A 115,343-nucleotide genomic window follows, 5' to 3' on the forward strand; every position below is an offset into this window, starting at 1 on the left:
CGGGCGTGGGCGCCGCCGCCAAGGTCGCGGTCCGGGGGTGGCTGGGGTCGACCACCCAGTCCGCGTCGATGCCGGGTTTCGTGGTGGCGTCCGGCTCCCTCCCGGCCCTCCTGCGCTCGTCGTTGACGGCGCTCGTGCCGGCACTCGACGCCGCGGGTCGCTGACCGGCGTCCCCCGGACGGTCAGAAGCGCACCGGAAAGAGGTCCGTGCGGGCGACCGCCGCGTCCCGCTCGGCGCTCAGGGCGGTCCGGCGCGGGTCCCGCAGGTAGGCGTCGAGCGCCGCCCGGTCCGGGAAGCGGAACAGCTGGACCTCGTGGGGATGGCCATCCGTGCCGTCGGCGAGGGCCCGGTGCACCACCTCGCCGCCGTGCTCGGCGATCCAGGGCAGCACGCGGTCCTCGTACGCGTGCAGGGCGTCCGCGCGCCCGGGATGGGCCCACAGCAGGCAGCACAACCGGACAACACCCGCGTCGGTCGTCATGGCCCGACGCTATCCGGCCGGGCGCCCCTCACAGGTACTGCCGCCGCCACTTGTTCGCGGCCGCCTCCAACGCGGCCTGCTCCTGCTGGATGAGGTCGCGCACCTGTCGCCGGGCGCCCCGTCTGGCCGCCAGTTGGGCGACGACCGTCGTCACGGTGACCCCGGCGAGCATGGCCAGCCCGACCACCGTGGGGAACTGACCGGCGACGGGGATCAGCGCCACCAGCACCGCGGCACACGTGGCGAGGACGAGGTCGACCCGCCGGGACACGCGCAGCTCGACGGCGGCCAGTGCCAGCACGTACAGCACCACCCCGCCGAAGAGGACGAGGACGTCCAGCCCACCCACGGCGTTGTGCGCGGTGGCCTCCGGCCGGTTGATGACCGCGCCGAGCAGCCGCTCCAGGCCGAGCGCGAACAGGATGACGCCGACGACGAGCGGCAGGTGCAGGTACGTGTAGACGTCCCGGGCGACGGGGATCCGCCGCGGCCCCCGCACGCCATGCAGGATCTGCTCGACCCGGGAGGCGAGGACGTCGAAGTACAGCCACCACAGCGCGGCGATGACGCCGATGCCGAGCATGGCCGCCACCACGACGGTCGCGGTGACGGGCCTCCCGTGGCGGTTGGTCGCACCGACCCCCAGGGCGAGGACCGACTCGCCCAGGGCGATCAGCACGATCAGCGCGTGCCGCTCGGCCCAGTGCCCCATCGACCGCAGCCGCCAGCCGGTGCGGCTCAGCAACAGGCCGGTCGCGTACTCCATCAGCAGCGCCAGGGCCCAGCATCCGATCCGTACGGCGTCCGCGACGTCGCTGCCGAACAGCCGCTGCGGCAGTGTCGCACCGAGGACGATGAGCGCGATGCTGGCGACCATCGGCACCGTCAGCGTGAGCGACCGCAGGCGCGCGCCCCGGTCCGGTGGGACGGTGCTCCACAGGGTGGCGATGAGGATCGCCCACGTCACCGTGTAGGCGCAGGCGAAGACGAACAGGCCGTCCAGGCCACCGGGATTCTCGTGGAACGCCGTGTCGGTGGACAGGGCGAGGACGAACACGGCCGCCATGACACCGAAGCCCAGCACCGGCATGACGCCCTGATCGGCGCGGAGGATGTTGCCGAGCGCCGCGAAGCCGCTCCAGCACCACCACAGCAGCGACAGGACGAGCAGCGCCTCGATCAGACCCTGCGGACTGAAGTCCGCCTCCGTCAGGGTGCTGACGTTCAGGAACGCGAAGACGAACACCAGGTCGTAGAACAGCTCCAGCCGGGTCACCCGGGAACCGGGCGCCCCCAGGTTCAGCGCACGCGACGGGAGTGTCGTCCTCACACCGGCAGTGTGTCAGCTACCAGGGTCGCCGTTGCCGATGTCGCTTCCGATCGGTCGCGTCCTCAGTCCGGGATCCCGGCCTGGCGGACGACCCGGTCGATGCGACGGTCGGGGACGATCCACAGGATGGCCGCGCCGACGAAACACCCGAGCGAGATCCACACGCCGATCCGCCCCTCGCGGTCGATCACCAGGGCGCTGAGCATGCCGGCGATGTAGAGCACCGGGGAGATCTTGCCCTTGACGTCGGCGCCGACGGCCCGGCGCAGCGGCGAATCCGGTCCCTCCTGCCGGATGATCACCGTCTGGAGGATGTAGTACGCCACGGCGGCGGCGAGCAGGTTCAGACCGTAGACGACGACGGGTGTCTGCTCGAACCTCGACTCGTCCACCCACGCCGTCGTGAACGGGAACAGCGAAAGGCAGAACAGCAGCGCGAGGTTCGCCCACAGCACACCGCCACTGACGCGCCGGACCAGGTGGAACATGTGGTGGTGGTTGTTCCAGTAGATGCCGACGTAGACGAAGGTGAGCAGGTAGGTCAGCAGCCCGACGCCGGCCGTGTGCACGAGGTCGGAGAGATCGTGACCCTCCGGCACCCTCAGCTCGAGCACCATGATCGTGATGATGATGGCAAGCACGCCGTCGCTGAACGCCTCCAGCCGACCGGTCCTCACCGCGTCACCGTCCTCTCGCCGTCGTCGCGTGACCCGCGCGGCGCCGGCGCCGTGCGCGCCGTGGCCGACGTGCGGGAGACGCCGTCACCGTGACGGCGTCCAGGATGGGCGTCGTGGGACGGCAGGCGTGGGACGCGGCCCGCCGCCGGGATGTCGTCACCGGGAACGCGGGTCACGCGGCGACCGCGTCCACGGCCTCGGCGCTCAGCACGGCGGCCTGCGCCGGGGACACGTCGGTGGCGAACTGGTGGTGGAAGGCGTCCCGCCGGATGGCGAACTCGTTGGACGTGGGCTTACGTCTGGTCATCGTGGCTGCCTCTCGTGGCGTTTCGGTTCCGTCCGCCAACCGAGACCGGGCAGCCGCACGATCTGTGACCGGCGGCGCCGTTCCGTGCGTCACTGGCACCGGCCGGACGTTGGCAATCACCGTAGGGTCGGCTCACGATGGGCCTGCGGCAGGGCAGCCGTGACATGATCGGACGGGGGCGGGCGGTGGCGGATTCCGGTGTGGCGCACGAGGCGGTCGGCGCGGGTGACCTCGACGGGGCCGCAGCGATCTTCACGAGTGTCCGACCACGCCTGTTCGGCATCGCGTACCGGATGCTCAGCAGCGCCAGCGAGGCCGAGGACCTGGTGCAGGAGGTGTGGCTGAGGTGGCAGACCACTGACCGCAGCGTGGTGGTCAACCCGGCCGCGTTCCTGGCCACGACCACGACCCGGCTGGCCATCAACGCGCTCCAGTCGGCGCGGATGCGGCGGGAGACGTACATCGGGCCGTGGCTGCCCGAACCCGTCGACACGAGCGCGGACCCGTACCTGGGCGCCGAGCGCGGGGAGGCCCTGGAGTTCGCGGCCCTGCTGCTGATGGAGAAGCTCACGCCCAACGAACGCGCCGCGTACGTCCTGCGCGAGGCCTTCGACTACCCGTACGCGCAGATCGCCGACATCCTCCGGTCGACCGAACCGGCGGTGCGGCAGCTCGTCAGCCGGGCGCGCCGACACATGGCGGAGGAGCGGCGCACGCCGGTGAGCGCGGAGGCGCAGCGGGAGCTGCTGACCACGTTCATCGCGGCGGCCCGCTCCGGCGACATGGCCGCGTTGGAGCGGCTCCTCGCGGCGGATGTCACCAACATCGCCGACGGCAACGGCCGGGTACGCGTGTCGCGCCGGCCGGTGGTGGGCGCCGAGCGCGTGGCGAAGTTCATGACCGCGCTCATGTGGTTCTGGGAGGGCGTCGAGGTGCGGTGGGCGACCACGAACGGGCAGACGTCCGCTGTGCTGTGGCACGACGGAGAGGTGTACGGGCTCATCACGGTCAGCGCCTCGACCGACGGGATCGATCGGGTGCTGTGGATGGTGAACCCCGAGAAGATCACCGCGGCGGTCGCGCCGGCCTGATCCACCGCCGTCACAGACCAGCGTGTGCTCCGGTCATAGCTGCCGACCGAGAGAGACCAGAGGGCCGCATGCGTGCGACGGATCAGCCGTTTCCTTCCGAGGTGGTGGCCGGGACGGGGTGACCCGCGCCGGGACCGGTCCGCCGCGGGCATCCGCGACCGGCACGACGAGGCCGTCCGCGCGCTCGCCGCGGCGTGCCGTCGGGCCGACACCGCCGCGCTCCGGGCCGCCCTCGACGCCGACGCCGTCGCCGTCTGCGACAGCGGCGCGCCGGCGCCCACCGCGCCGCATTCGATCCACGGCGCCCGGGACGTCGCCCGCCTGGTCGCGGTCCTCCTGTGCGGCCGACCGGGCGCCGACGTGACGGTCGAGGCCGTCAACGGCCGGGCCGGGCTGGTGCTGCGCCGCGGCGGTCGTGCCGTCGCCGTGGTGGCCGTCGGCACGGCCGGCGCCGCGGTCAGCCGGCTCTGGATCGTGCTGAACCCGGCCAAGCTCGGCGGCTGGCACCGCCGCTGACGCGGGTGTGCCCGCGTCGTCGGATCCCCGTGGGGAGGCCGGTGGGCCCGCGCGGCGGACGCCGTGCGGGCCCGGCCGGGTCAGCGCGCCAGCCACTCCCGGTAGGAGGTCTTGGCGATCACGGCGTCGTCCTTCGCGATGAGGGCGTCGCCCGAGGCGGCGGCGAACATGCCGGCGGTGTCGTCGGTGACGACGGTGCGCTTGTCACCGCGCGCGGCGAGGGTGATCCTGCCCAGCTCGTCGAGCGGGAAGACCTCCGGCCCGGCGACGTTGCGCGTGCCCTGCAGCGGGGCGCCGACGCTGACGTCCGCCACGGCCTGCGCGACGTCGGCCGCCGCCATCGGCTGGACGAGCGTGGCGGGCAGGCGGACGGTGTTCTCGTCGGCGGTCCAGGACAGCACCGCGTCCATGAACTCGAAGAACTGCGTGGCGCGGACGATCGAGTAGGGCACGGGGCCGGCCTTGAGGATGTCCTCCTGCAGCACCTTGGCCCGGTAGTACACCAGGTCCGGCACCTGGTCGGCGCCCACGATCGAGAGGATGACGGCGTGGCCGACGCCGGCTTCCTTGGCGGCGGCGAGCATGTTGTCCATCGACGTCTGGAAGAACGCGGGCGACGCCTCGTCGAAGGTCGGCGAGTTCGTCAGGTTGACCACGACGTCCGCCCCGGTCAGCGCCTCGGTCAGGCCCTTGCCGCTCAGCAGGTCCAGGCCGGTGGACGGGGAGTGCGGCACGGCCTCGTGCCCGCTCGCGTTCAGAATCCTGACCACCTGCGACCCGATGAGCCCGGTACCACCGATGACAGCGATCTTCATGTTCCTGACCTTTCTGGTTCCGGATGGGAGATGCCTCCACCCGTACGACCGGACAGGCACGCGGCTTGTGACAGCGCCCTTCCGCTTCATTCCACGAGCCGGCGGAGTCAGTCCGGGCCGCGACCGCCGACCTGTCACAGACGGCGGTGATGCCCTGTCCTAGCTGGCGCCGGGCGGCGATCCGCCCGTGCCCGGGAACCAGCACGTCCCGCGTGTCCCACCGTTCACCCCCGTCACGGAGGAAAGATGAGCACCCCAACCGGCGACAGCGCCTTCCTGCACGGGCTCGAACTCACCGTCCGGGCCGAGCTGACGGAGGCCGAGAACAGCCGGCCGGTGGACGATGCCGTCGGCGTACCGCCGGACGAGTGGCTGTTCGACCCGGCGGACGCACAGCGCGACGAGGTCGGTCTGCGCAGCCTTCTCGGCGCCGTCGAGGCGCTGGAGGGCGACACCGGCCGGGACGCGCCGGAGGCCGAGGCGCCGGCCCGCGGGACCGCGGCGGGACATGTGCCCGACCGGTCCGGAGCCGACCGGTCCCCGGCCTACGCTCGGCAGGTGGCCAGCGCTCACCCGCACGGCAGCGGCGTGGCTGCCCGCGACCACTGCCTCAGCCCGGCACGCGCCGTGGACCGGCCCACCGGTGGGGCCCGGTACGGGCGCATGTTCCGCGGCCTGGACCCCCTGGGCACCGACCCTGAGCTGCTGATGCGCGCCGGCGGCGACGGCGGGATCTGCGACGCCGCCGTCCTTGACCGGCTGACCAGCGGCGGTGACGACGCCACCGAGGCGGCCGGTTGGCCGTTCTTCGGCCAGTTGGTCGCCCACGACATCACGGCCGACCGTTCGCCCATCGGCGGCGGCGTCGCCCCCGACGTGCTGCGCAACTCCCGCGCCCCGAGGCTCAACCTGGAGATCATCTACTCGGACGGCCCGATCGGGTCGCCGTACCTGTTCGACGTCCACGACCCGGCGACGTTCCTGCTCGGCCCGAACGGCGACGACGTGCCGCGCAACCACCAGGGCGTGGCCCTGATCGGCGACCCCCGCGACGACGTGCACCTGTTCGCGCTGAGCCTGCACGTCGCCCTGCTGCACGCGCACAACCACCTCGTCGACCTGCTGCGCGCGGACGGCGTGCCCGAGGCGGAGGTCTTCGACCGGGCCCGCACGGCCCTCACCTGGCACTACCAGTGGATCGTGGTCCGCGACTTCCTGCCCCGGCTCGTCGGAGCGCCCCTGGTCGAGGAGGTGCTCGCCGAGGGCGGCAGGTGGTTCGCGCCGCTGCCGGGGGAGGCGTACATCCCGCTGGAGTTCGCCGACGCCGCGTTCCGCTACGGCCACGGCCAGATCCGGCACACGTACCGGCTCGTCGACGGCGGGCCCGAGGTGCCGCTCTTCCCGGACCTGGTGGGGTTCGGCCCCCATTCCGCCGGCCGGCGCCTCGACCTCGCGCAGCTCTTCGACCTGCCCGGCCGCCCGCCCGCCCAGCGTGCCAAGCGCCTGGACGGCCGGCTCGCGGCCAGCCTCATCGGGTTGCCCGAGCAGGTCACCGGTGCGGTCGACGTCGCCGCCTACCACTCGCTGGCCGCGCGTGACCTGCTGCGCGGCGAGACCACCGGCCTGCCCAGCGGTGAGGCCGTCGCCCGGCTCATCGGCGTGACGCCGCTGACCGTCGACGAACTGGAGCAGACCTGGCCGCACGGCACCCCGCTGTGGTTCTACGTGCTCAAGGAGGCCGAGCACCGCGGCGGCGGCGACCGCCTCGGCCCGGTCGGCGGCCGGATCGTGGCGGAGGTCCTCGTCGGGCTTCTCCGCGCCGACCCGACGAGCTACCTCGTCCGGCAACCGGACTGGACCCCGCAGCTGCCCGCCGCCGGGTCCCGCTTCGGCCTGGCGGACCTGCTCACCCTCGGCGTCGACCGCGACCGGCCCGCACCGGCAGCCTGACGACGGGCCGTCCGGCGGTCGCGACCAGGTTTCTCCGACGTGCGCGCGGGGACGCGTCCGGAAAGGCGCGGACAGGGCGGTCCGCCGGAGTGGCTGGGAGACGACATGAGCGTGGAGCGGGCGAACGACGACCTCGAGCAGCTGGCCGGCCCGGCCAGGGCGCGGATGGGCGACATGACGCGGGACGAGCGGGCCGAAGCGGAGCGGGTGATGCGACGCGACGAGATCCGGGGCAAGAAGCCCGGCGAGCACGTCCAGGAGGATGCCCGGGACGTGCCGGACACCTTCACCAACTGACCGGGGGAGGGGGCGGCGCGTCCGGTCGGCGTGCCGGAGGCGTCGCCGCCCTCGCAGGCGACCCGTCCGGACCGGTCGGCCGGCGACGGGCAATAAGCTGACAATATGCCCGAATCGCCCGAAGCTAGCGGAAGCACGGGCACCGTCGTCCTGGCCGGCTCGGTCAATCTCGCCGTCGGTGCGACGAAGGGCCTCGTGGGTCTGCTCACCGGCTCGGCCGCGATGGTGGCCGAGGCCCTGCACTCCCTGGCCGACACCACCACCGAGGTGCTGCTCTTCGTCGGCCTGCGGCGCGGGTCCCGGCGGCCGACCGAGGACCGACCCTTCGGATACGGCGGAGAGACCTTCATCTGGGCCCTGCTCGCCGCCCTCGCCACCTTCCTGATCGGCGCCGGCCTGTCCATCGACGAGGGCATCGAGGCGATCAGGTCACCCCGCCAGCAGGCGGACCCCCTCTTCGCGTACCTCGTGCTCGCGGTCGCCGCCGTCCTCGAATCCATCTCCCTGGCCCGCGCGGTCCGGCAGATCCGGACCCGGGCGAGGCGGTTCATGGTCCATCCGCTGTCGGTGGTGATCCGGAGTCCGGACACCCCGGTCAAGGCCGTCTTCTTCGAGGACTTCGCCGCCCTGATCGGGCTCGCGCTGGCCGCCGGGGGCGTGGCGCTCAGCCAGTTGACGGGCAGCCCGCTCTGGGACGGCCTCGCGTCGATCGCGATCGGCGTGCTGCTCCTCGGTGTGGCCGCCAGCCTGGGCTACAGCAACATCGCCCTGCTGATCGGCCGGGCGGTGCCGGATCACGGTCGGGGTCTGATCCGGCGGGAACTGCTCGCGGTGCCGGCCATCGAGGGGATCCGGCAACTGTTCACCCTCTACCTGGGCCCCAACACCATCCTCGTCGCCGCGAAGGTCGACTTCGTCGCCACGGCCAGCAGCACGGACGTCGAGGCCGCGGCGGACGAGGCCGAGCGGCGGCTCGCCGCGCTGTTCCCGACGATCCGGTACGTCTTCCTCGACCCCACCGGAGGCCGGGACATCCGGCAGACGTCGGACTGATCCGTCGCCCGCGGGCGCGGCCGCGGTGACCGGCTACTCGGGCTGGTCGTACGCGAGGTCGACGTCGAACTCGCCGTCACGGTCGATGGCGAACGTGATCCCGTGCCACGGGTCGTGCCCGTCGGCCACCATGAGCTGGCGAAGCGAGATGAACGCGTCGCTGAGCTGGATGATCTCCTCGAACGGCTGCTCGTCGAACGGGAAGTGCTTCATCGCCCCCGTCGAGGTGCGCCATTGGATGCTCACACCGGCCGATTCCTCGCCGAGATCGCCCTTGGCAATGATCTTCACGGCGTCGTTCGGCATCAGCTTCAGCAGGATCCCGCCGATCGTGCTGACAACGTCATGCTGAGATTCGTCAAACATTTCCGTCGGGGTCCTCACTATCTGTTCCTGAAGGGTACGACGACGGGCGGGTCGTTGTCGATCTGGTAGGTGACCAGCAGATGTGAGGGGCGCTGCGACGAGGTGCCCGGCGGATAGAAGGCCCGGCCGGACACCTGCACGTTCCGGCCGGCCTTCAGGGCGTCCGCCCAGGTGTTCTCCATCTTCTTCCAGTCGGACAGGTTGATGGTCTGGTCCATCGGCAGCAGGTTGATGCGCTCGCCGGGCCCCCGGAAGATGTGCGCGAAGAGGTGGCCGCCCTGATCGGTGGACAGCCGGTCGGTCCCGCCGGAGACGCGCTGCTGGTAACTGTTGCGGTGACCGTGCGCGAGCTGGAGCCTGCCGTTGAACGACGACACGCGCCCCTTGCCGTCGGTGCGGTAACGGTAGCCGGTGTGCCGTTCCACGTAGTTCGTGTTGGGCAACAGCTTCCGGTTCACCGTCCGGTTCCAGCGACGGGGTTTGCCGGCCTCGAACTCGATGGTGTCGGCGTTGAGGCGTCGCGTCCGGGGCTTGGGAAGGCGGCGGACGGCCGCACCGATCGGGCCCCGGACGGCGGGTGGGGTGCCGCTGCCGGACCCGCCGCCGCGCCGTCCGCGCCGCCTAGCCATTGAGGACCGCCTCGATCGCCATGCCGATCAGCTGGTCGAGGATCAGCGAGGTGATCATCTTGAAGATGGGGATCTCCAGGAGCGAGGCGCCGAAGGTGGCCACCGCGGTCGCGATGGCCTGGGCGATCTGGATCGCGAGGATCACCAGCTGCACGATGATCTGAATCTTGAGGGCGAGGACGATCACGGCGCAGACGATCAGCCCCGCGCCGACGAGCGTGGCGCCCGTGACACCCTGCTGGAGCGTGTCCAGCGCGTTCTCCTCGCCCTTCCACCAGGTCTGGAAGGCGCTCACGGCCATGCCCTGGTTCTGCTCCCACACCTGCGCGGCCGACGTGTCCGCGGCCGAGGCGGTCTCCTGCAACTGCTGGCCGAACGACAGCCACAGCTGACCGAGCTTGAACAGCTGCTCCTCGTCGGACGTCGGCCAGTCGTAGCCGAGCATGCCGAGGACGGACACGAGCTCACCGGGAAGCTGGAGACCCATGGCGGTCAGCCGAGCGCCCGGCCGATGGCGTCGAACCCGCCGAGGTTGTCGGTCTCCGTCTGCTCGTACGCGTCGGCCATCGCGCTCAGGTCGTCGCCGGCCGCGGACAGCTCGTCGGCGACCGTGTACCAGCAGTCGAGCGCCCACTGCGCCACCGCCACGTACGCGCTGCCGATGTACGTGCCGATCGTGTCGTCACCCCAGGCCCCCTCGTACGCCGCGGTCGCCTGCTCGAACGCGGCGAGCTGCTCGGCGAAGCCGTCACCACGCGCGAGCAGGGACTGCCCGCTGGTGCGGATGGAGGCTGGCTGGACTTCGAGGTCGGGCACGTCATCTCCCCGTACAGTCGACGATTCCCGGCGGAGGTGGATTTTATCAACGACCACCCTTTGTGGATAGTGCGCGATCGGCGTCCGGGGCGGGTGTCGGAATGGCGATCGGGTGCCGACGAATTCAACGGCGGCAATGGGTGTGGAAAAGTGCGGGACGCGAATGCGGGGCGGCGGACCGTCGTCCGCCGCCCCGCGCGCCGTGCCCGCGTCAGTCCGTGGACGTCAGCGGACGTCCTTGCGGTGGAAGTTGCGCTTGCACGGGCTCAGGTCGACCCGCACCTGCTCGCCCAGGTCCACGTTGACCCGCGTGGCCTGCAGCACCGTGCCGTCGGGCCGCTCGCAGGTGAGGATCCACGGCTCGGTGTGGAAGCCGGTCTGGTTCCCGCGTACGCCGTCGGCCTGGTAGGCCGCCACCGGTCGGTACGACGGATTGACTGCCCAGTGGAAGGTGCCGTTGGGCCGCACGACGTCGAGATCCGAGCTCAGCGTCGTGGTGAACGACGTCGGCCGGACGCCGCCGTCGGGCTGCGCGTACGGGCTGGTGTACATGTCGAAGGACTTGGTGATCCGCAGTACCGCGCCCTTCGGCGCCTTACCCTCGATGACCGCGTGCTCGCGGGGGTCCGCGGTGGTCTCGAGCGCTTCGAGCATGGCCGAGCGGTGCGCGGCGTACGTGTCGAGGACCTGGGTCTCGAACGTGCGGGCCACCCCCGGGTTCGGGCAGGTCTCGCTGGTGATCGACAGGCCGCGGGTCGCGTAGTACGCCCAGTCGATGGCCTCGCCGGTCGTCTCGTAGTCCTCCGCGGAGGGCAGCGCCCGGTACGTGGGCCCGTACTGCGCGGCGACGGCCGAGGCCAGTCGGTGCAGGCGCGAGGCGTCCTGCGCCGGCCCGGCGGCGAGCTGCAGCGGCGGGTAGAGCACCACCTGGATACAGGTGTGCTGGGTGTTGAACACGGTCGCCTGCCGCGTCGACAGCAGCCAGGCGATGTTCCGGCTCTCCGGCTCCGACCAGGGGGCGGTGCCGGCCGACGACAGCGGCAGCCAGCCCAGGCCGTAGTTACGGTTCATGTCGGTGTTGGTGTCGGTCTGTCGGCGGTTGCGGACGAAGCCGTCCACGTTCACCACCGGCACGACCACGACGCGGGCCCGTTCGAGCAGGCTCGCGATGCGCGGCTCGCGGGCGTTCGTGACCAGGTCGATCGCGAACTCCATGGTCAGCTCGCCGCTGGGCCACTCGTTGCCGTGGTGCATGCCCACGTCCACGAAGACCGGCTTGCCGTCGTTCGCGCGGACGTCCTTGCTGATCTCGATGCCGTGTACGGCCCGGCCGGACGTCGTCCGGTAGGGCAGCGTGATCGGCTTGACCAGGTCCGGATACCGGGCGGCCAGGTCGGCCATGTCGCTCTCGTAGTCGGCCAGCGTCCGGTACGCGCTGTTGCCACTGGGCAGGGTGGACTCGGCGGTGGCGGGCGCCGCGGCGGCGCCGGTGGCGGGCGCGACCACGGCACCGAGGCCGACCGCGAGCGCCGCGCCGGCCGTCAACAGTCGGGACTTCCATCGGAACAGGTGGGCGTCGATCACGAGTGATTCCCTTTCTGCGCGGGCGGTCCGGGTCGTACGTCCATTCACTCGATCGATGGGCGTCGTGATTCCATCCAAGACGCGCACCCGCGTACGGGCCACCCGCTGATGATCTCCCTTTGGTAACTACCGAGGTTTTTTCGACCGCGAGGTCGGGCCGGCCGGGAGCTGGCCCCGCCGGCGGACGGTCACGGAGCGGGGAAGGAGCCGTCGCCGAAGAGGATGCGCCGGGCGGCGGCCCGACCGGGTGGCGTGCGCAGCAGGGTGAACGCCGCTGCCGCCGCGGCGGGCGTCCGCACCTGGGCCAGTGCCCGGCGCAGCGTCAGGCGTCCCCGGAAGCGCGCACGCAGGGCCGCGCCCTCGTAGTGGGCCAACGGGTCGGGCCGGCCGCTGCGCAGCGCCTCGTCGAGGACGGTGGCGGCGATCCCGGACAGCCGCAGGCACGGGTCGAGGCCGCCGGCGGTGAGCGGTGAGACGGCGCCCGCCGCGTCACCCACGAGAAGCCCGTCGGGGCAGCCGATCCGGCGGAGCACGCCACCGACGGGGATCGGGCCTCCGCGCCGCTCGACCTCGCCCGGGCGGCCGGTCACGGGCAGTCCGGGCGCCGAGGCGGCGAAGCGGTGGAGGGCCCGGCGGAGGCCGTCGCGGTAGCGGTCGGGGTAACCGGCCACGCCCACGTGCGCGTGCCGCCCGTCGTTGACCACCCAGGCCAGGTAGCCGGGTGCGAGCGAGGGGTCGAGCACACAGTGGAACGTCGGCGGCTCGTCGCCGGCGGGGATCTCGAAGACCTCCTCGGCGCCGACCAGCAGGTGGTGGTTGCGGTCCAGGCCGAGGTCCCGGGCCACCCGGGAGCGGGCGCCGTCGGCGCCGACCACGTACCGCGCCCGGACACCGGCCGGTCCGTCGGGACCGGCCAGGATGAAGCAGCCGTCGCGCCGGCCGACGTAGCGGGTGCCGAGCGCCAGGCGTACGCCGGCGTCGACGGCGGCGTGGGCCGCTGCCACGTAGAGCGGCCCCATGTCCGCCACCCGGTACTCGTCGCGGGTGCTGACCAGGCTCACCGGCCGGCGCAGCCCCGGAGGGTAGAGCACCACCCGCCGGATCGGCGGCCCCAGGCACTCGGCCGGCAGCGGGAAGTCGTCGAGCGTACGCCGGACGAAGATCCCGGTGGTGCGGATCGGGGCGGTCAGCGTGGCCCGCCGCTCGACCAGCAGGACGTCGTGGCCAAGCCGCGCGAGCAGCGTCGCCGTGTGCAGCCCGGCGAGACCGGCCCCGACGACGAGCACGTCCGTGGTCCCCGGCGTGTTCACCCGCCCGGCGGCCGGGCCCGCCCTACCGGTTCGCGTCATCGCGCACCAGCCGCAGCCAGCCGAGGAGGAGGACGCCGGCCGCCCAGGTGAGCAGGACCAGCACCGACGAGGTCGTCGTCATCCCCGGCACCTTGCCGAGCAGGAGGAACGCGGCTCCGGTCCCGGGCAGGACGTGGGCCAGCGCGTCCAGCCACGCGTAGCCGAACTGGGGGAGCAGCAGCGGCAGCACGAGCATCAGGAGGAACGCGGCGACCAGTCCGCCGGCCGTGTTGCGCAACAGGAAGCCCAGGCCGACCGCGAGGACGGTGCCGGCCGCGACGACGAGGGCGACGGTGCCGAGGACCCGGAGGCCGTCGTCCGCCGGCAGGCTCAGCCGTGGCCGGGCCGCGACGTAGGCCGCGAGGGCGGAGGCGAGTCCCAGCAGCACGCCGAGGCACGTGGCCGAGCCGGCCGTGACGACGGCGCGGGCGAGGAAGAGGAGGCCGCGCCGCGGCGTCCACTGGAGGGTGGGGACGATCCCGCCCGTGGCGTAGTCGGACGTCACCGCGGTCAGGACGAGGGCGAGCAGGGCGAACTGCGCGGGCATCGCGCTGATCGACGAGATCGCCCAGGCGGGGTCGCCCGAAGGACCCGGATTCCCGGCCGTGTCCAGGCCGGCGAGGCTGCCGATTCCCACCGTGGCGGCGGCCGCGGCCGCCGCGAACCACCAGGTGGCCTTGACCGTCCAGAGGCGGGTCCACTCGGCGGCGCAGGTGCGGGCGAAGACGCGCGCGGTGGGGGCGTCCGGTGTCACGTGGGGTACGGCCCGAAGGGTCGACGGAACGGTCACAGCGCTTCCTCCGGTGTCGTCGCCCGCTCCGCGGGCCGGCCGTGGTAGTCGACGCTGTTGCCGGTCAGTTCGAGGTACGCGTGCTCGAGGGACGGCGGGACGTCGGAGAGGTGGTGCAGCGGGATGTGGAAGGAGTTGGCGACCTCGCCCACGGCCTCGGCCGTACTGTCCTCGACCTCCAACTCGTTCGCCTCCACGCGCCGGGCGGCGAGGCCACGTTCCTGGAGTCGCGCGAGCAGCGCGTCCGGCTGGGCACTTCGTACCCGTACCCGGAGCTGCCCGAGCCCGCGCAGGATGTCGTCGGTCGTGGCGTCGGCGATCATGCGGCCGCGACCGATGACGACCAGGCGGTCGGCGGTCTGCTGCATCTCGCTCAGCAGATGGCTGGAGACCAGCACCGTGTGCCCCTCGTCGGCGAGCCGGCGCAGCAGCCCGCGGATCCAGCGGATGCCGTCCAGGTCCAGCCCGTTCATCGGCTCGTCGAAGAGCAGCACGCGGGGATCGGCGAGCAGCGCCGCGGCGATCCCCAGGCGCTGGCGCATGCCCAGCGAGTAGCCCTTGATCCGGCGACCGGCCGCGCGTCCGAGCCCGACCTGGTCGATCACCTCGTCGACCCGGCGCGCGGAGACGCCGTTCGCCCGGGCGGCCACCCGGAGATGGCTGCGGCCGGTGCGGCCCGGGTGGACGGCGCCGGGGTCCAGGAGGGCGCCGACCTCCCTGAGCGGTTCGGTGAGCGTCGCGAACGCCCGGCCGTTGACGAGGGCCTGACCGGAGGTCGGTCGGTCGAGGCCCAGGATCATCCGCATCGTCGTGGACTTTCCCGCCCCGTTCGGCCCGAGGAACCCGGTGACCATGCCCGGTTCGACGTCGAAGCTCAGACCGTCGACGGCCAGCACCCCGCCGTAGCGCTTCGTGAGCGCGCGTACTGTGATCACCTATCGACTCTCGCTCAGTACCTATCGAAAGTCAATAGGCGGGGGAGCGCGTACGCCGATCGGGTGTCAGAGACGTTCCAGCCCTCGCAGGATCAGGAAGCGGGTGGACCCCATCCCGTGATGGTCGGCCTCGCCGCCGCGGGGGAGCGGCTCAGCCGTCCGGGCGGGAGATCAGCACGATGCCGCCCACCAGCGCGAGCACCCCGAGCGCGACGCCGACGGCGGCGCGGCCCACGACACCGGGAACGCGTGGGCCGCGGGCGAGCGCCACCACGCCCGTGGCGATGGCGGCGAGACCGCAGGGCAGGCCGAGGGCGCAGACGAACAGCAGGGGCAGCGCGGCGACGCCGAGCCACAGGGACGCGGTCGCGACGGCGCCGCTTCGCGGTGGGGACATGACGTTCCTCCTCGACACGTTCAGCGGTGTTCCAGGGCCAGCGACGGCAGCCGCCGCGACAGGGGCGCGGGCAGCCACCAGGCGTGGCGGCCGAGCAGCCGCATGACGGCGGGCACGATGAGGCAGCGGATGACGACGGCGTCGAGCAGGACCGCGACGGCGAGGCCCAGGCCGAACTGGCGCAGCATCCGGTCGGGCGCCAGCAGGAACGCGCCGAAGACGACCACCATGATCGCCGCGGCCGCGGTCACCACCCGGCCGGTGGTGGCCAGTCCCTCGGTGATCGCCTCCCCCGGGTCCGGGTTCCGCCGCCACGCCTCGTGCATGCGGGCGAGGAGGAACACCTCGTAGTCCATCGAGAGTCCGAAGACGATCGCGAAGATCATCACCGGGACGTACGCCTCGATCGGTCCCGGTTGCGCGCCCAGCAGGCCGTGCTGGAAGACCAGGGTCACCACGCCGAGGGCGGCGCCCACGCTGAGCAGGTTGAGCACGGCGGCCTTCAGCGGGATGAGCAGCGACCGGAACACCAGGAGCAGCAGCAGCGCCGAGACCCCGACGACCACCGCGACGAAGGCGGGCAGCCGGGCGCCGACGGCGTCGGCGAAATCCACCACCGCGGCGGTGCCGCCGCCGACGAGGAACGCGGCGCCGGTGCGCTGCGCCACCGGCGGAAGCACGGTGTCGCGGAGCCGGTGCACGAGCGCGGTGGTCCGCTCGTCCTGCGGCGACGACGTGGGGAACACGACGACCGTCCGGTCGGCCGCGACCGCGGCGGCGACCCCGGGCGTCCCGGCGAGGGTCTGCCGGGCGACGTCGACGGCCTGCGGCCCGCCGTCGACGACCACCACGAGCGGGCCGTTGAAGCCCGGCCCGAAGCCCTCGCTGAGCAGGTCGTACGCCTTCCGGCTCGTGCTGCCCGCCGGGTCGTTGCCGGCATCGGCGAAACCGAGCCGCATGCCGAGCAGCGGCGCGCTGAGCGCGAGGAGCGCGACGGTGGGCAACACGGCGGCGAGGACGGGCCGGCGCTGCACGGCGGCGGACCAGCGCCGCCAGCGTGCGCCCTCGGTCCGGCCACGACCGCGGCGGCGCAGCACGGACCGCTCGATCCGCCGGCCGAACACGGCGAGCAGCGCCGGCAGCAGTGTCAGCGCCGCGAGCAGGGTGACGAGCACGGTGAGCGCGACCGCGACGGCCACCCCCTGCAGCGAGCCGAGCCCGAGCACGACCAGCCCGAGCAGCGCCACGATGACGGTGCAGCCGGCGAAGAAGACGGTGCGGCCGGCCGTGTCCAGCGCCCGGCGTACCGCCTCGTCCCGTGCCGTTCCGGCGATCAGCTCGGAGCGGTACCGGGAGAACACCAACAGCGCGTAGTCGATGCCGACACCGAGACCGACCAGGATCATCAACGGAACGGTGAAGTCGGCCACGGTCGCGATCCGCGAGGCGAGCGCCACCAGGCCGATCGCGGCGCCGACCGCGAAGATCGCGATGATGATCGGCAGCGCCGCCGCGAGCAGCGAGCCGAAGAGGAAGACCAGGATGACGAGGGCGGCGAGCAGCCCCACGCCCTCGGACGCCCCGCCGCCGGCCTCCTGGGCGCCGCGGACCGGATCACCGCCGAGCTCCACCTGAAGCCCGCCGCCGGCGGCCTCCCGCGCCGTGTCGATGATCCGGCGGACGTCGGCGACCGGCACCTCCGTCGACTGCGCGTCCAGCGTCACCGTGGCGTACCCGATCGTGCCGTCCGGCGACACCGCGTCCGGGCTGGTGTACGGGCTGCGTACATCGACGACGTGGGGCAGCGCCCCCAGCCGGGCGAGCATCGGCTCGACCCGCGCGCGGGTGCCGGGCGCGACCAGCCCGGCGCGGTCACGCATGACCACCTGGACCGTCGCCCCCGCCTGCACCGGCGCCTGCCGGCGGAGCTCGTCCAACGCCCGCTGCGACTCGGTGCCGGGCAGCGAGAAGTCGTTGTGGTACCGGGCGCCGACGCCCTGGGCGACGGCCGTGACGGCCACGAGCACCACCACCCAGGTCAGCAGCGCCCACCACCGTCGCCGGTACGACCAGCCGGCCAGACGTTCGAACACACTGCGGCGCGTCCCAGATCCGTTCACCGGTCGGACGCTACGGAGGCGCGACGCCCCGCCGGAACGCCCGCGGGAGGGCTTCGCGCGTACCCCCGTGGGGGGACGCGTCCTCCGCCCGCGGCAGGATCCGCGCAGGTCGGACGCGTTCCTAGACTGGTCACGTGAAGCGGGAGAGGACGGACCTGGCGGTCGCCGGGCTGGCGCTGGCCGCGACGCTGGCGATCCTCGCGGTACGCGGCTTCGGCACACCCGACCCGGCCGCCCGCGGCCTCGACGCCCTCGGCGCCGGGCTGGCCCTCCTCTCCGCCGCCCCGCTCGCGGTCCGGCGGCGAGTGCCGGCGATCGGGTACGCGGTGAGCGCCGCGGCCAGCGTCGCGCTCCTCGCCCTCGGCTACCCGCTCGACGCGCCCGTGGCCACCGCCGTGGCGGCGTACGGGCTCGCGGCGGCGTACAGCGGGGCGCCGGCGGCCCGGCGCCGTCTCGCGCTGGTCGCGGTCAACGCGTTCGTCCCGGCGGTCGCGCTGGCCTACCAGACCAGCGGGGTGAGCGTCTGGGCCATCGCCACCGAGCTGCTGGCCTGGGAGGCGATCTTCCTCGGCGTGTGGGTCGCCGCGGACCGCAACCGGCTGCGGTCCCTGCGGCTCGCCGAAGCCCAGGCGTACGCCCGGCGGGTGGCAGCCGACGCCGAGCGGGAGCGTGACCTCGCCGCGGCGCAGGAGCGTACGCGCATCGCCCGGGAACTGCACGACTCGGCAGGCCACGCCATCAACGTGATCCTGGTGCAGGCCGGTGCGGCGCGGCTGTTGCAGGAACGCAACCCGCCCGCGGCCCGTACGGCGATCGAGACGATCGAGGAGGTCGCCCGGGACACGATCGGCGAGATCGACCGCATGGTCCGGGCGCTGCGCGACGACGAGGGCGACGTGCCCGCCGATCCCGGCGCGCTCGACGAGCTGATCACGCGCCACCGCGTCAGCGGTCTGGCCGTCACCGCCGACCTGCCCGCGCCGACGGTGACGCTGCCCCGCAGCGTCGCCTGGACGGCGTACCGGATCCTCCAGGAGGCTCTCACCAACGCCGCACGGCACGGCCCCGGCTCGGCCGCGGTCGCGGTCCGCTTCGACCACCGACACGTGGAGATCGACGTGACCAACCCGGCCCCGCGCCCGGCCGGCGCAAACCCCGGCCCCGTCGCCGTCGGCGGGCACGGAATCATCGGGATGCGCGAACGGGCGGTCCTGCTCGGCGGCACGCTCGAGGTCGGCATGACACAGGAGACGTTCCGGGTGCGCGCCGTCCTCCCGCACGGGGGCGTCCCCGCATGACCGGGCCGCGTGTCCTCATCGCCGACGACGACAACCTCATGCGCGCCGGCCTACGCGCGGTGCTCTCCAGCGACGACACCATCGACGTGGTCGGCGAGGCGGCCAACGGGGCCCAGGCGGTCGACCGGACGAAGGCGCTGGCCCCTGACGTGGTCCTCATGGACGTACGGATGCCCGTGCTGGACGGGATCGAGGCGACCCGCCGCATCGTCGCGGCCGCCCCCGCCGCCCGGATCCTCATCCTCACCACGTTCGAGGACGACGACTACGTCCTCAACGCGCTGCGGGCCGGGGCCGCCGGTTTCGTCCTCAAGCGCATCCAACCGGAACAGCTCATCGCCGGCATCCACACGATCGCCGCCGGTGACGGCCTCCTCGCCCCCCGGATCGCCCCCACCGTCATCGCTTACATCGCCGGCCAACCCGCCCCCGACACCGCGGCCCAGCGTCGGCTGCGCGACCTGACACCCCGCGAGCGCGACGTCCTCACGCTCGTCGCCCACGGGCTGTCGAACGGGGAGATAGCCGCTCGCCTCGTGGTCGAGGAGTCCACGATCAAGACGCACATGAAGCGGATCCTCGCCAAGCTCCAGCTCCGCGACCGCGTGCACGCCGTGATCCTCGCGTACGAGACGGGCCTGGTCCGCGCCGGGTCGCCGGCGACCGTCGCCCCGCCGACGCGGACGGAACCGCGCTGACGGGGCGACGACCTGTTCGGCGTACGGCTACTGCTTGATCGTGATGGTCGCCGTGCGGTAGTTGTTGCGCTTACCGTCGTCCGTGGGGTCGTAACCCTTCTCGACGTTGCCGGCGGCGTCCACCGAGAACCAGCGGAACGTGGTGGTCTCGGTCACGTGGAACACCTGGCCGGGCTCACGGAACTCGGTCGCCTCGTAGCGCGGCGACTCCATGGTGGGCCGGCTGCCGTCCGTCGTGTAGTAGATCGTCGCCGGCTCGCTCGTCTCGAAGCGCACGTCGACCGGGCCGGAGTACGTCCCGCCGCCGGGCGCGAGGTTGGACGTCGGCTTCTTCTTGTCCTTGCCCCAGTCGGCCGCGACCCGGAACATCTCCATGATCCCGTTGGCGTACTCCATGGTCTCGGAGTGACCGCTCACGAGGTCCGGCGTTCCCTCCCACGGCGGCTGGAACGAGCCGCCCTGCCAGTTGCCGGTGGCCGGGTTGTAGACCGAGCCGCCGACCTCCCAGCCGAAGGCGTAGATCCCGTACGTGTAGTACAGGTCCTCCCGCACGTTGCCCGCGGAGGAGTAGAGGACGTCCGACGAGCCGCCGACGTTCTCCGGCGTCACCACGGTCTGCCGGTGCGCCTTGACCTGCGACAGGATCCGGGAGGCCGACTGCCAGTAGAAGGCCTCGTCACCCAGCGGCGGGCGCGGCGTGGTGATCCGCCCGTCCGCGATGTAGGCGCCCGGCTGCCAGAACAGCTGGCCGCCGTTGGAGTGCACCGACATCATGAACTTGATGTTCGTGTACTTCTCGACCAGCCAGATGATGTTCTTCGACTCCGGCTCGGAGAGCTTCTCCGGGCCCTGGTAGGTGCCGCTGGTGCAGCTCGTCGACCCGCCCGAGTAGCCGTCGTGGCCCGACCCGACCCGGTAGTTCCGGTTCAGGTCGACGCCCCAGGAGTCCCGGCGGCCCGGGTCGGCGTTGTCGTCCGGGCAGTGGTTGGTCATGTTCTTCCGCTGCGAGGCGAAGTTGAAGAAGCTGTAGTTCGCCCCGTCAGGGTTGTTGGACAGGATGAAGAAGACGTCGGTGTTGTTGACGATCTTCTTCGTCTCCTGGTCCGACGTGTAGTTGTGCACCAGGCGCTCGGCCGCCTCCAGCGAGGTCGCGGCCGGCACCCACTCACGGGCGTGGTCCTGCGCCTGGATCAGCACGCCCGGGTTCCGGCCGTCGCGGTGCTTGCCGATCCGCAGGACGGGGATCGTGGCCGGACCGCGCGGTACGTCGCCCTCCGGAGCGCCGACGCGCTTCTGGTCGAGGAAGTCGGTCAGCGCGACCGGGCCGGGCGTCGCCGCGACGATGCCGGTGCCCGCGTTCGTCCGGTACGGGTGTGCCCGGTCGATCAGCCCCTGCGACTGGGTCTCCAGCGCCGACGCCACCTGCGCGGCGGTGCTGGCGAGCGCCCCGGCGGCGTCCTTGGCGAGCAGGACGCGGATCGCCTTGCCCGTGACCTCGACCGTGAGCGGAAGGTTCGCCCCGGGCCGGTCCACGAACTCGACGGTGATGTCGTTGCCGCCCTCGTGGCCCCACGCGGCCGAGCTCACGACGACCGCGGACTGCCCCGTGCCGCCGATCGTGGCCTGCGCCTTGCGCTGGTAGCCGTTCGTCTTGTTGGGCAGGTAGATGATCTCGGCGATGTCCGGGTACTGGCGGGCGATCTCCTCGGCGCGGCTGTAGAGCTGCTGCGGGTGCTTGTAGCCGTCGACGAAGTCCCACTTGTACGTCGGGTTCGCGGTCAGGGGCGGCGGCGCGTTCTCGAGCCAGTCGGAGACGTAGCCGGTGGTGACGCCGCCGGTGGAGCTCGTGACGCGGATCTGGTCCGGGCGGGCGTCGAGCTTGAACAGGTTCCGGTGGAACATGTACTGCCCGGAGTCGACGAACCGGCTCATGGTGCGGGGGAAGCCGAACGCCGTGCCCTTGCCCGAGTCGTTCTCGAGCTGCATCGTGACGACCGGATCCGCCTGCTGCCCCTCGGTGGTCCGTGCCTCGACGTAGAGGAAGCCCTGGCCCTTCGTGGTGAACCAGTCGGCGCGGACGACCCGCACCGTCGCCTCGTGGCTGGCCGGCTGGACGGCCTGCGCGGTGCGTGCGGCGGAGGCCCCCAGGCCGCCGTCGGCCGCGTCGCTCCACGTGAAGCCCTCGGTGTCGCCGAGGACCTCGACGCCCAACGCCTCGAGTTCGGTGAGCTGCTCGGCGGTCACGACCGCCTCGCCCTCGATCCCGGTCGGGACGCGCTTGAGGCCGTGATCGAGGTCGAAGCCGGCGGCCACGACCTTGTCCAGCATGTCGGCGCCGGTCAGCTTGATACGCACGAGGCGTACCTGGTCGGCGTTCTCGAGTGGCGAACGTTCCGAACCCGCCGCGGCTGTCGCGCCCGCGGGAACCGCACCTGCCGGGGCGGTCGCCACGAGGACGCTCCCCACCAGGGCGGACAGCGCGAGAAGCGCGACGCGCGTCTGCGTTCGTCGCATCCTTCCCTCCTTGTGCTTGTGGCCAGTGGTTGACGTGGCTGGTGGCCCTCACGGGGGTCGGACCGGTCCATCCAGGACGGTGGTGCAGGGCTCGCGCAGGGCGAGCACGCCCGACGACGGCGGTCGTCGTCGGGCGCTGATCGTGAATCGTGCGGTGAGCGTATGTGCATTCGTGGAATCGATGGGTCACACGATGCGGATTTGAGGATTCCTTGAGGCAGCGCGACCCGGCCGCCCCCAAACGAGGACGAGCGTGGCCCCCCCCGGCCCCGGTCGATCATGCAGTTGTGGTGGTCGATTTGAGGCCGAACATCGCTTTTGCGGGGCACCACAACTGCATGATCGACGTCGGGGCGGGTGCCGCGGCGCGCTAGTCGCCGAAGCGCAGCGCTTGTCGCAGCTCCGGGTCCAGGGCGTCGTCGTACTGCGGGTCGGGCTGCGCGCCGGCCGCGCTCAGGACGGTGCTGAAGAAGCACCGGGCGGCGGCGGCGAGGACCACCTGGAAGATCTCCGTGTCGTCGAGCCCGTGGTCGCGCAGGCCCGCCACGTCGGCCTCGGTGACCGAGCTGGCGTCGGCCGCGACCTTGCCCGCGAAGTCGACGACAGCTACCTCCTGCGGGGACAGGCCGGCGGCGCCGTGGTCGGACGCGATGGCGGCGACCGTACGCGCGTCGAAGAACCGGTCCCGCAGCACCTTGCCGTGGGCGAGCCCGCAGTACGACGACCGCAGCGCCCGGGCCGCGGCGAGCGTCGCCAACTCGTATCGGCGCAGCTCCATCCCCGCCTTCACCGCCGCGTTGAGCTGCTGCCAGGCGGCATAGGTGGCGGGGCTGTGGGCGAACACCCGGGTGAAGTTCGGCAGGTAGCCCATCGTCCTCGTGTCCGCGTCGAACATCCGCTCGGCGTCCGGCGACGGCGCTGCGGGCTGCAGGAAGCTCATGCGCGTCCTCCTCGGGTCCGGCGGCGACAGCGTACGCCGCCGTCGCCGCGCCACGCTGTCGGGAAGCAGCCAGGAGAGGCCGGTCGGGCCCCTGCGCCGCCCCTGGTCACCGTCGGCTGAAGGGCCCGCGACCGCCGAACTTCCGTCAGCTGTCTGGTGCCATCGCATCGACGCCGCACTAACTTTCGGGTGGCCGGCGCGACCTGCCGGCGACGACGGTGAGGGGGACAAGCAGTGAGATTCAAGGTCGCGCTGATCGCGACAGCGGCCCTGGTGGCCGGCCTGTTCAGCGGTGTCGGCCCGGCGAGCGGCGCTCCGGCGGACGGTCCGCCGGCGCCCCTGCCCGAGCCGAAGGTGCATCCGATCCAGGTCACCGGCCCGGCGGCCGAGCGACTCAACCTGGTCATCATGGGCGACGGCTACCAGGCCGACCAGCAGCAGCTCTTCCTGGCCGACGTCGACCGCAACCTGGCCGTCATGTGGGCCACCGAGCCGTTCCGGACCTACCGCGACTACATCAACGTCTACGCCGTGGAGATCGCCTCGATCGACTACGGCGTCCGGTGCGACCCGGACGGCCGGGTGCGCCACCCGGACGGCACGATCCGCGACACCGGTGAGCGCGAGGGCCCGATCAACACCAAGAACACGGCCCTGCGGATGATCTACCAGAACGGCTGCAGCGACCCGCTGTCCCGCGGCACCGTCTACGGCGGCGCGCCGGTGGACTGCGCGAACTACGCCGCCTACTACCCGGCCGGGGTCAACCCCTGCGAGACCGGCAGCCAGGCACACAACCGGATTCTCGACACGTACGTGGCGCCGGTGCTGGGCATCCCGCGCACCGCGCAGAACGTGCAGACCCTGGCGATCTTCAACACGTTCACGTACGGCGGGATCGGCGGCACCAACGCGACGACCTCCGGTGGCTCGCCGCAGGGCCCGCTGATCTCGCTGCACGAGATCGGCCACTCGCTCGGCACGCTGGCCGACGAGTACCCGTACTCCTCGCGGGACGTGGTGCGACCCTGCTACACGGGCAACGAGCCGAGCAGCTTCCACCACACCACCTACACCGACCCGCAGAAGATGGTCGAGGACCAGCACAAGTGGTGGCGCTGGATCGGTGAGGAGAGCCTGTCCGGCGGGACGATCGGGCTGCACGAGGGCGGCGGCAGCTACCCCTGCGGCCAGCGCCGGCCCAGCGAACACTCGATGATGCGCTGGATCGGGTTCGACTTCGACCAGGTCGGTCTCGAGCACATGGTCGCCCGGGTCACCGGCATGCGCAACTCCGGGCAGATGAGCCTGCGGCACACCCCGCTCGGCACCGTGCCGTCCGACGGCGTGCTGTGGGTCGAGACCGGGCAGCCGCGGTACCACGAGCTGCAGGTGACCTGGCGGGTCGGCGGGCCGGACGGCACGCTGCTCGACACGCACAACAGCCGGGACCTCGACCTCGCTGATCTCGACCTGCCCGCGGGCACCGTGGTGCACGTCGAGGTGCGTGACCCGGTGGGCCCGGACGGCATCGACTGGGTCCGCAACCCGTCCACCGGCAACACGGCCACGAACTCCGGCTACAACGGCCCCCGGTTCGTGCAGACCCGGCAGTGGACGGTCGGTGACACGACGGCCACGCCGTCGGCGCCCGCCGCGACCGTCACCGGCCACACCCTGAACACCCAGCCGGTCGCCGGTGACGAGGTCGTGTACGTGCGGACCAACCACCCGGACGACCGGATCCTCGACGTGGCCTGGTCGTTGAACGGCACGGCGGTGCCGAACCCGCACAACAGCCGCACCCTGGACCTCGGCGCCCTGAAGCTTCCGCCGGGTACGCACACCCTCGCCGCGACCGTCACCGACCCGGCCGACCCGGGCGGCGTGTCCGACCGCGTCGAGTGGACCGTGGACAACGCGGGCCCGACCGCGCCGCGCACCCTGTCGCAGCCGCTCACGCAGCTCGCCGACGACATGGAGCACCCGGTGTACTTCAACGGCTGGGACATGTGGCTGGACCCGCAGGACGACCACACCGGCTACACGGAGGACCGCTACGTCGTCGGTCAGCTCCGGCTGAACAAGGACGGCTGGTACAACTACTTCGGCTTCCCCGAGCAGCCGATGCCCTCCTCGCCGTTCCAGTTCCGCCACTCCGGCACCGACGTCAAGGCCCTCACGTACGGCAACCTCGGCACCGGTGGCCTGTCGAAGGCGGCGTTCGAGCAGACCCTGCCCGACGACCACCCCGGCGGCGGCTTCGTGCCGGGCTTCGGCACGCACCTCGTCGAGCACCGGGCCATCGATGCGGCCGGCAACGTCGGGCGGTCGAGCGCGTACCGGGCCACGGTCCTGCCGGGATCGTCGCCGCAGTGCACGACGACCTTGACCGGGGCGCAGTCATCGGTGGTGGCCAGCGCGGGCGTGACCTGCCTCCGCAACGCCCAGGTGGCCGGCGCTGTGACCGTGCGTCCCGGCGCGTCGCTGGTGGTCAGCGACAGCTCGCTCAACGGTGGGCTGACGGCGACCGGCGCGCAGGCGGTGCAGCTGTTCGGCAGCACGGTGAACGGGCCCGCCCGGATCACCGGCACCACCCGGGACGTGACGATCGCCGGCGCGACCGTCAACGGACCGCTCACCCTGTCCAAGAACGTCCAGGTGACGGCCAACGACCGGTTCAGCCGGCTGGCTGGCGCCTACGGGCCGGTCCTGGTCGGCAGCCGGGTCAACGGACCGCTCACGTGTGCCGGCAACAGCGCCGCGGTCAAGGACTTCGGTGCGCCGAACACGGTGAACGGACCGAAGGGCGGTGACTGCGCGGCCCTGTAGCTCCCCACGCCGAACGGGACCCGTGGTGGGTCGGCGGCCGCCGACCCACCACGGCCCTGACGTGCGCGTTCGTCGTGTCCCGTCGCGCTGGGCGTAAGGACCAAAGGTCAGATGGATATTTACATCCATGGACGAGCCGATTACGGTGATCCCCACTCGAGTAGCCATCGGGCGGCGCCCCCCACACCGAGTCAATGCCCTGCCTGTCGGCCGTGGGCAACCACCGACGTGACACCGGGAGATTTCACCGTGGGCTCCGACGTTCCACACTCTTCGTCCGACCAGCCGCACGCCAGCCACCACGAGAGCGCGATCGCGCCCCCGCCCAGGAAGAGGCGGATCCTCCTGCGCCCCACCACCATGCTCGCGATCCTGACGGCGGGTGCCCTCGCCGCCGGATCGGCCTCACTCTGGGGCCCGGGCGGCGCGGACCCGCTGGGCGACGCCGCCCTGTCCGCCGCACCCACCTACACCGTCGGCCTGCAGCCCCCGCAGGATCCGGGGCCCTTCCCCGGCAGCGTGACGCCGACGACCCCCACCATCACCATCGCCGGCCAACGGGACGGGGAGAGCACGTTCCGGGTCGTCAACTACGACCAGGTGCAGCCGAAGGTGCCGGGCCGGATGGACTTCGACCACTTCCACACCGGCATCGAGATCCAGTGGTGGCTGCGCAAGTGGGCGCACGAGCGGCCCGACATCGTCGACCTGTACATCGTCGGCGAGAGCTACAGCGGCCAGCCGATCTACCAGCTCACCATCACCGACAAGTCCACCGGCAAGGACACCGACAAGCCGGCCGCGTACTTCGAGGGAAACCGGCACTCCGGTGAGACCTCCTCGGCCGAGAGCTCGCTCTGGCTGGCCCACCACCTCATCACGCAGGCCGGCAGGGACAAGAAGGTCGACCGGCTGCTCGACGAGAAGACCGTCTACATCCGCCCGGTGAACAACCCGGACGGCCACGACATGTACCTGTACACCGCCCAGACCAACCGGTCGACGGTGCGGCCGTACGACAACGACGGCGACGGCCGGCGTGACGAGGACCCGGGGGAGGACCTGAACGGTGACGGGTACCTGAGCCAGATGCGCCAGTACGTGGGCGCCGGCAAGGGCACCCACGTCGTCGACGAGCGGGACCCGGCAGGGAAGGCCATGCTCAGCGTCGGCGCCGGCAAGGGTGACTACCTCATGTTCTCCGAGGGCACCGACAACGACGGCGACGGCCGCTACAACGAGGACGGCGTCGGCGGCCTCGACCTCCACCGCAACTACCCGTACAACTGGCACGTCATGCCGGAGGACGACGCGACCGGCCGCAACCTGACCCAGGGCGGCGCCGGCGAGTACCCGCTGTCGGAGCCGGAGACCCGCCACGTCTACACCTGGCTGATGGCGCACACGAACATCGGCGCCGTCAACAGCATGGACACCCGGGTGCCGATGCACCTGCGGGGCCCGTCGACCTGCGACCCGGACGAGTGCATGTACTCCAGCGACCGCAAGCTCTACGAGCACTTCGACAAGGCGGGCGTTTCCTTCACCGGTTACCGGAACGCGGGCAGCGTCTACATCGACTACGCCACCCGCAACGGCGGCGAGCCGGAGGCACTGTTCGGTCACGGTCCGGACTTCGGCTACTTCCAGTACGGCGCCGTCTGGTACGGCGACGAGATCTGGAACGGCGGCGACTACGTCGACTACGACAAGGACGGCCGGTACGCCGACTGGGAGCGGTCGCGGTGGTGCGCGGAGAACGGTCGCACCAACTGCTTCCTGCCCTGGACGAAGGCGGAGCACCCCGCGCTGGGCGCCGTCGAGATCGGCGGCATCAACCCCAAGTTCTGGTCGCAGAACCCCTCGGCCGACCTGATCGGCCAGTGGGCGGCCAACCAGGCACGGTTCAACCTGTACCTGACCGAGTCGCTGCCGCAGGTCGACCTCACCGACGTCCGGGTGAACAAGCTCCGGGGTTCCCAGGACGACGGGGCGACGCACGAGATCACCGCCACGGTCCGCAACACCGGCCGCATCCCGACGGCCCTGGAGCAGGCCAAGGAAATCAAGATCGTCGCGCCGGACACCGTCACGGTGGAGGGCGCCCGCACCGTGGGTGCGGCTCCCGAGTTCTACCTGGACGGTGGGGACCGCCAGAAGGTCCGCCTCCGGCTGGCCAAGGCCGGCAGCGACACCGTCACCGTGAAGGCCGTCAGCGTCCGAGGCGGCCTGGACAGCACCTCCGTACGACTGGGCTGATCGCGAGGTGAGCGCCGCGCCGCACCCCGGGGCGGCGCTCACCCGTGTCGCCCGCCGCACCGCCCACCGCGGCACCGGTCGCCGACCCCCGCACCACCCCTTCACCTCCTGAGGAGAAAGCACCACATGAGCACCACGCAGAACGACGGCCACCTGAGCCGCCGCCGCATCCTCGGCGGAGCAGCCGGACTGGCCGCGGGAGCCGCGGCCGTCACCGCGGGCCTGTCGCCCGCCGCCGCGTCCGCCACGCCCGTCAGGACCCCGCCGGACCTCGGCCGCTGGCGCCGGCAGGCGGAGCGCGTGACGATCACCCGCGACGACTGGGGCATCCCGCACGTCGTGGGCAGGACTGACGCCGACGCGGTGTTCGGGATGATGTACGCCCAGGCCGAGGACGACTTCGACCGGATCGAGCGCAACTACCTGGTGAGCCTCGGCCGCCTCGCCGAGGCCGAGGGCCAGGGCGCGATCTGGCAGGACCTGCGGCAGCGGCTGTTCATCGACCCGGACGAGCTGAAGCGGGACTACGCCCGGAGCCCTGCCTGGTTACGCAAGCTCATGCAGGCGTGGGCGGACGGACTGAACTACTACCTCGCGACCCACCCCGAGGTGCGGCCCCGGGTGATCCGTCGGTTCGAGCCGTGGATGCCGCTCAGCTTCTCCGAGGGCAGCATCGGCGGCGACATCGAGCGCGTGCCGCTCACGCAGCTCGAGGCCTTCTACGACAAGCGGCCGGTGGAGATGACCGACGACGAGCGCGGCCTGCTGTTCCGGGAGCCCTCGGGGTCGAACGGCATGGCCATCGCACCCAGCCACACCCGCGACGGCCACGCGCTGCTGCTGATCAACCCGCACACGAGCTTCTTCTTCCGCTCCGAGCAGCACGTGACCAGCGACGAGGGGCTCAACGCCTACGGCGCCGCCACGTGGGGACAGTTCTTCATCTACCAGGGCTTCAACGCCAACACGGGATGGATGCACACCTCCAGCGGCGTCGACAACGTCGACGAGTTCGCCGAGACCGTCGTCATCGGCGACCACGGCCGCCGCTACTACCGCTACGGCGACGCCCTGCGACCGGTGACGACAAAGACGATCAGCCTGTCGTACCGCACCGACGACGGCGGGCTCGCGAAGCGCACCTTCACCACGTACGCCACCCATCACGGCCCCGTGGTGCGCGAGGCGGACGGCAAGTGGATCGCGTTCGCGCTCATGAACAAGCCCGTCGAGGCGCTGCAGCAGAGCTTCCTGCGCACCAAGACCCGCGACTACGCGGACTACATGCAGGTGGCCGGGCTCAAGGCCAACAGCTCGAACAACACGCTGTTCGCGGACACCAAGGGCGAGATCGCCTTCCTGGTGCCGCAGTTCATGCCGGTCCGCGACGACCGTTTCGACTACCGCAGGCCGGTGGACGGCAGCGACCCGGCGACGGACTGGCACGGGCTGCACAGCCTGCGCAGCCTGCCGCAGGCGGTGAACCCGGAGAACGGCTGGGCGTTCAACACGAACAACTGGCCGTGGACGGCGGCCGGCGCGGACAGCCCGCGGGCCGAGGACTACCCGCGCTACTTCGACCAGGCCGGCGAGAACCCGCGCGGTCCGCAGGCGATCCGGGTGCTGTCGGCACGTCGGGACTTCACGCCCCAGACGCTGATCGCGGCCGCGTTCGACCGCTACCTCACGGCATTCGCCCGGCTCGTGCCGCAGCTCGTCGCCGCGTGGGACAAGCTGCCCGCCGGCGACCAGCAGAGGGCGAGGCTCGCCGCGCCCGTCGACCTGCTGCGCGGCTGGGACCACCGTTGGGGCGCGGAGTCGACCGCGACCTCGCTGGCCGTGTTCTGGGGCGAGGCGCTCTGGGCGCCGCTGTCCCAGGCGGCGCGGGACGCCGGCATGTCGATGTGGGACTACCTGGCCGAGCGCGCCACCGACGCGCAGCGGCTCACCGCGCTCGACGCGGCCGTCGCGCGGCTCACGCAGGACTTCGGCGGCTGGCAGGTGCCCTGGGGTGAGATCAACCGGTTCCAGCGCAACGACGGCGCCATCACCCAGACGTTCGACGACGCCAAGCCCAGCTTCCCCGTACCGTTCACGTCGGCGCAGTGGGGTTCCCTCGCATCCTTCGGGGCGCGGCGGTACCCGGGTACGAAGCGCTACTACGGCACGAGCGGCAACAGCTTCGTGGCGGTGGTCGAGTTCGGGCCCCGGCTGCGCGCCTGGGCGGTGACCGCGGGTGGCGCGAGCGGCCACCCCGACTCGCCGCACTTCGACGACCAGGTCGAGCGCTACGCCAGCGGCGACCTCCGGCCCGTCTACTTCTACCCGGAGGACCTGAAGGGCCACGTCGAGCGGCGCTACCGGCCGGGCGCGCGATGAGCCGCTGACCGGTGGGGGTCCGCCCGCGCTCGCGGCGTACCCCCGCCGGTCCGGCCGGCCGCCGTGTCCGGCCTGGTCGCGGGCGGGGCCCGGGGAGCAGCGTTTGCTGGTGCGGGCGCAGGGTATTGGGGCGCTTGTGACCACACCAGAGCAGAGCCAGCAGGAACAGGCGCTCGAGCGCGGCGAGGTGTTCCAGGACGCCGAAGGGCGCCGGACGCGGGATCCCGGGGAGGGGGCGGCGCACGCCAACAGCGAGGCCGACCGCAACGCCGAGCACCTGAGGCGTGGCGAGGTCGGGCCGGGCATCCCGGAGGAGTAGGCCGACACGAGCCGCCCGGACGGGGAGAGCCCGTCCGGGCGGCTCGCGCGCCGGTGGGGGGGCGGCCGGCGGCGGCCCGTCAGGACAGCCGCAGCCGAGGCTCCAGGATCACCTCGAACAGCCGGTCCCACGCAAGCTCGACACGGGCCGACTCGAAGCGGGCCAGGGTCGCGGTGAACGTCTTCGCGCCCCGACGACCGAGCACGACGCGGTGTCCGGCGAAGTGGTCGGCGAAGTACCGCTCGGTGATCGGCACCAGCCGGTCGCGTACCCAGCCGTCGAAGTAGGTCTTCTGCTCGGGTGTGAGCGCGAGCGGGTCCCACCCCTGGGCCCGCGCGTGCGCGTACGCCTCGACCTGCACCACGTTCTTCCACGGGTCGTCCTTGACGAACCGGTAGAGCAGGTACTCGGCGTGCGCGAGGCCCGGCTCGCGCAGCTCGGGCACCCCGGATCCCCGATCGGTGGAGCGCAGGTACGCCCAGCGCGCGGTGCCGTGGCCGAGGGCCAGGCCGAGAGCGTTGCCGCCGGTGTTCCACCCCGAGTACGACAGCAGCGCCGCGAGGTCCAGGCGGGACTCCATCCGCGCGACCAGGTCGTGGTCCGCCTTGTTCACGATGAGCGGGTCCACCACGATCACCTGGGCGCCGGCGGTCAGCAGCTCGCCGATCCGGCCGACGAACGCGTCGAGGTCGGCGGCCCGCCGCTCCGGCCCCGTCGATGGCGTGTTCACGGCGAGGACCAGGTCGGCGTCACCGTCGACCACCCGTCCGCCCACCGCGGCCACGTGCCGCCGGATGTTCTCCGCGAACGGGACGCCCTCGAGCTGGGCGGTCCAGTCCTCGCCCGACACGCCCGCGTACTCCACGCGGTAGGTGGGGGCCGCGCCGGCGGCCACGACCCGCGCGACCAGCAGCGCGTCCACCTCGTCGGCCCCCGGGAAGATCTCCACCCGGTCGCCCACGCCGAGCTGGGTCACCATCGCCTCCAGCTCGACCCGCTCCGCCCGGGCCAGGCCGACCGGCGCGGTGTCGTCTTCGGACAGCACCAGGTGGCTGATGGTGCCGTCGGCGACCCACTCGATCATCAGTCGGTTGACCTGGTGGTTACGGGCGCGGGCGGCCAGGTAGTCCTCGACGACCTGGTCCGGGATCTGCGCGCGGAGCGCGTCGAGCCGCGGCCGCAGCTCCTCCTGCCCGAGGTTGACCACCTGGTCGTAGAGCTTCGCCCAGTCGACCAGCGCGTTCCGGTAGGTGTCCAGCTCGGTTCCGGTGCTGGTGATGGCGAGCCGCTGGATGGTGTCGTGCACCTCGATCACCGCGTCCGGCCGGGATGAGCGCAGGGTACGGATCGCGGCCAGGTTATCCAGGGCGGCGTCCAGGGACGGGCCCGCGGTGCGGGAGGCGATCAGGCCGCCGTAGGCGAGCATGCTCACCGAGATCACGTATCCGTCGACGTCGTCGGTGGCGGTCAGCCAGCGGGCGATGGCGGCGCCGTCCCCGGGAACGAAGAAGCGGCCCAGCAGCTCGCGGGGCGGCAGCGTCACCCGCGCGCCGGCGCTGGCCGCGGTCATCTGCGGGCAGTACGTGTTGACCGGCCGGTCGTCCAGCGGAACCAGGGCCACCGTTGGCCGCCGCGCGGGGGAACCGGCGAACGCCGGTCGGCCCACGGTCGCGGTGGTCAGGCCGGCCACACCGGCGGCCAGGAGGGTACGTCGTTTCACTCTGCTCTCCGTCTCTGCGGGCGTCCGTCGCGCCGTGCTAATACGTATTAGCAGTGAGTTTGCGAGGGGATGGTGCGTGGCTGGCTCACGTACTGTCAAGAGGCCGCGCGGATCTTGAGCAGGCCGTGTCGCCTCACCGGTGCACCCTCCGGTGTCGAATACGCTCCGGATCGTGACGATTCAGCGGATGGACCACGTCGGGATCGTCGTCGAAGACCTCGCGGCCGCCATCGCGTTCTTCGGCGAACTCGGCATGGAGGTGGAGAGCGAGATGCCGGTCGAGGGACGGTGGGTGGACCGCGTCGTCGGGCTCGCCGACGTCCGGGTCGACATCGCCATGATGCGGACCCCGGACGGCCACGGACGGCTCGAGCTCACGACGTTCCACACACCGGCGGCGATCCGGGCCGAGCCGGCGGACGCACCCGCGAACACCGTGGGCATCCGCCGCATCATGTTCGCGGTCGATGACATCGACGAGGTCGTCGCGCGCCTGCGCGCCCACGGCGCCGACCTCGTCGGCGAGGTGGCGCAGTACGAGGACATCTACCGGCTCTGCTACGTCCGCGGCCCCGAGGGCATCATCGTGGCGCTGGCCGAACAGCTCGGCTGACCGCCGCCGGGCGGGCCGGCCGCGTGGCTCAGCCCAGCCAGAACGTCGACCTCGATCCGGCCGGCCCGTCGACCGTGAGGCCGCCCCCGGCGTGCCGGACGTAGACACCCGGCCGGTCCGACAGCTCCAGGGAGACGGCGTTCCGGTTCGCGAGGCCCCGCACCCGACGGAAACTGGCCTGCGCGGCGTACGCGTCCCCGTCCTCGACCGGGTCGATCCGCAGGCTCGCGCCGTCCACCCGCCAGTAGCGGTCGGGGAAGTTCACCGACCGGATCGACACGGTGTCCTCGCCGGCCAGTCCGGGCACGAACCGGAACTGCGTGTCCGCCAGCTCCCGGACGTCCCGGTCGACCCGCAGCACGTACGCGTAATGGCGTACGACGGTGGACGGGGCGTCGGCCGGTGACAGCCGGACGATCGGCCCGCCGGCGCCCACCGGCACCCCGAACAGCGGGGTGCCGTCCTCGTGCCAGTAGAGGCGCTGCGCGCTGGCGTGCCGGTTGGGGTCGTAGAGCGGGTCGCCCACGATGTCCCGGTAGTCGCGCGCGTGGTAGACGAGCACGTCCGTCTCGCCGTCCTCGGCCACCGTGAAGCTGTTGTGCCCCGGGCCGTACTGGTTCGTCTGCTCGTTCGTGGTGAACACCGGGTCCGGGTTCTTGCTCCAGGTGGCGGGGTCGAGCAGGTCGGCGCGCGCGTCCGCGGTCAGCAGTCCCATGCAGTAGCGGGCGTCGGTGGCGCTGGCCGAGAACGTGACGAAGATCCGGCCGTTGCGGGTGAGGACGGCCGGGCCCTCGTTGACGCGGAAGCCCTGCACCTCCCAGGACTTCGTCGGGGTGGCGATCCGCGCCGGCCTGCCGGTGATGGTGAACGGCGAGGTCATCCGCGCGATGTAGAGGTTGCTGTTGGAGCTGATCTCCGGCTCGCTCTGCGCCCAGACGAGGTAGCGCTGGCCGCCGTGGGCGAAGGTGGTGGCGTCGAGCGCGAAGCTGTCCCACGGCGTGACGATCTGGCGGGGCGCCGACCAGCCGCTCACCTCGCGCGGGTCGGCGGCCGTGGACTCCATGACGTACATGCGGATCCGGAAGACGTTGTCGGAGTCGCCGGCGGCGAAGTAGACGTACCAGCGGCCGTCGATCCGGTGCAGTTCGGGCGCCCAGATGTGCCCGCCCATCCTCCCGGCGGCGGGACGGCGCCAGATGACCGTCTCCGCGGCGGTGCCCAGCCCCTCGATGGTCGGCGAGGCGCGCACGATGAGCCGGTCGTACTCCGGCACGGACGCCGTGAAGAAGTAGCGGCCGCCGGTGGGCGGGGTGACGAACGGGTCGGCCCGCTGCCACACGAGAGGGTTGGTCGTCGGGGCGCCGTAGATCTCGGCGTCGGTGCGTACGGGCGGGGGAGTCGCGTGCGCGGCCCGGGCGGCGGTGGGCAGGACCAGTCCGGTCGCCGCCACACCGACACCGCCGCGCAGGAGCGTACGCCGGCTGAGGTGCCTGGTCATCGCTGCTGCTCCTACCTGGTCTGCACCCGGATGAAGGTGACCGAGTGCGGTTCGAAGGTCCGGGTGAAGGTGCCTCCGACACCCTTGATGGTGCTGGTCACCGGCTTGATCGGCTGCGCCGTGCGGGTGTTGAGCTGTTCCGGGTCACCGCTGATGACGGTCATCCGCGCGGTGTTCGCGACGCGTACGTCGCCGAGGTCGATCGTGGTCCGCGCCGGTGCGTCCTGGGCGTTGACGACCTTCACGATCAGCTGGCGGGCCGCGACGTCCCGGGTGACCACCTGCGCGAAGGGCTCGGTGACGGCGTCGTCGTCGAAGCTGCCCCACACCTGCCCGTCGAGCAGCAGGGTGACCGTCGTGCCGCGGACCTGGACCGTGATGTCGTAGGTGCGTCCGGTCTCGATGGTGTTGGGCTTGGCGATCAGCGTGGTCTTGGCGCCGTCGACGGCCTTCTCCACCGCACCCTGCGTGTTGTTCCAGCCGCCGAGGTTCCACCAGTAGTAGTTGCCGGTGTCCCGCACCCCGAAGCCGACGAGGAACCCCTCGGCGCCGGAGAGCTTGGTCGCCTTCACACTGAGGTCGTAGTCGCGCCAACTCTCGTCGCCCGCCTCGACCATCGTGTTCTCGGCCGACGTGTCGGACTGCACGTAGGCGCCGTCGACCACCGACCACGTCCCGCGGCCCGCGAGGGGCGTCCAGCGGTCGGCGCCGGCGGAGAAGTCGTCGGAGAACAGCGGCGTGCCGTCGGCCGAGGTGACCGCGACGTCGTCGTACCTCGCCGCGGTGCGCCAGGTCGACAGACCCACCGCGCCGGTGACCGGCTCGGGCGCACGGACCGCTCCGCGTACGGTGCTGGGCACGACCCGGTCGCCGACGTTGGTCATGAACAGCTTCTGGACCTCGTAGCTGACCGAGCCCCACGACTGGTCGTTGTCGAACCAGATCAGGTCCGGTCGCCACTGGACGTAGTCGATGTTGGCGAGCAGCGGGGCGTAGGACGCCATCGTCACGACGTCGGCGTTGCGCTCCAGACCGGTCATGTACGCCGCCTCGGCGAGCGCGTTGGAGAGCTTGTTGTCCTGCGAGGCGTACTCGCCCAGCCACACCTTGGGACCGTTGCGGTCGTAGCTGTCGTAGCGTCGGTTGTTCTGCAGGAACCAACTGGGGCTGTTGTAGTAGTGCTCGTCGACCATCTCCACACCGTTGGCGCGGTTGAGCTCCCAGGCCCGGTCGAACGTGGTGCCGATGTCGTCCGGCCCGGAGTTGCTGATGACGGTGATGCCGGGGTACCGGGCCTTGATGGCGTCGCGGAACTGCACGAAACGCGCCATGAAGGCGTCGGGCAGGTTCTCCTCGTTGCCGACCTCGATCCGGTCGAGGCCGAACGGCCGCGGGTGGCCCATGGCCGCGCGCTTCGCGCCCCACGTCGAGGTCGCCGGGCCGTTGGCGAACTCGATGAGGTCGAGGGTGTCCTGGATGTGCCGCCGCAGCAGGGCCTCGTCGTCGACGGCCCGGTTCTGGCCGCAGCCGGTGACCAACGCCGGCACGACGGGCACCGGCTTGGCGCCGAGATCCTCGGCGAACTGGAAGTACTCGTAGTAGCCGAGGCCGTAGGACTGGTTGTAGCCCCAGAAGTTGGCGTTGGTGGCCCGTTGCTCGACCGGGCCGATCGTGTCCTTCCACTGGTACGACCGGGCGCGCTGCCAGCCGTCCTCGGCGGTGTAGCCGTACATGCTGCCGGTGTTGACCAGGCATCCGCCGGGGAAGCGGATGAAACGCGGTTCGAGTGCGGCGATCTTCTCGGCGAGGTCCCGCCGGAGACCGTTGGGGCGGCCCATGAAGGTGTCACGGGGGAAGAGGGACACCATGTCGAGGCGCAGGGTCCCGGTGCCCCCGGCCTCGACCGCGAGGCGCGCCGCGTCGGTCGTGCCGGTGGCCACGAACGTCCCGGAGTACGCGCGCCAGGTGTCGCCGTGGACGGTCAGCCGGACCGGGGCGGCGTACGCCGTGAGGCCGCCCTGGTCCCGCAGGGTCACGGTGAGCGGCGTGCCGGTCGCCGCGTCGGTGCGGGCCCAGACCGAGAAGTCGTACCTCTTGCCGGCCTGGAGCGCGATGCCCGTGTTGTAGCCGGAGTTCAGCGCGCCGTAGGTGCCCTCACCGGTGTTGGTGAGCGCCACCTTCAGGTAGGTGCGGTTGCGCTCGTTGAGCCGGGCGGCGTCGTCGACGGCGGCGATGCTGCCGCTGCCGCCGGCGGAGGCGATCGCGCTCCACGACGTGAGGCCGGTGTAGGCGCGGTTGTCGACCGGGAGGTACTCGAAGGATCGGTTCTGGACGAGTTCGGCGTAGAGCCCGCCGTCGGCGGCCCGGTTGATGTCCTCGAAGAAGACGCCGTACATGTCGGGGTCGATGGCGGGGCCGGAGCCCTTCGCGTCGACGGTGATCGTGTAGTCGAGGGCCGCCGGCGTGTCGGCGCCGCGAGCGGGGACGGCAACGTACAGCGCCGTCCCGACGAGTCCGGTGACCAGGGCCGCGACGAGGCGATGGGTGCGCATGGGGACGGGCCTCCCTGTCCTGGGCGTGCGGTGGTGGTGGGGGAGGGCGGGCGCCAGGCAAGTGAGCGCTAACATCGACCGGTCGAGGGCCAACATATGCAGCACGTTCACTGTTGTCAATATCGCTAGCTGCGCCGATGTCCGTTTTGGACGGCGGGAAGGGCTCAAGCGACTGCGGGCGATGTTAACGTTCGGCCGGCGGTGCCACGCGACGCTTCGGCCTGGCGCAGGTTTCGCGCCGATGAACTTATTGACACGGCCGTGCTCCGCCCGGAACTATCAGCCCGCAGTCCACCGCTCCTGCCGTCGTCCGTCACGAGTCCGTGTGACAACGATGTCAGGCCGCGCCTCCGAAGGAGACTCCATGGTCCGGGTGTGCGTCACCTGCCCCCGGCGGTTTTCCGTTCACACCGGAATCATCAACAGCACGTTCGCGCACTCGACCCGGATCGAGTCGAAAGGCTTGCCATCCCCATGTCACGACGTTCCCTCACCCGTTCCCGATCAGCTCGACTGATCGCGGCGACGGCCGCTGCCCTGCTGCCGGCGAGCCTGCTCGTCGCCGCACCCGCGTCGGCGGGTCCGGCCGCGCCACCGCCCGGCAACTTCCGCTCGTCCTTCGAGACGGCAGACCCCCAACCCCCCGCGAGCACGGTGGAACTCGACGCGAGCGGCCGGCCCGTGCAGGGCAACCTGAGCGGGTCGAGTCTCACCGGACTCCCGGGCAGCCTGCTCGGCCGCGTCAGCGCGGTCACCGCGAGCGCCGAGAACGCGCCGAACGAGACGGCCCTGCGCCTCGCCGACGGCAACCCGTCGACCAAGTGGTTGGCGTTCAACCCCACCGGCTGGGTGACCTACCGGCTGGCCGAGCCGTCGGCCGTGGTGCGGTACGCCCTGACCTCCGCGAACGACGTCCCGGCACGTGACCCCAAGGACTTCACCCTCCAGGGGTCCCAGGACGGCAGCACCTGGACCGACCTCGACCGGCAGACCGGGCAGAGCTTCGGCGGCCGGTTCGCCACCAAGACCTACAGCTTCACCAACACCACCGCCTACGGCTGGTACCGCCTGAACGTCACCGCGAACTCCGGCGACTCCCTCATCCAGCTCGCCGACTGGGACATCAGCGACGGCTCCGACGTCCGGCCGCCCGCCACCCCGATGCGCACCGAGGTCGGCACCGGACCGGTCAGCGGCTACAACATGAAGCCACGCGCCGGATTCACCGGCCTGGCGTCCCTGAGGTACTCCGGCGGCGCCGAGGCCGCCGGCCGCTCGTACGCCACCAACCGGCTCTTCGACGTCGACATCCCGGTCGGGCCGAAGACCCGGTTGTCCTACAAGATCTTCCCCGAGTTCACCGGCAAGGACACCCGGTACCCGTCCACGTACGCGGCCGTCGACCTGCACTTCACCGACGGCACCTACCTGAGCCGGCTCTCGCCCCTCGACCAGCACGGCTACCCGCTCACCGCGGCCGGTCAGGGCGCCGCCAAGGTGCTCTACGCCGACCAGTGGAACGCCGTGCAGTCCGACATCGGCGCCGTGGCCGAGGGCAAGACGATCGACCGGATCCTGCTCTCGTACGACGACCCCGCCGCGACCGCCGAGACCCACTTCCAGGGCTGGCTCGACGACGTCACGGTGACCGGCACGACCACGCCGATCGACGGCTCCCACCTCACCAACTTCGTCGACACCCGGCGCGGCACCAACGCCTCGGGCGCGTTCTCGCGGGGCAACAACCTGCCGATCTCGGCGGTGCCGAACGGCTTCAACTTCTTCACCCCGGTCACGAACGCCACGTCGGACTCCTGGGAGTACGACTACCAGCGGTTCAACAACGCGGCGAACCTGCCCACGCTCCAGGGCCTCGCGATCTCGCACGAGCCCAGCCCGTGGATGGGCGACCGCAACCAGATGTCGGTCATGCCGGTGCTCGCCGGCGGATCCCTCACGGGGGCGCCCAGCACCCGCGCCGTGGCCTTCAGCCACGACGACGAGATCGCGCGACCGGACTTCTACCAGGTCACGCTACAGAACGGCCTGGTCGCGCAGATGTCGCCCACCGACCACGGCGGCATCATGACGTTCACCTTCCCGTCCGGGCAGGCCACGGGAAGCCTCGTCTTCTACAACGGCACGTTCACCATCGGCACGGACGGCACGTTCACGGGCTGGGTCGACAACGGAAGCGGCTTCTCGGCCGGGCGTAGCCGGATGTTCGTGTCCGGCGCCTTCGACCGGGCGCCGACGACCTCGTCCGCCGCGGCCGCCACGTTCGACACCTCGGCCGAGCGGCAGGTGACGCTGCGCCTCGCGACCTCGTTCCTCTCCGTCGACCAGGCGAAGAAGAACCTCGACCTGGAGGTCACCGGTCGCGGCTTCGACCAGATCCGCGCCGCCGCCACCGCCGCCTGGCAGGACCGGCTCGGCCGGATCGAGGTACGCGACGCCACCGAGACGCAGCTCGTGACCCTGTACTCGAACCTGTACCGGCTCAACCTGTACCCGAACTCGCAGTCGGAGAACACCGGCACCGCCGCCGCCCCGCGCTGGCAGTACGCGAGCCCGGTGTCGGCGCCGACGGGCACGTCGACCGCCACCCACACCGGCGCGAAGATCGTCGACGGCCAGATCTACGTCAACAACGGCTTCTGGGACACCTACCGCACCGTGTGGCCCGCCTACTCGCTGCTCTACCCGGACGTGGCGGCCCGGATCGCCGACGGGTTCGTGCAGCAGTACCGCGACGGCGGCTGGGTGGCCCGCTGGTCCTCGCCCGGCTACGCCGACCTGATGACGGGCACCAGCGCGAACGTGGCGCTGGCCGAGGCATACCTCAACGGCGTCGCGCTGCCCGACCCGCTCGCCGCGTACGACTCCGCCGTCAAGGACGCCACCGTCGCGTCCGGCCGCGGCGAGGTCGGCCGCAAGGGCATCGAGACCTCCCTCTTCCTGGGCTACACGCCGACCTCCACCGGCGAGTCCGTCTCGTGGGCGCTCGAAGGCTTCATCAACGACTACGGCATCGGCAACATGGCCGCGGCGCTCGCCAAGGACAACGCCACGCCGAAGGCGGACCGCGACCGGCTCAGGGAGGAGTCGGAGTACTTCCTGCAGCGCGCCCGCAACTACGTCAACCTGTTCGACGAGGACCAGGGCTTCTTCCAGGGCCGCGACTCCCACGGCACGTTCCGCACCGGTGACCCGCGGGACTGGGGCGGGGTCTACACCGAAACCAACGGCTGGAACTTCGCCTTCACCACGCCGCACGACGGCCAGGGCCTCGCCAACCTCTACGGCGGGCAGAAGGCGCTCCAGCAGAAGCTCGACGAGTTCTTCGCCACCCCGGAGAACGCCGACCGCCCCGGCGGGTACGGCACCACCATCCACGAGATGCTCGAAGCGCAGGCCGTGCGCCTGGGCCAGCTCGGCATGAGCAACCAGCCGTCGCACCACATCCCGTACATGTACGCGTACGCCGGCGCGCCGGCCAAGACGCAGGCGATCGTGCGGGAGATCCTGCAGCGGCTCTACGTGGGCAGCGAGATCGGCCAGGGCTACCTGGGTGACGAGGACAACGGCGAGATGTCGGCCTGGTACGTCCTCAGCTCGCTGGGCCTCTACCCGTTGCAGGTCGGCTCGTCCAACTGGACCATCGGCTCGCCGCAGTTCACCCGGATGACCGTCCACCGCCAGGGCGGCGACATCGTCGTCAACGCGCCGGGCAACAGCACCAGTAACGTCTACGTGCAGGGCGTCACCGTCAACGGGAAGAAGCAGCGCGGCGTCTCCATCGACTCGTCGGTGCTGGCCCACGGCGGCACCATCGACATCCAGATGGGTCCCCGCCCCTCGTCCTGGGGTACCGGCCGCAACGACGCGCCGCCGTCGTTGACCAAGGGCAACGCCGCGCCGAAGCCCCTGCAGGACACCACGGGCCCCGGTCTCGGCACCGCCTCCGCCAGCGGCGGCCAGGACGCGTCGAAGCTGTTCGACGACTCGTCCACCACGCAGCTGACCTTCACCTCGGCGACGCCGCAGGTCACCTGGACCTCGCGCGTCGGGCAGACCCCGATGTACTACACCCTCACCTCCGGGGCGGCCGCGGGCGACCCGGCGGACTGGCGGCTGCAGGGCTCCAACGACGGCGTCACCTGGACCACCCTCGACACCCGCAAGGGCGAAGAGTTCACCTGGCGCAACCAGACCCGTCCGTTCAAGGTCAGCCACCCGGGACGGTTCGCCCAGTTCCGCCTCGTGGTGACGAAGACCGCCGGCGCCGCGCAGGCGAACCTCGCCGAGATCGAACTGCTCGCCGGGGGCGACCTCCAGCTCTCGGGCGGGGCCGTCACGGTGACCGCCGCGGACGGCGTCCACGCGACGTCGGGCGTGCCGGTGTCCGTGCCGCTCGCCACCGTGACCGGCGGCACCGCCGCCGGCTACCGGGCCACCATCGACTGGGGTGACGGGTCGCCCGTCACCGAGGGCACGCTGACCCTGAGCTCGCGGGCCGTGTACAGCGTGAGCGGCGCGCACACCTACGACACGCCGGGCTACCACCAGGCGAGCGTCACGGTGACCGACGGCGCCGGCCAGGGCTCGGTGACGGTCGGCGTCGACGTGGCCTACGCGCCGGCGTCCGGCCTCACCGCAGCGTTCGACACCGTCTGCATCGGTGACGAGGGCGTGCGCGCGGCGAACTGCGACGCCAAGTCGTGGGCGTACTCGCGGGCGGCCCTCGCCGCGGCCGGTGTGACCCAGGGCCAGCCGCACGAGGTGCCGGGCACCGGGCTGCACTTCACGCTGCCGGAGATCCCGGCGGGCCAGCCGGACAACGCGACCGGCAACGGCCGGACGATCGTTCTCGACCTGCCGTCCGACGCGACGCGCATCTCGTTCGTCGGCGCCGGTACGCAGGGCAACCAGAGCACGACCGGCACGGCCACGTTCAGCGACGGCAGCACGGCCAGCATCCCGATCCAGATGAGCGACTGGACGCTGGGCGGCAACGCCAACGGCACCCCGTCGTACGGCAACATCGTGGTGGCCAAGGCCGCGTACCGGCTGCTCGGCACGAGCCGGGACGGCGCCCAGCCGTTCCTGTTCGCCACCGCGCCGTACCAGATCCCGGCGGGCAAGACGCTCGTCTCGGTGACCCTGCCGACGCAGACCGGCGACCCCGGTTCGGTCGGCCGGATCCACGTGTTCGCCGTCGCCGACGACGGCACGCCGTCCGCCGCGCTGGCGCTCACCGCGCCCGCCGACCAGACGGCCACCGCCGGGCAGGCCCTCGCGGCCGACCTCGGCGCGGTGACCGGCGGGGTTCCCGACACGACGGGCTACCACGCGCGCGTCCAGTGGGGCGACGGCACGGTTCCGCAGGACGTCGCGATCGGTTCCTCCGGTGCCCTGACCGGGCAGCACACCTACACCCGCGAGGGCACGTACACGGTGCACGTCACCGTGTGGGACAGGCTGTCGAGCCGGACCGGCACGTTCACCGTGACCGTGGCCCCCGGCGGACGCCAGACGGCGCTGTCCGCGTCCGCCACGGTCACCACCGGCGCCGCGATCAGCGTCGACGGCACCGGGTTCGCCGCCGGCGAGCAGGTGACGGTGACGCTCGGGACCGCCCCGGCGCGTACCGAGACGGTCGTGGCCTCCGCGGCCGGCGAGATCCACGCCTCGATCACGACGCCCCGTGAGGCGCAGCCCGGCCGGTACGCCCTGACGGCCACCGGCTCCGCCACCCGGACGCCGGCGACGGCCACCGTCCAGGTGACGGGGGAGCAGGCGGCACGGGCGTACGAACCGCAGGTGGCGCTGTCGACCACGTCCGGAGCGCGGGAGACGCCGATCACGGTCGACGGCTCCGGGTTCGCGCCGAACGAGGCGGTCACCATCACCTTCGGCGACGGCCTCGCGTCCAGCACGGTGCGCGCGAACGGTGACGGTGTGATCTCCGGTGTGACCGTGAGCGTGCCCGGTGCGGCGAAGAAGGGCTCGACCAGCGTCACGCTGGCGGGCGCGACGTCCGCCACCCGGGTCGCGCTGCCCTTCGCCGTCACAGGCTGAGGGCGGTAGCACCCCGGCGGGGGCGGGTCGGGTCTCCGGCCCGCCCCCGCCGGCTTCCGGCCCTACCTCCCCGCCGGCTTCCGGTGGCACATCTCCCACCGCGAGCGTGATGCCTCAGAGTCATCAATATGCCTCTGAGGCATCATGCTCGTGAGGGAACCCCGCAGCCACGCGGCCCGACCGGCTTCCGCGCCGACCGGACGCCGGCGATCCTCCCGAGACAGGAGCAGCACCGTGACCACGCCCACCTCGTCCATCCCACGGTTCCACCTCGCCATGCCCGTCGACGACCTCGACGCCGCCCGCCGCTTCTACGGCGAGGTCATCGGGTGCGAGCAGGGCCGCAGCGCGGAGACGTGGATCGACTGGAACCTGCGCGGCCACCAGTTCGTGACGCACCTCGCCCCTGGCCGACGGACGGCGGCGCACAACCAGGTCGACGGCCACGACGTCCCCGTCCCGCACTTCGGCCTGCTGCTGACCATCCCCGAGTTCCACGAGCTGGCCGAGCGGCTGCGTGCCACCGGCACGGCCTTCGTCATCGAGCCGTACCTGCGCTTCGCGGGGCAGCCCGGGGAGCAGTGGACGATGTTCCTGCTCGACCCCGCCGGCAACGCGCTCGAGTTCAAGGCGTTCGCCGACGACTCCCAGGTGTTCGCCGTCTGAGGCGTCCGGCCTGACCGACTCCGGTTTCTCGGCTCCGTCTCGCCGAGGTGGCGGTGCTCGTGGCGTCGCCACACCGCCACCTCGGCGATCCGGTGTCGGTCACCGCGGGCAGGGGCCGCCCGCACACACGTCGACGACCCTGCCGGTCAGCAGGAACGTCGCCTTCTGCTGCTGCGCCGCGGCCTGGGCGCGGGGGAACTCGTGCGGGTCCTCGCCGTACTCCGGCCCCACCGGGGCGAGGTTCGTCGGCGGCGGCGCGGACGCCGCACCGCTGTTCCAGATCACGATGGCCGAGCCGGCGTACGGGTACCGGTGGATCGGTTCGATGCCCCAGTACGGCCGCACGTCGCGCGACCAGCCGGGGGCGAGGGCCGGGGTGTGCAGGCGGGCACCGATCGTCCGCGCCTGCACCTCGGCGGCGGCGGGGGAGACCTGGTGGTCGCCGAAGGCCACGTGCATCAGCACCCGGTGCGCCGGGGTGCGGGGCAACGGCCGGTCGGTCATGTGCTGGGCGTACCCGTTCGCCTCGGACCGGTCCCACAGCATCTGCAGCAGCGCGAAGATCAGTTGCTGGTCGGCCCGGTCCGGGTAGTTCGCGTCCATGATGGCCTGGAACGGGGCGAAGTCCACGCTCCGCTGCAGCAGCGTGGAGTAGTTCATGGCGGGCACGCCGAGCACCGAGCGGGTCCAGTCCTGGGCGATGGCGGTGAGCGCGCCGCCGTTGATGCCGCCCTGGCTGTTGCCGTCGTAGTGCAGCCCGCCGGCCGCGTCGATCAGCGGTTTCCCGCCGGCGTCCTGGAAGGCCGGGTCGGCCGCGAACCCGTCGGGGTGGATCATCGTCCGGCCCAGGAACAGGAAGTTCAGGAAGCTCTGCTGGAGCCGGTCCGCGACGGCGGGAAAGGCGCTGAGGTCGGTGAAGGTGCCGGCCACGTACGGGACGTCGGCGTCGGCCATGCCGATCCAACTGGTGGCGCAGAAGGTGAAGTCGTGCGTCGCCGACATCGTCTTGACGTTGGCCGCGTTGATCTCGGTCGGTTTGCCAAGCAGACCGTGGCCGTAGAGCGAGAGGTGGGCGGGTTCGGCCGCGGAGGCGCTGCGCGGGATGTTGCACACGAAGTCGGCCCGCAGCGTGGCGCCCGACGGGGTGGGCGGGTCGTCCGGCGTGCGCGCCGTTCCGTCGCCGCCGGCCGGCCCGTAGTGCAGGCGGGAGCCCGGCCCGCCGCTGCCGGTCAGGTAGGACGGAACGGCGACGGTGCCGGTCACCTGCCGGGCGATCCGCGCGTCCTGCTGCGTTGTGTAGTCGGTGACCTGGGTGACACTGAACGACGGCGCGGCCGCGCCGAGGGCGCCGAACGCCCCGTCCCGCATAGCCAGCATCCGCCCGGTGAGGCCCTGCCGGCTCGCCACCGTGAAGTCCCACGCCAGGTAGAGGTCGTGACGCTTGACGCCGGCCGTCGCCAGGTTGGCGAGGACGCGCTTCATCTGCGGGGCACGGGGATCGCGGTGCCCGAGACCCGCCCCCCTGACGTACGCCCGGAAGCCGGCCGGCGCCGGGATGAGCGCCCGGTGACGGTCGCGCATGGCGCGCAGGCCCACGACGTACCGGGTGCCCTCGGCCAGCGCGACGGCGGGCCGGATGATGAGCAGCTGCCGGTCGGGCTGGCCGGCGGCGTGCGCGTCCAGCTCGGCCCAGTACGGCGTCCGCTCGCCGGTGGCGGTGTTGAGCAGAACGATCGGCGCGTCGCGGGCCAGCGAGCGGCCGATGTCGGTGACCGGGGCGATCCCCGTGGCCGCGGCGTCGAGGCCGGGCACGTGCACCAGGATCGGTGAGCCGGGGCTGAAGCCGTCCTGCCGGTTCCACTCGGTCGGGTCGATGGGGGTGCCCTGCACGGTGGTCGGCATCGCGGAGGCCGCGAGACGTACCCGCTTGCCGGTGGGGCTGCGGTGGTCGGGCACGGTGAAGTAGTCGTTGGGGAACGGCAGCAGGCACGCCGCCGGGTCGATCGGGTCGCAGGTGCCGTGCGACGCCGGCGCCGTGGGCGGTGCCGCGGCGGCGGCCGTGCCGAACAGCACGGCACCGGCGGTCACCAGCACGGAAACGGCGAGACGGAGCCGTCTGGGGGTGGTCACACGCATCTCCTTCGACGGTGGACGAAGTGGACGGACGCGCGGAGCCGACGGTGGTGGGCCCGGGGGCACGGCGCAGATGTTCTTCCTACGCTCGTGAGGAATTCTCGGCAAGGGTCGGCGTCGCGCGGGAGCCGGACGCCCCGGGCAGCGCTTCCCCCGACACCGCCCCGAAGCCGCCGGTCAGGGCTCCGACCAGGCGGTCTGGACGACCATCGCGCCCTCCCGGCGCCGCACCAGCGTGCCCCGGCCGGGCGGCATGGGCTGCGCCCGCAGGCCACCGATCAGCGCACCCTCGTCCCGGTTGCCCGACATGAGCAGCCCCGGGGAGTCCATCTCCCGCAGGCGTTGCAGCACGGGTTCGTAGAGGGCCCGGGCGGCGCCGCCGGCGCGGCGGGCCACGATGAGGTGCAGCCCGATGTCGCGGGCCTGCGGCAGCAGCTCCAGGAGCATGCCGAGCGGGTTGTTGCCGGCGGTCGCCACGAGGTCGTAGTCGTCCACCAGGAGATAGAGGTCCGGGCCCGTCCACCAGCCGCGCGACCGGAGCTGCTCGGGCGTGACGTCCGGGCCGGGCAGGCGCTGGTGCAGCGCCTGCCGCACGTCGGTCATCCCCTGGGCGAGGACCTGCTGGGAGGGCGCGTAGTGGATCAGGTGCTCGCCGTCGACGGCGCCGAGCAGGCTGCGCCGGTAGTCGACGATCATCAGCCGGGCCTGGGCCGGCGTACGCCGGGCGGCGATCTGCCGTGCGATGAGCCGGAGCAGGTTGCTCTTCCCGCACTCCGCGTCGCCGAACACGATGAGGTGGGGCTCCCGGTCCAGGTCGAGGCTGACCGGGGCGAGGGACGCCTCGTCCACGGCGACGGGTATCCCGGGTGCGGCGGGATCGACCAGCGCGTCGAGCTCGGCGACCGTCAGCCGGCTGGGGAGCAGGCGCACCGGCGGCGCGGGCTGCCCGGGCCACGCCTCCGCGACCGTCTTGACGAGCTGCGCCGTGGCCGTGGTCAGGTCCTCGACGTCGTGCCGGCCGTCGACGCGGGACAGCGCGGTGAGGAAGTGCAGCTTGCCCGGCAGCAGTCCGCGGCCCGGCGTACGCGGCACGTTCGCGGCGGCCCGACGGTCGAACTCGGACTCCCCGGGGTCGCCGAGCCGCAGCTCCAGCCGCGTGCCGAGCAGGTCACGCAGGGTCAACCGGAACTCCGCCCAGCGCCCGGCGGTGAGCACCACGTGCACGCCGAAGCCCAGGCCGCGCTGGGCGATGTCGGTCACGACCTGTTCGAGTTCCTCGTACTCCTGGCGCAGGGTGTGCCAGCCGTCCACGACGAGGAAGACGTCACCGAACGGGTCGTCGGCGACGTCGCCGGCGGCGCGGCGGGACCGGTAGGCCGCCATGGACGGGATGTCGTGCCGGGGGAAGTCGCGCTCGCGGGCGTCGAGGATGGCGGTCACCTCCGCCACGGTGCGCCGTACGGCCTCGGTGTCCCGTCGGCCGGCCACGCCGGAGACGTGCGGCAGCCCTTCGAGAGCGCGCAGGGCCCCGCCGCCGAAGTCGAGGCAGAAGAGCTGGACCTCCCGGGGCGTGTGGGTCAGCGCCAACGACGCCACGATGGCACGGGCCACCGTGGACTTTCCGGACAGCGGCGCGCCCACCACGGCGACGTTGCCGCCGCTGTCGGCCAGATCCAGCCACAACGTCTCCCGGGCCTGCCGCATCGGCATGTCGACGACGCCGACCGGTACGCGCAGCGACCCCCCGGCGCGCAACGCCGAGAAGCCACGGCTGTGGTGGTGCACCAGCGGCGCCAGCAGGTCGTCCAGGCTGGGCGGGTCGGCCAGCGGAGGCAGCCAGATCTGGTGCGCGGGGGCGTCCCGGCCCCGCAGGCGTTCGACCAGGATCTCCAGGAGGCTGCGGCCGAGCAGTTCCGGCGGCGCCTGGTCGTCCGGGTCGCCGACCGGCCCGGAGACGTACGCGGCCCGGAAGGCGTGCATCGCGGTGCCGGTCTTGAGGTAGCCGTGCCCCGGCGCGCGCGGCAGCTCGTACGCGTCGGGCACACCGAGCACCATGCGGCTCTCCGCGGCCGAGAAGGTCCGCAGGCCGATCCGGTACGACATGTGCGTCTCGAGCCCCCGCAGCCGGCCCTCCTCCAGCCGCTGGCTGGCGAGCAGGAGGTGCACGCCGAGCGAGCGACCGACGCGCGCGATCTGCACGAACACGTCGATGAAGTCGGGCCTGGCGGTGAGCAGCTCGGAGAACTCGTCACAGATGACCAGCAGGCTGGGCAGCGGCGTCAGCGGGGCGCCGGCCTCCCGGGCGTGCTCGTATTCCGACCGGTTCGCGTGGTTGCCGGCCGCGCGCAGCAGATCCTGCCGGCGGACCAGCTCGCTGGCCAGCGCGTCCGCGAGCCGGTCGACCAGGGTCAGGTCGTCGGCCAGGTTGGTGACCAGCCCGCTGACGTGGGGAAGGCCGGCGAGCGGGCGGAACGTCGCGCCGCCCTTGAAGTCCACCAGGACGAAGTTGAGCTGGTCGGACGAGTGTCGCGCGGCGAGCGCCACCACGATCGTCCGCAGCAGTTCGCTCTTGCCGGACCCGGTGGCGCCCACGAGGAGGCCGTGCGGGCCCATGCCGTCCTGCGCCGACTCCTTGATGTCGAGCAGCACCGGCCGCCCGTACGCGTCGAGACCCACGGGCACCCTGAGCCGGTCCGCGCCCGCATCGGTGCGCTGACCCTCGAACTGCCACAGCGCGGCCCGGTCCCGCACGCCGAGGACGAGGAGTGCCTCGTCGGGCCGGTCGGCCGGTGTGGTCCTGCCCGACTCCCGTCCCAGCGGGACGTCCGTGGACGCCATCTCCCAGGCCTGGGCGATGGTGGCCACCATGGATCCGGCGCCCTCGAACGTCTCGCTCTCCGCGTCGGTCTCGCCGTCGGCGGGAACGGCCGCCAGGTCGGGCAGCGCGATCCGGAAGGTCCGTCGGCCGTGGATGGCCCACCCGGGCAGGTTCACCGGCAGGCGGGCGGCCTGGTCGGGATTGACCAGCGACTCGTGCGGCTGCGACAGCCGGGTCTCGATGCGGATCTGGGGCAGCTCCCGTAGCTCCTCGGGGATGACCCGCCAGCTGCGTTCGACGATGACGACGTGGATCCCGTAGCCGAGGCCCTTGTTGGCGAGGTCGACCACGCGTGAGGTGAAGTCGGGCAGCAGGGCGGCGAAGTCGTGCCAGCGGTCGACGACCAGGAACACGTCGGGGCAGGGGCCGGTCCGCAGGTCGGCGCGGCGGGCGCGCAGGATCGTCGGCGACTCCAGCTCGTGCCGGCGGAAGAGCTGCTTGCGGTCGAGGACGTCCTGCTCCAGGCGGTCCAGCAGCGTGCCGACCTCGGCGACCTCGTCGTCGCCGAGCACCGCGCGGACGTGCGGCAGGCGACGCAGGGGACCCAGCCGGTTTCCGCCCGACTCCAGGCAGTGGATCGCCACCTCGTCGTCGGAGTGGGTGAGGGCGAGCCCGCCGATGATGGTGCGCAGCAGTGTGGTCTTGCCGGTGCCGGCGCGCCCCACCACCAGCAGGTGCCCGTCGGAGGACGCCAGATCCAGCCAGACCGGCTCACCGACCGGCTGGTCGATGCGCTGCACCCGGCCCACGGGGACCTTGAGCAGCCCGCGCCGGCGCCACTCGGTGGCCTGCAACTTCACGTCCTCGGCGGGTTCGAGGGGGCCGAGCAGGTCGCCCAGGCGCGGCTCCCGCTGGTCCCGTTGCCGGCGGTGCCGCTGCTGGCCTTCCCGCGACAGGGCGATGTGTATCTCCTCGCTCGCGCTGCCGAAGTGGCACGGCGTCTGCGCCGACCGCTTCGGCAGTTCGAGGTGCACGTACCGCCACAGGTCGTCGGGGGTGATCCGGCCCTGCCCGGAGATGTCCGCGGCGCCGGTGCTGATCCCCTGGATGATGGTCTCGGTGAACGCGGAGCGTTGGCGCGGCTCGGTCCCGGAGGCCGGTCGCCCGTCGTCGGCCCGCTCCACCGAGTTCGTCGCGGTGATGACGTACCGGCCGTAGCCCGTCTTCAGCTCGCCGTCGATGGCCAGGTCGTCGGTGGTCTTGAGGCCGTGCCCCTCGAACGCGCCGCTGTAGCAGCAGTCGAGGAGGATGACCGAACTGGCGGCGTCGCACTCGTCGAGCAGTTCGCGGATGAACGAGGCGGAGATCGCGGTCGACGAGAGGTGCTCCACCTCGGTGTTCGCGACCGCCAGGTGCAGCCGGCCCCGCTTGCTGCTGCGGACGCCGTGGCCGGAGAAGTAGAGCAGGACCAGGTCCTCCGGCCCGGCCGCCCGGAGCATCGACTCCATCGCCCGCTCGATGGAGCTCTTCGACTCGTTCTCCAGCAGCACCGTCTGGTCGAACGCGCCGACGTCCGCGTCGGCGAGGAGGCTCAGCAGGTCGCGGGCCTCCTCGCGCGGGGCGTACAGGTCGGCGAGCGACTCGTCGATGTAGCGGTCGTTGGCGATCAGCAGCGCCCGTCGCTGGCCCATCCTCAGCTCCCGGTGGTGGCGCTCCCGCCGTCGCGGGACGTGGCGGGCAGGGCGGCGGTGGTCGGATCGGACGACCCGGAGCCGCCCTGGGCCAGCAGCCGCGCCACCTGCTCGACGAGCTGGGGATCGACCCGGGTGGCGCCGGTGATGACCAACTCGTTGTCACCGCTGCGCAGCCGGATCGAACGGGCCTTGATCCGGTCGGCGTAGGCGATGGCGATCTGGGCGAGGGCCCGCATGGTGGTGGCCGAGAAGAGCCCGCCCACGACGAGCATGCCCAGCTCCCACGCCTGCGGCGACTTGCCGTGCCCGACCGCCGGCCGTTGGGCGTGTGCGACACGCAGGCCGCGGACGGTGCGCAGGTCGTCGGCGAGGCCGGCGGCGAGCGCGTCCACCCGGTCGCCGGGCAGCTCCGCGGTCGGTTCGATGAGCAGGGTGAGTTCGGACACGGGCACCTCCGGCAGCACGAATGTCTACATTCAACACCACGACGCCGGGTCGGCCCGACCCTCAGCGACGGGTGACGCGCTCCACCCGGCCATCCCCGGTGCGGTCGAAGTCCTCCCGCGCGCGCATCAGCTCGGCGAGGTGCTCCCGCGCCCAGCCGCGCAGGTGGGCGATGAGGTCGAGCAGGGAACGGCCGAGCGACGTGAGGTCGTATTCGACGCCGCCGCCGTCGTGCCCGTCGACCGGGCGGCGACGCACCAGCCCGTCGCGCTCCATCGCCAGCAGAGTGTCGGCGAGCACCTTCGCGCTGATCGGCCGCAGGTGGCGCCGGAGCACGCCGAACCGGCGCGGGCCGGCCTCCAGACACAACACGATCATCGCGGTCCACCGGCCGCCGATCTGCATCGGGAACGTGCTCATCGGGCACGCCGGGTCGAACGACGGCAGTGCCGCGCCGGTCCTGCTCACTGACCCAGCGTAGGTGGTTACGTTGCGGTTACCACCCCGGCGGGGCCTACCGTCACGCCCATGACCACGACACCTGACCCCGCCGCGCCACCGGTGGCCGTGCTCGGCGCCGGCGGCCGTGTCGGCCGCGCGGTCACCGCCGCGCTTCTCCGGCAGGATCATTCCGTCACCGCGGTGCTGCGCGACCCCGACCGGCACGAACTGCCGCCGCACCCCAGGCTGCGCGTCGTCAAGGGGGACGCCCAGCAGCCGGAGCGGTTGTCGCCGATCCTGGGCTCGGTGGGGGCGGTGGTGCTGGCCGTCACACCGTTCACCGCGCCCCCGCCGTCGTTCGACGGCTTCGACCTCGACTACTACGCCCGGATCGTCACGGCGCTCGACGGCGCGTGGACCGGTCCACACCGGCGACTGGTCGCGGTCGGGCTGACGGCCACCCTGCGGCTCGCCACCGGTGACGCGGTCATGGACGACCCCGACCTCTTCCCGGCCCGGCTCCGGCCGTTCGCCGAGGCTCACGCGCGGCAGCTGTCGGCGGTGCGGGCCACGACGCTCGACTGGGCGATCCTGACCCCGACGGCCGACTTCGGCAGCCATCCTGGACTGGCCGCGCGACAGCGGTACCGACTGGTCCGGGAACCGCTCGATCGGCGGCAGGCGACGGCGCGGCTGAGCCACGCCACGTACGCCCGCGCAGTCGTCGCCGAGACCGGGGCGCCGACCGTACGCGCCCAGCGGGTCGCCGTCGTACCCGTGACCGAGGAGTGAGGGTCGCGAGCCGGACGGCCGGGACGGGCGGAGACCGGCGCCGGCCGGGGCATCATGGACCTCGTGCTCCCGTTGCTGCACTCGCTGCCGGCCGACCGGGTTCCCGCCTGCGGAGAGACCACGAGCCGGCCGGCCGCCAGCGCCCTGCGCCCGTACGTCGTCGGCTACGCGGGCTTTCGCACGGTGGTCGACGGGCACCTGCGCCGCCGGATCCTCCCGATCACCGTCACCACGGTGATCGTGGACTTCGCCGGTCCCGGGAGCTGGATCACCGGCCCGCGCAGCGGCCACCACGTGCACGAGCTGGCCGACTGGCGGTACGGCGTGGCGATCGGGCTCACCCCGGCCGGTGTGTCGGCGCTGCTCGGCGTCCCCCTGCCGGAGCTGGTGGGCGCGACCGTCAGCCCGTCGACGCTGCTCGGCCGCCGGGCCGGTGAGCTGGCGGATCGCCTGGGCTCGGCGCCCGACTGGCCGGCGCGGTTCGCGGTGCTGGACGACCTGCTGGCGACGTGGCTCGTGACCGGGCGCGCGGTGGACGACGCGGCGACCCGCGCCTGGTGGCAGCTCCAGCGGCCCGGCCGGACGGTGGGTGCGGTGGCCGGCGGCCTCGGCATCGGCCGGCGCGGCCTGGAGCTGGCGTTCCGCCGCCGCATCGGCATGTCGCCCGGGACGGTCGCGCGCGTGGCCCGCTTCCAGCGCGCGGCGCACCGCCTGGGTCGCCCGGGTGCCGCGCTCGCGCTCGCCACCGACCACGGGTACGCCGACCAGCCGCACTTCAGCCGCGAGGTGCGGGCCCTCACCGGGGTCACGCCGGGGGAGCTGTTCGCATTCCTTCAAGACCTGCGGCGGCCGGCTCACTAGCGTCCCCGGTCATGAACCTGAACGGAAAGACGGCGATCGTGACCGGAGGCTCCCGCGGCATCGGCCGTGCCGTCGTGCGGCGCCTCGCGCGCGAGGGCGCACGGGTCGTGTTCAGCTACCGGGAGAACAAGGTCGCCGCCGACGCGCTGGTCGGGGAGCTGGACGGGGTGACCGCGGTGCGCGCCGACCAGGCCGACCCGGACAGCCTCGACACGCTGTTCGCGGCGGCGCCCGACGGGCTGGACATCCTGGTGAACAACGCGGCGGTCAACCCGCGGGTGCCGGTCGCCGAGATGACCAGTGAGGACTTCGACCGGGTGCTGACGGTCAACACGAAGTACCCGCTGCTGGCCATGCGGCGGGCCGCCGAGGTGATGCGCGACCACGGCCGGATCATCAGTATCTCCACGCTCAACACCGTGCGGCCGGCGCCCGGTCACGCCCTGTACGGCGCGAGCAAGGCGGCCCTGGAGCACATCACCGCGGTCGCCGCGCACGAGCTGGGGAGCCGGGGCATCACCGTCAACACCGTGTCGCCAGGGGCGACCGACACCGACATGCTGCGGGAGAGCAACCCGCCCGAGGCACTGCTCCAGGTGCCGGCGATGACCGCGCTGGGCCGGCTCGGCCGACCCGAGGACATCGCCGACGTCGTGGCGTTCCTCGCCGGGCCGGACGGTCGCTGGATCACCGGGCAGAACATCCGGGCCACCGGCGGCCTCCTGGTCTGATCGGGCCGCCCTGTAACACCAACGGGACGGCCGACGCCGGAAACTGGTGGAAGGCCGGGTGTGCGACCTGACGAACGGGCCGGGCGGGCCGGGCGACACCTGGTGACCCGGCCGCCACCAGTCCGAACAGCACACCGATGACGCCCTGTGGAGTGCTCCGTGGCCGATCAGACATCGCGTACCCCGCCGCAGCAGTTGCCGGGCCGTCCCGACGACGGGACCGCGCCCGCGGTGGCGTGGAACATGCCGACCCAGCCCCTGCGCCCGCAGGCGCGCCGCACCGGGGAGCGGTGGCCGTACGCCGTGTTCGCGGCGGTCACGCTGCTGATCGCGGGCCTCGCCACGGCGGTCGTCCTGCTGGCGCGGTAGCGCTCACCCGGGCCGCTTCGCGGCGCGCGAGCGGAACCTCGTGCGGTAGGCCCGGGGTGAGACGCCCACCTCGCGGCGGAAGGTCTGCCGGAGGTTGGCGGCCGAGCCGATGCCGGTACGCGCGGCGATCCTGTCGATCGGCTCGTCGCCGGTCTCGAGGAGCCGCTGCGCGGCGAGCACCCGCTCGCGGGTGAGCCACTGGTGCGGGCTCATCCCGGTGAGCCGCTGGAAGTGCCGCGCCAGCGTACGCGGGCTCATGTGCACCCGTTCCCCGAGCGAGGTCAGCGACCAGCGCTGGTCCAGGTGCTGGCGCACCCAGTCCAGCAACCCGGGGAGCGGGTCGCCGGGGTCCGGCGCGAGCGGGACGTCGACGAACTGGGCCTGGCCGCCGCCGCGGTAGCCGGCGAGCACCATCCGGCGGGCGAGCGCGGCGGCGACGTCGGCGCCGAAGTCTCCGCGTACCACGTGCAGCGCGAGGTCGACGCCGGCCGACATGCCCGCCGCGGTCAGGATGCCGCGGTCGTCGACGAACAGGGCCCGCGGATCCACGGTCGCGGCGGGGAAGAGCGACGCGAGCAGTGGTGCCATCGACCAGTGCGTCGTGGCCCGCCGGTGGTCGAGGAGCCCGGCGTGACCGAGCACGAACGCTCCCGTGCAGATCGACATGATCCGGGCCCCTCGCCGGTGGGCCCGCCGCAGCGTCGTGAGCAACGCGCCGGGCGGCGTCTCGGTCTCCCGGGTCCAGCCGGGGACGATCACCAGGTCCGCGGTCTCGGCCACGTCCAGCCCGTACGGCGCGTGGACGGTGACGGTCGCGTCGAACGCCACCGGGCCCGGGGTGAGCGCGCACGTCCTCGTCCGGTACCAGGTGCCGAACCGCGGGGAGTAGTCCACGCCGAAGACCTCGTTGACGGTCACGTAGTCGAAGCTGCCGGCACCCGAGTACGCGAGCATCGCCACGGCGGGCCCGTCGAGCGGCATCGCGAACCTCCTGCGCCGCGGGTGGGCGGGCGACGCCGCCCCGGAACGGCCGACCACGCCGGCCGCGCGACACATGGTAGGAGCCGCCACGGCGTGACGGGCGAGCGTCTCCGGTCACGTATCGACAGGATCAGGTCAGCCACGGCCGACGGCGTCCGCGCCCGGCGCGTCCGGTCCTAGCGTGGGCCCGGGCCCGCCGGGAACGCCGGCCGGCCCGCCACGTCAGGCGACACGAGATCGGGGGCGACAACGGTGAGGGACACGACCAGCGCGTTCGGACGTAGGACGTTCCTGCTGGCGGCGACGGCGGTGGGGGTGACCGGTTCCATGGGAATTCCGGCTGGTGCCGGCGCGGCGGCTCCCCTTCCGCGTGGCTGGTCCGGTCTGTCGCGCAGGGTGGGCGCCTTCACGGTGCTGCCGCTGCTCGACGCGGCGGGGCCGTTCTTCCTCGACCGGCAGGCGGCGTTCCCCGACGCGACCGCCGCGGACTGGGCGCGCGCCCGACAGGTCGATCCGGACGCGTTCGGCCCCGGCGACAGCTGGCACCTCGACTTCCGCTGCTTCGCCGTACGGGGACCGCGCGACCGGCTGGTGCTGGTCGACACCGGTGTGGGGCCGGACGGCAGCCCGGCCGCGGCGTGGGCGCCGACGCCCGGTCGGCTCCCGTCCGCACTCGCACACGCCGGCATCGACCCCGCGGACGTCGACACCGTGGTGCTGACCCACCTGCACGAGGACCACTTCGGCTGGTCGGTGGGCCTGGACGGCGTGCCGGTGTTCCCGAACGCCCGCTACGTGGTGCAGCGGCGGGAGACGGCGGCGCTCCCCGACGGTGACGCCGCCCGTGCGTACGTGGTCGACCCGCTGCGCGCCAGCGGGCAACTGTGGGAGGTCGACGGTGTCACCGGTCTCGCCGCCGGCCGGTCCGGCGGCGCCGTACGCGTCGTGCCGACGCCCGGGCACACGCCGGGCCACCAGTCCGTCGTCGTCGACGGCCGCGCCGAGCAGGTCGTCGTCACCGGCGACGTCCTGGTGCACGCGGTCCAGCTGGTCAACCCCGACGTCGGCTACCGGTTCGAGGCCGACCCGGACGCCGCGCGGGAGACCCGCCGGCGGCTGCTCGACTCGGCGGGCGACCGGCGGACCGTGCTGGCCACCGCCCACCTGAACCGGCCCTGGGTGGCACTCGACGGGCCCCGTCCGCGTCCGCTGCGCTAGGCCGCCGGCCGGGGCGGTCACGTGGACGCCGACCGCCGGGGCGGGGGCGGTGTGGTGTGGTAGCCGGCGGCCTGGAGGGTGAACAGTTCGGCGTAGCGGCCGCCAGCGGCCATGAGCTCGTCGTGGGAACCGGACTCGACCAGTTCGCCCTGGTGCAGGACGAAGATCCGGTCGGCGTGGCGGACGTTGGCCAGTCGGTGGGTGATGAGGATGGTGGTGGCCCGGCCCTGCCGGTCCCGGATGGCCTGGAACAGGGCGTCCTCCGCCCGCGGGTCGAGGGCGGAGGACGGCTCGTCCATGACGAGGAGGTCGGCGCTGCGGAGGAAGCCCCGGGCCGCGGTGATGCGTTGCCACTGCCCGCCGGAGAGGTCCTGGCCGTTGGCGAAGGTCCGGTCGAGCAGCGTCTCGTACCCGTGGGGCAGCTCCCGGATCATGTCGTGGGCCACCGCACGGGCCGCGGCGCCCTCGATGCGGTGCTGGTGGGGCTCGGCGTCCACGTCGCCGATCGCGATGTTCGTGGCCGCGCTGAAGGGCCACTTGTGGTACTCCTGCGTGACCACCGCGATGCGGCTCCGCAACGCATCGCCGTGCCACTCGGCCAGCGGACGGCCGTTCCACCGGATGACCCCGTCGGTGGGCCGCCGCAGGGTGGCGATCATCGCGGCGAGAGTCGACTTGCCCGAGCCGTTCTCGCCGACGAACGCCACCGTCTGCCCGGCCTCGATGGTGAGGCTCACCCGGTCGACGGCCGCGGTCTCCCGGTCCGGGTACCGCAGGCTCACCTCCTGGATCGCCAACTCGCGCAGCGGGCCCGGCGCGTCCGGCGGGCCGCCGGCCGACCGGTCGGGCAGGTAGGCGGCGGCGCGGGCCAGGAAGCCCGTGTAGTCGCGGAAGTGCTGGCCGTCGGTGTAGACCCGGTCCACCTGGTAGGTGACGATGCCGAGGGAGCGTTGGGCGGACTGCACGGCCACCACGCAGGTCGCGGCGGCGGCGAGCGGGATCTGCCCGTCGACGAGCAGCACCCCCAGCAGCAGGTAGACCGCCGTGGTCGCGAGCCCGGCGATCATCGACCCGACCGTGGTGGTCGTGGTGACCCGCCGGGCGAGCGCGAGCTGGATGTCCGTCTCCACGCCCATGACCCGGTCGTACTGGTCGAGCAGGAACCGGCGGAGCCCGTAGGACCGTAGTTCGGGAGCGGAGTCGCGCTCGGCCATGAGCCGGTGCAGCAGCCACATCCGGCGACGGCGGACCGAGCCGGCCGCGTAGGTCTGGTAGCGCAGGTGCCCGGCCCGCAGCGACGCCCAGGCGTCGGGGACGGTCGCGACCAGCAGCGCCACGAGCAGCAGTGGGTGGATGACCACGACGGCGACGGCCACGGCCAGCACGCCGGCCAGGCCGGCGAGCAGGTTCATGGACGACTGCACGAGGCTCGTCGTCTCCTCCGCGCCGCGGGAGGCGCGTTCCATGTCGTCGGCGAAGGCGTCGGCGTCGAACGCCTCCAGGCGCACCGCGGTCGTCATCTCGAACAGGCCGCGCTGCACCTCCCGGTCCACCTTCGGTGTGAGGCCGTTCTGGGCGTACCCCATCGCGGTGGCCATGCCGGCGCGCAGGGCGGTGGCGGCGGCCAGCGCCACCAGCGCGGGCAGCGCCGCGCGGACCTTGTGGGGGGTGGGGCCGCCCGCGAACAGTTCGACCAGCACCCGTTGCGTGGCGAGCAGTCCGAACGCGGCCATCACGCCGGCGCCCACGGTCGCCCCTCCCACGACCGAGGTCCGGACGCGGTCGGCCCGCCAACTGATGCGCAGCGCCGCCCAGACCAGTCGCGGCAGCTCCGCGAACACGGCGAACACGCCGACCTGCGCCCGCGCCCGGACGCCGGCCTCCCACGACAACTCCCGCAGCTCCGGCAGCACCGACTCCGTCCGGGCCGGCCCCGACCGCTGCGCGGGGGTACGCGGGCCGTCCGTGGTCGCGGTATCGGTCATGGGCGTGCCTCCCGGGCTCGTGCGCTGCCGGCCGCGGGGGCTCTGCCGGGGCGGCGGGGCAGGCTCGACGGATACGATCGGACGCATTGTATTGGGGTGGTCACCGTGAGTTATCTCACCGAGTCGCGCGACACGGACGTCGACCGCGCGGCGACGTTGGTCGCCTCGTGCGGGCGCCCGGGGAGGACCGGCCATCGTGGACCCACGGTCGGTTCGCCCGGCTCTCCCCGATCCGAGGGGCATTCGCCTCTTCCCAGGCGGTCCCCGCCGACCTAGGATCAGTGCAATGGCACACCTTACTGCGGAGCGCGCCGGCGCCCCGGCGGACGCGCGCCGCCGATGACCGTCACCGCGACCTACACGATCCCCGGCATGCGGGTCCGGGAGCACCTCACCGACGTGCCCCTGGACTGGGCCGACCCGTCACGCGGCACCATCCAGGTGTTCGCCCGCGAGATCGCCGACCCGGTACGGGCCGGGGACGACCTGCCCTGCCTGGTCTACCTCCAGGGCGGGCCGGGCGGGAAGGGACCCCGCCCGCTCGACCGGTCGGGGTGGCTCGGCCAGGCGCTGCGCGACCACCGCGTCGTCCTCGTCGACCAGCGTGGCACCGGCCGCAGCACCCGCGTCGACGGTCGCCGGATGAGCGCGTTCCCCACTGCCGAGGCGGCGGCCGACTTCCTCGCCCACTTCCGCGCCGACTCGATCGTCGCCGACCACGAGCACCTGCGGAAGACCGTCTTCGGCGGGCGCCGGTGGTCCACACTCGGGCAGTCGTACGGCGGGTTCCTCACGCTGACGTACCTGTCGACCGCTCCAGAGGGCCTGAGCGCCTGCTACGTCACCGGCGGCCTGCCCGCTCTCGACCCGTCCGCCGCCGAGGTCTACCGCCGCACGTACCCGCGGGTGGAGGCGAAGAACCGGGAGTTCCGGCGGCGGTACCCGCACCAGGTCGCCCAGGTGGGCAGGGTCGCCGACCGGCTGGCCGCCGGCGACGTGCGGCTGCCCGACGGCGACGTGCTGACCGTCCGGCGGTTCCAGTCGCTCGGCCTCGACCTCGGCATGAAGCCCGGATACGAGCGCCTGCACTGGCTGCTCGACGAGGCGTTCACCGGCGACGAGGTGTCGGCGACGTTCCTGCACGACGTGCTGGCCCGCACCTCGTATCGGGACAATCCGCTGTTCGCGGCGCTGCAGGAGAGCATCTACGGGCATGGCGCCGGCGCCACCGGCTGGGCCGCGCAGGCCGAGCGGGACCGGCGCCCGCAGTTCGCCGAGGACGCCAGGCCGCTGCTGTTCACCGGCGAGATGATCTATCCCTGGATGTTCGAGGAGATCGCGGAGCTGCGCCCCTTCCGCGGCGCCGTCGAGGTGCTCGCCACGCGGGAGGAGTGGCCGCCGCTCTACGACCCGGACCGGCTGGCCGCCAACGAGGTCCCGGTGGCCGCCGCCGTCTACCACGACGACATGTACGTCGACGCGGGCCTGCAACTGGACACCGCCTCGCGGGTCGGCAACGTCCGGACCTGGATCACCAACGAGTACGAGCACGACGGCGTCCGCGAGGACGAGCGGGTCTACGCCCGGCTGGCCGGCATGGTCCGTGAGCTGGGCGGTGGCATCACCGACGCCGGCGGGCCCGCGGGTCCACGACACGAGGGAGGGTCCGTTGCGTGAGGGCAGGCCGCCGAGGCTGACCGAGGTTCCGGCGTTCACCGAGTACCTGGCGACCGGGTGGGGCGTGCCCGACCGGACCCCGCCGGTCGTAACCGGCGCCGCCGAGGCGGCCGCCGCCCACCGGGCCCGGCTGGCCGAAGCCCTGCCGGGCCGGACCGTCGTGCTCGCCTCGGGCGAGGCGCCGGTGCGCAGCAACGACACGACGTACGACTTCCGCCCGGACAGCGACTTCTTCTGGACCACCGGCTGCGCGGCCGAGAACGCCGTGGCGGTGCTGCGCGGTGGCGACGCCACCCTCTACCTCCCGCCGCCCGCCCGTCCCGGCGAACCGGGCTTCTTTGGCGACGCCCGCTACGGCGAGCTGTGGGTCGGCGCCGCGCCGGGCCCGGCCGACTGGGCCCGGGCGCTGGGTGTCGAGGTCCGGCCGCTCGCCGAGCTGACCGAGGATGTGACCCGGGACGAGGAGGTGGCCCGCACCCTCGCCGAGCTGCGCATGTACAAGGACGAGTGGGAGGTCGCCCAGCTCCGGGAGGCGGTGGACCGCACGGTCGAGGGCTTCGCCGCCGTCGTCCGGGAGATCCCGACCGCCGTCGGGGGGCCGGGGGAGCGGTGGCTGCAGGGCACGTTCGACCGGTACGCGCGGGCGTATGGCAACGGCCCCGGCTACGCGACGATCGTCGGCAGTGGCCCGCACGCGCCCACCCTGCACTGGGTGCGCTGCGACGGCCCGGTGCTGCCCGACGAGGTGCTGCTGCTCGACATGGGTGTCGAGGTCCGCAGCCACTACACCGCCGACGTCACCCGCACGTTTCCGGCGTCGGGACGGTTCACGCCGGCGCAGCGCCAGGTGCACGACCTCGTGGAGAAGGCGCACCGGGCCGGGCTCGCGGCGGTGGGCCCGGGCCGCCGGTTCACGGAGTTCCACCACGCGGCCATGGAGGTCGTCGCGCGCGGCCTCGCGGATTGGGGGCTGCTGCCCGTCTCCGTCGACGAGGCGCTGGCCGACACCGGGCAGCACCACCGGCGCTACCTGGTGTGCGGCATCGGCCACCACCTGGGACTGGACGTGCACGACTGCGCCCGCGCCGCGGAGGAGGCGTACCACGGCGCGCCCCTGGCGCCGGGCATGGTGCTCACGGTCGAGCCGGGGCTGTACTTCCACGCGCACGACCTGACCGTGCCGCCGGAGCTGCGCGGCATCGGCGTACGAATCGAGGACGACCTCCTGGTCACGCCGGACGGGTCGGAGGTGCTGTCCGCCGCCCTGCCGCTGGAGGCCGATGGATTGGAGAAGTGGATGGCCACCGCTCAATCCATGTGACATTGCACTACCGACAAGGAGGACCCCTCATGACCACCCCCGCCCGGCCGTGGCGCGGCGTACACGTCGCGACGGCACTGCCCCTGCACGACGACCTGTCGGTCGACTACGACGCGTACGCCGAGCACGTCCGCTTCCTCGCGGCCGGCGGCTGCGACGGCGTGACGCCCAACGGCTCGCTCGGCGAGTACCAGACGCTGACCCCGGAGGAGCGGGCGCGTGTGGTGGAGACGGCCGTCCAGGCCGCCCCCGCCGGGTTCGGCGTCATGCCCGGCGTCGCCGCCTACGGCGCGCTCGAGGCCCGCCGCTGGGCCGACCAGGCCGCCGAGGCGGGCGCCACCTCCGTCCTGCTGCTGCCGCCCAACGCCTACCGCGCCGACCGCCGGGCGGTCGTCGAGCACTACCGCGAGGTCGCGCGGGCCGGGCTGCCGGTCGTCGCCTACAACAACCCGATCGACACGAAGGTCGACCTCACCCCGGCGCTGCTGGCCGAGCTGTTCGCCGAGGGCCTGATCGTCGGCGTGAAGGAGTTCACCGGCGACGTCCGGCGGGCGTACGAGATCGCCGAGCTGGCACCCGGCCTCGACCTGCTGGTCGGCGCCGACGACGTGCTGCTCGAACTCGGCCTCGCCGGCGCCGTCGGCTGGATCGCCGGCTACCCGAACGCCATCCCCGAGAGCACCGTGGAGCTCTACCGGCTGGTCACGTCGGGCGACCCCGCCGACGTCGCCAAGGCCCTGCCGATCTACCGCGACCTGCACCCGCTGCTGCGGTGGGACTCCCGGACGGAGTTCGTCCAGTCGATCAAGCTGTCCATGGACATCGCCGGCCGCCGGGGCGGGCCCTGCCGCCCGCCGCGCCTGGCGCTGCCGTCCGAGGTGGCGGCCCGGATCACGGCCGACACCGAGGCGGTTCTCGCCAAGGGCTACAAGTGAGGTCCCGTCGTACGTTCCACGCCGTCGACTCGCACACCGAGGGGATGCCCACCCGGGTCGTGGTCGGCGGCATGGGGACGATCCCCGGGGCGACCATGGCCGAGCGCCGGCTGTGGTTCATGGAGAACAGCGACGACGTGCGTACGCTGCTCATGTACGAGCCGCGCGGCCACGCGGCGATGAGCGGCGCGATCCTGCAGCCCCCGACCCGCCCCGACGCCGACTACGGCGTGCTCTTCATCGAGGTCTCCGGCCTGCTGCCGATGTGCGGCCACGGCACGATCGGCGTGGCCACGGTGCTCGTGGAGACCGGGATGGTGCCCGTCGTCGAACCGGTGACGACCATCCGGCTCGACACCCCGGCCGGGCTGGTCGTCGCGTCCGTACGGGTGCGCGACGGCGCCGCCGAGTCGGTCACCATCGAGAACGTCCCGTCGTTCGTGCACGCGCTGGACCGGACCGTCGAGGTGCCAGGCTTCGGCGCGATCGCGTACGACATGGCCTTCGGCGGAAACTTCTACGCCATCGTCGACCTGGCGGACCTCAAGCTGCCCTTCGACCGCTCCCGCGCCGGCGACCTGCTGGCGGCCGGTCTGGCCATCATGGACGCGGTGAACGAGCAGGACCGGCCGGTCCACCCCGAACGTGCGGACATCACCGGCTGCCACCACGTCTACCTGAAGGCGCCCGGGTCGACCGCCACGTTGTCCCGGCACGCCATGGCCATCCACCCCGGCTGGTTCGACCGTTCCCCCTGCGGCACGGGTACGAGCGCGCGGATGGCGCAACTGCACGCGCGGGGCGAACTGGGCCTCGGCGAGGACTTCGTCAACGAGTCGTTCATCGGCACCCGCTTCACCGGCCGGCTGGTCGCCGAGACCACGGTCGGGTCGGTTCCCGCCGTGGTGCCGACCATCACCGGCCGGGCGTGGGTCACCGCGACCTCGCAGTTCCACCTCGACCCCACCGACCCGTTCCCCGCGGGGTTCCTGCTGTGAGCCAGCCGCGCGTCCCGGACCTGCCCGGTGTCGGCCGGCGCGAGAACCTTCGCGACCGGATCCGGGAGGCGCTGCGGGCCGCGATCATCTCCGGTCGCCTGGAGCCCGGCGTCGTGTACTCGGCGCCGGCGCTGGGCGCCCAGCTCGGTGTCTCGCCGACGCCGGTGCGGGAGGCCATGCTCGACCTCGTGAAGGGCGGCCTCGTCGTCCCGCACCCGAACAAGGGCTTCCGGATCACGGAGGTGTCCGAGGAGGATCTCGACAACCTGGCGGCCGTGCGGCTGCTCATCGAGCCGCCCACCGTGCGTGACGTCGTACCGGTGATCCCGAAGGAGGACTTCGCCGAGCTGCGGACACTCGCGCAGGCCATCGTCGACGCGGCCGACGGCGGTGACCTGGTCGGCTACATCGAGGCCGACCACGTCTTCCACCTGACCCTGCTCGGCTACAGCGGCAACCGGTTCCTGGTCGACGTCGTGTCCGACCTGCGGTCGCGGACCCGGCTGCTGGGGTTGATTCCGCTGCTGGAGAGCGGCCGACTGGGCCGCTCGGCCGCGGAACACCACGAGATCCTCGATTTCGTCGAGGCCCGCGACCCGTGCGGGGCCGAACTGCTGATGCGCCGCCACATCGGTCACGTGCGGGGCCTGTGGGCCGGCGGAGGGGAGCCGGCGTGAGCGCCGATCTCGTGGTCGTGGGCGCCGGCGTGGTGGGCGCGGCGAGCGCGTACTTCGCGGCGCTGGCCGGGTTGCGGGTGGTCGTCGTCGAGCGCGGCGCGATCGCCGGTGGCACCTCCAGCGCCGGCGAGGGGAACCTGCTGGTGTCGGACAAGGAGCCCGGTCCCGAACTCGACCTGGCGCTGTACTCGCAACGGATCTGGCGTGACGACCTTGCCGAGCACGGCCACCTGTGGGAGTTCGAGTCCAAGGGCGGCCTGGTCGTGGCCGCGTCCGAGGGCAGCGTCGCCGCGCTGCGCGGCCTCGCCGTGCACCAGCGGCGGGCCGGTGTCGAGGTCCATGACGTCGGGCGGGCCGGGTTGCGCGACTACGAGCCGCATCTCGACGGCCTGCTCGCGGGTGGCGCCTTCTACCCGCAGGACGCCCAGGTCCAGCCGATGCTGGTGGCTGCCCACCTGCTCCGGCTGGCCCGGGAGCGGGGCGCGCAGGTGCGCACCCGCACCGAGGTGACGGGGTTCCTGCGCGACGGCGCCCGGGTCACCGGCGTACGGACTCCGGGCGGTGACGTTGCCGCCGGCGCGGTCCTCAACGCCGCCGGCACGTGGGCCGGTGACGTGGCCGGGCTGGCCGGCGTGCGTGTCCCCGTGCTGCCTCGGCGCGGCTTCATCCTGGTCACCCAGCCGATGCCGCCCGGGACGATCCGCCACAAGGTGTACGCCGCCGAGTACGTCGGCGACGTCGCCAGCTCCGACGCCGCCCTGCAGACCTCACCCGTGGTCGAGGCGACCGCCGGCGGCACCATCCTCATCGGCGCGTCCCGCGAGCGCGTCGGCTTCGACCGGACGATGTCCGTCCCCGCCGTGGCGACCCTCGCGGCCAAGGCCATCGCGCTGTTCCCGATGCTCCGCGACGTCCGCGCCATGCGCACGTACCTCGGCTTCCGGCCGTACTGCCCGGACCACCTGCCCGTCATCGGCCCCGACCCGCGGGCGCCCGGCCTCTGGCACGCCTGCGGGCACGAGGGCGCCGGCATCGGGCTGTCCGTGGGCACCGGCAAGCTGATCAGCCAGGCGCTCACCGGCGCGGCGACCGACCTGGACCTCACGCCGTTCGCCCCGGACCGGTTCGCCCACGAGGAGGCGGTCGCGTGACCCACCGGATGACGTTCCGCGGCGTCCCCGTCCCGGCCGAGCCCGGGCAGAGCGTCGCGGCCGCGCTGATCGCGGCCGGCATCCCGGCCTGGCGCACCACCCGCCGGGGTGGCCGCCCCCGGGGCGTGTTCTGCGGCATCGGCATCTGCTTCGACTGCCTGATCACCGTCGACGGCGTCCCCGACCAGCGGGCCTGCCTCGTGGCCGCCGCCGACGGCATGCGCCTCGGCGACGACGGCGCGGGCCTCGACGGCACCGCGACCGGCGCAGGCCACGACGCCGCGCGGGACCGGGAGGACAGCGATGCCGCACACGACTGACGTCGTCGTGGTGGGCGCCGGCCCGGCCGGCCTCGCGGCCGCCGTCACGGCCGCCGAGGCCGGCCTGGGCGTGGCCCTCGTCGACACCGCCGCGCAGCCCGGTGGGCAGTACTGGCGGCACTACGACCCGGCGCACGCGCGCCCCGGCGACCACGTCGGCCACCACGGCTGGCGGGTCTTCACCGGACTGCGCGATCGCCTCGACGCCCTGCGCGCCGACGGCCGCGTCCGCCACCTTCCCGGCCGCCAGGTCTGGCTCGTCACCCGCGAGCCGGAAGGCACCTTCACCCTCCGGACGACCGCCACGGTGACGGCGGCTCCCGAGGGTCAGCCGGACGACGCCGAGCGGACCCTGTCCGCGCGGGCGCTGGTCCTGTGCCCCGGGGGATACGACCGGCAGCTTCCCGTGCCCGGCTGGGACCTGCCGGGCGTCCTGACCGCTGGGGGAGTGCAGGCGTTGCTCAAGGGGCACCGCACGCCGGCCGGGCGGCGCGCCGTCGTCGCCGGCACGGGCCCGTTCCTGCTCCCGGTGGCCACCGGCCTCGCGCGGGCCGGCGTGACGGTCGCGGCGGTCGTCGAGGCCAACGGCACGCTCGGCTGGCTGCGGGACCCGGTGGGTGCGACGTCCGCGCCGGGCAAGGGGATCGAGGCCCTGGGGTACGCGGCGCTGATGGCCCGGCACCGCGTGCCGTACCGGACGCGGACCGTGGTCCGGGAGGTGCTCGGCGCCGACCGGGTGGAGGCGGTGCGCGTCGCCCGGGTGGACCGCGACGGCCGGCCGACCGGGCCGGAGGAGGAGATCGCCGCCGACCTCGTGGCGTTCGGGTGGGGCTTCACGCCGTCGCTCGAACTGCCGCTCATGCTCGGTGTCGACACGGCGGTCGACACCGACGGATCGCTCGTCGTGACCGTCGACGACGTCCAGCGCAGCAGCGTCGAGGGTGTCTACGTCGCGGGTGAGGCGACCGGCGTGGGCGGTGCCGCGCTGGCCGTCCACGAGGGCCGGCTGGCCGCGCTCGCCCTCGCCGCCGCGCGGGGCCGCCCGGCCGACCCGGCGACGATCCGCCGGCTGGCGCGCGCCGTCCGGCGCGGGCGCCGGTTCGCCACGGCCATGCACCGGACCTATCCGGTGCCGGCCGCGTGGCCGGAGTGGCTGTCCGAGCCGACCCTGGTCTGCCGCTGCGAGGAGGTGTCGTACGGCGACCTGCGCCGGGCGCACGACGACCTCGGCGCGGAGGACGCGCGGACGCTGAAGATGCTGGCACGGCCGGGAATGGGCTGGTGCCAGGGACGCGTGTGCGGGTTCGCCACGGCGGGGATCGCGGCGTGCCTGCGCGGCCGAGGGAGCACGCCGGAGGATCTGCGCCCGCTGGCCACCCGCAGCCTCGCCGTGCCGGTGCCGCTGGGCGAACTCGCGGCCCTGACCGAGGACACGACGCCCGTCGGGGCGACGGACACGACGCTGGAAGAAGGAGGACCGAACGGTGAGTGACGTACTGAGCGTCGACCCACGTACCGGCAGGCCGCGGGGACGGGTCGGGGCCGCGTCGACGGCCCAGGACGTGGACCGGGCGGTGCGGGCCGCCGCGGCCGCCGCGCCAGCACTGGGCGACCGCGCCCGGCGAGCCGACCTGCTCCGGACGGCCGCGGCGCTGCTGGAGAAGAGCGGCGACGAGATCGTCGCGACCGCCGACGCCGAGTCGGCGCTCGGCCCGGTGCGGCTCACCGGCGAACTCGCGCGCACCTGCTACCAGCTCCGGGCGTTCGCGGACGTGGTCGAGGCCGGCGCGTACCTCGACGTCATCATCGACCACGCCGACCCGTCGGCGGCCCCCGCGCCCCGCCCCGACCTGCGGCGCTACAAGGTGCCGCTGGGCGTGGTGGCGGTGTTCGCGGCGAGCAACTTCCCGCTGGCGTTCAGCGTCCCCGGCGGCGACACGGCGAGCGCCCTGGCCGCCGGGTGTCCGGTGGTCGTCAAGGCGCACCCGGACCACCCGGCGACGTCCGTCCTCTGTGCCGGGATCCTCCGCGCGGCGGCCGTCGAGGTCGGGTTGCCCGAGGACGTCGTCGGCCTGGTCCTCGGGTTCGACGCGGGCCCGGAGCTGGTGCGCCATCCGCTGACCGCGGCGGTGGGGTTCACCGGTTCGGTGCGCGGCGGGCGCGCGCTGTTCGACATCGCCTCCTCCCGGCCGCGGCCGATCCCGTTCCACGGCGAGCTGGGCAGCCTCAACCCGGTGGTCGTGACGCCCCGGGCGGCCGAGACCCGGGCCGACGAGATCGGGGCGGGGCTCGCCGCGTCGTACACCCTCGGGATGGGCCAGTTCTGCGTCAAGCCGGGCCTCGTCCTGCTGCCCGAGGGGCCGGCGGGCGAGGCCGTGCTCCGCGCCGTCGTCGCGGCGGCGGTCCCGTCCGGGCCGCTGCTCGACCCGCGGATGCGCGAGGCGTTCCTCGCCGGCGTGCGGTCCCGCGTCGCCCTCCCGGGCGTGGCCGAGCCGCTGGCGGCGGGGGAGGCCGGGGACGACGGGGCGCCGCTGGCCGTACGCCCGGGCGTGCTGACCGTCGCGGCGGCGAGGGTCGCCGACGGCGGGCCGTACGAGGAGCTGCTGGAGGAGTGCTTCGGCCCGCTCACCGTGGTGGTCCGGTACGGCTCGACGGTCGAGCGGGACGCGGTGCTGGGCGCGCTGCCGGGCAACCTCACGGCGACCGTGCACCTGGCGGCCGACGAGCGCGACGACGCGGCGCAGGCCCTGGTCGCCGGGCTCAGCGCGATCGCGGGCCGGGTCGTCGTCGACGGCTGGCCCACCGGGGTGACGGTCGCGCCCGCCATGCAGCACGGCGGGCCGTACCCGGCGTCCACGAGCACCTCGACCTCGGTGGGCAGCACCGCCATCGAGCGCTGGCTGCGCCCGGTCTGCTACCAGAACGTCCCGGACCCGCTGCTCCCCGCCGAGCTGCGCGAGGCCAACCCGCTCCACCTTCCCCGCACGGTCGACGGCGTCCGCACCGCCTGACGGTGGCACGGCCCGGTGCCGGCGGCAACACGCCGGCGCCGGGCACCGGCGTGCCCGGCGCGGACCGGCACGGGCGCCGGCGTGCCGGTCGCCGAGCGGCACGGGGCGCCACCGCCGAATTGACGTCGGTCACCCACGGCAGTGGCGTCGGGCGATCCTCGTAGTGGCCGTCGCGCCAGGGCGCGCGTCGATTCGACACCGTTACGAGACCGTGACAACCGTATGTCGGGTAGGGGTGTTGACGCCTTCAATGTGAGCGCTAACACTACGGCAGTGTCACCCGTGATTCCGGCAAGTCCGGAGAGGAGAGACAGGTTGTGGGCAAACGATTTCTAGCCGCCTTCAGCGGCGCGGTGCTGGCGCTCAGCCTGGCGGCCTGCGGTGGTGAGGGAGCGGGCGGTGGCGGCGACACGAGCGGTGAGAAGCCGTCCGACCTGACCATCGGCGTCTCGATGCCGACGCAGACCTCCGAGCGGTGGATCGCCGACGGCAACTCGGTGAAGCAGAAGCTGGAGGCGAAGGGCTACAAGGTCGACCTCCAGTACGCGGGGGACGACATCCCGACGCAGTCCCAGCAGGTCGACCAGATGATCACCCAGGGCGCGGACGTGCTGGTCATCGCGGCCATCGACGGCACGGCCCTGAGCGGGCAGCTGCAGGCGGCCGCCGACGCGAAGATCCCCGTCATCGCGTACGACCGGCTCATCCGGGACAGCCCGAACGTGAACTTCTACGTGAGCTTCGACAACTACAAGGTCGGCGTCGCCCAGGCCACCGCGCTGCTCGTCGGCCTCGGCCTGCTCAACAAGGACGGCTCGAAGGGCACCGCGAAGGGGCCGTTCAACATCGAGCTGTTCGCCGGCTCGCTCGACGACAACAACGCCCACTTCTTCTTCGACGGCGCCATGGACACGCTCAAGCCGTTCATCGACGACAAGTCGCTGCGGGTGAAGTCCGGCCAGACGGCCATCGAGCAGGTGGCGATCCTCCGCTGGCAGCAGGAGACCGCGCAGAAGCGGATGGAGGACCTGCTGACGTCGAGCTACAACGACGGCTCGAAGGTCCAGGGCGTCCTGTCGCCCTACGACGGCCTGTCCCGCGGGATCATCACCGCCCTGCAGAACGCCGGCTACGGCGGGTCGGGCAGCAAGATGCCCGTGGTGACCGGCCAGGACGCCGAGATCGCCTCGGTCAAGCTCATCAACGACGGCGTCCAGAGCTCCACCATCTTCAAGGACACCCGGCTGCTGGCCGAGCAGGCGGTCATCGCCGCCGAGGCGTTCCTCCAGGAGAAGGAGCCGCAGGCGAACGACACCAAGACGTACGACAACGGCGTGAAGGTCGTGCCGTCGTTCCTCCTGCCGGTGCAGACCGTCTACAAGGACGACATCAAGTCCGCCCTCGTCGACTCCGGCTACTGGACGGCCGAGGAGGTCGCCAGCGGCCAGGCCAAGGGCTGACCGGCCGCGGGGCCCGGTGCCGGCGTGCCGCACCGGGCCCCCACGGGTCCACCACATGACGGTACGACCAGGACGGTGACCATGGCCGACAACATCCTCGAGATGCGCCACATCACGAAGACCTTCCCGGGCGTGACCGCGCTCCAGGACGTCTCGCTCGCGGTGCGGCGCGGCGAGATCCACGCCATCTGCGGCGAGAACGGCGCGGGCAAGTCCACCCTCATGAAGGTGCTCTCCGGCGTCCACCCCACCGGGTCGTACGACGGTGAGATCGTCTTCGACGGCGCCCCCGTGCACTTCCGTGGCATCCGCGACAGCGAGGCCCGCGGCATCGTCATCATCCACCAGGAACTCGCCCTGGTGCCCCACCTCTCGATCGCCGAGAACATCTTCCTCGGCAACGAGCGGCGCGGCCCCGGCGGGCTGATCGACTGGAACCGCACCAACGCCGACGCGGCCGAGTTGCTCGCGTCCGTCGGCCTGCACGAGAACCCGGTCACCCCGATCATCCAGCTGGGCGTCGGCAAGCAGCAGCTCGTGGAGATCGCCAAGGCGCTGTCGAAGAAGGTGCGGCTGCTCATCCTCGACGAGCCGACCGCCGCCCTCAACGACATCGACTCGGCGCACCTGCTCGACCTGATCCGGCGGCTCCGCGACGACGGCGTCACCTGCATCATGATCTCCCACAAGCTCAGCGAGATCACCGCCATCGCCGACTCCACCACCGTGATCCGTGACGGGCGGACGGTCGAGACACTCGACATGACCTCCGGCGAGGCGACCCAGGAGCGGATCATCCGGGGCATGGTGGGTCGCGACCTCTCCAGCTTCTACCCCGATCGGGTGTCGTCGCCCGGGGAGGAGGTCCTGCGCGTCGAGGACTGGTCGGTCCGTCACCCGACGCAGGACCGCCTGGTGGTCGACGGCGTCAACCTGACCGTCCGGGCCGGTGAGGTCGTCGGCATCGCCGGGCTCATGGGTGCCGGGCGCACCGAACTCGCGATGAGCGTGTTCGGCCGCTCGTACGGCCGGGCCGTCAGCGGACGGCTGTTCGTGCGCGGCCGGGAGGTCAGGGCGCGCACGGTCGCGGAGGCGATCGCGAACGGGATCGCGTACGCGACCGAGGACCGCAAGCGCTACGGCCTCAACCTGATCGACGACCTGCGCCGCAACGTCTCGGCCGCGGCGCTCAACAAGCTCGCCCGCCTCGGCTGGGTCAACGGCAACGAGGAGATCAAGGTCGCCGAGGACGGCCGGCGCGACATGAACATCAAGGCGCCGAGCGTCATGGCGGTGGTCGGCAAGCTCTCCGGCGGCAACCAGCAGAAGGTCGTCCTGTCGAAGTGGCTGTTCACCGACCCGGACGTGCTCATCCTCGACGAGCCGACTCGGGGCATCGACGTCGGCGCCAAGTTCGAGATCTACACGATCGTCAACCGGCTGGTCGCCGACGGCAAGGCCGTCGTCCTCATCTCCTCCGAACTGCCCGAGCTGCTCGGGATGTGCGACCGGATCTACACCCTCGCGGCCGGCCGGATCACCGGTGAGATGCCGGTCGCGGAGGCCACCCAGGAGAACCTCATGGAGCTCATGACGAAGGACAGGGAGCTCGTCCGATGACCACCACCAAGCCGCCGGCGACCCCGCAACGCACGTCGTCCGGCGACGGAGCCTCCGCCGCCCTGCACATCGGGACCAGCGATCCGCGGGCACTGATCCTGGGCAACCTGCGCCAGAGCGGGATCTACATCGCCCTCGTCGTGATCGTCGCCCTCTTCGCGGTCCTGACCGACGGCGTCTCGCTCAGCCCGGGCAACATCACGAACATCGTCCTGCAGTACTCGTACATCCTGGTGCTCGCGATCGGCATGGTCATCGTGATCATCGGCGGCCACATCGACCTGTCGGTGGGCTCGGTGGTCGCGCTCACCGGCGCCGTGTCCGCGGTGCTCGTCATCCGGCAGGGCTACCCGTGGTGGGTCGGCATCCTCGCGGCGCTGGCCGTCGGCATCCTGGTCGGCGCCTGGCACGGCTTCTGGGTCGCGTACGCGGGGATCCCGGCGTTCATCGTGACCCTGGCCGGCATGCTCCTGTTCCGCGGGCTGACGCTGCGGGTGCTCGACAACATCTCGCTGTCGCCGTTCCCGGCCGAGTACCAGCGCGTCGCGGCCGGTTTCCTCAACGGGCTCATCGGCGGCCAGGGCTACGACGCCTTCACGCTGCTCATCGGCGCGGTGGCGGTGGCCGGCTACGCGGTCAGCGTCTTCCGGACGCGACTCGCGCGCATCCGCTACCAGCAGCCCGTCGAGTCGTTCCCGCTGTTCGTGACGCGGGTGCTGCTGGTCGGCGCGGTCATCATGTACTTCGCGTGGCAGCTCGCGCACGCGCGCGGCCTGCCGATCGTCCTGATCGTCCTCGCCGTCCTCGTGCTCGTCTACGGGCTGGTGACCCGCCGCACGGTCTTCGGGCGTCGGGTGTACGCGATCGGCGGCAACCTGTCGGCCGCGACGCTGTCCGGTGTGAAGGTCCGCACCGTCAACTTCTGGATGTTCGTCAACATGGGCTTCCTGGCCGCGGTGGCCGGGGTCATCTACTCGTCCCGGTCCAACGGCGCCCAGCCGGCGGCCGGGAACATGTTCGAACTCGACGCGATCGCCGCGGCGTTCATCGGGGGCGCGGCGGTCACCGGCGGCGTGGGCACGGTCGTGGGCGCCATGGTCGGCGGCCTCATCATGGCCGTGATGAGCAACGGGATGCAGCTCATGGGCGTCGACCAGTCGATGCAGTCGGTGGTGAAGGGGCTCGTCCTGCTCGTAGCCGTGGCCTTCGACGTCTACAACAAGCGCCGGGCCGGGTCGGCCCGCTGAAACGGACGGCGCGGCCCGCACCGGCGGGCCGCGCCGGTCCACGTAGGACGCGCGATGTGATCGCTAACATGCGACGTGCCGGTCGACGCTCGTGGATGTGCCCGGACGCCCGCGTTCACCGGTCCCGGAGGGCGTCGTCGACACCGGTCTCCCGATCGCCGAGATGCGCCGGATCCCGACCGGAGAGCAGATCCAGCGTCGCTTTCACGCAGGCGCCGTACTCGCGGGTGGAACTGACCCACCACCGTCCGGCGTACCGTTCAGCGGTCTCGTCGCCCACCCCGTTCGCGTCGATGCCCAGACGCCGGCACAGCGACACGGCGCGGGGCAGGTGGAACGACTGCGTCACCACGGTCGCCCGGTCCACCCCGAAGATCCGCTTCGCCCGCGCGCACGAGTCGTACGTGTCGAGGCCCGCGTCGTCGCGTACCACCCTGCGCTCCGGCACACCCCGGTCGACCAGCCAGCGCCGCATCGCGCCGGGCTCGTCGTAGTCGGCGCTGCGGTTGTCGCCGGACACCAGGATGGCGCGCACCCCTGCCCGCCTCGAACAGCCGCCGCGCGATCTCCAGACGGGCGGCGAGGAACGGGGACGGCGTGCCGTCCGCGTCCACCTTGGTCCCCAGCACGAGAGCGACCGGTGCCTCGGGCACCTCGGACTCCCGGTAGAGGTGGCCGTCCGCGCCGGCGCGGACCCACGCCGCACTGGCCACCGTGCCGCCGCCCACCAGCACCGCGGCGACGCCCGCCGCGGCGAGCGTACGGAGGACGAGCCTCCGGTGCTCTCCCAACCACCGTCGCACCGGCGCGAACCACCCCCGCATCCACGGGATTATCCCGGCCCCGCCCGACGCCCGGTTCGCGCGGGTGCGCCGTCGCCGCATGTTCACGCTCCGGCCCCGGCCCTGACATCGGGCGTACGGCCACGGCTCACGCCGACGCCGGAGCCGACCGGACGGTGGACCTCCGCATCGGCGGCAGAGCCGATTCCCTTGCGGTGCCGACGGATCATCATGGGTGCGACCGCCGCGAGGTGCCCGGCGGAGCACGTCGATCGAGAGGTGAGTGCCGTGAGTTCGGGCCTGGTGCTGGTCATCGTGCTGGCGTTGGTGGTGCTGCTGGTGGTCGTCCTGCTGGTCGCGGTCGTGCGCGGTTACAACCGCCTGGTCCGGCTGCGCGCGCAGGTGCAGGCGTCGTGGGCGCAGGTCGACGTGCAGCTCAAGCGCCGGCACTCGCTGATTCCCAACCTGGTGGAGACCGTGCAGGGCTACGCCGCACACGAGCGGCAGACCCTCGACGCGGTGACCGCCGCGCGGGCCGCGGCCGTCGGCGCCTCCGGGGGCGCGCCGGACCGGGTGGCCGCCGAGGGCGCCCTCACCCAGGCGCTGGGCCGGCTCTTCGCGGTGGCCGAGGCGTACCCGCAGCTGCGGGCCAGCGAGACCTTCGCCGAGCTGCAGCGGGAACTTGCCGCCACCGAGGACAAGATCGCCTATGCGCGGCAGTTCTACAACAGCGCCGTCCAGTCGCTGAACACCGCCGTGCAGACCGTGCCCAGCAGCATCATCGCCGGGTTCGGCGGCTTCCACGTCGAACCGTACTTCGAGGCCGCGGGCGACGAGCGCGCCGACGTCTCCGTCCGCTTCTGAGCGCGCCGCGATGACCTCCGACAACCTCGCCGTCGAACTCTTCCTGCCGCTGGCCTGCCTCGCCGTCTGGGCCGCCGTCTACGGGCTCGCCCGGCTGTCGAACCGCCCGGCCGGCGTCACGCCCGCACCGGCCGGCATGGACCTTCCCGGGCAGGAGCCGCCCGCGGTGGTCAGCCTCCTGGCCAACCAGTGGCAGGTCACCGTCGACGCCGCCGAGTCCACGCTGCTCGACCTCGCGGCGCGCGGGTACGTCGAACTGCGGCAGGCCGACGCCGACCCCCAGCACACCACGGTGCACCTGACCGGCCGCTCGCCCGAGCACCTGACCCGCTACGAGCGCCTCGTCCACGACCGGGTCACCCAGCGGGCGGTCGACGGCGTCGTCCCGTTGACGGCGCTGAGCTTCTCCGACGCGGGCCGCGCCGCCAGCTGGTCGAAGCGGATGCGCCGGTACGTCGTGGCCGACGCCCGCCGGCTCGGGCTGTCCCGGCGGCGGTTCTCGAAGGTCATGGTCACCACTCTCGGCATCCTGGGCGTCCTCGCCGCCGCCGGGGTCACCGCCGGGGTCTGGCACTACCTGCGCCGCACCGGCGACGACCCGTTCGGCGCCGTCGCGGCTCTCGTCCTCACGGCGGCCGCGCTGGCCGCCATCGCCGGCCGTGACCTCGGCGAACGGGACACCCCGGCCGGGCGGGAGGTGGCCGCCCGGTGGCTCGGGTTGCGCACCTGGCTGGCCGGCCACGAGTCGTTCGCCGACCTGCCGCCCGCCGCGGTCACGGTGTGGGACCGCTATCTGTCCTACGGGGCCGCCCTCGGCGTCACGCGGGTGGCGTCACGGGTGATCCACCTCGGCATCGCCGACCGGAAGCGGCTCTGGTCGTCGTACGGGGGCGGCTGGCGCCAGGTGCCGGTCACGTACCCGGCCGGCCTGCCCCGGTACGGCCAGGCCCTGGGCTGGATCGTCTTCCGGGCGATCCTCGCCGCCATGGTCGGCTGGACGTTCGCCCGGGTGGTGGGCGCGGCGCTGCTCGCCCCGGCCCCCGGCTCGCCCGACGCGGAGGCGGGCCTCTGGTCGCGGCTCACCTCGATCGACCCGGTCACGCTCGGGGTCGTCACCCTCGGGCTGGTGCTGCTCGGCTACGCCGGATACCTCGGCGTCCGGGCACTCATCGACCTGGTCGCACCCGCCGACGTCACCGGAGAGGTGCTCTGGCAGCAGGTCCGGCAGGTCCGCTCGTCCGACAGCGACCGCAGCTCCACCCCGATCAACCACTACCTCGTCGTCGACGACGGCCGCGCCGAGCAGTTGCGGGCCTGGGTCCTGCCCGAGGAGATCGCCGGCGAATGCCGGCTCGGCGATGTCGTGACCGTGCGCGTCCGCCCCTGGACCCGCCGCGTCACCCGGGTCACCGTGCACCGGCCCGCGTCCGAGACGGCCGAGCCGTTCGACGACACGGAGGACGAGGAGACCGGCGTCGGTGCGGCGACCGCCGGGCCGGCCGTTGTCCGTCCGGACCACCTGCTCAGCGCCGCCGAGGTCGGTACGGCGCTCGGCGTACGGGTGTCGCTCGTGCGTCCGGAGTCGGCCGACGAGGCGCGCTGGGCCGCCCGGTTCGTGGACGGACGCGGCTCGACCGTGCTGGGCGTCACCGTCGTCCCGGGCGGCCGGATGGCGACCGCCACGCTGCTCATGAGCAGGAGCGTCGGCCAGGCCCTGCCGGGCGTCGGCGACGAGGCGTACGTCGGGCGGGACCGGGTCACCGGCCGGCGCGGCGACGTGGTCGTGCTCATCGTGCGCCCGCACGCCGTGCCGGGCGACGGGCCGGTGCTGGCCGGTCTGCTCACGACGGCGCTGTCGCGCCTCCCGGCGGACGCCTCGACCGGCCAGTCCGGCCCGCGCTAGTCAGGGTCGGGCGCGCCGGGGCGCCCGCACGCGGGTTTCCAGACCCGCGCGCTACTGCCAGGTGGCGGTGTCGGGGTCGATCCCGTGGGCGCGTGCGCTGGCGTCGACGCTGCGACGGAACCACGTGGCGAGGCCGGCGCGAATGCCGTCGTAGTGGGCGGCGAACCCTGGATCGGCCTCGTACATTCGGCCCAGGCAGACCTGCATCTGACGGGTGAGCGGGAAGTACGCACCGAACACCTCACGGTGCCGCTCGACGAGGCGGTTCGCCTCCGCGCTGCCAGGGGCGACACCGGCCTCCACCGCGTCCCCGAGGGCCCGGTCGAGGTCGGCGACGGCGTCGGCGATGGCCTGCCACTCCTCCGGACTGCGGGAGGCCGCCCGCTCGGCGTACTGCTGCCACTGTGTCGTGTCCCCGTAGCGCTGACGGGCCCGGGCGGGCCAGTCCGGGTTCCACTCGGGGCCGAAGATCGCGGCCTGCTGCTCGACGGTCAGCAGCAGGCCGCGCTCGTGGACGGCGATCATCCGATCCAGGCCGGCGCCGAGCTGCCGGAGGCGGTCGATCCGCTGGGCGACCTGGGCGCGCTGCGCGCGCAACGCGGCGGGCAGGTCAACTGTCGAGCCGTCCAGGACGGCCCGGATCCTGTCGAGGTCGAGGCCGAGCTCCCGGTAGACGACGATGCGGTGCAGGCGTTCCAGGTCGCCGGCGGTGTAGAGCCGGTACCCGGCCCTCGTACGCAGCGACGGTCGCGCGAGACCGATGTCGTCCCAGTGGTGCAGCGCGCGGACCGTCACGTCCAGACGCGCCGAGACCTGGCCGACGGTCAGGCCCTCGGCGAGCGTGGCATCAGGCATGCGCCCCATTGTCGCCGCGACCGACGCCCGGCGGGGTGATCCCGACGGCCTCCAGGTTCCGCGCCTCCTGACTGGCCGGGTCGAAGGGCTTCGCCGCGGTGAGGACGATTCGCGCGTTCTCGGGGGTGATCACCTCCACGTCGCGGGTGTTCCAGGGAGTGTCCCGTGGGCCGTCAACCGCGTCCGGGCTCACCGCTCGACAGGCCTCGGCGAGAGAGTCGATCTGGCTGAGCACGCACGAGAAGCTGACACTCATCGCCGGCGGCTCCGCCGGAACCCTCTCCGCCGAGACGAGGAGTACGTCCTGGAACGCCCACCGGCGCAGATGCACGAGCCTGCCGGGGATGCTGAACAGCTCGAAGAACCCGAGCCCACGAGTCCAGAAGTCCACCGACGCCGCCAGGTCGTTCGTGGGGATCGTCGCGAACGCGGGCATCCCGTAGATCCCCCGGAACGGCTCCGGCGGAACCGCATCCGGGCCGGGGGCGGGCACCGGGCTCATCTCGAAGGCGTCGTAGTAGTCGCTCATGTGCCCACCCTCCGGCCTCACGCGACGTGAGGGTCAAGCCGGCTCCCTGACTCCGGTACCGGCGCCGCGATGTTGCTGTCGACCGTCGGCATGCCTCAAGTGACAGAATCTCGCGTCATGAGGTTTCCCTCGCTGCCGGCCTGGCCGTTGTCCGGTGCGGCGTGCGCGCCGCCGGATGAGCTGGCCCCGAAGCACAGGATCTCCTCGGCAGGCGGCCGGGTTCGACGGTCGCTTGGTCTCGTCCTGGTCGGTGCCGGTCTGCTGACCGCCTGCTCGGGCACCGGACCTCCCCACGCGGATGCGATCCCTCTCCCGTCGGGCGTCGAGGTCGTCAGTGCCCCCTCCGTCCCGCCCCTGTATCCGGACCACAGGCTCGGCTTCCTGTACGGGACGTACGTCATGGCACGTCCCCTGTCCGAGCGCAGCCCGGGCACGGGACGCACGTACGCGCTGACCACGCCACCACAGCGCCGCGCAATCGCGCTGGCCGAGGCGCTCGGCTTCGGTGACGAGCCGATCGGCTTCGCCGGCAACCCGTGGACGGTCACCCGCAGCGAGGCCAGGCTGGAGATCTGGCCGAACAGCGGCGGCCGATGGAGATACATGCGGCAGCAGCAAACCACCGGTGAGGCGCCGTACGACTCGGGCGAACAGCGGGCGCTCACGCTCACCCACCCCATCCTGCGCGCAGCCGGCCTCGACGCGACTCTGGCACGTTTCGAGCAGGGCCAGGTGGTGGCCGAGCCCCGTATTGAGGGCCACCCGACCTGGGGCTGGGGAACCAGAGTCCAGCTCGATGAGCGCGGCGTCGCCTATGCCGCCGGATGGCTGGGGCCGGCGCGCGGGGACGCCGAGCGTCCGCTGCTCGACGCCAGGCAGGCATTCGCTCGCCTCCAGCAGGAGGCTGCGGGCACTCCTTCGTCCGGGCAGTTGTGCCCGGTGGCCTACGGCGCGGGGACGCCTCCATGCGTCAGGCGCAATCCCTCGCCGGATGTGACCGGCGCGCGTTTCGTCTACGCGCTCGACTGGGCCAACGACGGCCACCACCCACGGCTGGTTCCGGCGTGGCTGTTCACCAGGCAAGGCACCGACGAGCCGATCGCGTTCCCCGCCTGACCTCTGCGACGGCCGCCCACCCTCACCCCGCCGAAGCCTCCGCCCGGGGAATCCTGCGGCCCGACCGATCACAGCCACCCGTTGATGGCGGCTGATGGCGGCGAGGTGAATGGTTACCTGGCCGCATCTCGATCTCCGACACGCGAAGATCCTCACACCAGCTCAGGGCGCCGACACCGACGTCGATACAGGCCCTAGTACCCGACCGTCACTCTCATCCTGGTCCACGTGACCCGGCCGACGACGCCGTCGACGCCGATGCCCTGCATCCGCTGGTACCAGCGGACACCCTCCTCCGTCCGGGCGTCGAACGTCCCGCTGGCCTTCCCGCAGCGCCGCTCACCGATGAACCGCTGCACGAACGCGACGTCCTCGCCGCTGAGCCCGCGTCGCACCGTACGGGTGCCGGGCCGGCGGCCGGCGGGCTTCGGTGTCGGCTTCGTCGCCGCGCGGATCGCGGCGGTCGTCTTCGGCCCGACGATGCCGTCCACGGCCAACCTCTTCGACGTCTGGAAGGCCCGGACCCAGGCTTCGGTGCGCGCACCGAACACCCCGTCGACGCTCAGCCGGCCGCCCAGCCGGTTGGCGAGGCTCTGGAGTTCCCGTACGTCACTGCCCTTGTTGCCCTTGCGGAGGGTGCGGTCGCCGAGTTTCGACGCCGTGGCGGTGGCGATGCCCCAGGCCCGGGTGCTGTCCTCGAGGCTGCGGGCATGGCCGACGCTGACGTGCACGTGCTTGTCGTGCGGATTCGAGCCGGTGTACCGGGCCGGCCGGAACCCGCGGCTCCGGCTCCAGATCGTCCGGTCGAAGATCACGTACTGCGTCGAGGGGTGCTCGATGCAGCGACGGACGAGCAGCAGCGGATCGATGCCGTCCCGGTCGAAGTCGGCGGCGTTGACCGACGAGTCGTCACCGTCGGGATTGTGGTCGGACTTGCGGGCCTGGTGCGCCGCGTCACCGATCCACCCGTCCGAGGCCTTGTCCCGGTGCGGCCAGCGTTGGTTGACCTCGGCCCGCAGGACGGCGAGCGCCGGCGCCAGATGAACTCCCACGATCACTCCTCGTCGTCCACGCTGGCGAGGTCGTACTCGACCGGTTCGCCGACCTTGTTCTCCGGGTCGTCGTCCTCGTCGAAGCAGGTGATCTCGAGGTCGTCGACGTTCGTGCTCATCGTGTGCTCCCTCCTGTGTGGGCGACTGCGGCCACCGTGCGGCAGGGGAGCGGACGGCGGCAAACGTGAAGTCGCGTTTCTTGCAGCACGACTGTCCCTCCCGGTCGACGTCGCCGCCGGTCGGTCGTGGGCGCCTCCGGATCAGTCGACGCGCGCCCGACGAGCGGGCCAGCACGAGTTGCCTGAGTGGCGACGTCCGACGGCCCGATCCGTCGCCTGCCAGGGCGTACGCCGCCGGAGCGACCCGGCGCCGTCGGTGGTTCTTGCCGCGTGACAACGAACAGTCAGGTTTCCGCCACCACTTCTGCCGGACCGGCGGGCCGGACCGTCGATCGGGCCTCCCCTGTGGAACGTCGGCCGAACGACGACGAACAAAGAGCCGCGACTCTGGCCGCGTTCGATGGATGTCGGCCGAAGTACCCACGCCCGTTGAATGGGCCTCACATCGCGGCGTCGGGTCGACGCCGCGTCCCACACCGCCGATGCCAAGTGGGGGCCGGCGGTAGCGCACCGACGTGGGGGAGGGGCCGGTGGGGGCGTACATGACGAGGCATACGGACCGGCGTGCCGACGCGCGCGAGCGGGCGGCGACGCGACCGGAGCACGCCCGCGACCGCGGGGGGCGGCCGTGAGCGTCAACCCGGACAAGTTGCTCCGGGCGGTCTGCCCGGACGGGTCGCAGATCACCTCCCATCCGTCCAGCCGGACCATCGGCACGGCGTACGGCAACTGGCTCGGCGTGACGTACATGAAGGAACTGCAGAGCCGGCGCGAGCCGAAGACGTACGGCATCGTCGACTTCGACGTGTTCACCGGCAGCACCAGCTGGGAGCCGGGCAGCATCTTCTCCCTGCACGAGGTCGACCCGCTGGTGGCCGGCGCGATGTCGGTCAGCGAGTGGCTGCGCGGCTGGCGGCAGCGCACCGACATCCTCAACTCCGACACCGACGAGGTCTACGAGATCAAGCCGCTGCGCTCGCGGGACAAAGGCGTGGAGCAGCTGCAGGGCTACCTGAAGGCGCTGCGCGCCCTGGCGCCGACCACCAGCCCGGTCTTCGGCCCGCCCCGACCCCGCAACTGGCGCGGTGGCACCTGGGACCCGTCCCGGTACCCCCTCGTCATCGGCGGGCTGGGCGGGCAGAGGACGTGCGTCATCCACGCCTGGCAGGACCCGCAGGTGCAGGGCCTGATCGTCTACGACATCAAGTGCTGCGTGCGCAGCGAGCCCCAGGAACGCCCCGAGCTGCGGCCGACGCGGGTCACGTACGTCGTCCCCGAGATCGAGCAGGAGATGCGGCCGGTCTTCGAGGAGATGGTCCGCCAGACGATGCCGTACGGCGAAGCCGGATCGCGCTACGCCGTGCTGGCCAGCGAGCGCTTCTTCGAGCTGTTCGTGAAGGGAGCCTGGGACCGCAAGCTGGACGCCATCCACGACCGGTACGGCCCACGCCCCGGGCCCGTCTTCCGCAAGTTCATGCTGGAGACCACCGTCCTGCAGCACATCCTGAGCCAGGGCGCCGGCACCTTCCTCATCGTGGCGAGCGACTACCTGCCCCGGGAGCAGGCGGACCGCTTCCTGGAACTGACCCTGACCCAGTGGAAGATCGGCGTCGCGGCCGGGACCGTCGGGCTGGTCGCCGCCGGCGCCGTGCCGCTGGCCGCCGAGGCGGCCGTGGGCGCGTCGTGGACCACCAGCGTGGGTCTGACCCCGACCCTGGCGGCGGAGCTGGCCACCGGAACGGCGGTGGCCGGCAACGTCCTGCCCCGGGTGGCCACCAACCTTCCCCAGGTGGCGCCCTCCCTGCTGAACGGATCGAGCCGCCTGTTGGAGGTCGGCGTGTCGGCGGCCAGCCGGGGCGTCGGCGCCCAGGCCCTCACCCGGATCGGCGAGCAGGCCGGCATCGGGCTGGGAATGCTCGGCGCGTTCCTCTACGTCACGCTGCCGGCCGACGCGGCCGCCTCACCGGCCGGCTCACCGCCGACCGTCGCGGAGGTCAGCGGCGTGGAACTGCCCCTGCTCGCCCCCGTCGAGCTGCTGCAACCGGTGGGCAGCAACAGGATCGGCGCGGGCTCCTTCGTCCGCTGCGGCGGCGAGAAGTACTTCGTACCGGCGATTGTGACGGCCAATGCCTCCTGACTCTCCGAACCCCGCCACCGACATCCTCAGCCGGCTCGCCGCCGAGGCGCAGAACCTCGTCGAGCCCCTCGTCCGCGGCGCCCAGCACGAGCAGGGCCGCCGGCAACTGTTGCTGGTCCTCGGCTGGGACCTCGACCAGCTCACCGGTTACCCGGTCGAGGAGATGGCCGACGCCGCCGCCGCGATCGGCGAAGCGGCGGCACAGCTCGCCGAGGCGGCGTCCACGCCCACCCAGAGCCTCGACGGTGTGCTCGCGCTGGTCCAGGACATCGCCGCCCTCGTCGACGCGATCCGCGCCGTGGCCGACCTGGCCGACGCGCCCGGCGTGCAGGTGCCGCAGGACGTCGAGGCGGCGCTGGCCGCCATCGGGCAGTCCCTGGTCGAGTTCCTGCTCCTGGAGTACCTCACCAACTACCACCCGACGGCGCACGACGTGGCTCGGGCGCTCACCCTGATCCACACCTCCGCGGACTACCTGGCCGACCTCACTCCACCGCTGGGTGGCGCGGACGGTCAACCGGTCTACCGGCTGCCCGCGGCCCCGCCGAGGTTCCAGCTCGACCGGCTCGCCGACCTGCTCACCGACCCGGTCGGGACGCTGCGCGCGGCGTACCTCGGGCCCGACGGGCTGAGCACCGCGGACGCCGCGCGGACTGCGGCCGGGCGGATCTGGCGGCGGCTCACGCCCCTGCTGGTCGCGCTCGGCGCCGAGGTCTCCCACGGCGCCGACGCGCCGGGCGCCGCCGAGCGCGACCCGCTGCGCACCCTGGCCGTACGGTTCCCGCTGAGCGCCAAGGATCCCGATCTGGCGCTCGGTGCCCTGCTGCAGGTGCTCTCCGACGCCGAGGGCGGCGCCCGGCTCGTGGTCACTCCGACGGGCTGGGCGGGGCACAGGTTCGAGGGCCGTTCCTGGGCCGTCGAGTTCACCCTCGCCGGCCAGGCCGCCGAGTTCGCCATCGGCCGCGAGGGTGTCACCCTGCCCGCCGGCGGAGGGGCCCTGACCGCCGGCGTCGTGGTCGAGCGCCTGGCCGACGCCGGCGGGCAGCCCACCGTCGTCGGCGCCGCCACCGGCACCCGCCTCGAACTCGGCGGTATCCGCGTCACCGCCGGCCTCGACCTGGGCTCCGACGGATGGGACGCGACCATCGGCGTCCGGTTCGACGCCGGAGCGCTGGTCGTCGGCGACGGCGACGGCGACGGCTTCCTCGCCGAGGTCCTTCCCGCCGACGGGGTCCGCGCCCCGTTCGAGTTCGCGCTCACCTGGTCCCGCTCCGGCGGACTGACGCTCTCGGGCGCCGCTGGTCTCGCCCTGTCCATCCCGGTGCACAGCGCCCTCGGGCCGCTGCACGTGCAGAGCATCGACCTCGCCATCGGCACCGACGGCACGACCGTCACGGCGCTGGCCGCCGGCACCGTCGACGTCCGCCTCGGCCCGCTCGTCCTCGCCGTCGAACGCGTCGGCGTCGAGGCGGTGCTCTCCTTCCCGCCCGGCGGAGGCAACCTCGGCCCGGCCGCGCTCGACCTGCGGTTCAAGCCACCGTCGGGCGCGGGCGTCGCGCTCGACGCGGGCCCGGTGACCGGGGGCGGCTACCTGTACTTCGACCCGGACGCCGAGCAGTACGCCGGTGTCGTCCAGCTGGAGTTCCAGACCATCGCCCTCACCGCGGTCGGGCTGCTCACCACCCGCATGCCGGACGGCTCCGACGGCTTCTCCCTGCTCATGATCATTGCGGCGGAGTTCCCGCCGATCAACCTCGGCTTCGGATTCACCCTCAACGGCGCCGGCGGGATCCTCGGCATCAATCGCACGGTCAACGTGGACGCGCTACGGGCCGGCGTGAAGTCGCGGGCCATCGACTCCGTCATGTTCCCCGCCGACCCGGTCGCGAACGCGCCCCAGATCGTCTCGAACCTCGCGACCTACTTCCCGCCCGCACCGGGACGGTTCGTGTTCGGGCCGATGGCCCGCATCGGCTGGGGCACGCCCACCCTGATCACGCTCGACCTGGGTCTGGTGCTGGAACTGCCCGCGCCGGTGCGGCTCCTCGTGCTCGGCAAGCTGCGGATGACCCTGCCGGACGAACGCGCACCCGTGGTCTCGATCCGGATGGACGTGCTCGGCGTCATCGACTTCGACCGCGGCGAGGCGTCGGTCGACGCCACCCTCCACGACTCGCAGGTCGCCGGGTTCGCCCTCACCGGCGACATGGCGATGCGCATGCGCTGGGCCGCCAACCCGACGTTCGCCCTCGCCGCCGGCGGCTTCCACCCGCGGTTCGCCCCACCGCCCGGCTTTCCGCACCTCGACCGGCTCGCCCTGTCCCTGGCCACCGGGGACAACCCGCGACTGCGACTGGAGGCGTACCTCGCGCTGACCTCCAACACCGCGCAGGTCGGCGCCCGCGTCGAGCTGTACGCCGCGGCCCTGGGTTTCTCCATCTCCGGGCACCTGGCCTTCGACGCCCTGTTCCGGTTCACGCCGTTCCAGTTCGTCGTCGACATGTCCGGGGCGATGGCGCTGCGCCGGGGACGCGACACCCTCATGGCCGTCACCGTCGACGCCAGCCTCTCCGGGCCGAACCGTTGGCACGCCAGCGGACGCGCCTCGTTCAAGATCTGGATCTTCGAGGGCTCGGTCAGCTTCGACGTCACCACCGGCGACGCCGTCGAGGCCGCCGCCATCACCCCCGTCGACCTCGGTCTCCTGCTCGACGGCGAACTCGAGGACCCGGCGAACTGGGCCGCCCAACTGCCGCCCGCCGGCGAGTCCCTGGTAACGCTGCGCCAGATCGAGCCGGCGCCCCACGAGCTGCTCGCCCACCCCCTCGGCGGGCTGGCGTTCCGGCAGCGCGCCGTGCCGTTCGGCGTCCACCTCGACAAGGCCGGCCAGGCACCCCTGGTCAACGGCGACCGCTTCGACGTGACCGGGCTGCGCGTCGGCGCGGACACCACGGTCAAGGCCGACGTCCTGCGCGAGCACTTCGCGCCCGCGTACTTCCTCGACCTCACCGACGACGAGAAGCTGTCCCGGCCCTCGTTCGAGGAGATGGAGGCCGGGCGGCGCTTCGCCGACCCGAAACCCGCACTGGACGGCGAGGCCGACCTCCTGCCCGCAGCCACGCTCGGCTACGAGACGGTCATCGTCGACGCGCCCGACGCTCCCGCCCGCCCGGCCGGAGTACGCACCATGGACGGCCCCACCTCGGGCCGGCTGGCCCACACCGGCCCGGCGGGGCTCGCCGCGACCCGCCACACCGGCGCGCGCCGCTTCCACGCCCCGACCCTCGGCATCGGGGTCACCGACACCCGCTACGCGCTCCGCCCGACCGGGCAGACGGCCGCGCCGGCCGCCACGGGGGAGCGCACCTCGTACACGGAGGTGGTGCAGTTGATGCGCGAACTCGCCGACGACCAGCCGCGGGCGCTGCGGATCGTGCCCGACCTGACCCGGGTCGACGCATGAGCGTCGGCCTCCACTTCCTCGGCTGGGCCCGGCAGGGACTGGTGGCCGGGCACACCACCCCCGACACGCTCACCACGCCACTGCCGGCCGACGGGACGATCGAGGCCGCCGTCCGGGTCAACCAACGCCCGGAGAAGGGCGTCAAGGTCCGGCTGTACGGGCCGGGCGACGTCACCGGCATCGACCCCCGGCAGGTCATCCGCACGGATCCCGTGCCCGGGGCCACCGAGGTGGAGCCGAACCTCTTCCCGCTCATCGAGTTCGACCGGCACGACCTTCCGTGGCTGCTGACCCCGGCTGGCGCGAACGCCAACCGGCTGCGCCCGTGGCTGTGCCTCGTCGTCGTCGAGGCCGACGCGTCCTCCGTGGACTTCGACCCGGCGATGCCCCGGCCCAAGCTGACCTGCCGGCAGGGCGAGCTGCCCGACCTGCGGGAGTCGTGGGCCTGGGCACACGCGCAGGTGCTCACCGCCCGCGACGACGAGACACTGCTCGGCGTCATCGCCGCGCAACCCGAACGAACACTGTCCCGGCTGATCTGCCCCCGCCGGCTGAAGGAGGGCACCCGGTACCGCGCCTGCCTCGTGCCGGCGTTCGAGCCGGGACGCAAGGCCGGCCTCGGCCTCCCGTTCGACGCGCGCGACGCCGGCGAGCTGCGCCCCGCCTGGCAGTACGCGCCAGGCCTGCCCACCCCGTACGAGCTGCCGGTCTACCACCACTGGGAGTTCACCACGGGGCAGGCCGGGGACTTCGAGACCCTCGTCCGGCGGCTGGCCGCCCGCGTACTGCCCCCGTCGGTGGGGCTGCGCGACATGGACGTCCGGCACCCTGGCGGCGGCCTGCCCGACCTCCCGCCCACCGCCGTCACACGGGCACTGGGCCTCGAGGGCGCCCTGCGCGCCAGCGCCAGCCGCCCGACCCTCTGGGACGCCGGTGAACAGGCCGAGTTCGCGCGGCGGCTGCGCCCCCTGCTCGCCGAGCGGTCCGGCCGGGTCGCCCCGCCCACGTACGGCAGCCTGCACGCCGCCGCGACCGGCCCCGACGGCCGCCCCGTCCTCCCGCCCGACGGGCAGGCCAGTTGGCTGCGCGAGCTCAACCTCGACCCCCGCCACCGGGCCGCCGCCGCCTTCGGCGCCGCCGTCGTCCGCGAGCAGCAGGAACACCTGATGGCCTCGGCCTGGACGCAGGCCGCCGAGATCGAACGGGTCAACGAGGCGTTGCGCCAGGGACGCCTCGCCCGGGAGGTCAGCGTCCGCATGTACGAGCGTCGCATCCTCGGCGGCCCCGCGACGCTCGCGGCAGGCGCCGCCATCCCCGACGACCAGTTGCTGCAAATGACCGCCGCCGCGCACCCGGACATCACCCTGACCCCGCGTGCCACCCGGACCGTGGCCGGAGCCGTGGGGGCCGAGCCCGCCGTCAACGCCGCCACCTCCGTGGCCTTCCGCCGGCTCACGCGCCCGCGCGGCCCCCTCGCCCGCCGGGTCCTCGCCGGCGAGGTGGGCGCACCGACCCCGCTCGCCCCGATCGCGGGCGGCGTCGCCCCGGTGACCCCGCCGGTACGACCGCCGGGCGGCACCGTCCTGCTGGACGAGGTCAGTGGCGGCACGGTGCGGTGGAAGGGACTGACCCCCGCGCTGCTGGCCAAGGCGGACGCGTGGTGGTCGCCGCCCGCACCGGCGGCGCTCACGACCTCGGCCGCGCTGGTCGGCGACGAGACACCCAGCACCGTGCTGTACGGCCCCGGCGCCGCCCTGACCGGCGACCGGATCTGGGTCGGCAGCGCCGACGGCCGGCTCTTCGAGCGTCGGCGCGAGAACGGGGCCTGGCGCTGGGTCGACCACGGCAGACCGGAGACCCCCGGCACCTGGTACCGCTACCGCGTCACCACCGCCCCCGGTGCGGCCATGTCCGGCCGCCGGGTCTTCGTCGGAGCCGAGGGGCGGCTGTTCCAGCGGTACTGGGACGGCGACCGCTGGGTGTGGATCGACCACGGTCGCCCACCCGGCACCGGCGTCGCCATGGCGCCCGGCGCCCCGATGGGCGACAACCGCGTCTGGATCACCGGCGGCAACGGGCAGCTGTACGAGCTGCGCCGCAGCGGCGACACCTGGACGTGGGTGGCGCACGGCGCGCCGCCCAACGACTGGGTCGCGAGCGCCCCCGTGGCGGCGTTCGGCGACTCCAAGCTGTTCGTGGGATCCGGGTACGGCCGGCTCTTCGAGCGGTACCGGCAGAGCGGCGAGACGTGGGCCTGGACCGACCACGGGATGCCCTGGATCGCCCAGAGCAACACCAAGATGGAGCCCGGCGCGGACCTGCTCGGCGCCAAGCTGTTCGTCCGTATCGGGACGATGAAGGTCAAGCTGCTGGTAACCACCCTCACCCGTGGCCCGGCGGTCTTCCAGCGGCTCTGGAACGGATCCACCTGGCAGTGGCAGGACCACGCCACACCGACCGGCGCGGTGCCGACAGGCGTGCCGGGCGCCCCCATGCAGGACCGCAAGATGTTCGTGCCGGACGAGGACGGCAACGTCTGGGAGCTCTACTGGAACGACAGCGCCTGGGTGTGGCTGCCGCACGGCATGCCGGACAACCGGCCGGTGGCCCAAATCGCGGAGCGGCCCCTCGACGGGCAGACGTTCTTCGTCGCCACCCGCGACGGCTACCTCTACGAGCGCTTCGACACCGGCAACGGGTGGCTGTGGCGCAACCACGGTCAACCCGTCGCGGTGCAGGGCGGCCGGGGCGGCCCGAGCGACCAGCCGGTCGCCGACGCGCGGTGGGAGCCGCCGATCGGCTACCTGTCCAACCTGGTGGCGCTGCACGTCAACGCCCCGGACGGCCCCAACCGGGCGTACCTGCGCGTGGGACGGAACCTGGACTTCGGCGGCACCGTGGCCGGCACCTGGGGAGCGCCGACGCCGCTCGGCTGGGGAACCGGCGCCGAGAACCAGGGCGCCGGCATCGCCATCGCCGACATCAGCGGCAACGGCCGGCCTGACCTGCTGCTCTTCTGGATCAGTGAACAGGCCGGCCCCAACACCGGCCACTACCAGATCGGCTGGGACATCGACGCCAACGGCGTACCGACCGCCGGCTGGAGCGACGTCAAGGGTCTCCCGGAACCCATCGCCGATCAGATCCAGGGCGCCGACGTCACGCTCGCCGACATCGACGGCGACGGACGGCCCGAGCTGGTCCTCGCGTACGTCACCGGTGGGCAGAACCGGATCTACTACCGCGTCGGATGGTCGTTGTCGACGGCCGGCGTGGTGTCGCGGGGCTGGAGCCCGTCGATGGAGGTGCCCGGCGACCCCGGCACGGTCGACGGCGTCGGCGTGGCGGTCGCCGACCTCACCGGCGACCGGAAGCCGGACCTGCTGGTCTTCACCATCGAGGACGCGGGTGGCCCCAATCGCGGCGTCTACCGGATCGGCCGCAGCCTCAACGCCCGCGGCAACGTCGTCGGCGGGTGGGCCGGCCCGCACCTGGTCGGCGGCGAGCCCTTCGGCAGCGCCGACAGCGGCGCCGGCGTCGCGGTCGTCGACGTGAACGGCAACGGCACCCCCGACCTGGTCATCTTCCACGTCGAGGACCGTCCCGGGGAGAACGTCGGCTGGTACCGCGTGGGCTGGGACCTGGGCACCACCGGCACGACGGCCCGGTGGAGCCCGAACCGCCCGGTGCCCGGCTGGTACGGCGCCAACGGCCAGGGTGCCGCGCTCGCCGTCGCGGACATCGACCCCGCGCTGCTGGACACGCGCAACCGCACGGGCAACAACTTCCGGACCGCCGCCTCCCGTCACCAGGGGCACCTGGTGGCACAGCAGAAGCTGGTCCCGCCGCCGGCCGAACCGGTGAACGTGCCGCTGGCCCCGCTGGCGCAGCGGGTACGGGAGGCCATCGACCCGGCCGGGCACGTCGAGGCCCGGGTGTCCGCGCGTGTCACCGTGCCCGGCGGATCCCTCGACGCCACGCCCGGCGACACCCTGCGGCCGCTGATCACCGCCCCGCGCTTCCCCCAGCCGATGTACGAACTGCTCCGGGACATGTCCCAGGACCTGCTGCTGCCCGGCGTCGAGCAGGTCCCGGCGGAGACCGTGACCCTGCTGCGCGGCAACCCCGCCTTCATCGAGTCCTTCATGGTCGGACTCAACCACGAGATGAGCCGTGAGCTGGCCTGGCGGGAATTCCCGGCCGACCGTCGCGCCACGTACTTCCGCCAGTTCTGGGACGTCCGTGACAGCGGCGGCGGTGGACTGCCTCTGACCGACGTGCCGCCGATCGCCGAGTGGCACGCGGACCAGGCGCTGGGGCGCAACGCCACGGCCGTCGGCGGCGCCGACATGCTGGTGCTGCTGCTCCGCGGCGAGCTGCTGCGCCGCTACCCGACCGCGACGATCTACGCCCGCCGCGCCCGCTGGGCCGACGCCGCCCACACCCGGCGCGACCTGGCCGACGAGGAACGCCGTCCCCTCTTCCGGGGCACCATGCGGCCCGACCTCACCTTCTTCGGCTTCGGCCTCACCGTCTCCGACGCGCGCGGCACCGGCGACGACCCCGGCTGGTTCTTCGTCATCCAGGAGCAGCCCACCGCGCCCCGCTTCGGCCTCGACGAGCTGCCGGAGCCGCCCCGACCACCGGGACACGGAACCCGACCGGCGAGCTGGGCGGACCTGCACTGGGGGCAGATGGCGGCCAACCGCGCTGGGTACGACGCCCTCACCCACGCGCCCGTCGCCGCACCCTTCGGCGGGTTGCGCATCGGCGCGCTCACCTGGGCGCAGACGTCCGCCCACCTGGCGCACATCACGCTGCAGCGGCCCATGCAGGTGGCCATCCACGCCACCGACATGCTTCCCGCGGTCCAGGACGGCAACCGCGTGACGCACGTGGCCCGGGCCAACGGCGGCTCCGGCGCGATCGTCGCCCTGGGCGGCGTCGGTCCCGAGGGCAACCGGTGGCGGATGACCGAGGCGGAGGTCATCGCCGCGCTCCGCCGCGGCGAGCCGTTCCACGTCGAGGAGCCCGCCGGCGACCGCGTACGGCTCATCGTCTCCCGCACCCACGCGGGGCGGCCATACGCCAAGACCGAGGCCGACGGCGACGAACCCAACAACCTGTTGGCCCTGCCCCACCTGCCCGAGGAGCAGCGATGACGACCTGGACGCTCGGAGCGGACCATCCGCTGGCCCTGTTCCCGGTCCGGGTAGAGACCCGGTTCGTCGGGACGGACCTCCGCGTGCGCATCTACCCGGGCGACTTCCACGTCGACACCCACGAGCCGGAGCTGACCGGCACGGAGCGCGACTGGGGCCGCCGCTACTGGGCCGAACTGGCCGCGGCCACCACCGCCGCCGCGGCGCAGGCGGCCTGGGACCGCCTGGTCGCCGGGTTCGGGCCGGAGCGGGCCGCGTGGGTCGCCCGGCAGCTCGAACCCACCTCGACACAGCCCGTCCCCGAGCCGCCCAGCCGCCCCGCCGCCTGGAGCCGCGCCCCCGTGGCCACCGGCCTGCCGACCCGCTGGCACGTCACCGCGCTGATCCCGGGGCAGGCGCCCGTGACCCGCATCTCCGCCGAGGTGGCTCGCCCGCTCCAGGTCGGCCCGTCGCCCACCCCGCCGCCGGCCGGCGGCCCGGCCGGACCCGTCGAACCCGGGCTGCTCTGGCTCACCGACTACCAGACGGCCGTGGACGCGGGCATGGCCGTCACCCTCCCCGTCGGCGCGGCCCAGCAGGTGACCCGGCTGCTGGTGTTCGGCGTCCGGGAGAACGTGACCGCCGGGCAGGGCGCCGACCTGCTCGGAAAGATGCTCGACGCCCAGTACTACACCGGCGGCCTCGGCTTCGTGCCGCACGGCACCCCGACGAACAACACCGACACCGCGACGTCCGGCTACAGCCGCCAGGATCCCGCGTACCGGTCGGCGTACCGGTTCGTGGCCGGGCGGGGCCGCCAGGCCGCCGCCGCCGGCAGCAACGCCGCCGCCACCGCCCGCGCCCTCGGGCTGCGCGCCGACGCCGTCGCCGCCACGGAACCCCTTCCCGCCGGCCGTTCCCTGCTGATCTCCCGCGGCGCCGACCGCCTCGAGGAGACCGCCGCCCGGGCGATGAACACCGCCCTGTGGGGCGCCACCTGGGGTTACCACCTGTGGCAAATCATGGCCCCGGTGCTGGGCGACGACGACATCCGGTACGGCCGGCAGCACTTCCTCGACCACGTCCGCGCCGGTGGGCCGCTGCCGGCGCTGCGCGCCGGCCGCCAGCCGTACGGTCTGCTGCCCGTCACCGCCCTCGCGCAGTGGGCGCCCCGCGAGGCCACCGGCGCCCCCGCCGCCCGTGACCAGGCCCTGCTGGACCTGCTCCGGCAACTCCAGAGCACCGTCTGGCGGCCCGCGGCCGCCCGGCTGCCCGCACTCGACGGCACGGAGACCGCCGTCGCGCCCGACGACCGGCAGAAACTGCTCGTGCAGATCCTCGGCATGGCGCCGGTGACCCGGCAGTTCCGCGCCCGCCCGGTGCTCGGCCCCGAGTACGTCGAGAATCTGTGGCGGTTCATGCGGCTGCAGCTTCCCGACACGTTTCCGGAGAACCAGAGCGGGCGTGCGCGGGCGCTGCTGGAACGCCTCGGCCGGTCCACCTGGCGGCCGCGCGGCGCCGGCATGGTCTACGGCAACGACTCCTTCCCGCTCACGGCGCCCCTGGTCCTCGCGGGGCACGCCGACGGCGTCGTGGCGTACCTCGACCTCCTGCGTGCGGGCACCCCCTACCGGGACCTGGTGAACCTCCCCGACTTCACGGTCGGCGGGGCGCGCACGCCCCTGCTGTACCGGCTGCTGCGCCACGCCCTGCTCACCGAGCTGTCCCTGGCCGCCGCCCGGATTCTGCGCCGGCAGGGCAACCTGCCGGCCGGCGCCGACGCCGAGCCGGAACTGGTCGACATCCGGCCCGACATCACCACCCCGACCGCCTGGCGCCGCCTCGACGCACCCGCGCCCGGTGGCGGCACCCTGGGCGCGTACCTGCTGCGCCCCGAGTCGGCGACCGACGTCGACGGGCAGGAGGTGCACCAGGTCCGCGCCGCCCTGGGCGTGCTCCGCGACGTCCCGGTCGACGGGCTCGAACGGCTGCTGGGGGAGACCCTCGACCTCGCCTCGCACCGCCTCGACGCGTGGCTGACCTCCTACGCCACCAAGCGCCTGGCCTGGCTGCGCGCCCGGAACCCGAACGGCGTGCACGTCGGCGCGTACGGCTGGGTGGAGAACCTGCGCCGCCGGGGCGGCGCGTCCGGCCTCGGCGGCCAGGCCGAGCCGGTCGTCGACCCAGACAGCGTCGGCTTCGTGCACGCGCCGTCGCTGCCGCAGGCCGTCACCGCCGCGGTGCTGCGCAGCGGCTACCGTACCCACGCCGGCGCCGCGGGCGGGCCCAACCCGCTGGCCGTCGACCTGTCCTCCGACCGGGTACGGCTGGCGACCTGGCTGCTCGACGGCATCCGCCAGGGGCAGGACCTGGCCGCCCTGCTCGGCTACCGGTTCGAGCGCGGTCTGCACGACGACCCCGGCACGGTGCCGCTGGACGCCTACATCGCCCGCTTCCGGCAGCTCGCGCCGATCCGTCTCACCCGCGTCGACGCGGACCGCGGCCCGACGGAGGTCGTGGCGGCGCACGACGTCGTCGACGGTCTCGAACTGCATCGCCTCTGGAAGGCCGGCCGGATCGACTGGAACGGCGACCCCGAGCTGCCCGACGTGGGCAGCGGCGACCACCGCCGACTGCTCGCCGTGCTGGCCGCGCTCGACGACGCGGTGGACGCCCTCAGCGACGCGCTGCTGGCCGAGAGCGTGCACCACGCCGTCCAGGGCAACCCGATGCGGGCCGGCGCCACGCTGGACGCGGCCAGCCGCGGCGAGGCTCCGCCCCCGGAGCTGGAGGTGGTCCGCACCCCACGTTCCGGCGTGGCGGTCACCCACCGGCTGCTGGTCGCGATGCGCCCGCAGGCCGCCCCGCCGGACGACTGGCCCGTGGACGCCCGGCAGGTCCGGGCCGCCGCCGAGCCGGCCGTCAACGCCTGGGCCGCGTCCCTGCTCAGCCCTCCCGCCGGGGTGCGCGTGGGCGTGCGCTGGCAGCATCCCGGCACCGGCGACGTGCTCGCCCGCACCGAGACCACCCTCGACCGCCTGCGCCTGTCGCCGCTGGACTACCTGCACCTGCCCGAGCAGGACGACACCGCCGCGCAGTCCGAACTGGAGCTTCGCCTCGCCCGCAGCCTGGGGCAACCCCCGGACGGCGTGCCCGCCGACGCGGTGCTGCGACTGGACTTCGGGCGGCCGCCGCACTGGGAGGCGCACGTCCTGAGCGTGGCCGAGTTCCTGGAGACCGTCCGCGCGCTCCGGCAGGTCATCCGCTCCGCGCGCCCCCTGAACGCCGCCGACCTGCAGGACCCGTCCAACCCCACGCCCGCCGTCCTCGACGAGGAGGACCTGCGGGCCCGCGCGACGTCGGCGGCCACCGCGTTGGCCGCGGTCGCCACGCGGCTCGCCGCGGAGTCGACCGCCGACCAGGAGGAGGGGTTGCTGCGTGCCGCGTCCTTCGGCGTGCAGGGCGCACTTCCACCGCCGGGCCCGGTGAGCGGGCCGGCCCTGACGGCGCAGGTGGGCGCCGTCCGGGACGAGGTCTCCCGGAGGCTCGCCGCCGAGGCGGACCTGCGCGCCGGGTTCGACCGCGCCGCCGCCGACCCGCAGCAGCGCCGCGACCACGACCTCGACCGGCTCCGTGCCGTCCTCGGGCCGGACTTCACCGCCGTGGCGACGTTCCGCCTCGCCGACCCCGCGCCGCTCACCGAAGCGTTGCGCGTCACCGACGCCCCGGACGACCAGCCCCTCGCCACCGAGGACTGGCTCGCCCGCGCCGCCACCGTGCGTCCCGGCGCGGAGCGGCTCGCGACCGCGCTCACCTACGCCGAGGCCGCGGGTCGCGGCGGCACCGGCCGGCTCGTCGCGGCGCAGTTCCGGCAGGACGACGACGAGCCGTGGGTCGGCCTGAATCCGCCACCAGCCCTGCCCGGCGGCAGCCGGGTGTCCCTCGTCCTGCACCTGTCCGCCCCGCTCGACACGGCCGGGCCGGTCGCCGGCCTCGCCGTCGACGACTGGGTGGAGATCCTTCCCGGCGCCACGGAGACCACCGGCGTCGCCTTCAACGTCGACGCGCCGTCGGCGGCGGCCCCGCAGGCCGTCCTGCTCGCCGTGTCGCCCGACGCCCGGCCGGCGTGGTCGTCCGAGCTGGTCCAGGACATCCTCGACGAGACCCGGGACCTGGCCCGGCTGCGCGCGGTCGACCTCGACGTACTCGGCGACGTGGGGCAGTTCCTGCCCGCCCTGTACGTCGCCGACAACCAGGGCGACGAGGCGGTCTCGACCGACTTCTCCCGCGGCGAGCCGGCAAGGAGCTGACGCATGCCCTCGATCACCACCTGGACCCGCCTGGAACCCCGCCCCCGCGCGGAGGACATGGCGGCCGCCCTCGAAGCCCGCGTCCACGACCCGCTGTGGCTACTGGCCCGGCAGTGGCAGACCGGGGAGTTCCGCGGCGACGACGGCGGCTCACCCATCCTGGTCGAGCTGACCGGCGAAGCGGCCATGGTCACCGCGTACCGGCCCGGCCCGGCGGGGGACCCGCAGGCGTACGACGTCGCGGCCGCCCCGCTCGAGGTCCTCGTCGAGCGGGAGGCCCCCGGCGAGGCACCACCGTACCGGTGGCGCACGGACGCCGGCGTGCACTTCCTGCGACTGCTCCGCCGGGCCGGGGCCGCCGTGCACGGCCCCGCGTACGCCGCCGAGTACCGGCTCGACTCGCCGGTCCCGGACGACGAGGCGCACCCGCCGTCCCTCCGATTCCGCGCCGTCACCGCGGGCCGGGTCCCGGACGGCGTGGCGCTGCGGGCGGCGCTCGGCGACGTGGCCGGCACCGGTGCTCTGCCGGCCGAGCCGCCCGTGCCGGACGCCGACCGTCCGAAGGTGCTCGCCGCCGCGCGGGCGTTCGTCAGGTGGTACGACGACCGTGTCCCCGCCCCGGCCGAACACGAGGCATGGGTGGCGGAGCGGATGGAGTACACGTTCGCGGTGTCCGCGAAGAGCGCCGGCGCCGACCTCGTCCTCGCCGCGCCCGAGTATGCCGGAGGGAGTCTGGACTGGCCCGACTTCCGCGTCGAGACCGGGGCTAGCCTGCCCGCCGCGCCGGCCACCGTCCCCGTCGCCGTGACGGCCTTCCCGGCGCCCGTCACGTACGCCGGCATGCCGGCCCCGCGCCTGTGGGAGTTCGAGGACGCCCGGGTGCAGTTCGGCTCGGTGGACGCCGGCCCCGGCGACCTGGCCCGGATGGTCATGGTCGAGTTCGCGTCGGTCTACGGCAACGACTGGTTCCTCGTGCCCGTCGACGTGCCCGTCGGATCGGTCTCCCGGATCGACTCCCTCGTCGTCACCGACACCTTCGGGGAACGCACCCGTGTCCGTGCCGCCGCGGACGTCGATGCCCTCGCTGGGCGCACCGACTGGAGCATGTACCAGCTGTCCCGGGCGCCGACCGGTTCCGCCGTCGCCACCGGAATCGAGCCGGTCCTCTTCGTGCCACCCGTACTTCCGACGACCCGGCTGGAAAGCACGCCGGTGGAGGAGATCCGGTTGATGCGCGACGAGGTCGCGAACCTGGTGTGGGCCGTCGAGGGCGTCGTGCAGAGCGGCGCCGGACTGGCGGTCGACCGGTTCGAGCTGTTCCAGCGGCAGCGCGCGGCCGAGCAACGGGACGGCGGCTCGACCGCGCCGACCGGCGACGGGCCCGCTCTGGTCTACCGGCTGGCCACCGAGGTGCCGGACCACTGGGTGGCGCTGCTGCCCGTCGAGACCGCGCCCGGTGAGCTGCGCCTGCGTCGGGCCTCCGCCCCGCACGCGTCCGGCCCCGGCGCGCCCCTGGGGCGTCTGCTCACACCGGACCGCGAGCTGGTCCTCTTCGAGGAGGAGGTGCCGCGAGCCGGCGCGCGGGTCACCCGCACCCGCCAGTACGCACGGTGGCTGGACGGCAGCACCTATGTCTGGACGGGGCGCCGCAAGCGGCCCGGCCGGGGGGAGGGCGCGAGCGGGTTGCGGTTCGACGTGGTCGAGCCGCGAGGGTGAGGGGCCTCGACGACGACGGCCGAAACCGTCCCGTCGCCGGGTTGCCTGCTCCCGCCCGGGAGAGTAGGCAGGAGGTCCACCCGTGTCGATCTGCGGAGGCCACATGAGACCTCGGGCCCTCATCACCGCGACCATCGCGCTGACCACCCTCGTGGCCGGCGCCACCGTCCCCGCCCAGGCCGGGCCGCCCAGGCCGACCGAACCGCCCAAGGCGGCCGTCGCGGTCGGCTACGGCGGCGCGGTGTCGACGGTGGACGCCACCGCCACGGCGGTCGGGCTCGACGTGCTGCGTCGTGGCGGCAACGCGGTCGACGCGGCCGTCGCCGCGGCGGCGACGCTCGGCGTCACCGAGCCCTTCTCGGCCGGCGTCGGCGGGGGCGGCTTCCTCGTCTACTACGACGCCAGGACCCGGCAAGTCCACACCATCGACGGCCGCGAGGCCGCGCCGGCGTCGATGACCGAGACCAGCTTCGTCAACCCGGCCACCGGCCGACCGTACGCGTTCGACGAGGCCCGTATCAGCGGGCTGTCGGCCGGCGTGCCCGGCACGCTGCTCACCTGGCAGGACGCGCTGCGCCGCTGGGGCACCCGGTCGCTGGCGCAGATGCTCACGCCCGCCGCCCGGGTCGCCGAGCGCGGCTTCCCGGTCGACGAGACCTTCGCCAGCCAGATCGCCGCCAACCAGGCCGCGTTCGGGCAGTTCCACTCCACCAGCGCGCTCTACCTGCCGGGCGGTCGGCCGCCCGCGGTCGGCAGCACCTTCCGCAATCCCGACCTGGCCGACACGTACCGGCTGATCGCCAAGCGCGGCACCGGCGTGTTCTACCGCGGCGAGGTCGGCCGCGACGTCGTGGCCACCGTGCAGCACCCGCCGCTGGCCACGACGCCCGTGGGCACCTGGCCGTACCCGATCCGGCCGGCCGGGATGACGATGGGCGACCTCGCCGACTACCGCACCCGCTTCCCGGAGCCGACCCGCTCCGACTACCGCGGGCTGCAGGTCTACGGCATGTCCACCCCGTCCAGCGGCGGCACGGCGGTGGGCGAGGCCCTCAACATCCTCGAGCGGTTCGACCTGCGGTCGATGACCCCGGCGCAGGCCATGCACCACTACCTGGAGGCCAGCGCGCTGGCGTTCGCCGACCGCAACCGGTACGTCGGTGACCACACCTCCCAGGCCGTGCTGCGGGAACTGCTCGGCGACGCGTACGCCAAGGAGCGGGCCTGCACCATCGACGCCGCGGCGGCGCTGCCGAAGCCGGTGGCGCCCGGCGTTCCCGACGGCGCCTACGGCGGCTGCTCGACGGCCACGGTCGCCGACACCCGCGACGACCGTAAGAGCACCACCAACCTCACGGTGGCCGACCGGTGGGGCAACGTCGTGGAGTACACGCTGACCATCGAGGCGACCGGCGGCAACGGCATGGTCGTGCCCGGGCGGGGCTTCCTGCTCAACAACGAGCTGACCGACTTCAACTTCGCGCCGACCCAGGGCACCGCGCCGGACCCGAACCTGCCCGCACCCGGCAAGCGCCCTCGCAGCTCGATGGCGCCGACCATCGTGCTGGCCGACGGGCGGCCGTTCCTGGCCGTCGGCACCCCCGGCGGTGCCACGATCATCACCACGGTCCTGCAGATGCTGGTCAACCGGATCGACCTGGGCATGACCCTGCCGGAGGCCCTGGCCGCGCCGCGGGCGTCACAGCGCAACGGCACCACGCAGGCCGAACCGGCGTTCGTCACCGCGTACGCCGGTGGCCTTCCCAAGGGCCACACGTTCTCCGAGACCGCGGAGATCGGCGCCGCCACCGGCATCGAGTTCCTGCCGGGCGGCCGGTTCGTCGCCGCCGCCGAGCCGGTACGCCGCGGCGGCGGCGCGGCGGCCGTGGTCGACCGCTGGGGTCGCAACTGACGGTGGGGCGGCGGCGACGGCCCGGGAGTGCCGGCCGTCGGCGCCGCCCGCTCAGCGGTCGAGCGCGTCCCGGACTCCCGGGTCCGGGGGCGACTCGACCGCGGGCGGCCGGCGCCGGAGGGCGTCCCAGGCCGCCTTGCCGCTGGCCGCGTAGTCCCGGACGCTCTTCCGCACGAGCAGGCCGAACCCGCACTCGGCGCAGCGCGCCTTCACGCCGACGGCGTCGACACCGACGTGCCGGCACAGCGCCACGGCCCGTGACACGTGGTAGGACTGGGTGACGACCAGCGCCCGCTCGATCCCGTACACCTCGCGGGCCCGGGCGCAACTGTCGTAGGTGTCCAGGCCGAACGGGTCGGCCACCACGCGACCCGGATCCACACCGAGCCGTTCGGTCAGGTAGGCGGTCATCACCGCAGGCTCGTCACCGGAGGCGCCACCGCCGTCGCCGGACACGAGGACGACCCGCGCCCGACCGCTGTTCACCAGCTCGGCGGCGGTCTCCAGGCGGCCGGCGAGCCGCGCACCCGGCTGGCGCCGGTCCGCGCCCACCGCGGTGCCCAGCACGATCACGACGTCGGCGGCGGGCGCCTCGGCCTCGTCGTACACGTGGCCGTGCGCGGCGACGGTCGTCCAGAGCCAGGGAACACTGGCGAGGACCACGGCGGCCAGGGCGAGCCCGGCCGACCACGCGAGGCGTCGCCGCCACCGGCCCGGCGCGGGAGCGGGCTCGCTCAGCTCACCCACGAGCCGCTTCCCCTCGGCAGCCGTCGCATTCCCCGCCCCTCCCGCCGTCATGGCCGAGGCCGCCCGTCGCCCGGGTCGCACCGGCCGCCAGTCTAGGTGGCGCTGACCGGACGAGGCCGGGTCAGGCGTACGGGCGTTCAGGCGTTCGGCGGCAGGTCGGTGCCGGCGCCGCGACGGCGTAGCCGCACCAGGTCGGTACGTGCCGGAGCCACGTCAGCGGCGGTGGTCACCGGCAACCCGGCGTCGACACGTGCCGCGGGCAGGGTCGGTTCCCCGGCAGCCTCCACGACGAAGCCGGCGTCGCTGATCATGTCCAGGTCGGCCCGGCCGGCCTGCCCCTCGCTGGTCAGGTAGTCGCCGAGGAACATCGCGTTGGCGATGTGCAGGGCCAGCGGTTGGAGCGTGCGCAGGTGAATCTCCCGGCCACCGGCGAGCCGGACCTCCACGTCGGGGAAGACGAAACGCACCATGGCCAGGATCCGCAGGCAGCGTTGCGGAGTGAGCTGCCAGCGGCCGGCCATCGGGGTGCCGTCGAACGGGATCAGGAAGTTCACCGGTACCGAGTCGGGCGCGAGATCGGCCAGCGCGAAGACCACGTCGACCAGGTCGTCGTCGCTCTCGCCCATTCCGGCGATCAACCCGGAGCAGGCCGAGAGCCCGCCGCGCCGGGCCTGCTCGACAGTGGACACGCGATCGGCGTAGGTATGGGTCGTGCAGATGTCGGCATAGCGTTCGCCGGCCGTGTTCAGGTTGTGGTTGTACGCGTCCGCGCCGGCATCGCGCAGCCGCGTGGCCTGCCCGGCGTCGAGCAGGCCCAGACACGCGCACACCTCGACCCCGGCGTACCGCTCCCGGATGGCCGCGATCGTCCGGGCCACCCGATCGATGTCGCGCCCGGTGGGCCCACGGCCACTGGCGACCAGGCAGACCCGCTTGGCGCCACCGGCGACCCCGGCCCCGGCCGCCTCGACCGCCTGGTCCGGCGTGAGCCAGGTGTAGGAGAGCACTCCGGACTCGGCGCCGAGCCGCTGCGAGCAGTACGCGCAGTCTTCCGGGCACCGCCCGCTCTTGAGGTTGACGAGATAGTTGAGTTTGACCCGGTTGCCGAAGTACCGCCGGCGAACGCGCCCGGCGGCTGCCACCACCGCCAGCAGATCGTCGTCGTTGCTCCCCAGTACGGCGCGCGCCTCGTCGCGGGTGGCTCGTCCGCCCGCGAGCGCGCGTTCGGCGAGTGCGTCGACCATCCTCATGCCGATCATGCTCTCGTGCCGGAGCGTGCCGATGCGACCCGCTCACCGCCAACATTGGGGCCGAGGAGTTGGAGGAAACCTCCAACGCGAGTTGTCGAACCTGTCCAACTAGCGACGCCAGTGGATCGGCAGGCGTTTCACCCCGCGCTGGAAGGCCGAGCGCAGGTACGTCGGCGTGCCCGCGTACGTGATGCTGCTGGTGCGTGCGAGCAGCGCCTCGAACAGCGCGCGCAGTTGGCAGCGGGCCAGGTGCGCGCCCAGGCAGAAGTGGGGGCCGTGGCCGAAGACGAGGTGCGGGTTGGGATGGCGGGCGAGGTCGAGCCGGTCGGGGTCGGCGAAGACACGCTCGTCGCGGTTGGCCGACGAGAACGACACCACCACCTTGTCCCCGGCCCGCACCGGCACGCCGGCCACCACCGTGTCGGCCGTGGCGGTGCGGCGGAACACCATGACGGGCGTCCACCAGCGCAGCAACTCGTCGACGGCCGTGTCGTAGAGGCCGGGCTCGCGGCGTAGCCGCCGCATCTGCGCCGGGTGTTCCAGCAGGGCGACCATCGCCCCCGGCAGGCCGTTGCGGACCGTCTCGTTGCCGGCCACCGCGAACAGCCAGAACATGTTCTCGAACTCCTCCACCGACAGCCGGTCGTCACCGTCGCGGCCGAGCAGGATCGACATCACGTCCTGCCCCGGGCCGCGCCGCTTCGACCCGGCCAGCAGGTGGGCGTACGTGTAGAGGTCGGCCATGCCGGCGCGGGTGCGCGGATCCGGCATCCGGCCGTCGGGGCCGGGAACCGGCCGGTGCCGCAGCGCCTCGCGGGCCGCCGCGGTGCCGGACCGCGGATCGAACGCGGCCGACACGGCGTAGTCCGGGTCCTGGAAGCCGATCACCCGGTTCGACCAGTCGTAGAGCAGCCAGCGGTCGGACTCCGGCACCCCGAGCACGTCCGCGAGGGTGAGCAGCGGCAGGTCGGCGGCGAGATCACGGGCGAAGTCGCAGGTGCCCTCGTCCGCGTCGCCGAGCACCCGCTCGACGAGCCGTACGGCGTTGGCGCGGATCGACGCCTCCAGCGCGGCGACCGCCCGCGGGGTGAACGACCGGGCGACCGGCCGGCGTAACCGGCCGTGCTCCGGCGGGTCCATGTTGAGCATCATCCGCCGCACGTACCGCAGGTCGTCCGGGGTGGCCGGGTCACGGACCTGGGTGGCGCCCAGCCAGGACGAGAAGAGCCGTGGCTGGCGGAGCACGTCCGTCACGTCGGCGTGCCGGAGCACCAGCCAGAAGCCCGGACCGCCGGGCGACCCGAGCAGCGGAGGCTCCTCGACCCACACCAGCGGGCCGGTCTCGCGCAGCGCCGCGAGCAGGTCGTACGGGACACCGTCGACGTAGGTGCGTGGGTCGACCAGGGGCGCCGGGTCGGCCGTCACCGGCCGAGGAAGTCCTCGAGCACCGTGACCAACCGCACCGGGGTCTCGTACATGGCGTAGTGCCCCGCGTTGGCGAACACCTCCAGCCGGGCGTTGGGGTAGTGCCGCATCCACGTCTCGCGCATCATGTCGGCGCCCAGCGCCGGGTCGTGCTCGCCGACGACGGCGAGCGCCGGGACGGGGTTGCCCTTCACCTCGTCGGTGAGGTCGGTGCGTGCCCACGCCGGGAGGTAGGCGCCGAACGCCTCCCGGGTGGAGTGGTCGAGGGAGAACCGGACCATCTCGTCGAGCCAGCGGCCGGACAGCCGGTTGCCGGTGGTGAGGTCGATGATGGCGCGCCGGTTGGCCGGGTCGGCGGCAGCGCCGTCGAACAACGTCCAGCTCTGCAGGTCGAACGGGACACCGCCGGCCGGGACGGGGCTGATGCCGACGAGTCGCTCCACCCGCCCGGGCGCGTCGGCGAGCACCCGCTGCGCGGCGATGCCTCCCATCGAGTGCCCCACCACGGAGAACGTGTCCCAGCCGAGGGAGTCCGCCAGGGCCAGCGCGTCGCGGGAGATCTCGGCGATGCTGTACTCGCCCGTGACCGTGGCGCGGGCGCCGTACCCGCGGTAGTCCAGGAACGCCCAGGTGAACAGCTCGCCGTCGACCATCTGCGGCAGCCAGCCCCAGCCCTGTGCCGAGCCGAACCACCCGTGCAGGGCCAGCACCCTGCGCGGCCCGTGACCGACGGTGACCGGGGCGGCGTCGTCGGCGCCCTTGCTGCTGATCGTCATGGGGCGACCCCTTCCGCGGGACGGCGGTGACCGGAGTGGACGGTGCGGAACCAGCGAGCTGAACGCTGGCAGCGACCGTAGCGGGCGTGCGGACCGAAGGGAAGGGATCGATCCGGTTCCTGACCGGCGCGCCTTCATGATCCGTTCATCGGCGCGTCCGTCCTGGTTCGGTGGCTTGAGCGGAACGCCGACGAGGGTCGACACCGCGCCAACCCGGCGCACGTCGAGAACCCGCACGGAGGTAAGCATGTCGACCCGTACCCGGATCGTCGCCGGCCTGGCCACCACGGCGGCCGCCGGCGCGGTGGCCCTCGCGGCCGGCCTGGTGGCCGTCCCGGCGCCCGCGCCGTCGGGCCTGGTGCCCGCGGCCGGCGCGCAGGCGGCCGTGGCCGAACCCCCGGTCGTGTCGGCCACCCTGGCCCGCAGCTACGACGCGTTCGACGCGCGGCAGGGCGTCGCCGTCGACGACCGGAACTTCTACGTGGTGGACAACCGCAGCATCACCAAGCACGACAAGGCCACCGGACGGCCGCTGCTCCAGTTCGTCTCCGACCCGGACGGGCCGATCATCCACCTGGACAGCGCCGTCGTGGTCAACGGCCGGTTGTACGCCGCGCACTCGAACTACGACGAGTCCCCGATGGAGAGCTCGATCGAGGTCTTCGACACCCGGACGATGCGCCACGTCGAGACGCACAGCTTCGGGATCTTCCGGGGCTCGCTGACCTGGCTGGATCGCCACGACGGCGCGTGGTGGGCGGGCTTCGCCAACTACGACGAGATCCCCGACGGCGGCACCGAGCCGTACGGGGAGACGTACCAGACGCAGGTCGTCAAGCTCGACGACCACTTCCAGGTCGTCGAGGCGTGGACGATTCCGAAGCCGATCCTCGACCGGTTCAAGCCGATGAGCAACTCCGGCGGTTCGTGGGGGCCGGACGGCCGGCTCTGGCTCACGGGCCACGACCTCGGTGAGGCGTACGTCATGACGCTGCCGTCCGCCGGTTCGGAGCTGGTGTGGGCCGGCACGGTCACCCTGCCGGGCGTGGAGGGTCAGGGCATCGCCTGGGAGCACGCCGGGGCCCGGTCGAAGCTGTGGACGATCAAGCGTTCCACCGAGCAGGCGCTCAGCTTCACCGTGCCGTTCCGGTCGGTCACCGACCCGGCCGCGCCGGTCTGGGAGGTCCGCGGGCCCGGCCAGTTCCAGCAGTGAGCGCGCGGCGGTCGCCGGGTCACCATGCGCGGGTCACCGCGGACCGGCGACCGCCGACCGTCGGCGTCCGGCCCGTGCCGGACGGCCCGGGCCGGAGGGACGCACCCCCGGCCCCGGGCCGCCCGCGGCGATCAGTAGACGGTCACGCCGTACGCGTTGGCGGCCTCGCGCACCGGCTGGTAGAAGGTCGTTCCACCGGACCGGCAGTCGCCGCTGCCACCGGAGGTGATGCCGAGCGCCCTGGTGCCGTCGTAGAGGGGGCCGCCGGAGTCACCCGGCTCGGCGCACACGGTGGTCTGGATCATGCCGCGAACCGTGCCGCCGCCCTTGCCGACGTAGCGGACCGAGACGTCGAGCGCGGTGACGGTGCCGCTGCGGGTGCCGGTTGTCGACCCGGTGCGCCGCACCGACTCACCGACGTAGGCGTCCGCCACGCTGAAACCGCCGGGGTGGCTCAGCGAGGCGTTGTCGTAGCGGACCAGTGCGTAGTCGTTGCCGGGGAAGCTTGATCCGACGGTGGGGCCGATGAGCGTGGTCTGGCCGGAGTTGCTGTACCAGGTGTTGGCCACGTTTCCGCAGTGCCCGGCGGTCAGGAAGTAGTAGGTGCTGCCGCTGACGACGTTGAAGCCGAGCGAGCAGCGGTACCCACCGCCGTAGATGGCGTCTCCCGCCGCGAGCAGCGGAGCGAAGACGCCCGAGGCCCGTTCGACCCGGAGGGCGCCCGCCTTCGCGCCGGCGCTCTTCCTGATCGCGGCCAGCTCGGCGCGGGAGACGCTGTCGTCGGCGGTCACGACGACGCGTCCGGATGTGGCATCCACGTGCCAGGCGATACCTTCGACGCCGGAGTGTTGCACGGCGTCGCTCACCTCGGTGAGTTGTGCGGGGCTGAAGGTCTGCGGGGACGCCGCGGCGACCGGCGGCGCGAACGCCGCGGTGGCGATCAGGCCGACGGCTGCGGCGAGCAGGGCGGCGGGGCGGGGAATGCCCCGGCGGGCGGGGGATCGGTTGAGGCGCACAGTCTCCTCCTCGGGCGAGACCGGTGGGCGATGGCCCAGGGCGTCGTCGTCGAAGGAGCCGCCGCGGTCAGCGCACGTTTCCTCCGACCGACGTCCGCCAGTATCGGCGCATCTCGATCGATGGGCAAGGTGTGTGTCGATGCGAAGACGCAGGTCGTCCGTGCGCGGGCCGGATGGGAGGGACGGCGCGGTCCGGACCGGCGGCGGCGGGCCCCGACGGGCCGGCCGCCGCCGTCCTGGGCGATCAGTCGACGGTCGGCGGTGCCGTCCGGGCGGCCTCGGCGAGGGCCGCCGCCGCGCCCGCGTACGGGTTGTACGTGTAGGTGCGGGTCAGCCCGCCCGGAATCGTGAAGTACTCGACGGACAGCTCCGCCGGGTCGCTCGCCAGTTCCCCGCGGGCCGGCACGTCGTTGCCGTCGTCCCAGCCCCAGGGCGCGTTGGCCGAGTTGGTCGAGCAGCCGAACGTGCCGGAGCCGCAGTCGCCGGACGTGTCGCCCGCGAACGTGCCGAGACTCACGAACAGGGTCGCGTTCGCCCGCTGCGCCCACAGCCCGTCGGCGGCGAAGATGTCGACGAGCCGGTACCGCACGTCACGGTCGTTGCCGTTGCTCGGCGTCTCGGCGACGGTCGACGGGTAGTAGACCAGCCCGTCGCCGTTGATCGAGTACTGCGGGTACGCCTTCAGGCCGTGGCCCTGCGCCTCCTGAGCCGTCACGGGGTGGGAGAACGTGTCGTGCGGCGAGGTCTGGAACTGGAGGGTTCCGTCGACGCTCTCGCGTCCGCTCGTCCAGGTGCTGCCGCTCGGCGTGTACGAGTAGAAGTCGCTGTGCGCCACGGTGACCGCCGCGCGCAGGACGCCGTACGGGGAGCCGTCCCGCTCGATGGCGAACAGCACGCCCTCGCCGTCGTTCTCGTGCTCGGTCTCGAAGAACGGGTGGTCGGTCCAGTCCCGGGGGTGGAAGAACAGGTACGTGATGTACCAGTGGGTGTTGGTCTCCACGACGGAGTAGTAGGCGTGCGCGGCCAGCGAGGTGCCGGCCTGGCCGGCCCGGTCCCAGTTGTTGCGGCCGTTCAGGTCGCCGTCGAAGTCGACCCGGGCGATGTAGTCGGCCTGGCCGCCCAGCGCGTGGCTGCCGGTCGCGTCGACGTCCTGGTAGTGGATGGGCGCCCACCGGAGGGCGAGTTCGGCCCGGCTGACCGCGGCGCTCGCGGGCGCGGGCGCCGCGAGGTGTGCCGCCGCGAGGGTCACCACGGCGCCCGCCGCCGTCAGTGCCCTCGCGATCCGGGATCGGCCCGTCGTGCTGCTTCTGTCGAGCATGGTGTGCTCCTGCGTCCGGAATGGATTGACCGCGATGGATCATTGTGCGTCCGGACGCCCGCCGGGTGTCGACCCGGCGAAGAATGGACAGCCGACTATCGACGGCTGGGATCGGCCGGCGCCACCCGGGTGGCTGCCGGTTCCACCTCGGGCGCCGTGGCCGGGATCGGCCCGCGTACCTGACGCCCGACCGCGTCGAACCAGCCGAGGTGGAACCGGTCGGCGTCGGCGGTGAACGCGCGCCGGAGCTCGTGCCAGGGCAGACCGGGGTGCCGGTGGTGCACACCGTGCAGGTTGAACGCGAGCACGAACGTCTCCAACGCCCGGGGCAGCCGCAGGTTCATGGCCTCCAGCGACGCCTCCAGGCGCGTGCCGTAGTGGTAGGCGTTGTCCGCGACGGAGATCAGCACGGCGCGGGCCGCGAGCGCCGCCCCCAGCATCCAGACGTGCCGCCCGTACGCGACGCCGGCGGCGCCGTGCACGAGGACCACCGCGAGCCCGTCGACCCGGAACTGGCGCAGGTGCCGGCGGCGCACGCCGTCGAGCAGGAGACCGGTCACCGTGTCCGGCGAGTCGAGGCGGCGGGCCAGGTGCCGCCAGGCGCGCGCGGGCGCGGCGGCGAGCAGCACCGTGGCCACCTCGGCGAGGTAGAGGCCGCCGACCAGACGCAGGTAGTAGCCGGGCGCGACCGCCGCCCACCGGGTCGTCGCCGGGTCGTAGACCTCGGTCCGTTCCCGCCGTGTGCGGCTGTACCGGTGATGCAGCAGATGACCGGTCTTCAGCAGGGCGAACGGCGCGCCGTAGCCGACCGCGAGGGCGCGTCCGCAGCGGTCGTTCCAGGTGCGGCGCGCCAACAGCGTGCCGTGGATCGCGTCGTGCAGGAGCGACCAGTACGGCGTGGTGAGCAGCGCCAGCGGCGCGAGCAGCCATCCCCAGGTCGGGTTCGACGGCAGCAGCCACAGCGGAAGGACCACCAGTTGGAGACAGAGGACGCCGAGCGCGGTGGCGACCAGCACCACGGAGGTGACGGTGTGGTCGGAACCGCGGGCTGCGGCCGACGCACGGCTTGACACAGCCGAAATGTAGGGGACGCGGCGCGCTCCGAACACCACGGCGTGACGACGATTGCGCGTACGGACGGCGACGTCGCCGGAGCGCCGACGCGGACGGGATGGACGAAAGGGGACGACCGGTGGGTGACCGTCCGACGCCGATCCCGGGTTTCCCTCCCCGGCGTCCGGGAAGCCAGTGGGCATGGCCGAGACCTTCGCGGACCAGGACCTGACCACCTTGCGGTCCATCGCCCGCGGCGCGGGGATACCGGACACCGACCGCATGCCGCACGACGAGCTGGTCGAGATGCTACGCCGGGCGGGACTCGCCGAGCCGGACGGCCGGCCCGACACGAACCTCGCCGAGCAGGACCCCGCCCGGACGTCGGGCGTGTACCACGGCGAGGGCGTGGGACGCCGCGAGTCCGCTGGTGGGCCGGGCGCCCAGACGGCGGCCACCGAGGGCGTCGACCAGCCGACCGAGGACCCCGCCGGGCTATCGGGCCTGCCGCGTAGCAGCCTGGACCTGGGGGACGAGAGCACCGGGGGGTGGGCCGCCGAGGAGGCGGTCGGCGCGCGACGCGGCGACTCGGTGATCGAGGACCGGGCGCAGGACGCGCGGGGCGTCCAGGGCGAGGATCGGGATCCTGCCGGGCTGTCGGGCCTGTCGCGTAGCAGCCTGGACCTGGGGGACGAGAGCACCGGCGGGCGCGCCGCCGAGGAGGCGATCGGCGCCCAACCCGGCGAGTCCGGCACCGAGATCGACGACCGTACCGAGGGCTGACCCCCGCTGGTGCCACCCCGCCGGCGACACCCCGGCGGGTCGCCGTTCATGGAGAATTTCGCCGCCTGACATTGACAGCCGGAAATATAGCGACGAGCATTCGGCTCATGATCATGAGTCGTGTGGGCGGCGCGATCCGCCGTACCCTGGTGTGCTCACTCGTCGCGCTGTGCGTCCTGACACCGACCGGAGTCGCGTCGGCCGCACCCGTGGCGGCCGGCATCTCCACCGCGTCGACGACCCTGGCCGGCTACCCGGTGTGGGCACACTTCACCGATCCGACCGCCGGGCGTGACTACACCATCGTCAACGAACTGCAACGGTTGATCGACGCGGCGCCCGCCGGCTCCACGATCCGCGGTGCGATCCACTCCATCAGCGTCGACTCCGTCGCCGACGCGCTGCTGCGTGCCCAGGGCCGCGGTGTCACCGTGCTGGCACTCCTCGACGGCAAGAACGCGGCGTCCACCGACCCGGCCGTGGCGACGATCAGGCAGCTGAGCAACCACCAGTTCTGCCTGAACGGCAACGGTGGTCACGGCTGCATCAGCACCAGCGCCGACGGTGACATGCACACCAAGGTGTTCACCTTCACCGCCACGACCGACCCCGACGGCGTCGCCCGCGGCAACGTCGTCTGGTTCGGGTCGAGCAACCTCACCTACGCGACCGGCCCGGACGCGTTCAACAACGCCATCACCGTCTACGGCGACGCCGCGTTCGCCGCCGGGATCAACGCCAACTTCACCGACATGTGGAACCGCCGGCACTACAGCGGCAACGACTACTACGACTCCGCCTCCGGCCGCGGCTACTACCAGGCGGCGGTGGCCGACGCGTACGCGTCCCCCGAAGGCGCCGGGCAGACCGACACCATCGTCACCCGTCTCAACGACCTGACGCCGGACGCCGACTGCCGGCTGCGCGTGGGCATGGCCTCGGTGACCACCGGCCGTCCCGGGATCGTCAACCTGGTCACCCACTTCCGCGCGGCCGGATGCAAGGTGTGGATGGTCATCGGCACCAACGCCGACGGCGGCATCGCGATGAGCCAGTCGGTCTACAACCAGCTGCTCGATGCCGGGGTCGCGATCCGCCGTAAGGACAAGGTGCACGACAAGTTCTTCGTGGCGTACGGCAGGTACGGCGGAGCCGCGCAGTACCGCGTCTACACCGGCTCCCAGAACTGGACCCAGGACGCGCTCAACGAGAACGACGAGCTGTTCGTGAAGATGGCACCGGAGACCGGCAGCACGCACCCGCTCTACGACGCCTACTACACGCACTTCAACGACGCGTACAACACCGGGGTCACCTGCGCGAAGAGCACCTTCCCGTGCCGGTCCTGACGTGACCGCCGCGGACCGGGGAGCCCCCGGTGCAGGGCGGGCCGCAGTGCAGGACAGGATGTGCGTATGACCGAGCCCGTCTCCGCATCGGCCCTTCCCGCGCGCGTCGTCGTCACCGGCGCCACCGGCAAACTCGGCAGAGCCGTGGTGGCGCACCTGCGTGACCGGGGCGTAAACGTGCTGGCGGTGGACCGCGCCGGCGGGCGCGACCCGCGCGACGTCGACGGCGAGTTCCTCCTCGCCGACCTCACCGACTACGGGCAGGTGGTGGAGGCGTTCACCGGCGGCACCGACGAGCACGCGGGCCGGGCTGACGCGGTCGTGCACCTGGCGGCGATCCCGGCGCCGGGGCTGCTGGCCAACGCGGCCACCTTCGCCAACAACTCGGCCGCCACGTACAACGTCTTCGCCGCGGCGAGGGCCGCCGGCATCAAGACGGTCGTGTGGGCGTCGAGCGAGACGGTGCTCGGGCTGCCGTTCGACACCCCGCCGCCGTACGCGCCCGTCGACGAGGAGTACCCGCCGCGCCCCGAGACGACCTACTCGCTGAACAAGGCGCTCGAGGAGGAGATGGCGCGGCACTTCTGCCGCTGGGACCCCGAGCTGACCATGGTGGGGCTGCGCTTCTCCAACGTCATGGACGTCGAGGACTACGCCCAGTTCCCGTCCTTCGACGCGGACCCGCGGCTGCGCCGCTGGAACCTGTGGGGCTACATCGACGCCCGCGACGGGGCCCAGGCCGTGGAGCGGGCCCTCGCGTACGACCGGCCCGGCGCCGAGGTCTTCGTGATCGCCAACGCGGACACGGTCATGAGCAGGTCCAGCGCCGCCCTCATGGCGGAGGTCTACCCGGGCGTCGAGATCCGCAAGGAACTCGGCGAGCACGAGACGCTGCTCAGCATCGACAAGGCGCGACGGCTGCTGGGCTACGAGCCCCGGCACTCCTGGCGCGACCACGTCTGACCCGAACGAATTGGTGGGCCGCGACGCCGATCTCGGCGTCGCGGCCCACCTTTCCTCACGGTCCCGTCACCACGGCTCGACCATGGTCGAGCCGCAGATCACGGCCTACTTCCCGTTGTTCGGCACCGGGTGCATGACGGTCAGCGTCATGCTGTTGTTCTTGTAGGACACCCGGAACAGGTAACCGCCCACGTTCAGGGCCCGATTCTCGGGCAGCGCGTGGAAGGCGCCCTTGACCGAGCTACCGCTCATGATCGTGAACACGGTGCCCGGGGTCAGCGTGCCCCGCACGTCCACGTCCAGCTCGCCGTCCAGCACCAACTTGCCCGCCGCCCGGACGCTCGTGTAGTCCCCGTCGCCGGAGATCGTGACGGCGACGCGACCCTGCCTGCCGACGGTCACGTTCCCGCCGACGTTCATGACGTTGCCCGCGGAGGTGCCGGTGAGCTGCGCGGCCTCGTCAGACGCGAGCCCGGGCCGTAGCACGCCGCTGGTGACGGTCACGCTGCCACCCACGCTGCCACTGCCGCCGAACGTGCCGCCCGTGACGTCGATCGAGCTTGCGTGCGAGCCGGTGATCGAAAGCTTGCCGCCTTCAACCGTCGTGCCGCCCTCGTAGGTTTCGTCGCCCGTCATGATCAGCGTGCCGGGGCCCTGCTTGGTCAGCGAAGCCGTGTAGAGGTTGTTGTCGATGTTGTTCTGAATGTAGGCCGCGCGCGCGTCCATCCATTCCTTGCGCCACTTGACGGCGTCCTCATAGGCGATCTTGTCGTACAACTCGGGGTGGCCGTTGGTGATGGCCTGGATGGCGGGATCACCCAGAATGCCCTGGAGCATGAAGGCCTGGTCGTCAAGCGTGCCGTCCGGGTTCAGCACGTTGGGGCTGAAGTCACCGGCGTAGGCGATGCCGTGCTCCTTGTAGCCCGCCAGCCACTCCAGATCTTCCCTTTCCCTCTCCTTGATCGCGATCTGGCTGATGTCGTTCGACCAGACGTCCAGGGGTGCCTTGTCCATGTTGTAGGTCATGGGGCTCAGGAGCTGGCCGGGGCCGTACATGCCCTTGGCCAGATCGGGGATCCCCCAGCCCCAGCGTTCGTCCGGAAGGCCGTCGGGAGCGGTCCAGGCGATGGATTCCCCCGAGGGGGAGGTCTGCCCGGTGCCGAGGAATTTCACGCCGTCGGACATCTTGTTGTTCGCCGTGGTGAACATCAGGTCACGCACCTGCTTGGCGTCCATGTTCGGATAGCGGGAGAGCAGAACCCCCATCGCCGCTGTCGCAACGGGCGTCGCCGGTGACGTGCCGCTTGAGTTCGAATAGTTGGTGTCACCACTGCTGCTCGTGGTCCGAACGTTGTTGGAAGGGGTGGACACGTTCCACCACTTGGCGAGCCCCGCCTCGTTGTACCCGAACTGCTTCGTGTATTCGGGATTGGCCGCGGTGGGCGGTTGCACCCCGCCGACGGCTACCCACTGCTTTTCCGCCACGGGATTGAAGAAGGGATACGCCGGGCGGAAGTATGGGTTGCTCCAGTCGTTGTTGCCGGCCGACCTCACGTTGACGGTACCGCTGTCCTTGATGGCGTCCCAGATGGCGTCCATGAAGGAAAGTCCGGGGTACGTCGGATTGTATTGGATGCCGCCTTGCGAATAGCTTTTCTTGAAGAAGAAGTACTGGTACTCCAGATCCTTCAGGTACTCGTTGGGGATGATGGTCGCCATTGCCGTGGCGCTGGCGCTGTCTTTGCCCCTCACCTGGTAGGCGTTGGCGCGGTTGCCGTTGACTCCGAGGTCGTTGCCCAGGCCGTCATAACGGGTTCTGTCGAGAGTCTGGACATAGGAGCCCCAACTGCTGTTGATGACCTGGGCGCCCGCGTCGACCAGGGCCTTGTTGGCTGTGTGCCAGTACACGTAATCGTGGAAGGGGCCGTGGGACTGGCTGTCGGAACCGCCGGTCTTGGCAACGTACATCTTCGATCCGAAGGCGATGCCGTGCTGGTCCGTACCGTCGCGCATTCCGGAGGTGACCCCGAGCATGCCGGTCCCGTGCGAGTAGTCACTTGTTCTCGCCTGATCACCGGCCACGGTGAACCACTCGCCCGCAGTGAAAGGGTTCGCCGGGGTCGCGCCACGATACCCGTAGCCGGACGTGCCGTAGACGCCCTCCCCTGTCACCGGCTCGATCCGCTCGGTCTGAAATGCTTCGTGTGTCGTCCTGTAGCCCGAATCCATCATGCCCAGCGTGACGCCCTGCCCGCAGTACCCCAACGCGTAGGCGGTGGACGCGTTCACCGCGGTGAGCTGCCATGGGGAGTTGACAGCCGTGCCAGGAGTAGCCGGATTATGGCCGGTATAATTGCCATATTCCGGCGTTTCCCAACTGGCTTTAGCGGCATCTAGTTCCGCTGGGTTCGTGGCGACAAAGCCGGGGTCGTCCGGGTACGACCACTGCGCGCAGTCCTCCGGGTGCGACCAAGGCGCGCTGGCCGGGCGTTCGCCGGCCCCCGGCCCGGCCAGGGCGCCGGTCTCCGGCAGGCCGGCGGCCATGACCGCCAGGGCCAGCACGGAGCCGCGCCAGGCAAGCTTCCCTCTTCGCATCTGGTGCTCCTCCTCGCCACACCGCCCGTCGACCAGCGGCTCGAGGTCCCTCGTCGGCACAGACACGGGTCGGTCGCCAAAACGTCGAACCGAACCTACGGACCGACGTGCGGCAGGTCATCGGACACCTGTGGAAGATGGCGGCCGTCGGCTCCTACGCCTGTCGCACGATCGCCGCCGGCGCTGGACCGCGAGCCGACCGATTCGCGTTCGCGACGACCAGATCGCCGGTTCCGGAGCGATCGGTCATTGACAGCGCACAGAACGAGCGTCCAGGCGGGCCTGACCGGGATGGGGGTCAGCGCAGGGGGGCGGCGGTGGACGTCGGGGCCGGCGACGCCGTGGTGGTCAGGTAGTCCTGCACCGTGTCGTCCGCGACCGCCTGGTAGAGGGCCTTGGCCTTGGTGGTGTCCGGCAGGACCACACTCTGGCCGCTCTTCATCCCCGTCCCGGCGCTCGGGCTGCCCAGGAAGGTGAGGTCGTCGCTGCGCAGGTCCCGCAGCTCCAGGGCGACGTTGACCAGGTCGAAGTGCTCGTCGACGGTCACCGACCGGGTGACGGCCTGGAGGAACGCGTTGAGCTTGACCGGGTTCGACAGGGTGCCGATGCCGGCGGCGCGGTCGAGCAGCGCCTGGAGGAACTCGCGCTGGTGCCGTTCCCGGCTGAAGTCACCGTCGGCGAACTGGTAGCGCTGGCGTACGTAGTCGAGCGCGGACGCGCCGTCGAGGTGACGGGTGCCCTTCTGGAACGTGCGGTGGGGCGCGTGGATCGAGGTGATTGTCTTCTCGATCGTGAGGTCGACGCCGCCGAGGGCGTCGACCACCTGCGCGAAGCCGGCGAAGTCCACCAGGGCCACGTGGTCGACGTGCACGCCGGTGAACGACTCCACGGTCTGCACGGTCAGCGGGGTGCCGCCCCAGGCGTACGCCGAATTGATCTTCGCCATGGTGTTGCCGTGCCGGCCGTCGGGCGAGCGGGGGACGAAGACCCAGGTGTCGCGGGGGATCGAGATCACCTCCGCCTTCTGGTGGTCGGCGTCGAGGTGCATCAGCATGATCGTGTCGGTCCGCGAGTCGGCCGTCTTGTCCGGGTCGCGAGAGTCGCTGCCCAGCAGCAGCACGTTCATGGCGCCGGTGACCGTCTGTGTGGGGCGGGCGTTCTCGGGGAGCCCGGCGAACGCGTCCGTGCGGGCCAGGTTGCCGTCGAGCGAACGGCCGTACGTGGCGATCCCGATGATGCCGCCACCGACCAGCACCAGCAGGGCCGCCAGTGTGCCGAGCAGAATCCGCCGACGTCGTCGCACCCGTTTGCCCCTTTCTCCGGCCGGCGGCATGATCCGGCCCGTGACCGTCACGGACCGTAACCGGCCAACCTGAAAGGTAGCTCGACGTGAGCGGAGCGTCTCCTGTGCCCGGGCGCCGCGGCCCGCGCGCCCGGGGTCAGGACGCCCGGCCGCCGCTGCTCGCCCGCACCACGAGCGTCGGTTCGACCGGGGACGGGTGTGCCCGCCGGCCCGCCGGGTCGGCGTCCAGCAGGTCGAGGAGGGCCGCCACGCAGCGCCGGCCCACCTCGTCGAAGTCCTGCCGGACGGTGGTGAGGGGAGGGGAGAGGTACTCGGCCTCGGGGATGTCGTCGAAACCGACCACGCTCACGTCCTCCGGCACCCGTACGCCCCGCTGGTGCAGGGCCCGGAGCAGGCCGAGCGCCTGGTGGTCGTTGGCGCAGAAGACAGCGGTGACGTCCCGGCGGTCGGCGAGGGACTGGCCGATCTCGTAGCCCGCCCGCGGGCTCCAGTCACCGGTGATGACCGGCGGCACGCGGCGGTCGGCCGCCTCCAGGGCCAGCCGCCACCCCTCGACCCGGTCCCGGGCCTCCAGCCAGTCCCGAGGGCCGGCGATGTGCAGCACCGTCTCGTGTCCGAGCGCGAGGAGGTGCTCGACGGCCAGCCGGGCGCCGGCCACCTGGTCCACCGCCACGCTGGGCAGCTCGCCGTCGCCGCCCGGCTCGACGACGACCGCCGGCACCCCGGTGGGCAGGCCGTGCAGGGCGACCGCGGCGCTGACCATGGGCGCGATGAGCACCACACCGGCCACCGACTGGTCGGTCAGGGCGTTGATGGCGGACGTCACACCGGACCGGTCGAGGCGTTCCAGCGTGACGATGCTGATCCCGTAGCCGGCGGCGCGGGCCGCACGCTCG

At 72.8% G+C, this 115,343-nt stretch carries 85 protein-coding genes (2 of these 85 only partly in view); 45 read left to right on the forward strand and 40 right to left on the reverse strand.

Annotated elements, in window-relative coordinates:
- Positions 1-164, forward strand: partial view of a TetR/AcrR family transcriptional regulator gene (locus tag D7193_RS26055; RefSeq protein WP_241563471.1) — the 3' portion only. Its footprint begins 466 nt before the window's first position; only the last 164 of its 630 coding nucleotides appear in the window; the start codon falls outside the window, past its left edge; its stop codon occupies positions 162-164.
- Between the two features lie 18 nt (positions 165-182).
- Here the strand turns inward: D7193_RS26055 and D7193_RS26060 are convergent, their stop codons facing one another.
- From D7193_RS26060 to D7193_RS34635, 4 genes are all read right to left on the reverse strand, one after another.
- Positions 183-482, reverse strand: coding sequence for a DUF1330 domain-containing protein (locus D7193_RS26060; protein WP_120782275.1), 300 nt, complete (start codon positions 480-482; stop codon positions 183-185).
- Positions 483-510: 28 nt separating this feature from the next.
- Positions 511-1,812: a low temperature requirement protein A gene (locus D7193_RS26065; protein WP_120782276.1), complete on the reverse strand. Its 1,302-nt coding sequence runs from the start codon at positions 1,810-1,812 to the stop codon at positions 511-513.
- Positions 1,813-1,874: 62 nt separating this feature from the next.
- On the reverse strand, positions 1,875-2,489 hold the full coding sequence (locus tag D7193_RS26070; protein ID WP_120782277.1) for a TMEM175 family protein: 615 nt from the start codon (positions 2,487-2,489) through the stop codon (positions 1,875-1,877).
- A gap of 172 nt (positions 2,490-2,661) precedes the next feature.
- Positions 2,662-2,796 carry a hypothetical protein gene (locus tag D7193_RS34635; RefSeq protein ID WP_277749924.1) on the reverse strand — a complete coding sequence of 45 codons (135 nt, stop codon included), beginning with the start codon at positions 2,794-2,796 and terminating at the stop codon, positions 2,662-2,664.
- A gap of 137 nt (positions 2,797-2,933) precedes the next feature.
- On the opposite strand from D7193_RS34635, the gene D7193_RS26075 reads away from it, so the two are divergent.
- Both D7193_RS26075 and D7193_RS26080 read left to right on the forward strand, forming a co-directional pair.
- A complete protein-coding gene (locus D7193_RS26075) occupies positions 2,934-3,887 on the forward strand; it encodes an RNA polymerase sigma-70 factor (protein WP_241563473.1) in 954 nt (317 codons plus the stop codon).
- A gap of 72 nt (positions 3,888-3,959) precedes the next feature.
- Positions 3,960-4,403, forward strand: a complete 444-nt coding sequence (locus tag D7193_RS26080) for a sigma-70 family RNA polymerase sigma factor family protein (RefSeq protein WP_241563475.1) — start codon at positions 3,960-3,962, stop codon at positions 4,401-4,403.
- Between the two features lie 80 nt (positions 4,404-4,483).
- Here D7193_RS26080 and D7193_RS26085 read toward each other — a convergent pair whose 3' ends face one another.
- Complete coding sequence (locus D7193_RS26085) at positions 4,484-5,218, reverse strand: SDR family oxidoreductase (protein ID WP_120782278.1); 735 nt, start codon at positions 5,216-5,218, stop codon at positions 4,484-4,486.
- Between the two features lie 246 nt (positions 5,219-5,464).
- On the opposite strand from D7193_RS26085, the gene D7193_RS26090 reads away from it, so the two are divergent.
- The 3 genes from D7193_RS26090 (at position 5,465) to D7193_RS26100 (ending at position 8,518) form a co-directional block, all read left to right on the forward strand.
- The gene (locus D7193_RS26090) at positions 5,465-7,168 is read left to right on the forward strand and encodes a peroxidase family protein (RefSeq protein ID WP_241563477.1); all 1,704 of its coding nucleotides are present in this window, start codon (positions 5,465-5,467) and stop codon (positions 7,166-7,168) included.
- A 105-nt stretch (positions 7,169-7,273) separates the two neighbouring features.
- Entirely contained in the window at positions 7,274-7,465 is a 192-nt protein-coding gene (locus tag D7193_RS26095; RefSeq protein ID WP_120782279.1) for a general stress protein CsbD, read from the forward strand.
- A 105-nt stretch (positions 7,466-7,570) separates the two neighbouring features.
- Complete coding sequence (locus tag D7193_RS26100) at positions 7,571-8,518, forward strand: cation diffusion facilitator family transporter (protein ID WP_120782280.1); 948 nt, start codon at positions 7,571-7,573, stop codon at positions 8,516-8,518.
- A 33-nt stretch (positions 8,519-8,551) separates the two neighbouring features.
- Here the strand turns inward: D7193_RS26100 and D7193_RS26105 are convergent, their stop codons facing one another.
- The 10 genes from D7193_RS26105 to D7193_RS26150 all read right to left on the reverse strand — a co-directional run bounded on the left by D7193_RS26105 (position 8,552) and on the right by D7193_RS26150 (position 17,504).
- The gene (locus D7193_RS26105; RefSeq protein ID WP_147434455.1) at positions 8,552-8,884 is read right to left on the reverse strand and encodes an immunity protein YezG family protein; all 333 of its coding nucleotides are present in this window, start codon (positions 8,882-8,884) and stop codon (positions 8,552-8,554) included.
- A gap of 17 nt (positions 8,885-8,901) precedes the next feature.
- On the reverse strand, positions 8,902-9,513 hold the full coding sequence (locus tag D7193_RS26110; protein ID WP_120782282.1) for a DNA/RNA non-specific endonuclease: 612 nt from the start codon (positions 9,511-9,513) through the stop codon (positions 8,902-8,904).
- A complete protein-coding gene (locus D7193_RS26115; RefSeq protein WP_120782283.1) occupies positions 9,506-10,000 on the reverse strand; it encodes a WXG100-like domain-containing protein in 495 nt (164 codons plus the stop codon). Before D7193_RS26115 ends, D7193_RS26110 begins: the two co-directional genes overlap by 8 nt.
- 5 nt (positions 10,001-10,005) lie before the next feature.
- Complete coding sequence (locus tag D7193_RS26120) at positions 10,006-10,329, reverse strand: hypothetical protein (protein ID WP_120782284.1); 324 nt, start codon at positions 10,327-10,329, stop codon at positions 10,006-10,008.
- 225 nt (positions 10,330-10,554) lie between these two features.
- The gene (locus D7193_RS26125) at positions 10,555-11,913 is read right to left on the reverse strand and encodes a M14 family zinc carboxypeptidase (RefSeq protein ID WP_120782285.1); all 1,359 of its coding nucleotides are present in this window, start codon (positions 11,911-11,913) and stop codon (positions 10,555-10,557) included.
- Between the two features lie 188 nt (positions 11,914-12,101).
- Complete coding sequence (locus D7193_RS26130; protein ID WP_120782286.1) at positions 12,102-13,262, reverse strand: FAD-dependent oxidoreductase; 1,161 nt, start codon at positions 13,260-13,262, stop codon at positions 12,102-12,104.
- Positions 13,246-14,052: a hypothetical protein gene (locus tag D7193_RS26135; protein WP_120782287.1), complete on the reverse strand. Its 807-nt coding sequence runs from the start codon at positions 14,050-14,052 to the stop codon at positions 13,246-13,248. The genes D7193_RS26130 and D7193_RS26135 overlap by 17 nt, the downstream gene beginning before the upstream one ends.
- A complete protein-coding gene (locus D7193_RS26140) occupies positions 14,049-14,987 on the reverse strand; it encodes an ABC transporter ATP-binding protein (protein WP_120782288.1) in 939 nt (312 codons plus the stop codon). The genes D7193_RS26135 and D7193_RS26140 overlap by 4 nt, the downstream gene beginning before the upstream one ends.
- Positions 14,988-15,138: 151 nt before the next feature.
- Positions 15,139-15,384 carry a DUF4190 domain-containing protein gene (locus D7193_RS26145; protein ID WP_120782289.1) on the reverse strand — a complete coding sequence of 82 codons (246 nt, stop codon included), beginning with the start codon at positions 15,382-15,384 and terminating at the stop codon, positions 15,139-15,141.
- 20 nt (positions 15,385-15,404) lie between these two features.
- A complete protein-coding gene (locus D7193_RS26150) occupies positions 15,405-17,504 on the reverse strand; it encodes an MMPL family transporter (protein WP_120782290.1) in 2,100 nt (699 codons plus the stop codon).
- 134 nt (positions 17,505-17,638) lie between these two features.
- Here D7193_RS26150 and D7193_RS26155 point away from each other — a divergent pair, with 134 nt between their 5' ends.
- Positions 17,639-18,802: a sensor histidine kinase gene (locus tag D7193_RS26155; protein ID WP_120782291.1), complete on the forward strand. Its 1,164-nt coding sequence runs from the start codon at positions 17,639-17,641 to the stop codon at positions 18,800-18,802.
- Positions 18,799-19,500 (forward strand): response regulator, encoded by a 702-nt coding sequence (locus D7193_RS26160; protein WP_120782292.1) that lies wholly within the window; start codon positions 18,799-18,801, stop codon positions 19,498-19,500. The genes D7193_RS26155 and D7193_RS26160 overlap by 4 nt, the downstream gene beginning before the upstream one ends.
- Before the next feature lie 27 nt (positions 19,501-19,527).
- On the opposite strand, the gene D7193_RS26165 is transcribed toward D7193_RS26160, so the two are convergent.
- A complete protein-coding gene (locus D7193_RS26165) occupies positions 19,528-22,014 on the reverse strand; it encodes a M14 family metallopeptidase (protein WP_120782293.1) in 2,487 nt (828 codons plus the stop codon).
- Positions 22,015-22,384: 370 nt separating this feature from the next.
- Entirely contained in the window at positions 22,385-22,954 is a 570-nt protein-coding gene (locus D7193_RS26170) for a carboxymuconolactone decarboxylase family protein (RefSeq protein WP_241563479.1), read from the reverse strand.
- A 234-nt stretch (positions 22,955-23,188) separates the two neighbouring features.
- On the opposite strand from D7193_RS26170, the gene D7193_RS33545 reads away from it, so the two are divergent.
- From D7193_RS33545 to D7193_RS26190, 4 genes are all read left to right on the forward strand, one after another.
- Positions 23,189-25,786 carry a M64 family metallopeptidase gene (locus tag D7193_RS33545; RefSeq protein WP_158674866.1) on the forward strand — a complete coding sequence of 866 codons (2,598 nt, stop codon included), beginning with the start codon at positions 23,189-23,191 and terminating at the stop codon, positions 25,784-25,786.
- Between the two features lie 249 nt (positions 25,787-26,035).
- A complete protein-coding gene (locus D7193_RS26180; RefSeq protein WP_206611993.1) occupies positions 26,036-28,045 on the forward strand; it encodes a M14 family metallopeptidase in 2,010 nt (669 codons plus the stop codon).
- A 126-nt stretch (positions 28,046-28,171) separates the two neighbouring features.
- Positions 28,172-30,424, forward strand: coding sequence for a penicillin acylase family protein (locus D7193_RS26185; RefSeq protein WP_120782294.1), 2,253 nt, complete (start codon positions 28,172-28,174; stop codon positions 30,422-30,424).
- A 136-nt stretch (positions 30,425-30,560) separates the two neighbouring features.
- Positions 30,561-30,743: a ribonuclease gene (locus tag D7193_RS26190; RefSeq protein ID WP_120782489.1), complete on the forward strand. Its 183-nt coding sequence runs from the start codon at positions 30,561-30,563 to the stop codon at positions 30,741-30,743.
- A 79-nt stretch (positions 30,744-30,822) separates the two neighbouring features.
- Here D7193_RS26190 and D7193_RS26195 read toward each other — a convergent pair whose 3' ends face one another.
- A complete protein-coding gene (locus D7193_RS26195; protein ID WP_120782295.1) occupies positions 30,823-32,463 on the reverse strand; it encodes a DUF4127 family protein in 1,641 nt (546 codons plus the stop codon).
- A 172-nt stretch (positions 32,464-32,635) separates the two neighbouring features.
- Between D7193_RS26195 and D7193_RS26200 the strand changes: the two genes are divergently transcribed.
- Positions 32,636-33,076 carry a VOC family protein gene (locus D7193_RS26200; RefSeq protein WP_206611994.1) on the forward strand — a complete coding sequence of 147 codons (441 nt, stop codon included), beginning with the start codon at positions 32,636-32,638 and terminating at the stop codon, positions 33,074-33,076.
- A 28-nt stretch (positions 33,077-33,104) separates the two neighbouring features.
- Here the strand turns inward: D7193_RS26200 and D7193_RS26205 are convergent, their stop codons facing one another.
- Positions 33,105-34,574, reverse strand: coding sequence for a family 43 glycosylhydrolase (locus D7193_RS26205; protein WP_120782297.1), 1,470 nt, complete (start codon positions 34,572-34,574; stop codon positions 33,105-33,107).
- Positions 34,575-34,585: 11 nt separating this feature from the next.
- Positions 34,586-37,126: an alpha-L-arabinofuranosidase C-terminal domain-containing protein gene (locus D7193_RS26210; protein WP_120782298.1), complete on the reverse strand. Its 2,541-nt coding sequence runs from the start codon at positions 37,124-37,126 to the stop codon at positions 34,586-34,588.
- Positions 37,127-37,600: 474 nt separating this feature from the next.
- Here D7193_RS26210 and D7193_RS26215 point away from each other — a divergent pair, with 474 nt between their 5' ends.
- Together D7193_RS26215 and D7193_RS26220 are read left to right on the forward strand one after the other, a co-directional pair.
- Positions 37,601-43,207 (forward strand): GH92 family glycosyl hydrolase, encoded by a 5,607-nt coding sequence (locus D7193_RS26215; RefSeq protein ID WP_120782299.1) that lies wholly within the window; start codon positions 37,601-37,603, stop codon positions 43,205-43,207.
- A gap of 234 nt (positions 43,208-43,441) precedes the next feature.
- Positions 43,442-43,873, forward strand: a complete 432-nt coding sequence (locus D7193_RS26220; protein ID WP_241563481.1) for a VOC family protein — start codon at positions 43,442-43,444, stop codon at positions 43,871-43,873.
- Between the two features lie 99 nt (positions 43,874-43,972).
- On the opposite strand, the gene D7193_RS26225 is transcribed toward D7193_RS26220, so the two are convergent.
- The 4 genes from D7193_RS26225 to D7193_RS26240 form a co-directional block, all read right to left on the reverse strand.
- Positions 43,973-46,003: a hypothetical protein gene (locus tag D7193_RS26225; RefSeq protein ID WP_120782300.1), complete on the reverse strand. Its 2,031-nt coding sequence runs from the start codon at positions 46,001-46,003 to the stop codon at positions 43,973-43,975.
- Positions 46,004-46,183: 180 nt separating this feature from the next.
- Positions 46,184-50,515, reverse strand: a complete 4,332-nt coding sequence (eccCb, locus tag D7193_RS26230) for a type VII secretion protein EccCb (protein WP_120782301.1) — start codon at positions 50,513-50,515, stop codon at positions 46,184-46,186.
- 2 nt (positions 50,516-50,517) lie between these two features.
- A complete protein-coding gene (locus tag D7193_RS26235; RefSeq protein ID WP_147434456.1) occupies positions 50,518-50,964 on the reverse strand; it encodes a hypothetical protein in 447 nt (148 codons plus the stop codon).
- 61 nt (positions 50,965-51,025) lie between these two features.
- Positions 51,026-51,430 carry a winged helix-turn-helix transcriptional regulator gene (locus tag D7193_RS26240; RefSeq protein ID WP_241563483.1) on the reverse strand — a complete coding sequence of 135 codons (405 nt, stop codon included), beginning with the start codon at positions 51,428-51,430 and terminating at the stop codon, positions 51,026-51,028.
- Between the two features lie 60 nt (positions 51,431-51,490).
- Between D7193_RS26240 and D7193_RS26245 the strand changes: the two genes are divergently transcribed.
- The 4 genes from D7193_RS26245 (at position 51,491) to D7193_RS26260 (ending at position 54,156) form a co-directional block, all read left to right on the forward strand.
- Positions 51,491-52,195, forward strand: a complete 705-nt coding sequence (locus D7193_RS26245; protein WP_120782303.1) for an NAD(P)-dependent oxidoreductase — start codon at positions 51,491-51,493, stop codon at positions 52,193-52,195.
- A gap of 63 nt (positions 52,196-52,258) precedes the next feature.
- Positions 52,259-53,056, forward strand: a complete 798-nt coding sequence (locus D7193_RS26250; protein WP_158674867.1) for a helix-turn-helix domain-containing protein — start codon at positions 52,259-52,261, stop codon at positions 53,054-53,056.
- A gap of 11 nt (positions 53,057-53,067) precedes the next feature.
- Positions 53,068-53,787 carry an SDR family oxidoreductase gene (locus D7193_RS26255; protein ID WP_120782305.1) on the forward strand — a complete coding sequence of 240 codons (720 nt, stop codon included), beginning with the start codon at positions 53,068-53,070 and terminating at the stop codon, positions 53,785-53,787.
- A 159-nt stretch (positions 53,788-53,946) separates the two neighbouring features.
- Positions 53,947-54,156, forward strand: coding sequence for a hypothetical protein (locus tag D7193_RS26260; RefSeq protein ID WP_147434457.1), 210 nt, complete (start codon positions 53,947-53,949; stop codon positions 54,154-54,156).
- A gap of 3 nt (positions 54,157-54,159) precedes the next feature.
- Here the strand turns inward: D7193_RS26260 and D7193_RS26265 are convergent, their stop codons facing one another.
- Positions 54,160-55,137, reverse strand: a complete 978-nt coding sequence (locus D7193_RS26265; RefSeq protein ID WP_158674868.1) for a helix-turn-helix domain-containing protein — start codon at positions 55,135-55,137, stop codon at positions 54,160-54,162.
- A gap of 252 nt (positions 55,138-55,389) precedes the next feature.
- Here D7193_RS26265 and D7193_RS26270 point away from each other — a divergent pair, with 252 nt between their 5' ends.
- The gene (locus D7193_RS26270; RefSeq protein ID WP_241563485.1) at positions 55,390-56,355 is read left to right on the forward strand and encodes an MBL fold metallo-hydrolase; all 966 of its coding nucleotides are present in this window, start codon (positions 55,390-55,392) and stop codon (positions 56,353-56,355) included.
- 17 nt (positions 56,356-56,372) lie between these two features.
- Here D7193_RS26270 and D7193_RS26275 read toward each other — a convergent pair whose 3' ends face one another.
- On the reverse strand, positions 56,373-58,340 hold the full coding sequence (locus tag D7193_RS26275) for an ABC transporter ATP-binding protein (RefSeq protein WP_120782308.1): 1,968 nt from the start codon (positions 58,338-58,340) through the stop codon (positions 56,373-56,375).
- Positions 58,341-58,679: 339 nt separating this feature from the next.
- On the opposite strand from D7193_RS26275, the gene D7193_RS26280 reads away from it, so the two are divergent.
- From D7193_RS26280 to mmsB, 12 genes are all read left to right on the forward strand, one after another.
- Positions 58,680-60,017, forward strand: a complete 1,338-nt coding sequence (locus D7193_RS26280) for an alpha/beta fold hydrolase (RefSeq protein WP_120782309.1) — start codon at positions 58,680-58,682, stop codon at positions 60,015-60,017.
- Positions 60,010-61,338, forward strand: a complete 1,329-nt coding sequence (locus tag D7193_RS26285) for an aminopeptidase P family protein (protein ID WP_120782493.1) — start codon at positions 60,010-60,012, stop codon at positions 61,336-61,338. The genes D7193_RS26280 and D7193_RS26285 overlap by 8 nt, the downstream gene beginning before the upstream one ends.
- 29 nt (positions 61,339-61,367) lie before the next feature.
- Positions 61,368-62,273, forward strand: coding sequence for a dihydrodipicolinate synthase family protein (locus D7193_RS26290; RefSeq protein ID WP_120782310.1), 906 nt, complete (start codon positions 61,368-61,370; stop codon positions 62,271-62,273).
- Entirely contained in the window at positions 62,270-63,271 is a 1,002-nt protein-coding gene (locus D7193_RS26295) for a proline racemase family protein (protein WP_120782311.1), read from the forward strand. Before D7193_RS26290 ends, D7193_RS26295 begins: the two co-directional genes overlap by 4 nt.
- On the forward strand, positions 63,268-63,948 hold the full coding sequence (locus tag D7193_RS26300; RefSeq protein ID WP_120782312.1) for a GntR family transcriptional regulator: 681 nt from the start codon (positions 63,268-63,270) through the stop codon (positions 63,946-63,948). The genes D7193_RS26295 and D7193_RS26300 overlap by 4 nt, the downstream gene beginning before the upstream one ends.
- Complete coding sequence (locus D7193_RS26305) at positions 63,945-65,099, forward strand: NAD(P)/FAD-dependent oxidoreductase (protein ID WP_120782494.1); 1,155 nt, start codon at positions 63,945-63,947, stop codon at positions 65,097-65,099. Before D7193_RS26300 ends, D7193_RS26305 begins: the two co-directional genes overlap by 4 nt.
- Positions 65,096-65,419, forward strand: coding sequence for a (2Fe-2S)-binding protein (locus D7193_RS26310; RefSeq protein WP_241563487.1), 324 nt, complete (start codon positions 65,096-65,098; stop codon positions 65,417-65,419). Before D7193_RS26305 ends, D7193_RS26310 begins: the two co-directional genes overlap by 4 nt.
- Complete coding sequence (locus D7193_RS34640; RefSeq protein WP_120782313.1) at positions 65,403-66,911, forward strand: FAD/NAD(P)-dependent oxidoreductase; 1,509 nt, start codon at positions 65,403-65,405, stop codon at positions 66,909-66,911. The genes D7193_RS26310 and D7193_RS34640 overlap by 17 nt, the downstream gene beginning before the upstream one ends.
- Positions 66,904-68,430: an aldehyde dehydrogenase (NADP(+)) gene (locus D7193_RS26320; protein WP_120782314.1), complete on the forward strand. Its 1,527-nt coding sequence runs from the start codon at positions 66,904-66,906 to the stop codon at positions 68,428-68,430. Before D7193_RS34640 ends, D7193_RS26320 begins: the two co-directional genes overlap by 8 nt.
- 317 nt (positions 68,431-68,747) lie before the next feature.
- Positions 68,748-69,890: a multiple monosaccharide ABC transporter substrate-binding protein gene (gene chvE / locus D7193_RS26325; RefSeq protein WP_120782315.1), complete on the forward strand. Its 1,143-nt coding sequence runs from the start codon at positions 68,748-68,750 to the stop codon at positions 69,888-69,890.
- Positions 69,891-69,971: 81 nt separating this feature from the next.
- Positions 69,972-71,510, forward strand: a complete 1,539-nt coding sequence (mmsA, locus tag D7193_RS26330; RefSeq protein ID WP_120782316.1) for a multiple monosaccharide ABC transporter ATP-binding protein — start codon at positions 69,972-69,974, stop codon at positions 71,508-71,510.
- Positions 71,507-72,757 carry a multiple monosaccharide ABC transporter permease gene (gene mmsB, locus D7193_RS26335; RefSeq protein ID WP_120782317.1) on the forward strand — a complete coding sequence of 417 codons (1,251 nt, stop codon included), beginning with the start codon at positions 71,507-71,509 and terminating at the stop codon, positions 72,755-72,757. Before mmsA ends, mmsB begins: the two co-directional genes overlap by 4 nt.
- 115 nt (positions 72,758-72,872) lie before the next feature.
- Here the strand turns inward: mmsB and D7193_RS34760 are convergent, their stop codons facing one another.
- On the reverse strand, positions 72,873-73,292 hold the full coding sequence (locus D7193_RS34760) for a SanA/YdcF family protein (protein WP_338324125.1): 420 nt from the start codon (positions 73,290-73,292) through the stop codon (positions 72,873-72,875).
- 535 nt (positions 73,293-73,827) lie between these two features.
- Between D7193_RS34760 and D7193_RS26345 the strand changes: the two genes are divergently transcribed.
- Positions 73,828-74,403: a LemA family protein gene (locus D7193_RS26345; RefSeq protein WP_241563490.1), complete on the forward strand. Its 576-nt coding sequence runs from the start codon at positions 73,828-73,830 to the stop codon at positions 74,401-74,403.
- A gap of 10 nt (positions 74,404-74,413) precedes the next feature.
- Positions 74,414-76,306 (forward strand): DUF2207 family protein, encoded by a 1,893-nt coding sequence (locus tag D7193_RS26350; RefSeq protein WP_120782319.1) that lies wholly within the window; start codon positions 74,414-74,416, stop codon positions 76,304-76,306.
- Positions 76,307-76,357: 51 nt separating this feature from the next.
- On the opposite strand, the gene D7193_RS26355 is transcribed toward D7193_RS26350, so the two are convergent.
- Together D7193_RS26355 and D7193_RS26360 are read right to left on the reverse strand one after the other, a co-directional pair.
- Entirely contained in the window at positions 76,358-77,161 is an 804-nt protein-coding gene (locus D7193_RS26355; RefSeq protein WP_120782496.1) for a MerR family transcriptional regulator, read from the reverse strand.
- Positions 77,154-77,690 (reverse strand): VOC family protein, encoded by a 537-nt coding sequence (locus D7193_RS26360; protein WP_120782320.1) that lies wholly within the window; start codon positions 77,688-77,690, stop codon positions 77,154-77,156. The genes D7193_RS26355 and D7193_RS26360 overlap by 8 nt, the downstream gene beginning before the upstream one ends.
- A 69-nt stretch (positions 77,691-77,759) precedes the next feature.
- Between D7193_RS26360 and D7193_RS26365 the strand changes: the two genes are divergently transcribed.
- Complete coding sequence (locus D7193_RS26365; protein ID WP_120782321.1) at positions 77,760-78,806, forward strand: hypothetical protein; 1,047 nt, start codon at positions 77,760-77,762, stop codon at positions 78,804-78,806.
- Between the two features lie 194 nt (positions 78,807-79,000).
- Here the strand turns inward: D7193_RS26365 and D7193_RS33550 are convergent, their stop codons facing one another.
- Complete coding sequence (locus D7193_RS33550) at positions 79,001-79,858, reverse strand: peptidoglycan-binding domain-containing protein (RefSeq protein ID WP_158674869.1); 858 nt, start codon at positions 79,856-79,858, stop codon at positions 79,001-79,003.
- Positions 79,859-80,605: 747 nt separating this feature from the next.
- Here D7193_RS33550 and D7193_RS26375 point away from each other — a divergent pair.
- From D7193_RS26375 to ggt, 6 genes are all read left to right on the forward strand, one after another.
- A complete protein-coding gene (locus D7193_RS26375; protein ID WP_147434459.1) occupies positions 80,606-82,114 on the forward strand; it encodes a hypothetical protein in 1,509 nt (502 codons plus the stop codon).
- The gene (locus tag D7193_RS26380) at positions 82,104-85,577 is read left to right on the forward strand and encodes a DUF6603 domain-containing protein (protein ID WP_120782324.1); all 3,474 of its coding nucleotides are present in this window, start codon (positions 82,104-82,106) and stop codon (positions 85,575-85,577) included. Before D7193_RS26375 ends, D7193_RS26380 begins: the two co-directional genes overlap by 11 nt.
- On the forward strand, positions 85,574-90,739 hold the full coding sequence (locus tag D7193_RS34645; RefSeq protein ID WP_120782325.1) for an FG-GAP-like repeat-containing protein: 5,166 nt from the start codon (positions 85,574-85,576) through the stop codon (positions 90,737-90,739). The genes D7193_RS26380 and D7193_RS34645 overlap by 4 nt, the downstream gene beginning before the upstream one ends.
- The gene (locus D7193_RS26390) at positions 90,736-95,028 is read left to right on the forward strand and encodes a hypothetical protein (protein ID WP_120782326.1); all 4,293 of its coding nucleotides are present in this window, start codon (positions 90,736-90,738) and stop codon (positions 95,026-95,028) included. Before D7193_RS34645 ends, D7193_RS26390 begins: the two co-directional genes overlap by 4 nt.
- Positions 95,029-95,031: 3 nt before the next feature.
- Positions 95,032-96,744: a hypothetical protein gene (locus tag D7193_RS26395; RefSeq protein ID WP_120782327.1), complete on the forward strand. Its 1,713-nt coding sequence runs from the start codon at positions 95,032-95,034 to the stop codon at positions 96,742-96,744.
- Positions 96,745-96,847: 103 nt separating this feature from the next.
- Positions 96,848-98,656 (forward strand): gamma-glutamyltransferase, encoded by a 1,809-nt coding sequence (ggt, locus tag D7193_RS26400; protein ID WP_120782328.1) that lies wholly within the window; start codon positions 96,848-96,850, stop codon positions 98,654-98,656.
- A 51-nt stretch (positions 98,657-98,707) separates the two neighbouring features.
- Here ggt and D7193_RS26405 read toward each other — a convergent pair whose 3' ends face one another.
- The 4 genes from D7193_RS26405 to D7193_RS26420 form a co-directional block, all read right to left on the reverse strand.
- Positions 98,708-99,403 (reverse strand): SanA/YdcF family protein, encoded by a 696-nt coding sequence (locus D7193_RS26405; protein WP_241563492.1) that lies wholly within the window; start codon positions 99,401-99,403, stop codon positions 98,708-98,710.
- A 137-nt stretch (positions 99,404-99,540) separates the two neighbouring features.
- Positions 99,541-100,653: a biotin synthase BioB gene (gene bioB, locus D7193_RS26410; protein ID WP_120782497.1), complete on the reverse strand. Its 1,113-nt coding sequence runs from the start codon at positions 100,651-100,653 to the stop codon at positions 99,541-99,543.
- A 108-nt stretch (positions 100,654-100,761) separates the two neighbouring features.
- A complete protein-coding gene (locus tag D7193_RS26415; RefSeq protein WP_120782330.1) occupies positions 100,762-102,078 on the reverse strand; it encodes a cytochrome P450 in 1,317 nt (438 codons plus the stop codon).
- Positions 102,075-102,854, reverse strand: a complete 780-nt coding sequence (locus D7193_RS26420) for an alpha/beta fold hydrolase (protein ID WP_120782331.1) — start codon at positions 102,852-102,854, stop codon at positions 102,075-102,077. Before D7193_RS26420 ends, D7193_RS26415 begins: the two co-directional genes overlap by 4 nt.
- Positions 102,855-103,101: 247 nt before the next feature.
- Between D7193_RS26420 and D7193_RS26425 the strand changes: the two genes are divergently transcribed.
- Positions 103,102-104,067 (forward strand): hypothetical protein, encoded by a 966-nt coding sequence (locus D7193_RS26425; RefSeq protein WP_120782332.1) that lies wholly within the window; start codon positions 103,102-103,104, stop codon positions 104,065-104,067.
- Between the two features lie 131 nt (positions 104,068-104,198).
- Here D7193_RS26425 and D7193_RS26430 read toward each other — a convergent pair whose 3' ends face one another.
- From D7193_RS26430 to D7193_RS26440, 3 genes are all read right to left on the reverse strand, one after another.
- Positions 104,199-105,083: a S1 family peptidase gene (locus tag D7193_RS26430; protein WP_120782333.1), complete on the reverse strand. Its 885-nt coding sequence runs from the start codon at positions 105,081-105,083 to the stop codon at positions 104,199-104,201.
- Positions 105,084-105,327: 244 nt separating this feature from the next.
- Positions 105,328-106,401 (reverse strand): hypothetical protein, encoded by a 1,074-nt coding sequence (locus tag D7193_RS26435; RefSeq protein ID WP_120782334.1) that lies wholly within the window; start codon positions 106,399-106,401, stop codon positions 105,328-105,330.
- 95 nt (positions 106,402-106,496) lie between these two features.
- Positions 106,497-107,474: a fatty acid desaturase gene (locus D7193_RS26440; RefSeq protein WP_241563494.1), complete on the reverse strand. Its 978-nt coding sequence runs from the start codon at positions 107,472-107,474 to the stop codon at positions 106,497-106,499.
- Positions 107,475-107,655: 181 nt separating this feature from the next.
- Here D7193_RS26440 and D7193_RS26445 point away from each other — a divergent pair, with 181 nt between their 5' ends.
- From D7193_RS26445 to D7193_RS26455, 3 genes are all read left to right on the forward strand, one after another.
- Positions 107,656-108,237 (forward strand): hypothetical protein, encoded by a 582-nt coding sequence (locus D7193_RS26445; protein WP_377456377.1) that lies wholly within the window; start codon positions 107,656-107,658, stop codon positions 108,235-108,237.
- Between the two features lie 107 nt (positions 108,238-108,344).
- Positions 108,345-109,586, forward strand: a complete 1,242-nt coding sequence (locus tag D7193_RS26450) for a phospholipase D-like domain-containing protein (protein ID WP_120782336.1) — start codon at positions 108,345-108,347, stop codon at positions 109,584-109,586.
- Positions 109,587-109,652: 66 nt separating this feature from the next.
- Positions 109,653-110,549, forward strand: a complete 897-nt coding sequence (locus D7193_RS26455; RefSeq protein ID WP_120782337.1) for an NAD-dependent epimerase/dehydratase family protein — start codon at positions 109,653-109,655, stop codon at positions 110,547-110,549.
- 105 nt (positions 110,550-110,654) lie between these two features.
- Here the strand turns inward: D7193_RS26455 and D7193_RS26460 are convergent, their stop codons facing one another.
- The 3 genes from D7193_RS26460 to D7193_RS26470 all read right to left on the reverse strand — a co-directional run.
- Positions 110,655-113,144, reverse strand: a complete 2,490-nt coding sequence (locus tag D7193_RS26460) for a S8 family serine peptidase (protein ID WP_147434460.1) — start codon at positions 113,142-113,144, stop codon at positions 110,655-110,657.
- 298 nt (positions 113,145-113,442) lie between these two features.
- Positions 113,443-114,447: an LCP family protein gene (locus D7193_RS26465; RefSeq protein ID WP_241563496.1), complete on the reverse strand. Its 1,005-nt coding sequence runs from the start codon at positions 114,445-114,447 to the stop codon at positions 113,443-113,445.
- Positions 114,448-114,583: 136 nt separating this feature from the next.
- On the reverse strand, positions 114,584-115,343 hold the 3' portion of the coding sequence (locus D7193_RS26470; RefSeq protein WP_120782339.1) for a LacI family DNA-binding transcriptional regulator. The gene runs 272 nt beyond the window's last position; 760 of the gene's 1,032 nt are visible here — the last part of the coding sequence; its start codon lies beyond the right edge, outside the window — the gene reads right to left on this strand; it ends in the stop codon at positions 114,584-114,586.

It is taken from the genome of Micromonospora costi (assembly GCF_003626655.1).
Classification (GTDB): Bacteria; Actinomycetota; Actinomycetes; order Mycobacteriales; family Micromonosporaceae; genus Micromonospora; species Micromonospora costi.

Excerpts from the sequence above, each read along its gene's own strand:
- D7193_RS26360 (WP_120782320.1), bottom strand. The coding sequence starts at position 77,690 with ATGAGCGACTACTACGACGCCTTCGAGATGAGCCCGGTGCCCGCCCCC.
- D7193_RS26105 (WP_147434455.1), bottom strand. The coding sequence starts at position 8,884 with ATGTTTGACGAATCTCAGCATGACGTTGTCAGCACGATCGGCGGGATC.
- D7193_RS26060 (WP_120782275.1), bottom strand. The coding sequence starts at position 482 with ATGACGACCGACGCGGGTGTTGTCCGGTTGTGCTGCCTGCTGTGGGCC.
- D7193_RS26165 (WP_120782293.1), bottom strand. The coding sequence starts at position 22,014 with ATGCGACGAACGCAGACGCGCGTCGCGCTTCTCGCGCTGTCCGCCCTG.
- D7193_RS26215 (WP_120782299.1), top strand. The coding sequence starts at position 37,601 with ATGTCACGACGTTCCCTCACCCGTTCCCGATCAGCTCGACTGATCGCG.
- D7193_RS26110 (WP_120782282.1), bottom strand. The coding sequence starts at position 9,513 with ATGGCTAGGCGGCGCGGACGGCGCGGCGGCGGGTCCGGCAGCGGCACC.
- mmsB (WP_120782317.1), top strand. The coding sequence starts at position 71,507 with ATGACCACCACCAAGCCGCCGGCGACCCCGCAACGCACGTCGTCCGGC.
- D7193_RS26160 (WP_120782292.1), top strand. The coding sequence starts at position 18,799 with ATGACCGGGCCGCGTGTCCTCATCGCCGACGACGACAACCTCATGCGC.
- D7193_RS26355 (WP_120782496.1), bottom strand. The coding sequence starts at position 77,161 with ATGCCTGATGCCACGCTCGCCGAGGGCCTGACCGTCGGCCAGGTCTCG.
- D7193_RS26390 (WP_120782326.1), top strand. The coding sequence starts at position 90,736 with ATGACGACCTGGACGCTCGGAGCGGACCATCCGCTGGCCCTGTTCCCG.
- ggt (WP_120782328.1), top strand. The coding sequence starts at position 96,848 with ATGAGACCTCGGGCCCTCATCACCGCGACCATCGCGCTGACCACCCTC.
- D7193_RS26095 (WP_120782279.1), top strand. The coding sequence starts at position 7,274 with ATGAGCGTGGAGCGGGCGAACGACGACCTCGAGCAGCTGGCCGGCCCG.
- D7193_RS26115 (WP_120782283.1), bottom strand. The coding sequence starts at position 10,000 with ATGGGTCTCCAGCTTCCCGGTGAGCTCGTGTCCGTCCTCGGCATGCTC.
- D7193_RS26090 (WP_241563477.1), top strand. The coding sequence starts at position 5,465 with ATGAGCACCCCAACCGGCGACAGCGCCTTCCTGCACGGGCTCGAACTC.
- D7193_RS26075 (WP_241563473.1), top strand. The coding sequence starts at position 2,934 with ATGGGCCTGCGGCAGGGCAGCCGTGACATGATCGGACGGGGGCGGGCG.
- D7193_RS34640 (WP_120782313.1), top strand. The coding sequence starts at position 65,403 with ATGCCGCACACGACTGACGTCGTCGTGGTGGGCGCCGGCCCGGCCGGC.
- D7193_RS26445 (WP_377456377.1), top strand. The coding sequence starts at position 107,656 with ATGGCCGAGACCTTCGCGGACCAGGACCTGACCACCTTGCGGTCCATC.
- D7193_RS26275 (WP_120782308.1), bottom strand. The coding sequence starts at position 58,340 with ATGACCGATACCGCGACCACGGACGGCCCGCGTACCCCCGCGCAGCGG.
- D7193_RS26365 (WP_120782321.1), top strand. The coding sequence starts at position 77,760 with ATGTTGCTGTCGACCGTCGGCATGCCTCAAGTGACAGAATCTCGCGTC.
- D7193_RS26460 (WP_147434460.1), bottom strand. The coding sequence starts at position 113,144 with ATGCGAAGAGGGAAGCTTGCCTGGCGCGGCTCCGTGCTGGCCCTGGCG.
- mmsA (WP_120782316.1), top strand. The coding sequence starts at position 69,972 with ATGGCCGACAACATCCTCGAGATGCGCCACATCACGAAGACCTTCCCG.
- D7193_RS26420 (WP_120782331.1), bottom strand. The coding sequence starts at position 102,854 with ATGACGATCAGCAGCAAGGGCGCCGACGACGCCGCCCCGGTCACCGTC.
- D7193_RS26170 (WP_241563479.1), bottom strand. The coding sequence starts at position 22,954 with ATGAGCTTCCTGCAGCCCGCAGCGCCGTCGCCGGACGCCGAGCGGATG.
- D7193_RS34635 (WP_277749924.1), bottom strand. The coding sequence starts at position 2,796 with ATGACCAGACGTAAGCCCACGTCCAACGAGTTCGCCATCCGGCGGGAC.
- D7193_RS26210 (WP_120782298.1), bottom strand. The coding sequence starts at position 37,126 with ATGCGCACCCATCGCCTCGTCGCGGCCCTGGTCACCGGACTCGTCGGG.
- D7193_RS26205 (WP_120782297.1), bottom strand. The coding sequence starts at position 34,574 with ATGACCAGGCACCTCAGCCGGCGTACGCTCCTGCGCGGCGGTGTCGGT.
- D7193_RS26395 (WP_120782327.1), top strand. The coding sequence starts at position 95,032 with ATGCCCTCGATCACCACCTGGACCCGCCTGGAACCCCGCCCCCGCGCG.
- D7193_RS26265 (WP_158674868.1), bottom strand. The coding sequence starts at position 55,137 with ATGCCGCTCGACGGGCCCGCCGTGGCGATGCTCGCGTACTCGGGTGCC.
- bioB (WP_120782497.1), bottom strand. The coding sequence starts at position 100,653 with ATGAGGATGGTCGACGCACTCGCCGAACGCGCGCTCGCGGGCGGACGA.
- D7193_RS26380 (WP_120782324.1), top strand. The coding sequence starts at position 82,104 with ATGCCTCCTGACTCTCCGAACCCCGCCACCGACATCCTCAGCCGGCTC.
- D7193_RS26290 (WP_120782310.1), top strand. The coding sequence starts at position 61,368 with ATGACCACCCCCGCCCGGCCGTGGCGCGGCGTACACGTCGCGACGGCA.
- D7193_RS26455 (WP_120782337.1), top strand. The coding sequence starts at position 109,653 with ATGACCGAGCCCGTCTCCGCATCGGCCCTTCCCGCGCGCGTCGTCGTC.
- D7193_RS26425 (WP_120782332.1), top strand. The coding sequence starts at position 103,102 with ATGTCGACCCGTACCCGGATCGTCGCCGGCCTGGCCACCACGGCGGCC.
- D7193_RS26085 (WP_120782278.1), bottom strand. The coding sequence starts at position 5,218 with ATGAAGATCGCTGTCATCGGTGGTACCGGGCTCATCGGGTCGCAGGTG.
- D7193_RS26130 (WP_120782286.1), bottom strand. The coding sequence starts at position 13,262 with ATGACGCGAACCGGTAGGGCGGGCCCGGCCGCCGGGCGGGTGAACACG.
- D7193_RS26245 (WP_120782303.1), top strand. The coding sequence starts at position 51,491 with ATGACCACGACACCTGACCCCGCCGCGCCACCGGTGGCCGTGCTCGGC.
- D7193_RS26100 (WP_120782280.1), top strand. The coding sequence starts at position 7,571 with ATGCCCGAATCGCCCGAAGCTAGCGGAAGCACGGGCACCGTCGTCCTG.
- D7193_RS26280 (WP_120782309.1), top strand. The coding sequence starts at position 58,680 with ATGACCGTCACCGCGACCTACACGATCCCCGGCATGCGGGTCCGGGAG.
- D7193_RS26185 (WP_120782294.1), top strand. The coding sequence starts at position 28,172 with ATGAGCACCACGCAGAACGACGGCCACCTGAGCCGCCGCCGCATCCTC.
- eccCb (WP_120782301.1), bottom strand. The coding sequence starts at position 50,515 with ATGGGCCAGCGACGGGCGCTGCTGATCGCCAACGACCGCTACATCGAC.
- D7193_RS34645 (WP_120782325.1), top strand. The coding sequence starts at position 85,574 with ATGAGCGTCGGCCTCCACTTCCTCGGCTGGGCCCGGCAGGGACTGGTG.
- D7193_RS26255 (WP_120782305.1), top strand. The coding sequence starts at position 53,068 with ATGAACCTGAACGGAAAGACGGCGATCGTGACCGGAGGCTCCCGCGGC.
- D7193_RS26435 (WP_120782334.1), bottom strand. The coding sequence starts at position 106,401 with ATGCTCGACAGAAGCAGCACGACGGGCCGATCCCGGATCGCGAGGGCA.
- D7193_RS26145 (WP_120782289.1), bottom strand. The coding sequence starts at position 15,384 with ATGTCCCCACCGCGAAGCGGCGCCGTCGCGACCGCGTCCCTGTGGCTC.
- D7193_RS26450 (WP_120782336.1), top strand. The coding sequence starts at position 108,345 with ATGATCATGAGTCGTGTGGGCGGCGCGATCCGCCGTACCCTGGTGTGC.
- D7193_RS26350 (WP_120782319.1), top strand. The coding sequence starts at position 74,414 with ATGACCTCCGACAACCTCGCCGTCGAACTCTTCCTGCCGCTGGCCTGC.